The sequence below is a fragment of the Glycomyces mayteni genome (assembly GCF_042428885.1).
Classification (GTDB): Bacteria; Actinomycetota; Actinomycetes; order Mycobacteriales; family Micromonosporaceae; genus Glycomyces; species Glycomyces mayteni.
Genome location: NZ_JBHMBP010000002.1, coordinates 57,672 through 168,263, shown reverse-complemented (window position 1 = coordinate 168,263; position 110,592 = coordinate 57,672). Strand labels below are relative to the sequence as shown.

111 protein-coding genes and 2 pseudogenes (2 of these 113 running past the window's edge) are annotated in these 110,592 nt (G+C 71.9%); 46 read left to right on the top strand and 67 right to left on the bottom strand.

The window, feature by feature from the left end; genetic code table 11:
* On the top strand, positions 1-163 hold the end of the coding sequence (locus tag ACFFXY_RS07415; protein ID WP_382347828.1) for an ABC transporter ATP-binding protein. The gene continues 902 nt to the left of window position 1, outside the view; 163 of the gene's 1,065 nt are visible here — the last part of the coding sequence; the start codon falls outside the window, past its left edge; it ends in the stop codon at positions 161-163.
* Positions 160-1,182, top strand: a complete 1,023-nt coding sequence (locus ACFFXY_RS07410; RefSeq protein ID WP_382347825.1) for an ABC transporter permease subunit — start codon at positions 160-162, stop codon at positions 1,180-1,182. Before ACFFXY_RS07415 ends, ACFFXY_RS07410 begins: the two co-directional genes overlap by 4 nt.
* A gap of 49 nt (positions 1,183-1,231) precedes the next feature.
* On the opposite strand, the gene ACFFXY_RS07405 is transcribed toward ACFFXY_RS07410, so the two are convergent.
* Together ACFFXY_RS07405 and ACFFXY_RS07400 are read right to left on the bottom strand one after the other, a co-directional pair.
* The gene (locus ACFFXY_RS07405; protein WP_382347822.1) at positions 1,232-2,401 is read right to left on the bottom strand and encodes an ROK family transcriptional regulator; all 1,170 of its coding nucleotides are present in this window, start codon (positions 2,399-2,401) and stop codon (positions 1,232-1,234) included.
* A gap of 70 nt (positions 2,402-2,471) precedes the next feature.
* Positions 2,472-7,337, bottom strand: a complete 4,866-nt coding sequence (locus tag ACFFXY_RS07400; protein ID WP_382347819.1) for an NAD-glutamate dehydrogenase — start codon at positions 7,335-7,337, stop codon at positions 2,472-2,474.
* A gap of 177 nt (positions 7,338-7,514) precedes the next feature.
* On the opposite strand from ACFFXY_RS07400, the gene ACFFXY_RS07395 reads away from it, so the two are divergent.
* From ACFFXY_RS07395 to ACFFXY_RS07370, 6 genes are all read left to right on the top strand, one after another.
* Positions 7,515-8,120 carry a DUF4178 domain-containing protein gene (locus ACFFXY_RS07395; protein ID WP_382347816.1) on the top strand — a complete coding sequence of 202 codons (606 nt, stop codon included), beginning with the start codon at positions 7,515-7,517 and terminating at the stop codon, positions 8,118-8,120.
* Between the two features lie 70 nt (positions 8,121-8,190).
* Positions 8,191-8,685 carry a DUF2617 family protein gene (locus ACFFXY_RS07390; RefSeq protein WP_382347814.1) on the top strand — a complete coding sequence of 165 codons (495 nt, stop codon included), beginning with the start codon at positions 8,191-8,193 and terminating at the stop codon, positions 8,683-8,685.
* A gap of 32 nt (positions 8,686-8,717) precedes the next feature.
* Positions 8,718-9,176: a DUF4247 domain-containing protein gene (locus tag ACFFXY_RS07385; protein ID WP_382347811.1), complete on the top strand. Its 459-nt coding sequence runs from the start codon at positions 8,718-8,720 to the stop codon at positions 9,174-9,176.
* Positions 9,177-9,215: 39 nt separating this feature from the next.
* Complete coding sequence (locus tag ACFFXY_RS07380) at positions 9,216-9,653, top strand: DUF350 domain-containing protein (RefSeq protein ID WP_382347808.1); 438 nt, start codon at positions 9,216-9,218, stop codon at positions 9,651-9,653.
* The gene (locus ACFFXY_RS07375; RefSeq protein WP_382347805.1) at positions 9,650-11,275 is read left to right on the top strand and encodes a polyamine aminopropyltransferase; all 1,626 of its coding nucleotides are present in this window, start codon (positions 9,650-9,652) and stop codon (positions 11,273-11,275) included. The genes ACFFXY_RS07380 and ACFFXY_RS07375 overlap by 4 nt, the downstream gene beginning before the upstream one ends.
* 30 nt (positions 11,276-11,305) lie before the next feature.
* The gene (locus ACFFXY_RS07370; RefSeq protein WP_382347802.1) at positions 11,306-12,160 is read left to right on the top strand and encodes a helix-turn-helix domain-containing protein; all 855 of its coding nucleotides are present in this window, start codon (positions 11,306-11,308) and stop codon (positions 12,158-12,160) included.
* Positions 12,161-12,178: 18 nt separating this feature from the next.
* Here ACFFXY_RS07370 and ACFFXY_RS07365 read toward each other — a convergent pair whose 3' ends face one another.
* On the bottom strand, positions 12,179-13,066 hold the full coding sequence (locus ACFFXY_RS07365) for an aldo/keto reductase (RefSeq protein WP_382347799.1): 888 nt from the start codon (positions 13,064-13,066) through the stop codon (positions 12,179-12,181).
* A gap of 123 nt (positions 13,067-13,189) precedes the next feature.
* On the opposite strand from ACFFXY_RS07365, the gene ACFFXY_RS07360 reads away from it, so the two are divergent.
* The 4 genes from ACFFXY_RS07360 to ACFFXY_RS07345 all read left to right on the top strand — a co-directional run bounded on the left by ACFFXY_RS07360 (position 13,190) and on the right by ACFFXY_RS07345 (position 14,834).
* The gene (locus ACFFXY_RS07360) at positions 13,190-13,669 is read left to right on the top strand and encodes a hypothetical protein (protein ID WP_382347796.1); all 480 of its coding nucleotides are present in this window, start codon (positions 13,190-13,192) and stop codon (positions 13,667-13,669) included.
* A gap of 59 nt (positions 13,670-13,728) precedes the next feature.
* The gene (locus ACFFXY_RS07355) at positions 13,729-14,166 is read left to right on the top strand and encodes a hypothetical protein (protein ID WP_382347793.1); all 438 of its coding nucleotides are present in this window, start codon (positions 13,729-13,731) and stop codon (positions 14,164-14,166) included.
* 11 nt (positions 14,167-14,177) lie between these two features.
* Positions 14,178-14,300 (top strand): hypothetical protein, encoded by a 123-nt coding sequence (locus tag ACFFXY_RS07350; protein WP_382347790.1) that lies wholly within the window; start codon positions 14,178-14,180, stop codon positions 14,298-14,300.
* Between the two features lie 111 nt (positions 14,301-14,411).
* Positions 14,412-14,834, top strand: a complete 423-nt coding sequence (locus tag ACFFXY_RS07345) for a hypothetical protein (protein ID WP_382347787.1) — start codon at positions 14,412-14,414, stop codon at positions 14,832-14,834.
* 6 nt (positions 14,835-14,840) lie between these two features.
* On the opposite strand, the gene ACFFXY_RS07340 is transcribed toward ACFFXY_RS07345, so the two are convergent.
* Positions 14,841-15,839 (bottom strand): alpha/beta fold hydrolase, encoded by a 999-nt coding sequence (locus tag ACFFXY_RS07340; RefSeq protein WP_382347784.1) that lies wholly within the window; start codon positions 15,837-15,839, stop codon positions 14,841-14,843.
* A 61-nt stretch (positions 15,840-15,900) separates the two neighbouring features.
* On the opposite strand from ACFFXY_RS07340, the gene ACFFXY_RS07335 reads away from it, so the two are divergent.
* Positions 15,901-16,497 carry a TetR/AcrR family transcriptional regulator gene (locus ACFFXY_RS07335; RefSeq protein WP_382347781.1) on the top strand — a complete coding sequence of 199 codons (597 nt, stop codon included), beginning with the start codon at positions 15,901-15,903 and terminating at the stop codon, positions 16,495-16,497.
* 107 nt (positions 16,498-16,604) lie between these two features.
* Here the strand turns inward: ACFFXY_RS07335 and ACFFXY_RS07330 are convergent, their stop codons facing one another.
* Positions 16,605-18,149, bottom strand: a complete 1,545-nt coding sequence (locus ACFFXY_RS07330) for an MDR family MFS transporter (RefSeq protein ID WP_382350549.1) — start codon at positions 18,147-18,149, stop codon at positions 16,605-16,607.
* A gap of 201 nt (positions 18,150-18,350) precedes the next feature.
* Here ACFFXY_RS07330 and ACFFXY_RS07325 point away from each other — a divergent pair, with 201 nt between their 5' ends.
* From ACFFXY_RS07325 to ACFFXY_RS07310, 4 genes are all read left to right on the top strand, one after another.
* Positions 18,351-18,968 (top strand): TetR/AcrR family transcriptional regulator, encoded by a 618-nt coding sequence (locus ACFFXY_RS07325; RefSeq protein ID WP_382347778.1) that lies wholly within the window; start codon positions 18,351-18,353, stop codon positions 18,966-18,968.
* Between the two features lie 109 nt (positions 18,969-19,077).
* Positions 19,078-19,863 carry a hypothetical protein gene (locus tag ACFFXY_RS07320; RefSeq protein ID WP_382347775.1) on the top strand — a complete coding sequence of 262 codons (786 nt, stop codon included), beginning with the start codon at positions 19,078-19,080 and terminating at the stop codon, positions 19,861-19,863.
* Positions 19,864-19,873: 10 nt separating this feature from the next.
* Entirely contained in the window at positions 19,874-20,017 is a 144-nt protein-coding gene (locus tag ACFFXY_RS07315; protein ID WP_382347772.1) for a hypothetical protein, read from the top strand.
* A gap of 192 nt (positions 20,018-20,209) precedes the next feature.
* Positions 20,210-20,485: a hypothetical protein gene (locus ACFFXY_RS07310; protein WP_382347770.1), complete on the top strand. Its 276-nt coding sequence runs from the start codon at positions 20,210-20,212 to the stop codon at positions 20,483-20,485.
* A 124-nt stretch (positions 20,486-20,609) separates the two neighbouring features.
* Here the strand turns inward: ACFFXY_RS07310 and ACFFXY_RS07305 are convergent, their stop codons facing one another.
* The 7 genes and pseudogenes from ACFFXY_RS07305 to ACFFXY_RS07275 form a co-directional block, all read right to left on the bottom strand.
* Positions 20,610-21,797 (bottom strand): RtcB family protein, encoded by a 1,188-nt coding sequence (locus ACFFXY_RS07305; RefSeq protein WP_382347767.1) that lies wholly within the window; start codon positions 21,795-21,797, stop codon positions 20,610-20,612.
* A 108-nt stretch (positions 21,798-21,905) separates the two neighbouring features.
* Complete coding sequence (locus ACFFXY_RS07300; protein WP_382347765.1) at positions 21,906-24,140, bottom strand: ABC transporter substrate-binding protein; 2,235 nt, start codon at positions 24,138-24,140, stop codon at positions 21,906-21,908.
* A gap of 96 nt (positions 24,141-24,236) precedes the next feature.
* A pseudogene (locus tag ACFFXY_RS07295) lies at positions 24,237-25,136 on the bottom strand (arginase family protein); the annotation flags it as partial.
* Positions 25,137-25,286: 150 nt separating this feature from the next.
* Positions 25,287-26,156 carry a co-chaperone YbbN gene (locus ACFFXY_RS07290; RefSeq protein ID WP_382347759.1) on the bottom strand — a complete coding sequence of 290 codons (870 nt, stop codon included), beginning with the start codon at positions 26,154-26,156 and terminating at the stop codon, positions 25,287-25,289.
* A gap of 80 nt (positions 26,157-26,236) precedes the next feature.
* On the bottom strand, positions 26,237-26,701 hold the full coding sequence (gene rnhA / locus ACFFXY_RS07285) for a ribonuclease HI (protein WP_382347756.1): 465 nt from the start codon (positions 26,699-26,701) through the stop codon (positions 26,237-26,239).
* A 10-nt stretch (positions 26,702-26,711) separates the two neighbouring features.
* Positions 26,712-27,299 (bottom strand): TMEM165/GDT1 family protein, encoded by a 588-nt coding sequence (locus ACFFXY_RS07280; protein WP_382347753.1) that lies wholly within the window; start codon positions 27,297-27,299, stop codon positions 26,712-26,714.
* A 177-nt stretch (positions 27,300-27,476) separates the two neighbouring features.
* Complete coding sequence (locus ACFFXY_RS07275; RefSeq protein ID WP_382347750.1) at positions 27,477-28,703, bottom strand: MFS transporter; 1,227 nt, start codon at positions 28,701-28,703, stop codon at positions 27,477-27,479.
* 121 nt (positions 28,704-28,824) lie between these two features.
* Here ACFFXY_RS07275 and ACFFXY_RS07270 point away from each other — a divergent pair, with 121 nt between their 5' ends.
* Positions 28,825-29,991: an ROK family transcriptional regulator gene (locus ACFFXY_RS07270; protein WP_382347747.1), complete on the top strand. Its 1,167-nt coding sequence runs from the start codon at positions 28,825-28,827 to the stop codon at positions 29,989-29,991.
* Between the two features lie 4 nt (positions 29,992-29,995).
* Here ACFFXY_RS07270 and ACFFXY_RS07265 read toward each other — a convergent pair whose 3' ends face one another.
* Positions 29,996-30,451 carry a VOC family protein gene (locus ACFFXY_RS07265; protein WP_382347745.1) on the bottom strand — a complete coding sequence of 152 codons (456 nt, stop codon included), beginning with the start codon at positions 30,449-30,451 and terminating at the stop codon, positions 29,996-29,998.
* A 75-nt stretch (positions 30,452-30,526) separates the two neighbouring features.
* On the opposite strand from ACFFXY_RS07265, the gene ACFFXY_RS07260 reads away from it, so the two are divergent.
* Complete coding sequence (locus tag ACFFXY_RS07260) at positions 30,527-30,868, top strand: hypothetical protein (RefSeq protein WP_382347742.1); 342 nt, start codon at positions 30,527-30,529, stop codon at positions 30,866-30,868.
* Positions 30,869-30,913: 45 nt separating this feature from the next.
* Here the strand turns inward: ACFFXY_RS07260 and araA are convergent, their stop codons facing one another.
* The 6 genes from araA to ACFFXY_RS07230 all read right to left on the bottom strand — a co-directional run bounded on the left by araA (position 30,914) and on the right by ACFFXY_RS07230 (position 36,448).
* Positions 30,914-32,410, bottom strand: a complete 1,497-nt coding sequence (gene araA, locus ACFFXY_RS07255) for an L-arabinose isomerase (protein ID WP_382347739.1) — start codon at positions 32,408-32,410, stop codon at positions 30,914-30,916.
* 6 nt (positions 32,411-32,416) lie between these two features.
* Positions 32,417-33,100 (bottom strand): L-ribulose-5-phosphate 4-epimerase, encoded by a 684-nt coding sequence (locus tag ACFFXY_RS07250; RefSeq protein ID WP_382347736.1) that lies wholly within the window; start codon positions 33,098-33,100, stop codon positions 32,417-32,419.
* Positions 33,097-34,761, bottom strand: a complete 1,665-nt coding sequence (gene araB / locus ACFFXY_RS07245) for a ribulokinase (RefSeq protein ID WP_382347733.1) — start codon at positions 34,759-34,761, stop codon at positions 33,097-33,099. The genes ACFFXY_RS07250 and araB overlap by 4 nt, the downstream gene beginning before the upstream one ends.
* A 288-nt stretch (positions 34,762-35,049) precedes the next feature.
* On the bottom strand, positions 35,050-35,703 hold the full coding sequence (locus tag ACFFXY_RS07240; RefSeq protein ID WP_382347730.1) for a hypothetical protein: 654 nt from the start codon (positions 35,701-35,703) through the stop codon (positions 35,050-35,052).
* Positions 35,700-36,110 (bottom strand): phage holin family protein, encoded by a 411-nt coding sequence (locus tag ACFFXY_RS07235; protein ID WP_382347727.1) that lies wholly within the window; start codon positions 36,108-36,110, stop codon positions 35,700-35,702. Before ACFFXY_RS07235 ends, ACFFXY_RS07240 begins: the two co-directional genes overlap by 4 nt.
* Positions 36,111-36,115: 5 nt before the next feature.
* A complete protein-coding gene (locus ACFFXY_RS07230) occupies positions 36,116-36,448 on the bottom strand; it encodes a plasmid stabilization protein (RefSeq protein WP_382347724.1) in 333 nt (110 codons plus the stop codon).
* Between the two features lie 218 nt (positions 36,449-36,666).
* Between ACFFXY_RS07230 and ACFFXY_RS07225 the strand changes: the two genes are divergently transcribed.
* Both ACFFXY_RS07225 and ACFFXY_RS07220 read left to right on the top strand, forming a co-directional pair.
* Entirely contained in the window at positions 36,667-37,083 is a 417-nt protein-coding gene (locus tag ACFFXY_RS07225; protein WP_382347722.1) for a CBS domain-containing protein, read from the top strand.
* A 157-nt stretch (positions 37,084-37,240) separates the two neighbouring features.
* Entirely contained in the window at positions 37,241-37,807 is a 567-nt protein-coding gene (locus ACFFXY_RS07220; RefSeq protein WP_382347720.1) for a hemerythrin domain-containing protein, read from the top strand.
* A 51-nt stretch (positions 37,808-37,858) separates the two neighbouring features.
* On the opposite strand, the gene ACFFXY_RS07215 is transcribed toward ACFFXY_RS07220, so the two are convergent.
* From ACFFXY_RS07215 to ACFFXY_RS07115, 21 genes and pseudogenes are all read right to left on the bottom strand, one after another.
* Entirely contained in the window at positions 37,859-38,662 is an 804-nt protein-coding gene (locus tag ACFFXY_RS07215) for a SigB/SigF/SigG family RNA polymerase sigma factor (RefSeq protein ID WP_382347718.1), read from the bottom strand.
* Positions 38,663-38,791: 129 nt separating this feature from the next.
* Positions 38,792-40,519: a coenzyme B12-dependent isobutyryl-CoA mutase large subunit gene (icmA, locus tag ACFFXY_RS07210; protein WP_382347716.1), complete on the bottom strand. Its 1,728-nt coding sequence runs from the start codon at positions 40,517-40,519 to the stop codon at positions 38,792-38,794.
* A 215-nt stretch (positions 40,520-40,734) separates the two neighbouring features.
* Positions 40,735-41,136: a Rid family hydrolase gene (locus ACFFXY_RS07205; protein ID WP_106362250.1), complete on the bottom strand. Its 402-nt coding sequence runs from the start codon at positions 41,134-41,136 to the stop codon at positions 40,735-40,737.
* A 17-nt stretch (positions 41,137-41,153) separates the two neighbouring features.
* Entirely contained in the window at positions 41,154-41,882 is a 729-nt protein-coding gene (priA, locus tag ACFFXY_RS07200; RefSeq protein ID WP_382347713.1) for a bifunctional 1-(5-phosphoribosyl)-5-((5-phosphoribosylamino)methylideneamino)imidazole-4-carboxamide isomerase/phosphoribosylanthranilate isomerase PriA, read from the bottom strand.
* On the bottom strand, positions 41,879-42,496 hold the full coding sequence (gene hisH, locus ACFFXY_RS07195; protein WP_382347710.1) for an imidazole glycerol phosphate synthase subunit HisH: 618 nt from the start codon (positions 42,494-42,496) through the stop codon (positions 41,879-41,881). The genes priA and hisH overlap by 4 nt, the downstream gene beginning before the upstream one ends.
* A 10-nt stretch (positions 42,497-42,506) precedes the next feature.
* Positions 42,507-42,665: a CG2302 family histidine operon protein gene (locus ACFFXY_RS07190; RefSeq protein WP_382347707.1), complete on the bottom strand. Its 159-nt coding sequence runs from the start codon at positions 42,663-42,665 to the stop codon at positions 42,507-42,509.
* Entirely contained in the window at positions 42,662-43,270 is a 609-nt protein-coding gene (hisB, locus tag ACFFXY_RS07185) for an imidazoleglycerol-phosphate dehydratase HisB (RefSeq protein WP_382347704.1), read from the bottom strand. Before hisB ends, ACFFXY_RS07190 begins: the two co-directional genes overlap by 4 nt.
* Positions 43,267-44,457 (bottom strand): histidinol-phosphate transaminase, encoded by a 1,191-nt coding sequence (locus ACFFXY_RS07180; protein ID WP_382347701.1) that lies wholly within the window; start codon positions 44,455-44,457, stop codon positions 43,267-43,269. Before ACFFXY_RS07180 ends, hisB begins: the two co-directional genes overlap by 4 nt.
* Positions 44,454-45,764 carry a histidinol dehydrogenase gene (gene hisD / locus ACFFXY_RS07175; protein WP_382347698.1) on the bottom strand — a complete coding sequence of 437 codons (1,311 nt, stop codon included), beginning with the start codon at positions 45,762-45,764 and terminating at the stop codon, positions 44,454-44,456. The genes ACFFXY_RS07180 and hisD overlap by 4 nt, the downstream gene beginning before the upstream one ends.
* Before the next feature lie 45 nt (positions 45,765-45,809).
* Positions 45,810-46,466, bottom strand: coding sequence for a DUF2567 domain-containing protein (locus ACFFXY_RS07170; RefSeq protein WP_382347696.1), 657 nt, complete (start codon positions 46,464-46,466; stop codon positions 45,810-45,812).
* A gap of 59 nt (positions 46,467-46,525) precedes the next feature.
* Positions 46,526-47,629, bottom strand: coding sequence for a MinD/ParA family ATP-binding protein (locus ACFFXY_RS07165; RefSeq protein WP_382347693.1), 1,104 nt, complete (start codon positions 47,627-47,629; stop codon positions 46,526-46,528).
* A gap of 221 nt (positions 47,630-47,850) precedes the next feature.
* Positions 47,851-48,801 (bottom strand): RluA family pseudouridine synthase, encoded by a 951-nt coding sequence (locus ACFFXY_RS07160; RefSeq protein WP_382347690.1) that lies wholly within the window; start codon positions 48,799-48,801, stop codon positions 47,851-47,853.
* Positions 48,798-49,253, bottom strand: a complete 456-nt coding sequence (gene lspA / locus ACFFXY_RS07155; RefSeq protein ID WP_382350546.1) for a signal peptidase II — start codon at positions 49,251-49,253, stop codon at positions 48,798-48,800. Before lspA ends, ACFFXY_RS07160 begins: the two co-directional genes overlap by 4 nt.
* 164 nt (positions 49,254-49,417) lie before the next feature.
* The gene (locus ACFFXY_RS07150; RefSeq protein WP_382347688.1) at positions 49,418-50,044 is read right to left on the bottom strand and encodes a TraR/DksA family transcriptional regulator; all 627 of its coding nucleotides are present in this window, start codon (positions 50,042-50,044) and stop codon (positions 49,418-49,420) included.
* A gap of 260 nt (positions 50,045-50,304) precedes the next feature.
* On the bottom strand, positions 50,305-50,919 hold the full coding sequence (locus ACFFXY_RS07145; protein WP_382347685.1) for a hypothetical protein: 615 nt from the start codon (positions 50,917-50,919) through the stop codon (positions 50,305-50,307).
* A gap of 257 nt (positions 50,920-51,176) precedes the next feature.
* Positions 51,177-52,127 (bottom strand): DivIVA domain-containing protein, encoded by a 951-nt coding sequence (locus tag ACFFXY_RS07140; protein WP_382347682.1) that lies wholly within the window; start codon positions 52,125-52,127, stop codon positions 51,177-51,179.
* Positions 52,128-52,210: 83 nt separating this feature from the next.
* The gene (locus ACFFXY_RS07135; protein WP_091043670.1) at positions 52,211-52,504 is read right to left on the bottom strand and encodes a YggT family protein; all 294 of its coding nucleotides are present in this window, start codon (positions 52,502-52,504) and stop codon (positions 52,211-52,213) included.
* A 22-nt stretch (positions 52,505-52,526) separates the two neighbouring features.
* A complete protein-coding gene (locus tag ACFFXY_RS07130; protein WP_382347679.1) occupies positions 52,527-53,150 on the bottom strand; it encodes a cell division protein SepF in 624 nt (207 codons plus the stop codon).
* 138 nt (positions 53,151-53,288) lie between these two features.
* Positions 53,289-53,996, bottom strand: a complete 708-nt coding sequence (locus tag ACFFXY_RS07125) for a YggS family pyridoxal phosphate-dependent enzyme (protein ID WP_382347676.1) — start codon at positions 53,994-53,996, stop codon at positions 53,289-53,291.
* A 245-nt stretch (positions 53,997-54,241) separates the two neighbouring features.
* Positions 54,242-55,184, bottom strand: a pseudogene (gene ftsZ, locus ACFFXY_RS07120) (cell division protein FtsZ); the annotation flags it as partial.
* Positions 55,185-55,280: 96 nt separating this feature from the next.
* Positions 55,281-56,015, bottom strand: a complete 735-nt coding sequence (locus tag ACFFXY_RS07115) for a cell division protein FtsQ/DivIB (protein WP_382347673.1) — start codon at positions 56,013-56,015, stop codon at positions 55,281-55,283.
* Between the two features lie 96 nt (positions 56,016-56,111).
* Here ACFFXY_RS07115 and ACFFXY_RS07110 point away from each other — a divergent pair, with 96 nt between their 5' ends.
* Positions 56,112-57,035 carry a siderophore-interacting protein gene (locus tag ACFFXY_RS07110; RefSeq protein WP_382347670.1) on the top strand — a complete coding sequence of 308 codons (924 nt, stop codon included), beginning with the start codon at positions 56,112-56,114 and terminating at the stop codon, positions 57,033-57,035.
* A 53-nt stretch (positions 57,036-57,088) separates the two neighbouring features.
* On the opposite strand, the gene ACFFXY_RS07105 is transcribed toward ACFFXY_RS07110, so the two are convergent.
* The 10 genes from ACFFXY_RS07105 to ACFFXY_RS07060 form a co-directional block, all read right to left on the bottom strand.
* Positions 57,089-59,179 carry a hypothetical protein gene (locus tag ACFFXY_RS07105; protein ID WP_382347667.1) on the bottom strand — a complete coding sequence of 697 codons (2,091 nt, stop codon included), beginning with the start codon at positions 59,177-59,179 and terminating at the stop codon, positions 57,089-57,091.
* On the bottom strand, positions 59,176-60,186 hold the full coding sequence (locus ACFFXY_RS07100) for a hypothetical protein (protein WP_382350543.1): 1,011 nt from the start codon (positions 60,184-60,186) through the stop codon (positions 59,176-59,178). Before ACFFXY_RS07100 ends, ACFFXY_RS07105 begins: the two co-directional genes overlap by 4 nt.
* A gap of 139 nt (positions 60,187-60,325) precedes the next feature.
* Positions 60,326-61,735, bottom strand: coding sequence for a UDP-N-acetylmuramate--L-alanine ligase (murC, locus tag ACFFXY_RS07095; protein ID WP_382347665.1), 1,410 nt, complete (start codon positions 61,733-61,735; stop codon positions 60,326-60,328).
* A complete protein-coding gene (locus ACFFXY_RS07090) occupies positions 61,732-62,844 on the bottom strand; it encodes a UDP-N-acetylglucosamine--N-acetylmuramyl-(pentapeptide) pyrophosphoryl-undecaprenol N-acetylglucosamine transferase (protein WP_382347663.1) in 1,113 nt (370 codons plus the stop codon). Before ACFFXY_RS07090 ends, murC begins: the two co-directional genes overlap by 4 nt.
* Before the next feature lie 2 nt (positions 62,845-62,846).
* On the bottom strand, positions 62,847-64,103 hold the full coding sequence (gene ftsW, locus ACFFXY_RS07085) for a putative lipid II flippase FtsW (protein WP_417398521.1): 1,257 nt from the start codon (positions 64,101-64,103) through the stop codon (positions 62,847-62,849).
* Between the two features lie 17 nt (positions 64,104-64,120).
* Positions 64,121-65,458, bottom strand: a complete 1,338-nt coding sequence (gene murD, locus ACFFXY_RS07080) for a UDP-N-acetylmuramoyl-L-alanine--D-glutamate ligase (RefSeq protein ID WP_382347658.1) — start codon at positions 65,456-65,458, stop codon at positions 64,121-64,123.
* 45 nt (positions 65,459-65,503) lie between these two features.
* Entirely contained in the window at positions 65,504-66,631 is a 1,128-nt protein-coding gene (gene mraY, locus ACFFXY_RS07075) for a phospho-N-acetylmuramoyl-pentapeptide-transferase (RefSeq protein WP_382347654.1), read from the bottom strand.
* Complete coding sequence (locus ACFFXY_RS07070; protein WP_382347651.1) at positions 66,628-67,998, bottom strand: UDP-N-acetylmuramoyl-tripeptide--D-alanyl-D-alanine ligase; 1,371 nt, start codon at positions 67,996-67,998, stop codon at positions 66,628-66,630. The genes mraY and ACFFXY_RS07070 overlap by 4 nt, the downstream gene beginning before the upstream one ends.
* A 42-nt stretch (positions 67,999-68,040) precedes the next feature.
* A complete protein-coding gene (locus ACFFXY_RS07065) occupies positions 68,041-69,540 on the bottom strand; it encodes a UDP-N-acetylmuramoyl-L-alanyl-D-glutamate--2,6-diaminopimelate ligase (RefSeq protein ID WP_446685445.1) in 1,500 nt (499 codons plus the stop codon).
* A gap of 68 nt (positions 69,541-69,608) precedes the next feature.
* Entirely contained in the window at positions 69,609-70,109 is a 501-nt protein-coding gene (locus ACFFXY_RS07060) for a MarR family winged helix-turn-helix transcriptional regulator (protein ID WP_382347645.1), read from the bottom strand.
* A 252-nt stretch (positions 70,110-70,361) separates the two neighbouring features.
* Between ACFFXY_RS07060 and ACFFXY_RS07055 the strand changes: the two genes are divergently transcribed.
* On the top strand, positions 70,362-71,363 hold the full coding sequence (locus ACFFXY_RS07055; protein ID WP_382347642.1) for a VldE C-terminal domain-containing protein: 1,002 nt from the start codon (positions 70,362-70,364) through the stop codon (positions 71,361-71,363).
* A 62-nt stretch (positions 71,364-71,425) separates the two neighbouring features.
* On the top strand, positions 71,426-72,634 hold the full coding sequence (locus ACFFXY_RS07050; protein ID WP_382347639.1) for a L,D-transpeptidase: 1,209 nt from the start codon (positions 71,426-71,428) through the stop codon (positions 72,632-72,634).
* 48 nt (positions 72,635-72,682) lie between these two features.
* Here ACFFXY_RS07050 and ACFFXY_RS07045 read toward each other — a convergent pair whose 3' ends face one another.
* Together ACFFXY_RS07045 and ACFFXY_RS07040 are read right to left on the bottom strand one after the other, a co-directional pair.
* Complete coding sequence (locus tag ACFFXY_RS07045; RefSeq protein WP_359953617.1) at positions 72,683-73,027, bottom strand: DUF3817 domain-containing protein; 345 nt, start codon at positions 73,025-73,027, stop codon at positions 72,683-72,685.
* Positions 73,024-73,389 carry a hypothetical protein gene (locus ACFFXY_RS07040; protein WP_382347635.1) on the bottom strand — a complete coding sequence of 122 codons (366 nt, stop codon included), beginning with the start codon at positions 73,387-73,389 and terminating at the stop codon, positions 73,024-73,026. The genes ACFFXY_RS07045 and ACFFXY_RS07040 overlap by 4 nt, the downstream gene beginning before the upstream one ends.
* Positions 73,390-73,469: 80 nt before the next feature.
* On the opposite strand from ACFFXY_RS07040, the gene ACFFXY_RS07035 reads away from it, so the two are divergent.
* Positions 73,470-74,378, top strand: coding sequence for an acyltransferase domain-containing protein (locus tag ACFFXY_RS07035; protein ID WP_382347632.1), 909 nt, complete (start codon positions 73,470-73,472; stop codon positions 74,376-74,378).
* Positions 74,379-74,433: 55 nt separating this feature from the next.
* Here ACFFXY_RS07035 and ACFFXY_RS07030 read toward each other — a convergent pair whose 3' ends face one another.
* The gene (locus tag ACFFXY_RS07030; protein WP_382347630.1) at positions 74,434-74,916 is read right to left on the bottom strand and encodes a cupin domain-containing protein; all 483 of its coding nucleotides are present in this window, start codon (positions 74,914-74,916) and stop codon (positions 74,434-74,436) included.
* Positions 74,917-75,032: 116 nt separating this feature from the next.
* Here ACFFXY_RS07030 and ACFFXY_RS07025 point away from each other — a divergent pair, with 116 nt between their 5' ends.
* From ACFFXY_RS07025 to ACFFXY_RS07015, 3 genes are all read left to right on the top strand, one after another.
* Positions 75,033-75,536, top strand: a complete 504-nt coding sequence (locus ACFFXY_RS07025) for an RrF2 family transcriptional regulator (RefSeq protein WP_382347627.1) — start codon at positions 75,033-75,035, stop codon at positions 75,534-75,536.
* A gap of 10 nt (positions 75,537-75,546) precedes the next feature.
* Positions 75,547-76,422, top strand: a complete 876-nt coding sequence (locus tag ACFFXY_RS07020; RefSeq protein WP_382347625.1) for a TIGR01777 family oxidoreductase — start codon at positions 75,547-75,549, stop codon at positions 76,420-76,422.
* 336 nt (positions 76,423-76,758) lie between these two features.
* Positions 76,759-77,322, top strand: a complete 564-nt coding sequence (locus ACFFXY_RS07015) for a hypothetical protein (RefSeq protein WP_382347623.1) — start codon at positions 76,759-76,761, stop codon at positions 77,320-77,322.
* Here ACFFXY_RS07015 and ACFFXY_RS07010 read toward each other — a convergent pair.
* Both ACFFXY_RS07010 and ACFFXY_RS07005 read right to left on the bottom strand, forming a co-directional pair.
* A complete protein-coding gene (locus ACFFXY_RS07010; RefSeq protein ID WP_382347620.1) occupies positions 77,279-78,301 on the bottom strand; it encodes an LLM class flavin-dependent oxidoreductase in 1,023 nt (340 codons plus the stop codon). The two genes, ACFFXY_RS07015 and ACFFXY_RS07010, sit on opposite strands and share 44 nt — an antisense overlap.
* A 31-nt stretch (positions 78,302-78,332) precedes the next feature.
* On the bottom strand, positions 78,333-79,715 hold the full coding sequence (locus ACFFXY_RS07005) for a class II 3-deoxy-7-phosphoheptulonate synthase (protein ID WP_382347618.1): 1,383 nt from the start codon (positions 79,713-79,715) through the stop codon (positions 78,333-78,335).
* Between the two features lie 144 nt (positions 79,716-79,859).
* Between ACFFXY_RS07005 and ACFFXY_RS07000 the strand changes: the two genes are divergently transcribed.
* From ACFFXY_RS07000 to ACFFXY_RS06990, 3 genes are all read left to right on the top strand, one after another.
* Positions 79,860-80,483: a cyclodeaminase/cyclohydrolase family protein gene (locus tag ACFFXY_RS07000; protein WP_382347615.1), complete on the top strand. Its 624-nt coding sequence runs from the start codon at positions 79,860-79,862 to the stop codon at positions 80,481-80,483.
* Positions 80,480-81,328 carry a bifunctional 5,10-methylenetetrahydrofolate dehydrogenase/5,10-methenyltetrahydrofolate cyclohydrolase gene (locus tag ACFFXY_RS06995; protein WP_382347612.1) on the top strand — a complete coding sequence of 283 codons (849 nt, stop codon included), beginning with the start codon at positions 80,480-80,482 and terminating at the stop codon, positions 81,326-81,328. Before ACFFXY_RS07000 ends, ACFFXY_RS06995 begins: the two co-directional genes overlap by 4 nt.
* Positions 81,329-81,474: 146 nt before the next feature.
* Entirely contained in the window at positions 81,475-81,864 is a 390-nt protein-coding gene (locus tag ACFFXY_RS06990; protein ID WP_382347609.1) for a hypothetical protein, read from the top strand.
* An 18-nt stretch (positions 81,865-81,882) separates the two neighbouring features.
* Here ACFFXY_RS06990 and ACFFXY_RS06985 read toward each other — a convergent pair whose 3' ends face one another.
* From ACFFXY_RS06985 to ACFFXY_RS06975, 3 genes are all read right to left on the bottom strand, one after another.
* Entirely contained in the window at positions 81,883-82,287 is a 405-nt protein-coding gene (locus tag ACFFXY_RS06985) for a hypothetical protein (RefSeq protein ID WP_382347606.1), read from the bottom strand.
* A 245-nt stretch (positions 82,288-82,532) separates the two neighbouring features.
* The gene (locus tag ACFFXY_RS06980; RefSeq protein WP_382347603.1) at positions 82,533-83,558 is read right to left on the bottom strand and encodes a 6-phosphofructokinase; all 1,026 of its coding nucleotides are present in this window, start codon (positions 83,556-83,558) and stop codon (positions 82,533-82,535) included.
* Between the two features lie 110 nt (positions 83,559-83,668).
* Positions 83,669-84,217, bottom strand: a complete 549-nt coding sequence (locus ACFFXY_RS06975) for a polyadenylate-specific 3'-exoribonuclease AS (protein WP_382347600.1) — start codon at positions 84,215-84,217, stop codon at positions 83,669-83,671.
* A gap of 328 nt (positions 84,218-84,545) precedes the next feature.
* On the opposite strand from ACFFXY_RS06975, the gene ACFFXY_RS06970 reads away from it, so the two are divergent.
* On the top strand, positions 84,546-85,235 hold the full coding sequence (locus ACFFXY_RS06970) for a Crp/Fnr family transcriptional regulator (protein ID WP_198667126.1): 690 nt from the start codon (positions 84,546-84,548) through the stop codon (positions 85,233-85,235).
* Positions 85,236-85,308: 73 nt separating this feature from the next.
* Here the strand turns inward: ACFFXY_RS06970 and ACFFXY_RS06965 are convergent, their stop codons facing one another.
* Entirely contained in the window at positions 85,309-85,986 is a 678-nt protein-coding gene (locus ACFFXY_RS06965; RefSeq protein ID WP_382350540.1) for a lysophospholipid acyltransferase family protein, read from the bottom strand.
* Positions 85,987-86,197: 211 nt separating this feature from the next.
* Between ACFFXY_RS06965 and ACFFXY_RS06960 the strand changes: the two genes are divergently transcribed.
* On the top strand, positions 86,198-86,968 hold the full coding sequence (locus tag ACFFXY_RS06960; protein ID WP_382347596.1) for an alpha/beta hydrolase: 771 nt from the start codon (positions 86,198-86,200) through the stop codon (positions 86,966-86,968).
* Positions 86,961-87,452: a DUF308 domain-containing protein gene (locus ACFFXY_RS06955; RefSeq protein ID WP_382347593.1), complete on the top strand. Its 492-nt coding sequence runs from the start codon at positions 86,961-86,963 to the stop codon at positions 87,450-87,452. The genes ACFFXY_RS06960 and ACFFXY_RS06955 overlap by 8 nt, the downstream gene beginning before the upstream one ends.
* Before the next feature lie 206 nt (positions 87,453-87,658).
* On the opposite strand, the gene ACFFXY_RS06950 is transcribed toward ACFFXY_RS06955, so the two are convergent.
* Both ACFFXY_RS06950 and ACFFXY_RS06945 read right to left on the bottom strand, forming a co-directional pair.
* Positions 87,659-88,288: a hypothetical protein gene (locus ACFFXY_RS06950; RefSeq protein WP_382347590.1), complete on the bottom strand. Its 630-nt coding sequence runs from the start codon at positions 88,286-88,288 to the stop codon at positions 87,659-87,661.
* Positions 88,285-89,634, bottom strand: a complete 1,350-nt coding sequence (locus ACFFXY_RS06945) for a flavin-containing monooxygenase (protein ID WP_382347587.1) — start codon at positions 89,632-89,634, stop codon at positions 88,285-88,287. The genes ACFFXY_RS06950 and ACFFXY_RS06945 overlap by 4 nt, the downstream gene beginning before the upstream one ends.
* Before the next feature lie 160 nt (positions 89,635-89,794).
* Between ACFFXY_RS06945 and ACFFXY_RS06940 the strand changes: the two genes are divergently transcribed.
* Both ACFFXY_RS06940 and ACFFXY_RS06935 read left to right on the top strand, forming a co-directional pair.
* Positions 89,795-90,934: a cytochrome P450 gene (locus ACFFXY_RS06940; RefSeq protein ID WP_382347584.1), complete on the top strand. Its 1,140-nt coding sequence runs from the start codon at positions 89,795-89,797 to the stop codon at positions 90,932-90,934.
* Positions 90,935-90,999: 65 nt separating this feature from the next.
* Positions 91,000-91,494 carry an NUDIX domain-containing protein gene (locus ACFFXY_RS06935; protein ID WP_382347581.1) on the top strand — a complete coding sequence of 165 codons (495 nt, stop codon included), beginning with the start codon at positions 91,000-91,002 and terminating at the stop codon, positions 91,492-91,494.
* 118 nt (positions 91,495-91,612) lie between these two features.
* Here ACFFXY_RS06935 and bioD read toward each other — a convergent pair whose 3' ends face one another.
* From bioD to bioA, 3 genes are read right to left on the bottom strand one after another with little or no spacing between them, the layout of a single operon-like run.
* Positions 91,613-92,266 carry a dethiobiotin synthase gene (gene bioD, locus ACFFXY_RS06930; protein WP_382347579.1) on the bottom strand — a complete coding sequence of 218 codons (654 nt, stop codon included), beginning with the start codon at positions 92,264-92,266 and terminating at the stop codon, positions 91,613-91,615.
* On the bottom strand, positions 92,263-93,399 hold the full coding sequence (locus ACFFXY_RS06925; protein WP_382347576.1) for an aminotransferase class I/II-fold pyridoxal phosphate-dependent enzyme: 1,137 nt from the start codon (positions 93,397-93,399) through the stop codon (positions 92,263-92,265). Before ACFFXY_RS06925 ends, bioD begins: the two co-directional genes overlap by 4 nt.
* Entirely contained in the window at positions 93,396-94,718 is a 1,323-nt protein-coding gene (bioA, locus tag ACFFXY_RS06920) for an adenosylmethionine--8-amino-7-oxononanoate transaminase (protein ID WP_382347573.1), read from the bottom strand. Before bioA ends, ACFFXY_RS06925 begins: the two co-directional genes overlap by 4 nt.
* A 408-nt stretch (positions 94,719-95,126) precedes the next feature.
* Between bioA and ACFFXY_RS06915 the strand changes: the two genes are divergently transcribed.
* The 3 genes from ACFFXY_RS06915 (at position 95,127) to ACFFXY_RS06905 (ending at position 99,291) form a co-directional block, all read left to right on the top strand.
* Entirely contained in the window at positions 95,127-96,425 is a 1,299-nt protein-coding gene (locus ACFFXY_RS06915; RefSeq protein ID WP_382347570.1) for an MFS transporter, read from the top strand.
* A 177-nt stretch (positions 96,426-96,602) separates the two neighbouring features.
* The gene (locus ACFFXY_RS06910; RefSeq protein WP_382347567.1) at positions 96,603-97,847 is read left to right on the top strand and encodes an ornithine cyclodeaminase, nickel-pincer nucleotide-dependent; all 1,245 of its coding nucleotides are present in this window, start codon (positions 96,603-96,605) and stop codon (positions 97,845-97,847) included.
* A gap of 322 nt (positions 97,848-98,169) precedes the next feature.
* Positions 98,170-99,291 carry a hypothetical protein gene (locus ACFFXY_RS06905; protein WP_382347564.1) on the top strand — a complete coding sequence of 374 codons (1,122 nt, stop codon included), beginning with the start codon at positions 98,170-98,172 and terminating at the stop codon, positions 99,289-99,291.
* Between the two features lie 91 nt (positions 99,292-99,382).
* Here the strand turns inward: ACFFXY_RS06905 and ACFFXY_RS06900 are convergent, their stop codons facing one another.
* Positions 99,383-100,342: an ROK family glucokinase gene (locus ACFFXY_RS06900; RefSeq protein ID WP_382347561.1), complete on the bottom strand. Its 960-nt coding sequence runs from the start codon at positions 100,340-100,342 to the stop codon at positions 99,383-99,385.
* A gap of 282 nt (positions 100,343-100,624) precedes the next feature.
* Here ACFFXY_RS06900 and ACFFXY_RS06895 point away from each other — a divergent pair, with 282 nt between their 5' ends.
* Genes ACFFXY_RS06895 through ACFFXY_RS06885 form a run of 3 tightly spaced genes read left to right on the top strand, consistent with a single transcriptional unit; the run spans position 100,625 to position 104,890 of the window.
* On the top strand, positions 100,625-102,436 hold the full coding sequence (locus ACFFXY_RS06895; RefSeq protein ID WP_382347558.1) for an AMP-dependent synthetase/ligase: 1,812 nt from the start codon (positions 100,625-100,627) through the stop codon (positions 102,434-102,436).
* Between the two features lie 12 nt (positions 102,437-102,448).
* A complete protein-coding gene (locus ACFFXY_RS06890) occupies positions 102,449-104,206 on the top strand; it encodes a sensor histidine kinase (RefSeq protein WP_382347555.1) in 1,758 nt (585 codons plus the stop codon).
* Between the two features lie 12 nt (positions 104,207-104,218).
* The gene (locus ACFFXY_RS06885) at positions 104,219-104,890 is read left to right on the top strand and encodes a response regulator transcription factor (protein ID WP_106362196.1); all 672 of its coding nucleotides are present in this window, start codon (positions 104,219-104,221) and stop codon (positions 104,888-104,890) included.
* 5 nt (positions 104,891-104,895) lie between these two features.
* On the opposite strand, the gene ACFFXY_RS06880 is transcribed toward ACFFXY_RS06885, so the two are convergent.
* The gene (locus tag ACFFXY_RS06880; RefSeq protein ID WP_382347553.1) at positions 104,896-106,032 is read right to left on the bottom strand and encodes a glycosyltransferase family 4 protein; all 1,137 of its coding nucleotides are present in this window, start codon (positions 106,030-106,032) and stop codon (positions 104,896-104,898) included.
* A gap of 131 nt (positions 106,033-106,163) precedes the next feature.
* On the opposite strand from ACFFXY_RS06880, the gene ACFFXY_RS06875 reads away from it, so the two are divergent.
* Positions 106,164-107,579, top strand: a complete 1,416-nt coding sequence (locus ACFFXY_RS06875) for an NYN domain-containing protein (protein ID WP_382347550.1) — start codon at positions 106,164-106,166, stop codon at positions 107,577-107,579.
* Here ACFFXY_RS06875 and ACFFXY_RS06870 read toward each other — a convergent pair.
* Positions 107,576-108,007 carry an RDD family protein gene (locus ACFFXY_RS06870; RefSeq protein ID WP_382347547.1) on the bottom strand — a complete coding sequence of 144 codons (432 nt, stop codon included), beginning with the start codon at positions 108,005-108,007 and terminating at the stop codon, positions 107,576-107,578. The genes ACFFXY_RS06875 and ACFFXY_RS06870 overlap by 4 nt on opposite strands.
* A gap of 275 nt (positions 108,008-108,282) precedes the next feature.
* On the opposite strand from ACFFXY_RS06870, the gene glnA reads away from it, so the two are divergent.
* The 3 genes from glnA to ACFFXY_RS06855 all read left to right on the top strand — a co-directional run.
* Positions 108,283-109,707: a type I glutamate--ammonia ligase gene (glnA, locus tag ACFFXY_RS06865; RefSeq protein ID WP_382347544.1), complete on the top strand. Its 1,425-nt coding sequence runs from the start codon at positions 108,283-108,285 to the stop codon at positions 109,705-109,707.
* 109 nt (positions 109,708-109,816) lie between these two features.
* Positions 109,817-110,530, top strand: coding sequence for an AzlC family ABC transporter permease (locus ACFFXY_RS06860; RefSeq protein ID WP_382347542.1), 714 nt, complete (start codon positions 109,817-109,819; stop codon positions 110,528-110,530).
* Positions 110,530-110,592, top strand: partial view of an AzlD domain-containing protein gene (locus tag ACFFXY_RS06855; protein ID WP_382350537.1) — the start only. Its footprint extends 246 nt past the window's final position; 63 of the gene's 309 nt are visible here — the first part of the coding sequence; it begins with the start codon at positions 110,530-110,532; the stop codon falls past the right edge of the window. The genes ACFFXY_RS06860 and ACFFXY_RS06855 overlap by 1 nt, the downstream gene beginning before the upstream one ends.

Here is a 110,592-nt window from a genome sequence, read left to right as displayed (position 1 = left end):
GTTCCTGGAGCTGACGGGGACCGCCCCGCAGCCGGGACAGACCGTCCAGGTCGGACAGTCAGTGGCGGTGCCCGCCACTGCGGCGCCGATCGAGGTGCCGGTCGCGGTGTCGCCCGATGCCGGGCCCCGAGCCGGATCCGAAGCCGAGGAGGCGCAGCGGTGAACCTGTTCAAAGCGGAGCTGCGGCGCATCGCGCGCCGGCGTCTGACCCTGGTGTTCGGGATCATCCTGCTCGCCGGCGTGGTGGGCCTGGCGGTGATCCTGGCGTCGATCTCGTCCGAGGGCCCCAGCGAGGCGACCCTCGCGGAGGCGCAGGCGCAGGCCGACGAGATGAACGAGCAGAACCCGGACTACCTGGACTGCGTCGAGGACGAGGCCTACTTCGAGGACAACGAGATGTACGGCTGGGTCGAGACCGACCCGGAGTACCAGGGCATGAGCCACAAGGAGGCCTGCGAGCACTTCGTGGGCGGATGGTGGGCCGAGGACTTCCTCTGGACGTACACGTTCAACTTCGAGAACGAGGGGCCGTTCGTCATCGTCGGCGTCATGATCGTGGCCGGTCTGGTCATGATGCTGCTCGGGTCGTCGGCGATCGGCGCCGAGTGGTCGAGCGGCGGCATGTCGAACCTGATGGTGTGGCACCCGAACCGGATGCGGCTGTGGGGCGTCAAGCTCGGCGCGGCGCTGACGGCGTGCGCGGCGGGGGTGGTCGTCCTGGCGGCGCTCGCGTTCGGCCTGCTGGTGCTGGTGGCCTCGCTGCGCGGCGAGGTCGGCGTGCTCGACGGCGTGTGGTGGGAGGACACCCTGGAGCTGGTGCTGCGGACGGGCGTGCTCGCCCTGGGCATGACCCTCCTGGGCGCGTCGCTGGCGATGCTGGGGCGGCACACGGCCATCGCGGGCGGCGTCATCGCGGGCTACCTGATCGTCGGGGAGCTGATCGTGAACATGGTGTCGATGAACCTGTCGATGGACTTCCCCGAGCGCCTGTCGCTGTACACGTGGGTGGGGGCGTGGATCACCGGTCGGGTCGAGCTGGTCGGCGGGTACGCCGGCTTCAACGACATGACCCCTGAGGTCATGGTCATCACCTGGGGCGACGCCGGTGTCCTCCTGGGCGGCATCGTCCTCTTGTTCGCCGCCCTGGCGACCTGGTCCTTCCAGCGCCGCGACGCGGCCTAGACGCAGGACCGCCCCGCCGCTTCAGCGGCGGGGCGGTTTCGTCTGCGGCTCAGTCGAAGAGGCTTTCGCGCACCGCGTCGAGGCCGTGGAGGATCGCGCCGCGCATGATCGGCTCGTCGATGACCGTGCCCGCGACGACGCTCGGGGTGACCGGGGCGAGCTGCGAGGTCTGGGCCGCGACGCGGCCCGCGAGTTCGAGGCCCCCGGCGTAGCCGACCGGTCCGCCGAGCACCACCACGGTGGGGTCGAGCAGGACGCAGACCGCGACGATGCCGAGCGCGATGCCGCGCGCGATCTCGTCGAGGCACGACGCGCCCTCGGCCCCGGCCGCGAGCGCCGCGGTCAAGACGTCCTCCGGCTCGGCGGCCTCGAAGCCGTGCTTCGCGCCGATGTCGAGCACGGCGTCGCCGCCGATGACCCGCTGGTACGAGCCCTTCGACAGCCGCGTCACGACTCCGCCGGTGGGCAGGTCGCCGCCGGGCACCGGCAGGAAGCCGATCTCCCCCGCCGCGCCCGAGGCGCCGCGGTACAGGCCGCCGTTCAGGATGACGCCGAGGCCGAGGCCGCCGCCGAACCACGCGTACACGAAGTCCGAGGCGCCGCCCGCGCCGCCGGAGCGCTGCTCGGCGATCGTCGCCAGGTTCACGTCGTTCTCGATCGCGACCGCCGGGGCGAACTCCTCGTTCAGCGCGGTCCGCAGGCCGCGGTGCCAGGCCGGGAGGTTCCACGAGAAGCCGATGTCGCCGCTGGCGGGGTCGATGACGCCGGGCGTGCCGAGGGTGATGCGCCCGACCTTCGCCATCTCGATCCCGGCGTCGGCCACCGAGTCGGTGACGACGCGGCGCACGACCGCGACGGGGTCGGTCGAGCCCTCCACGTCGATCTCGGCGCGGCCGACGATCCGGCCGGTGAAGTCCGCGCAGGCGCCCTTCGTGGTCACGGGCCCGACCTCAACGCCCACAACGTAAGTGAACGTGGGCACGGCCGCGTACAGCGAGGCGTTGGGCCCGCGCCCGCCGGACTTGGAGCCGACGACCTCCACGAGGCCGCGGGTCTGGAGGCGCTCCATCATCTGCGAGGCGGTGACCTTCGACATCGACGTGCGCTCGGCGAGCTGCGCGCGGGTCTGCGGACCGTCCTCCAGCAGCAGCTTCAGCGCGGCCTGGTCGTTGAGGACGCGCAGCAGTTTGGGCACCCCGGGGGTGTGGCTCTTCGGCATCAGTACTTCTTTCTCCTCCGAGCCCACATTATCCACGGGGTCCCCACACGCCACCGGCGCGTGTGACCGGTCAATCGCCGTCGGTCTCCACGAGGCCGCGGATCTGCCTGAGCGACACCGACAGGACCGCGAGCTTCTCGTCGGAGCGCTCGGCCTCCTCGGTGGCCTCGTGGACGGAGGCGATCGCGGCCGCGTTGCGCTCGGCCCACGAGTCGACGGCCTCGGCCGGGTCGGTCCCGGGCTTGGCTTGGAGGACGCTCGCGGTCAGGCCCGCCATGGCGCCGTACAGGTCGTACCGCAGGGCCGACCGGGCGAGGGTCTGCCACCGGTTCGTGCGCGGCAGCGCCGAGATCTGGTTGAGGATCTCGTCCAGGTGCACGCGCGCGGCGATCCCGTAGTAGACCTTCGCGGTCGTCTCCAGGTCCGTCTCCAGGAGCCGCGCGCACTCCACGACGTCGACGAGCCCGAATCCGAAGATCGGCGCGGAGGCGTCGCGCGCGATCTCGGCGGGCATCCCCTGGTCTTCGAGCTGGTCCACGAACTCCTCGAACCCGACGGCCTCGGAGTCGGTGAGCAGTACCGGCAGCAGCGGCTGGAGCACCGCGAGCCCCGGGCGCAGCCGCTCGGTCTCGGCGGCCACGTCGAGGTGCCCGCGGCGGTGCTGCACGAGCCAGCGCACGCCGCGGTCGAGGAGCCGCCTGATGACGAGCATGGCCGCGACCTGAGCCTCCTGCGGGACCTGGTTGTCGAGCGCTTCGATGCGCCGCCACAGGTCGGGCAGGCCGAAGGCGTCGCGGATGATGACGTACGCGCGGATGACGTCCACGACGTCGGCGCCCGTCTCGTCGGCGATGCGGAAGAAGAACGTGGTGCCGCCGCGGTTGACGGCCTCGCCGACGACCGCGGTGGTGACGATCTCGCGGTGGAGCGGGTGCTCGGCCATGAGGTCGGCGTACCGCTCGCGCAGGGGCGCGGGGAAGTACTCGCGCAGGACCGGCGCGGTCCACTCCTCGGCGGGCAGGTCGGAGTCGAGGACGGCGCGCTTGGCCCAGATCTTCACGTACGACAGCAGGACGGAGAGTTCGGGCTCGGTGAGCCCGGACCCGGCGGCGGCGCGCTCCTTGAGCTGCTTGTCGCTGGGGAGGCCCTCGATCTCGCGGTCGAGGCCGACGGTCTTCTCCAGGTGCTTCATGAGCCTGGAGTGGACGGGCAGCAGCCGCCGGTTGAGGCGGATCGCGTTGGCCAGGGCCATGTTCTGGCCGTAGTTGTCGGCCAGGACGGCGTCGGCGACCGCGTCGGACATGTCCATGAACAGCTTGTCGCGGCTCGCGGGGTCGATCCGGCCCGTCAGCGTCGCCGAGCGCAGCAGGATCTTGATGTTGACCTCGTGGTCGGAGGTGTCCACGCCCGCGGAGTTGTCGATGAAGTCGGTGTTCATGCGCCCGCCGAGGCCCTCGGGGCCCCCGGACTGCGAGAACTCGATGCGCCCGAGCTGCGTGAACCCGAGGTTCCCGCCTTCGCCCACGACGCGGCAGCGCAGGTCTTCGCCGTTGACGCGCACCGGGTCGTTGGACTTGTCGCCCGCGTCAGCGTCGCTCTGGGCCGAGGACTTCACATAGGTGCCGATGCCGCCGTTCCACAGCAGGTCGACGGGGGCGGTGAGGATCGCGCGGATGAGCTCGGGCGGCGTCATGTCCTTGACGTCGTCGCCGATGCCGAGCGCGGCCCGCACCTCGTCGGAGACGGGGATGGACTTCGCGGTCCGCTCCCACACGCCGCCGCCCGCCGACAGCAGCGACCGGTCGTAATCGGCCCATGTGGAGCGCGGCAGGTCGAACAGGCGGCGCCGCTCGGCGAACGAGGAGGACGCGTCGGGGTCCGGGTCGATGAAGATGTGCATGTGGTTGAAGGCCGCGACGAGGCGGATGTGCTCGGACAGGAGCATCCCGTTGCCGAACACGTCGCCGGCCATGTCGCCGATGCCGACCGCGGTGAAGTCCTGCGCCTGCGTGTCGAGGCCCTCGGCGCGGAAGTGGCGCTTCACCGATTCCCATGCGCCCCTTGCGGTGATGCCCATCTTCTTGTGGTCGTAGCCGACGGACCCGCCGGAGGCGAACGCGTCGCCGAGCCAGAACCCGTACTCGGCGGCGACGGCGTTCGCGATGTCGGAGAACGTCGCCGTGCCCTTGTCGGCGGCGACCACCAGGTACGGGTCGTCGGGGTCGTGGCGCACGACGTTCGGCGGCGGGACCACCGTGTTGTCGGCGTCCCGGTTGTCGGTGATGTCCAGCAGCGCGGAGATGAACTCGCGGTACCGGGCGACGCCCTCGGCCTGGAACTCGGCGCGGTCGGCGAACGACTCCTTCTTGAGGACGAACCCGCCCTTCGCGCCCACGGGCGTGATGACGGTGTTCTTGACCTCCTGGGCCTTCACCAGCCCGAGGATCTCGGTGCGGAAGTCCTCGCGCCGGTCCGACCAGCGCAGGCCGCCGCGCGCCACCTTGCCGTACCGCATGTGGACGCCCTCGAAGTTCGGGGAGTACACGAACACCTCGACCATCGGCCGCGGCTTGGGCAGGAAGTCGATCGCGCGGGCGTCGAACTTGAACGCCACGTGCTCCTTCGGGCGGCCCGCGTTGCCGCGCTGGAAGTACGAGGTGCGCAGCGTCGAGCGGATGAGCGTGAGGAACGCGCGCAGGATGCGGTCGGCGTCGAGCGAGGGGACCCCGGCGAGGCCCTCGGCGAGCGCGTCGTCGATGCGGGCGACGGCGGCGTCGCGGTCGGCGCCCACGCGCGGGTCGAAGCGGGCCTCGAAGAGGCGCACGAGGTTCGCGGCGATCTCCGGGTGCGCGCCGAGGGTCGCGGCGATGAACTCCTGGGAGAACACGAACCCGCACTGGCGCAGGTACTTCGCGAGCGCGCGCAGGACCACGACCTGCCGCCAGGTGAGCCCGGCGTGGATGACGAGCTCGTTGAGCCGGTCGGACTCGGCCTCCCCGGCCCAGGCGGCGCGGAACGCGTTCTCGAAGCGGATGCGCAGCTGCGGCACCGATTCGGCGGCCTCGCCGGGCAGGACCAGCCCGAAGTCGTGGAGGTGGATCGTGCCGTCGGCGCGCTTGATGTGGTACGGGCGCTCCTCGGCGACGCGGACCCCGAGGTCGCGCAGGACCGGGAGGGCCTCGGAGAGGCCCACGGGCTGGTCGAAGGCGTACAGCTTGAAGTGGACGTCGGCGTCGTCGCCGCCGCGGCGGAACAGCTGGAGCTCCATGTCCCCGGCCTCGCGGAGCAGTTCGAGCTTCGCGATGTCCTTGGCGGCGTCGATCGGGGAGTGCTCGGCCTTGTACGCGGGCGGGTACGCGTTCGCGTACTGCTTGTAGAGGGTGCGGGCCTGGCCCTCGCCGACGTGGTGGTCGAGCTGGAGGGCGAGGTCGGCGTCCCAGGAGCGGGTCGCGTCGGCGAGCTCGGCCTGGATCGACTCGACGTCGACCGGGGGGTGCTCGGCGAACGGGTCGATGCGGACGACGAAGTGAAGGCGGGCGAGCACCGACTCGGTGACGCGGGCGTCGTAGTCGACGGCCTTGCCGTGGAGGCGGCGGCGCAGGATCGCCTCGATCTTCTGCCGGTTCTCGGTGTTGTACCGGTCGCGGGGCAGGTAGACCAGGCAGGAGTAGAAGCGGCCGTAGACGTCCCGGCGCGCGAACAGGCGCAGGCGGCGGCGCCCGGCCAGGCGCAGCACGCCCATCGACGTGGAGTACAGGTCGTCGGTGCGGGCCTGGAACAGCTCGTCCCGCGGGTAGGTCTCCAGGGCGGTGACGAGGTCCTTCCCGGAGTGGGAGGAGAGCGTCACGCCCGAGCGCTCCAGCACGTCCTGGACCTTGCGCTTGACGACGGGCAGGTCGGTGACGCTGGAGAGGTACGCGGCGGAGGTGAACAGGCCGAGGAAGCGCAGCTCGCCGTCGGGCACGCCGTCGGCGTCGAAGGTCTTCACGCCGATGTAGTCCATGAAGGACGTGCGGTGGACGGTGGAGCGGGCGTTCGACTTGGTGATGACCAGGAGCCGCTTCGTGCCGATCTGGGCGCGCGCGTCGGCGTTGAACGACGACAGGGGCCGGGGCGAGCCGGGGGCCTTGCGCAGCAGGCCCAGGCCGGTGTCGGCGATCGGGGAGAGCGCCTGCTCGTCGCCGTCGCCGGTGAGCTTGTACTGCCGGAACCCCAGGAACGTGAACTTGTCGTCCGCGAGCCACCGCAGCAGCTCCACGGTGTCGTCGATGTCCTTGGGCGGCACGGGGAGCGGCGTCGTGCCGGGCTCGCCCGCGGCGGCGGCGTCGAGGTCGGCGGCGATCTCGGCGGCCTTGGCGCGCATGGCCTGCCAGTCGGCGACGCACGCGGCGACGTCGGCGAGGACCACCTCGATCTCGGCTTCGAGCCGCTCGATGTCCTCCGCGTCGGAGAGCCGCTGCACCTCGATGTGCATCCACGACTCGGCGTGCCCGTCCGCGGCGGGGGCCTCCTGGAGGTTCCCGTCGGCGTCGCGGCGGACTGGGACGATCGGGTGGACGAACACGGCGATGTCGACGCCGTGCCGGTTGAACAGGCCCGTCAGCGAGTCCACCAGGAACGGGGAGTCGTCGCAGACGAGGTCGACGCGGGTGGAGGACGCCGCGTCGGGGCCCTCGGCGTCGTCGGGGCAGTCGATCTCCAGGCACACCTGGCCCGGGGCGCGCACCTCGGCCATGCGGCGGTGGTGGGCGGTGGTCTCCAGGAGCTGCTGGGCGGAGCGGCCGACGAGGTCGTCGTCGGCCACCAGGCTCCAGTACAGCTCGACGAGCCTCGCGAGTGATTCGTCCGATCCGGCGAGCCGGGCCGCCTCGGTCAGCAGTTCCTCCCGGTCGGGGAGGGTTTCGCGGAATTCTTCGTCTCCGATGAACGCCAGCACGTCTCGACACTCCAGTCCGAATCACGTTCGACCCACATCGTTGTGAGCCGCTTCCAGGCTAGATCGTAGGCACCCGAGATGGCGCACGGGTGACACCGATGTTGCCGACGCGACGGTACAGTGATCGAAGGAACCATCCCGTCACCGAAGCACCCCCCGAAACGCGAAGGCAACACCATGATCTGGGTCGTCCTCATCCTCCTCGCCCTGGCCGCCCTCGGGTGGTGGTTGTGGCGCAAGAACACCCGCAAGGACGAGCAGGCGCCGTCCCGGGGTCCGGTCGACCCGTTCGCCGACGCCGACACCGACGTCCTCCGCGGCGACCCCCGCCGCCTCAAGGCCGCCGACCTCGTCGAGCTGTACGGCAAGACCCTCGCCGTCCGCGGCAGCCTGCGCCTCTCCGAAGGCGACTACCGCTGGTCGGAGCACTTCCTCGACACCGGGACCGGCGTCAAGCGCTGGCTGTCGGTCGAGGCCGACCCCGACCTGGAGGTCGTCCTCTGGGAGGAGGTCACGGACACGGACCTGAAGCCGGGCCCGCGTGAGCTCAGCCACGAGGGCGTCTCCTACAAGTCCGACGAGAAGGGCACCGCGCGGTACGCGTCCGAGGCCACCACCGGCCTCGCCCCGACCGGCACCGTCAAGTACCACGACTACGCCGGGCCCGACGGGCAGAAGCTCTCGTTCGAGTCCTTCGGCGACGGCGCCAAGTGGGAGCTGGCCAAGGGCCTCGCCCTGGACCGCAACCAGATCACGATCTACCACCAGAGCGACGAGGCGTAAGGCCGGTCCCGGCCCCGTCCGCTTCCCGATCCCCATCCACCCGGAGCAAGCACTGATAGCGCATATCGAGGTGCCGTTCGCCGACGTCTCGGCCGCCTCGCTCACCTTCCGACCCGACGCCCCGCCCATGCCGGTCCTCGACCGGATGGACCGGGACGCCGGGCCCCTGCGGCTGTCCCTGCGCCTGCTGGGCGCCAGCCACCAGGCGGTCGTCGCCACCCCCGACGGCCTCCTCGCCGAGACCCTCGCGTACCGCACCAACCTCGGCCCCGACCTGCCCGAGGCGTTCAGCCAGCGCGTCGGCGCCTGGCGCCACCGCTACGAGTGCACCGTCGAGACCCTCACGGTCCCCGAGCTGCGCACCCGCGTCCGCGCCCTGCGCGACCGGGCCGTGCAGCGCACCGCCGAACCGGACCTCCTCGTGGGTCTGTTCGGCGGCGACCCCGACGCCCTGACGGCGCTGGAGGTCGTCGGGACCGAGCCCTTGACGTGGCGCACCGTCCACACGTACCCGCAGTACGGCGAGGTCGTGACCACCGTCAGCTCCGTAGCCCCCGTAAGCTGACCCGAACCCCGAGAGACCACCGAGGACCGCCGATGACCGAACAGCAGCCGCACTCCCCCGCTTCACGCGGCTTGAACTGGAAGCACTGGACCGCGATCGTCGTCGTGCTGGCGCTGTGCTGCGGCGGGGTGTTCCTGATGAACTCGAACTTCAACAACCCGACCGGCACGATCCAGTCGCACTACGACCGGGCCTCGAACCTCGACGAGGGCGGCGGCAAGGCGTACACGTCGAGCCTGTCCCCCGCCACGGTGGCGGACCAGATCGACGACGACGCGGAGGCGCGCGAGGAGCGCTCCTCGGGCGGCGTGTACTACCTCCAGTACTCCAAGCACATCGTGGCGGTCTCCCCGTACCGGGGCGGGTCGAAGATCCTGGTGCACGACTACCGGTCCGGGTACAACCACTACTCGTCGGTGTTCATCCTGTGGGGCTGGTCGTCCTCGCCCCCGTCGCCGTTCCGCGGCGGCGGTCCCGGCTCCGGCAAGTAACGCACTCGTACCGAAGAACTCCTGAAAGGCACGCCTGCAATGATCGAAGAGCTCGCCAGCGACGTCCTCGGCCCCCTCGTCGGCGCCGTCGCCTACAGCGTCGTGGGCATCGCGCTCATGGTGCTCGGCTACCTCGTCACCGACTGGCTCACTCCCGGGAAGCTCGGGGAGCAGATCTGGACCGAGCGCAACAAGAACGCCGCGATCCTGCTGGCCTCCAACGTCCTCGGCGTGGGGCTGATCGTGGTCGGCGCGATCTGGGCTTCGGAGGGCGGCGTGCTGCGCGGCGTCATCTCGACGTTCGTGTACGGCGTGATCGGTCTGGGCGCCATGGCGATCGCGTTCGTGATCCTCGACTGGCTCACGCCGGGCAAGCTCGGCGAGACCCTCACCGAGGACGAGCTGCACCCGGCGGTGTTCGTGAACGCCTCGATGCACCTGGCCCTCGGCGGGGTCATCGCGATGGCGCTGTCTTGACCGCTTCGTCTGACGCCCCTCAGACGACCGACACGACCGGGCCGGCCGATACGGCGGGGCCGGCTGAGACGACGCTGAGCGCGCGCCGGGTCCGCCTGGCGCGCTTCGGCCTGCTCGCGACCGCGTTCGCGGTCTCGGCGTGCGGGCTCGTGTACGAGCTGGCGCTCATCACGCTGGGCGCCTACCTGGTGGGGAACACCGCGAAGCAGGCGTCGATCGTCCTGGCCATCATGGTGTTCGCGATGGGCATCGGGGCGCTGGCGGCGAAGCCGCTGCGGCGGTGGCCCGCGCTGGCGTTCGCCGCGGTGGAGCTGGTGCTGGCGCTGCTGGGCGGCTTCTCGGTGATGCTGCTGTACGCGGCGTTCGCGTGGACCGACCTGTACTCGCTGCCGCTGGTGGCGGTCGCGGCGGCGATCGGGCTGCTCATCGGCGCGGAGATCCCGCTGCTCATGGAGCTGCTGCAACGCATCCGCGAGCAGGCCGCGGGCGCGGCCGTGGCGGACCTGAACGCGGCGGACTATCTGGGCGGGCTCATCGGCGGGCTCGCGTTCCCGTTCGTGCTGCTGCCGTTCTTCGGGCAGATCCAGGGCGCATTGATCGTGGGCGCGGTGAACGCCGTCGCCGGGGTGCTCCTGATCTTCGTCCTGTTCCGGCGCGACCTGTCGAAGCTCGCGAAGCAGGTCCTCGGCCTGGTCGCGGGGCTCACGGCCCTGCTCCTGGTGGCCGCGTTCGTGTACACCGACAAGTTCGAGACCGATGCGCGCCAGGCGCTGTACGCGGCGCCGATCGTGTACTCGGAGGACTCGCAGTACCAGCAGATCGTCATGACCGAGTCCGCCTCGCCCTTCGGCGAGCAGGACCTGCGCCTGTACCTGAACGGCGACCTGCAATTCTCCTCAGTGGACGAATACCGGTACCACGAGGCCCTGGTCCACCCGGCCATGAACGGCCCGCACGCGAACGTCCTGGTCCTCGGCGGCGGCGACGGCCTCGCGGTGCGCGAGATCCTGAAGTACGACGACGTCGAGACCGTCACCCTCGTGGACCTCGACGGCGCCGTCACCGACCTCGCGCGCGGCTTCGGCGACCTGGTCGCCCTCAACGGCGACTCCCTGGACGACCCGAAGGTCACCGTGGTCAACGAGGACGCGTTCACGTGGCTGCGGCAGCAGACCGGCGCCTGGGACGCGATCGTCGTGGACATGCCCGACCCCGACGCCACCGAGACCGCGAAGCTCTACTCCACCGAGTTCTACGCCCTCGCGGGCGACCACCTCGCCGCCGACGGCCGCATGGTCGTCCAGGGCGGCTCCCCCTACTTCGCCCCCAAGACCTACTGGACCATCGCCGCGACCCTCGCCGACGCCGGGTACGACCCGACCCCCTACTGGGTCTCGGTCCCCTCCTTCGGCGACTGGGGCTTCCACCTCGTCCGGGCCGACGGCACCGCCCCGAGCCTGGGCCTCGACCCCGCCGCGGGCCCGTTCCAGTCCCTCACCCCCGAGCTCCTCCAAGCCGCCCAGGTCTTCCAGCCCGACCGCGACTACATGGAGATGCCCCCCTCCACCCTCATGCACCCCCTCATCCTCGACCTCGTCGAATCCGAATGGCAGAACTACTGAGCCGCGCCCGGCGCGACCTAGAATCGACCCATGCCATCTGAGATCCAGACGCTCGGGAGCCTGCTGCGCACCTGGCGCGAGCGGATGGACCCCAAGGACGCCGGGATGGCCGCGGGCGGCAGGCGCCGCGCCAAGGGCCTGCGCCGCGAAGAGCTCGCCGCGCTCGCCGGGGTCAGCGCCGACTACGTCGTGCGGCTCGAACAGGGCCGGTTCCGGACCCCGTCCGCGCAGGTCGTCACCGCCCTCGCGCGGGCGCTGCGGCTGTCGGGCAGCGAGACCGGCCTGCTGCTGCGCGCCGCGAACCACCTGCCTCCGGGCCCGGGCACCGTGTCCGTCGAGGTGCCGCCCGCCGCGCAGCGGATCGTCTCGCGCATGACCGGCCAGCCGCTCGCGGTCTTCACCGCCGACTGGACGCTCCTGTACGCGAACCGGATGCTGTGCGCCCTGTTCGACCTGCCCGCGCCCGCCGAGGCCGTCGGCGCGAACCTCATCGAGCGGACCTTCATCGAGGGCGCCTCGTCCCTGATCGCGACCCCGCTCGGCGGCGGCGAGGTCTTCGAGCGGGCGCTCGTCGCCGACCTGCGGCTCTCGGCGACCGAACTCGGCGAGGACCCGGCGTTCCAGGCGCTCGTGACCCGCGTCCGGGCCCGCAGCCCCCGGTTCGCCGCGCTGTGGGACGAGGGCAGCGCCGCGCCCCACAGCGCCATGGTGAAGACCGTCCACCACCCGGTGGTCGGCGACCTCACGATCGACTGCGACACCCTCAGGGTCGACGGCTCGAACGTCAGGATCATCTGCTGCTCCACCCCGCCGGGAGGCCCCGACGCGGCGAAGCTCGACGAGCTGCGCGCGCTCGTCGCCGAGACGGCGGTCCCGGCGCCCTAGGACGGCCCGGCACCGCGGCTAGGGCTGGACCTTGTCCAGGCGAGCCAGGTCCTCGGCGTCGAGCGCGATCGCGCCGACCGCGAGGTTCTCGTCCAGATGCGCCACCGACCCGGTCCCCGGGATCAGCAGCATCCGCTCGTACCGGGCCAGCAGCCACGCCAGCGCGACCTGCGAAGGCGCGACGCCGTGCTTGCGCGCGACCGCCCCCACGTGCTCGTCGGCGGCGATCCGGGCCGGGCCGCCCCCGGCGAGGAACGCCGACCCGAGCGGGAAGAACGGCACGAACGCGAGCCCCCGCTCCCGGCACAGGTCCAGGATGTCGTCGTCGGTGCGGTCGAGGATGCTGTAGGCGTTCTGCACGCACACGACCCCCGCGAGGTCGATCGCCTCGCGCACGGTCGCCAAGTGCGCGTTGGAGATCCCGATCATGTCGATCTTGCCCTCGTCGCGCAGCTCGGTGAGGGCCCCGAGCTGGTCGGCCAGCTCCGGCTGGTGCGCGTCCGGGAAGTCGCGCTCGAACCGGCGCAGGTTCACCAGGTCGAGCCGCTCGACGCCGAGCGAGCGGAGGTTCTCCTCCACCTGCGCTTTCAGCGAGTCCGGTTCGCCGTCGGGGAGCCACCCGCCCTGCGCGTCGCGGGCCCCGCCGACCTTCGTCGCCAGGACCAGGCCCTCGGGGTACGGGTGGAGCGCTTCGCGGATGAGGTCGTTGACGACGTCGGGTCCGTAGATCTGCGCGGTGTCGATGTGGTTCACGCCGGAGGCCACGGCGTGGCGCAGCACGGCCTTGGCGTTCTCGGGGTCGGCGGGCGGCCCGAACACGCCCGGCCCGGCGAGCTGCATGGCGCCGTAGCCGATGCGGTTGACGGTGGTACGGCCGAGTGCGGCCGTGGTGTTGTCACTGGTCATGCCTCGACGCTACGGCCGGATCGCGGTCCCTTCCAGAGAACGCTTTTCGTGGGAAGGAAGTTCCCACCCGAAGGCCGCTCGCACTCTGCGCGACGTGTCGGCGGCGCCTGGCAGACTCGGCGCATGGACTTCTATCCCTATCCGCCTGCGGCGAGCGCCCGGATCGATCCGTTCGACGCGGGTCGGGCCGCGGTGCAGTACGTCGTGTTCGGCGGGGAGCGGTCCACGTACGCGTTCACGGAGCGGCTGGAGCCCGCGAACTTCTTCCTCGCCGAGTGGATTCCCTTGGGGTACAAGGTCCTCCAGTACGCGCAGAAGGCGGCCGTCTACAAGGACGGCACCCTCGTGCGGGAGTGGCCGCAGGTCGAGGCGGGGCCGCGCCGGGAGCGGCCGGAGCAGGTGCCCGGGGTGAAGCGCAAGACGCGGCCGCTGGCGTCGTCGTGGCAGATCAGCGCGTGCGGCTACCTGGTCGCCGTGCCGTCCGGGGAGCGGACGCGGATCGGGTACGACCGGGAGGAGGCGATGGAGGCCGGGGCGCTGGCCTCGCTCGGATCGGGCGCCGCCGCGGTGTGGTTCGTGTACGCCGTGGAGAACTGGCACTGACGCAGTGCCCGCGCTCGCTATCCTGAAAGCGCCCCCGCCCCCTTCCCCCAGGAGACGCGATGCCGTCCGCCGAAGGCTCCAGGTTCATCCGAGTCCGCTACTCCCGCAAGGCGTCGATGCTGACCATCGTGCTGGGGTTCGTCCTCGCGGCCTCCGCGGCCGTCACGATCTTCACGCCGTTCATCCCCGTGCTCGCGCCGGTCGGCCTGACGGGCCTGGCGCTCATCGGCGGCGGCCTGCGCTCGCTCTTCAGGCCCCGCTACCTGTTCCAGCCCGACACCGGGGTCCTGACGGTCTTCGCCGCGATCGGCCCCGGCAGCAAGGGAACCCCTGGCGCCGAAGGCGAACGCGTCTACTTCGACGGCAAGCGCGTCTTCCGCGAACTCCCCGACGGCGAACGCCACCGCGTCAGCCCCACCGGCACCGACCGAGGCGACTTCGCCCGCCTCATCCAAGCCCTCCCACCAGAACACGGCCCCGCCATCACCGACCGCTGACCAGGAGCAACGTGCCCGCCATCGCGCCCCAGCCCGTCACCGTCCGCCACAGCAGAACGACCTCGATCGCCACCACCGCCGCCGGCGCGGCGCTCCTCGCCGCGTGGGCGGTCGTCCTCTTCAACGACCGGTAAGCCGCCTCGGCGCCGACCGCGCCGACCACGCCCGCCTCATCGAAGCGCTCTCGCAACCAGCGGCCGACGACCACTGGAAGCAGCGCGGACGCGACTGAATACAATTCCGCGATGCAGCCCGATACGCCACCCGACCACCGAGTGACGGTCCGGTACAAGCCGGTCGCGCCCTCGGTGGTCGTGTTCGGTGGACTGCTGGTCTTCGGCGGCGGCATCACCCTGGTGTTCGGGCTGGGGAATCCGGGGGCGCTCGGGTTCCTGTTCGCCGGGGCGGTCTTCATCGTCATGGGGGCGCTCCAGTTCGCGAAACCGTACTGCGTCTTCGATCCCGCGATCGGGGAGCTGCGCATGAACGACCTCTTCGGGTTCAAGGACCGCGTCTACGGCGCGCCCGCCGGGGAGCGCCTGTACGCCTACGGCCGCGACATCATCCGGGTCCTGCCCGACGGCGCCCATGTGACCGTCCGGACCGGGCCCGGCCGCAAGGCCGACTTCGCCCGTGTGATCGCGCTGCTCCCCCAGTTCCGGCTCTGAACCGGGTCAGGACCCGAGCAGTTCGGCGATGTTCGCGGCGATCTCGTCGGGATGCTCGCCGTTGACCGCGTGGGTGGCGTCCTCGTAGAACACGACGGTCCCTTCCGGCAGGGCCCGTTCGGCGGTCTGGCGCGCCGTCTCCGGGTCGTGCATGACCGACCGGCCCGCGATGATCGCCAGGACCGGCATCTCCAGCGCCGACACCTGCTCCTCGGTGATCTGCGTCGGTGCGGGGAGGCGCAGTTGGTAGTGCTGCATGCCGGCCTCGATCATGTCGGCGACCGGCTCGTCCTCGACCTCCGCGCCGCCCGCCGTGTAGGAGTTGAAGCCGTCGCGCCAGGACTTCGGGAACCAGGGCACCGAGGCCGGGATGGAGCGGATCATGGTGCCGACCGGCATGCCGTCGAAGACGAAGACGGCGTCGACCAGGGTCAGTGAGGCGACGCGTTCGGGTTGGCGCACAGCGAGGTTCGCGGCGGTCCAGCCGCCGATGGAGACGCCGACGAGGTTGAAGCGGTCCTCGGGGAGTCCGGCGAGGGCCTGGTCGAGCCATTCGGCCTGCTGCGCGTCGTCTTCGATCGGGCGGTCCTGGACGCTCATGCCGGGCTCGCCGAGGAGGTCGACCGTGTAGACGTCGCCGAGCGCGAGGAGCGAGGGCAGGTTCCCGGCCCACACCGGCGAGGCCGAGGCGCGGCCCGGGAGCAGGACGAGGGGCTCGGCGGCGTCTCCGGTGCCGGTGAAGCGGTAGAAGCGCACGATGCCGTAGTCGGTGCGGACGTCAAGCGCCGCATCGGGTTCGGGCATGTCGGCGAAGGCCGCTTCGTAGGTCTCCACGAAAGCGTCGTACCCCTCGGCGCTGCGCCAGTGGCCCACCGGTGACGGGGTCCGCAGCGCGAACGCCCCCGCGAGCACGATCACCACGACCACTCCCCCTGCGATGAGCCACTGGCGGCGCCTGCGCTTGCGCCCGGTCGCGGGCCCGATCTCGGGCGTCTCGTCGTCCATGGCTCCCCCAACTCTGCTAACCGATCGGTAAGTAATTTGACCATACGGTAGAATCGAAGTCATGCCAACCCGCCCCCGCCGCTCCGACGACCGCGAGCTCACCCTCACCGAGCGCGCCCGGCGCAGCCAGCTCATGGAGGTCACGGTCGAACTGGTCGCCGACCGCGGCTATGCCGGGGCCTCGCTCGCGGCCATCGCCGAACGCGCCGGGATCACGAAAGCCGCGGTGCTGTACCACTTCCCGTCGAAGGCGGCGGTGGTCCGGGCGGCGCACGAGCACGTGCTCGGCGCACTGGTCGAGGAGGTCGGCGCGGCCGTCGCCGAAGCGGGCCCCGACCAGGCCCCGGCCGCCTACGTCCGCTCGATGATCGGCCACCTGCGCGAGCACCCCCGCCACACGCGCATGATCATCGAGGCCATGGTCCACGGCGACGCCGACCACGACCCCGCCGACCGCTGGCGCCCCCTCGCCGACCTCCTCCGCGCCGCCGAGAACGCCATCGGCCCCCGCACCGACGCCGACCTCCGCACCCTCGCGATCATCACCGGCGGCGCCGTCGACGCCGTCGTGGCCGAACGCCTCGCCGACCCCGACTACGACACCGCGGCCGCCGCCGACCACATCGTCGCCCTCGTCTACACCCCCCGCCCCGCCTGACCGGCCCCGTCCCGTCCCATCTCCCAAACTGTTCCCGGACACGCGAACCGGGCCCGAGCGGGTGCAGCTCGGGCCCGGTGGCCTTCTCAGGGTCTCCTAGTCGGGGATCACTTGGCGCCGAGGACGGTCTCCTCGCCCACCACGATCTCCTCGACCAGGTCGACGGTCTCGCGCAGGCGGACCGGCGTCAGGAACAGCGCGGCGATGAAACCGGCCGCCGCGATGCAGGCCGAGATGAGGAACAGGTGGCCGGTCGCGTCGCCGTAGGAGGCGCGCACGAGGTCGGCGATCGGCTCGGGCATCGCGTCCATGTCGAGGCTGGAGCTCGCGCCGCCCGCGGCCGCGGCGTCGATCCCGAGCGCCGCCAGTCCCTCGCGGATCTTGTCGGCGACCTGGTTCGCGAGGACCGCGCCCAGGACCGAGACGCCGATCGTGCCGCCCAGGGAGCGGAAGAACGTGATCGCGCCCGAGGCCGCGCCGAGCTCGCGCAGCGGCACCGAGTTCTGCACGACCAGGACCAGGTTCTGCATCGACATGCCCACGCCGATGCCGACCGCGAACATCCCGAAGCCCATGAAGACCAGGGACGTCTCGTGGTCGATGGTCGCGAGCATCGCGAATCCCGCCGTCAGGACCAGCGTCCCGGTGATGATGTACGGCTTCACACTGCCGGACTTCGAGACCATCCGGCCCGCGACCGCCGAGGCGACGAGCACGCCGAACATCATCGGGATCGTCAGCAGCCCCGCCTGCGTCGGCGAGAAGCCGCGCGAGATCTGGAAGTACTGGCCGAGGAACACCGAGCCGCCGAACATCGCCATGCCGACCGCCAGGCTCGCCACGGTGGCGAGCGCCGGGTCGCGGCGCTTGAGGACGTGCAGCGGGACCACCGGCTGGCTCACGCGCGTCTCCACGAGCGCTGCCGCGAAGAGGATCGCGACGGCGCCGCCCGCCATCGCGAGGGTCTGCCACGAGATCCACTCGAAGTCGTCGCCCACGAACGTGACCCACAGGAGCAGCAGCGAGACGCCGGCGGCAATGAGGACCGCGCCGAGGTAGTCGACCTTCGTGTCGGTCTTCTTCACCTCGTCCAGGTGCAGCGTGCGCGAGAGCATCGCGAAGGCGATCACCGTGATCGGCACGGCGAGGAAGAAGCACCACTGCCAGCCGAGCCAGCTGGCGTCGGTGATGGCGCCGCCGAGGAGCGGGCCGCCCACAGTCGAGACGGCCATGACGCCGCCGAGGTAGCCGTTGTAGCGGCCGCGTTCCTTCGGGCTCACCATCGCGCCGATGATGACCTGCACGAGGACCTGGAGGGCGCCCATGCCGAGGCCCTGGACGGCGCGCAGCGCGATGAGCTGCTCGGTGTTCTGCACGAGCCCGCACGCGAGCGAGGCGGCGGCGAAGATCACGATGGCGATCTGGAGCAGGCGCTTCTTGTCGAACAGGTCGGCGAGCTTGCCCCACACGGGGGTCGAGGCGGTGGACGCGAGCAGCGTGGCGGTGACGACCCAGGTGTACTGGGACTGGGAGCCGCCCAGGTCGCCCACGATCTGCGGGAGCGCCACGGAGACGACGGTCGAGGAGACCATCGCGGCGAACAGCACCATGAGCAGGCCGGAGAGGGCCCGGAGGACCTCGCGGTGCGTCATCGGCGCCTTCGCCGGAGCGTCGGATACGGCGGTCAAAGGACTGCCTCCTATGGTGTTTCGGGAGGAAGGCGGCCGGGCGTCAGCAAGGGCCCGGCGGCCTGGTACGTGGTGGTTTCCGGGGACGCAAGGTTAGTGAACGGAGCGTTCCTTATTTTAAGCTAGCATTTAGTGAACGCAACGTTCACTATCGAAAGGATCGTGGTGACCGAGTCCACACCAGGCCGCCGACGCGGCGACGACCTGGAGCACGCCATCTTCGACGCCGCGCTCGCCGAGCTCGCCGAAGTCGGCTACGCCAACGTCCGCATGGAGGCCGTCGCCGCCCGCGCCAAAGCGGGCAAGGCGTCCCTGTACAAGCGCTGGCCCGACCGCGCCCGCCTCATCCAGGCAGCCGCCAGGTACAAGGCCACCGAGGTCGAACCCACCTTCGAGCCCAGCGGCGACCTGCGCGGCGACATGCGCAAGGTCATGCGCCACATCGCAGCCCAGCAGGCCACGCCGTTCGGCGAGGCCATCCGCGGCTGGATCGGGGAGCTCCAGAGCACCCCTGACGAGGTCACCGAGGACCTCCGCACCCGCATCGAGACGCCGCGCATAAGGATCTTCGCGAAGATCTACGAAGATGGCGTTGCCCGCGGCACCGTCAAGCCCGAGGCGCTGCACCCGCGCGTCGTCAACCTCGCGCCCGGGCTCCTGACCCACTACTTCCTGACACGCGCCGAGTCGGCCACCGACGAGGTCATCGAGGAGTTCCTGGACCACATCCTCATGCCGCTCATCGCCGCCGACGGGGGCACCGAGCGCATGGAGGAACCCTAGAAAAATACGGGGCCGAATCGGACACCGCGTCGCGATCCGTTGTGGGGAAGCGACAATGAGTGTCCGATTCGACGGCCGGACGCTGGCGCGGGGCCCGGACACTGGCCCCATGCACACCGACACGCACTCCTCGCGCGGCGCCCTCGGGCACCGCATCGCATGGGCCACAGGCCCGCTCGCCGCCGCACTCGTCGCGGCCGCGGTCTACAACGGCCAGATCGCGCCGATGGACCCGGGACTCGGCCTCATCCTCGACTTCGCCGCGCTCTGGGCGGCCCTCGCCACCTCGCTCCTCACCCGCAGCCGCGCCCTCAGGCTGACGGCCCAGATCGCCGCACCGGTCCTGTGGATCGTCTCGTTCTACGACTGGTTCGCCTGGGCCTGGATGGGCTCGACACTCGGCTGGACCGACTCGTTCGCCTCCCCGATCTTCTTCGCGCTCATGGCGATGCCGCCGTTCTGGCTGCTGCTGGCCGTCTGGCGGCGGACCAGCACGGGCGCGGGCTCGTTCCTCGCCGAGGCGGGCGCTCTTACGGTCATGGCGATGGCGCTGTTCGTCCTCACGATCTACCTCAGCTCGGCCGTCGATCCCGCGTCACCGGCCGGATGGCTCGCCCTGGTCTTCGGCGCCGCCGCGGCCCTGGTGGCGCTCGCGGCGTGGCGGCGGGCAGGCCGCCGGGTCGCGTACGGGTTCGTGGCGCTGCTGTTCGCGGCCGTCGCGGCGGGGAGCCCGTGGCTGTTCCACAGCGAGGACCCCGACTTCTCCCCGCCCGGGATCATCGGGGTCGAGGTGTTCGCGCCCGGGGTGATCGCCGTGGCGGCGATCGCCACAGCACTGCAATTCGCCTGGACCGCATGGCGAAAGCCCCGCACCGGTGAACCCGCCGGGGCGTAACTCCGCGGCGATGGAGGCCGCCCCGGCGCGCAGGGCGGCGATCTCCTCCGGTGTGGACTCGCGGGCGATGACCGCGATGTCGCAGATGAACTCCCGCTGGTCGGCGGGGAACGCGGCGGCGACGACCGACGGCTCCTCCACCAGCGCCTTGTAGATCTCGATCCCGTTCGCGTAGAACAGGTCCACGAGCACTGGGCCTCCGCGGGCCCGCCGCATCACGTTCCCGGGGTTCCGGTCCAGGCCGCCCCAGAACGGGATCACCCGGGCCGCCGCGGCGTCGAGCCGCTCGGCCTCGGTCCGCACCGCGGTCACCGGATCGTCCGGCCCGGCCGCGTCCCAACGGGCCGTGACCGAGTCGCGCTCCTCGGCGCTCGCGGGCGCGAGGGCCTCCATGACCGTGATCCGTCCCCCGCCCGACAGCTCCGCGTCGAAGTCGATCCGCGGCAGCATCGGATGCCCGGGGAGCAGTCCGCACAGCTCGGTGAACACCCCGTACCCGGGCTCGAACGCGCACACGCGGGCCACGAGCCGCCCGTCCGGCGAGCGCCACACGTACGCCCAGTCCCCCACCCCGCACACGTTCCAGCCCTCGGCCAGCAGCACCCCGGCGGCGGCCCGATGATCCAGCCCCGCGAACCTCTCGAATCCCACGCCGGGAGCATAATCACCGCCCCGCCCCCGGCGACACCCGTTTTCGACGGGCAAGGGCCGGACGCGCGAGGCGTGTCCGGCCCTTTCAGTGGGGGTCAGCCCTTGACGCAGACGACTTGGCGGAGGCGGGCGGTTACTTCGACGAGGTCGGATTGGGCGGCGATGACGTCGTCGATGTTCTTGTAGGCGGCGGGGATCTCGTCGATGACGCCGGGGTCCTTGCGGCATTCGACGCCTTCGGTCTGGGCGATGAGGTCTTCGGCGGTGAAGCGCTTGCGGGCGGCGTTGCGGCTCATCCTGCGGCCCGCGCCGTGGGACGCGGACTCGTAGGCCTCGCCCTTGCCGAGGCCGCGGACGATGAAGCTCGAAGCGCCCATCGAACCGGGGATGATCCCCATGTCCCCGAACCCGGCCCGGATGGCGCCCTTGCGGGTGACCAGGAGGTTCTCGCCGTAGTGAACCTCCTCGGCGACGTAGTTGTGGTGGACGGAGATCTCGGGGTCGAAGCGGGCCTTCGGGAACTTCTTCTTGACGACCTGGCGCAGCAGGGCCATCATGACGGCCCGGTTGCGGCGGGCGTAGTCCTGCGCCCAGAACAGGTCGCGCCGGTACTCCTCCATCTGGGGCGTGTCGGCGATGAACACCGCGAGGTCCGGGTCGGGCAGGTCCGTGTTGTGCGGCAGGCCCTTCGCCTTCTCGATGTGGTGCTGGGCGAGGGCGTTGCCGATGTAGCGGGAGCCGGAGTGGAGCATCAGCCAGACCTGTCCATCGTCAGATAGGCATACCTCGATGAAATGGTTCCCGCCGCCGAGCGTGCCGAGCTGCTTGGCGGCCTTGGCCTCGGCCCGGCGGGCCGGGGACTTGGCGAGGTCGTCGAAGCCGGACCAGAACTCGTGCCAGCCGTGCAGGCCGGTCTTGAGGTGGCCGACGTCCACGGAGCTCTTGTGCATGGCCTGGCCGACCGGGATCGCGGCCTCGATCTTCGACCGCAGGTGCCCGAGGTCGTCGGGCAGGTCGTCGGCGGTGAGCGAGGTCCGCTGGGCGGTCATGCCGCAGCCGATGTCGACGCCGACGGCGGCCGGGGAGACCGCGCCGCGCATGGCGATGACGGAGCCGACGGTGGCGCCGATGCCGTAGTGGACGTCGGGCATGACCGCGACGCCGTGGACCCACGGGAGCTTCGCGATGTTGTACAGCTGCGACTTCGCCTGGGGCTCGACGGAGTCGACGTCGCCCCACAGGCGGATCGGAGCCGCTTTGGACTGGAGTTCGGTGAAGGACATGGGGAAGGGCTCCTCTCGGAGGGACACTGTGGACAACATTGCGCGCGTTGCGTGGTCAATGGTCCTATGCGCGAGTGCGAATGATCAACGCATTTAATCGGCGCGGCGTCAGGCGAAGACGAGCCAGTAGGTCAGGGCCGCGCCCAGGACGACCGCGGGGTAGGCGATTCGGGAGCCGACGGTGAGCCATTTGAGGCGGCGTTTGCGGCCGTGCGCGGCCCAGGAGGAGCCGACGAGGTCGATGACGAGGAGACCGACGCAGATGAGGATGAAGAGGTAGTAGAGCCACTCGATGGCGACGGTGTAGGAGATCGCGGGGAGGACGCCGGTCACGGAGTTGAGCATGACGGCGCTGGAGAGGATGCCGGTGATCGCCATGGAGACTCGCGAGGTCACGGCGTCGTAGCCGAGGAACAGCGACACGTACGTGGCCATCACGAGCAGCCCGAGCGGGAGCAGGTTCTTGACCAGGAAGCCGCCGACGTCGCGCCGCACCTGGAGGTCGGTCACGAACTGGCTGTAGTAGAGCCCGCCCGCGGCGTCGGCGCTCGGGTCGCCCATGTTCGCGGTGGTGCCGACGGTCTCGGCGGTGAACAGCGCCTGGTCGACGCGCCAGTTCGGGATGCTGTCGATCGTCGAGGTGGCGTCGCCCGCGCTCGCGAGGCGCTCGGCCTGGGTCTGGGCGCGCACGGCCGCGTCGAGGGCGTAGACGACGCTGCAGTCGGGCAGGGTGCGGTTCTGGAGCACGATCGGCAGGTGCTGCACGTCGAAGGGGAAGCGGCGGAACTCCAGGTCGGCCTTGAAGGTCCCCTCGACGTGGAAGAGGCGGTACTTCGTGTCGCCGACCTGCTTGGCCTCCAAGGGGTCCCCGAGCGAGAGGCTCTTGTCCGCGGAGTTGGGGAACCACACGTCGAGCACGTCGTCGCCGCCGGTGTAGTTGAACCAGATGAACATGTCCGCGGAGAACGTCCCGGCCTGCGTGTCCAGGTCGCGGATCTCGTTGATGTTGACGCCGGTGCTGACGATCTGGGAGGGGACGAGGACCTCCTGCTCGAACTCGACGGCGGTCCCGTCGGCGAGCTCGGCGCCCGCGTCCTGCCCGGAGGCCGGCGTGTACGGGACGAGCTGCACCGGGGCCGAGACGGGCCGGGTGCCGCTGAACATCCCCATGCGCACCGGGCGCACCAGCGTCCGGTCGTCGAAGTACAGGGGCCCCGTCAGGCCCTCCGCGGCGGTCTCGGGCGAGTCGGTGGCGGCCCACGCGTCGCGCAGCAGCTCCCGGTCGGCCGCGCGGTCGGCCGGGTCGAGGCTCGCGCCTTCGAGGCCGTCGGCGATGAGCGCGAGCGCGTCGCCGCCGGTGAGCGCGGGCCAGTCCGGGACGTAGCCGTGCTCGCGCACGAACGCGAGCAGGAACCGCAGGGACTCGCCGGTCAGCGAGTCGGTGAGGACCGGCGCGGTCGCGTAGATCGGGGCGGCGAGCGCGGCCTCGCCGACGCCGTCCGCGACGAGCGCTTCGTGGATCTCGGCGGTGAACACCTCCGAGGAGAGCTTGTCGCCGCCGATGACCGGCTCGGTGACGCCCGCGGCGCGCAGCGCGGGGATGAGGCGCCCGGCGAGGTCCGAGCGCAGGCCCAGGACGATCGCGCCGCGGTCCGGGTCGGCCGCGATCGCGGCGGCGGCGGCGTCGTCGACCGCGGCGGCGGCGTCCCCGGCGAGGTCGATCGCGAACTCCTGCTCGGTGCCGCCGAACGCGGAGGTGAAGCCCTCGTGGATGTCGGTGCCGTACCGGTCGTCGCCGTGGACGACGGTGGCGCGGTCGAGCCCGAGGACGGCGTCCACGTACGCGGCCAGGAACGCGCCCTGCTGCGTGTTGTCGAAGATGCCCTGGAAGTACCAGGGCCGGTTCGCCGTGAGGTCGTCGCCGGTGGCGGACGGGCTGATCGCGGGGAGGCCCGCCGCGGCGTAGACCGGGGACGCGGCGATGGACGGGTCGGTCGTGGTGTGGCCGATGACGGCGACGGCGCGGCCGTCCGCGACGATGGCCTCGGCGTTGTCCTTGGCCTTGAGCGGGTCGCCGCCGTCGTCGTAGGCGAGGATCTCGACGGTGCGGCCGCCGATCCCGCCCGCCGCGTTGAGGCGGTCGGCGGCGAGCTGCACGCCCGGGAGGAGGTCGGTCTCGATCTCGGCGACGTCGGCGCCGCCGAGGTCCCCGGCGACGGCGACGTACACAGGCTCGGGCGCGGAGGCGCGGGCGACGAGGACGACCGCGAGGACCGCCAGCGCGGCCAGGGCGGCGGCAGCGGCCGCGACGAGGGTCCAGCGTCTGCGCGGCGTCCGTGCCATGTGCGCTCCTCCTCCGGGTGCTCCCAACCAGCTCTACCGGAATCGGGGCCGCGGTTCAGCGGTTCGGCGAGATCGGCCGCGCTACTGGAGGCACTCCACGAGGAGGTCGGCCAGGGACTTCGCGTACTCGCCGTCGGGGTCGTAGTCGGGGTCGAAGACGGTGAGGTCGAGCCCTGAGCACCGGTCGTCGGCGGCGCAGGTGGTGAGGATCTGGCCGAGCTCGCCGAGGGAGATGCCGCCGGGGGCGGGGCCGTCGACGGCGGGCAGGATCGAGGGGTCGATGACGTCGACGTCGACGTGGAGCCAGAACGTGGCGACGTCCCCGACCGCGTCCAGGGCCCACTCGGCGCTGCGGCCGACGCCGCCCGCGCGCAGGGCCGGGACGGTGCGCAGCGAGATCCCGGTGGCTTCGAGCTCGACGCGGTGGGGGTCGTCGGAGCGCAGGCCGAGCATGACGAGGTGGTCGGTGTCGACGTAGGGGCGCAGGCCGCCGATGTCGGTGAGGTCGGGCTGGCCGCGGCCGGTGGCGAGCGCGAGCTCCTCGGCGGCGGCGGCGCCGACGTACTGGGAGTTCCCGGGGTGGCGGAAGTCGGAGTGGGCGTCGATGAAGACGAGGCCGCGGGGCTTGCGGTCGCGCTCGGTGCGGCGGCGGGCCGCGAGGGCCGGGCCGAGGAGGATCGAGCAGTCGCCGCCGAGGACGAGGGGGAAGCGGCGCTCCTGCCAGAGGCGCTCGACCCGGTCGGCGAGGCGGCGGGTGTACTCGGCGATGGCCTTGGCCTGGCCGACGCCGTCGCCGGGTCGCCACGCGGAGGCGTCGAAGCGCGGCGGGGTGAGGCATCCGGCGTCGACCGCGTTGAGGCGGGCGAGGAGCCGGTGGTCGCGCAGGGCCCCGGGGGCTTTGGCGCAGCCGGGGACGGTGTGCTGGGTGGGCGGGCGGAGGCCGAGGTTCGAGGGCGCGTCGAGGACGGCCACGCGTCTCGTCCGAGTCGCCGGCACTGTCACCTCCCACCTTTACGCTGTTCCGCTAGCTTGGCACAGGGAACGGCTCGGCACCAGGTGATCTACCTCCTCCGAACGGCCGGACCTCCGCGGCGTGCGGGTGCCGCGGAGGTCCGGGAATGCTTGGGGCCGTTCGGGTTCGGTCGTCTAGAAGAGGACGGCGCTGAGTTTGCGGCGGGCCTTGGCGACCGCCGGGTCGTCGGAGCCCGCGACGGTGAACAGCTCCACGAGGCGCTTGCGCACGCGCTCGCGGTCGTCGCCGAAGTTCTTGGCCACCAACGCGATCAGCCGCTCGTAGGCGGCCGCGGCCTGCCCGGAGAGGAGCTGGAGGTCGGCGGCGGCCAGCGCGAGGTCGATGTTGTCGGGGTCGGCGTCGGCGAGGGCGACGGCGTCGTCGGGGAGGGCCCCGACGCGGCGGATCATCCGCACCTGCGCGATCCCGGCCTCGGCCTCGTCGGACGCGGGGTGGTTCTTGAGGTACTTGTCGTAGACGGCCTCGGCGCCGTCGAGGTCGCCTTCGGTGAGGAGGGCCTCGGCGCGGGCGAGCTCGGGGTCCACGGGCCGGGGGACGTCGAGTCCGGCGGCCTGGGTGACGCGCCCGATCCACTGGCGCAGGCCCTGCTCGGTCTGGGGGCCCTGGAGGAGGTCGAGGGGGCGGCCCTGCGCGAGGGCGACGACCGCGGGGAGGGCCTGGAGCTGGAGGGCGGCGGCGAGCTGCTGGTTCTCCAGGACGTCGGCGCGGGCGTAGACCCAGGCGCCGGCGGCCTCGCCCGCGAGGACCTGGAGGGCGTCGCGGACCTGGAGGCTCTCGGGGACCTGGTCGGCCCAGAACGCGACGACGACGAGCGCGTCGAGGGAGCGTTCGAGGACGTCGGTCTGGACCGTGGCGTCGGTGACGTCGAGGACGGCGCCCGCGGGCGCGCCGTAGGAGGCGCTCTGCTGCTGCGCCTGCGCGGCGGCGGCGAGGGTGCTGAGGTCGACGCCTCCGGAGAATCGTGACGGTACCTGGTCGCTCATGACGGTGATTGTTCCATTCTCATCGGGGACCGGCGGTCAGGGCCGGGGAAGGTGTGGGCCGGGCGGCGCGGGGCGGGGCCTCAGCGGCGCCCGGCGGCCTCGTCGCGGCCCTGGACGGCGAGCTTGTCGGCGCGCTCGTTGCCGGGGTCGCCGGAGTGGCCCTTGACCCAGCGCCAGTCGACCTCGTGGCGTGAGGCGGCCTCGTCGAGGCGCCGCCACAGGTCGGCGTTCTTCACCGGTTCCTTCTTGGCGTTGACCCAGCCGTTGCGCTTCCAGCCGTTCATCCAGGTCAGGATGCCGTTGCGGACGTAGGACGAGTCGGTGTAGAGCACGACGGGCATGGGCCGCTTGAGGCTTTCCAGGGCCTGGATGGCGGCCATGAGCTCCATGCGGTTGTTGGTGGTGGCCTTGTCGGAGCCGTACAGCTCCTTCTCGTGGTCGCCCCATTTGAAGTACACGCCCCAGCCGCCGGGGCCGGGGTTGCCCGCGCAGGCGCCGTCGGTGTAGATGACGGCGGTGTCCTCGTTCTCGTCCGTTTTCGGCATGACCGCCAGCTTAGCCCGCAAGCGCGGTGGCGGCCTCGACGCCCAGCAGCACGCCGATGACGAGGAACAGTCCGGAGGAGACGTAGCGGACGACCTTCTCGGGGATGCGCTTGGCGACCCAGGCGCCCGCGAACACGGCGAGGAGGTCGGCGGCGAGCATGCCGAGGGTGCCGCCGACCCACACGCCCCAGCCGTTGTAACTGGAGCCCAGGCCCATGGCGATGATCATGGTCTTGTCGCCGAACTCGGCGAGGAACATGGCGGTGATGACGGTGAGGAGGCCGGAGCGGCGCTCCTTGACGGGGCCGTCCTCGTCGTCCTCGTCCTGGCCTCTGCGCAGGCCCCAGAGGCCGAAGCCGATGAACATGACGGCGGCGGCGAGGCGGATCCAGTCGGTGGGCAGGAGGTTGCCGACGGCGGCGCCGACGCCGACGGAGAGGCCGATGAGGGCGCCGATGGCGATGACGAGTCCGAGGACGACGGTGCGGAGCCGGTATTTCGTGGCGAACGTGAGGGCCATGAGCTGGCTCTTGTCGCCGAGCTCGCCGACGAAGATGGCGCCGAACGCGACGCCTGCGGCGATGAGCAGAGCTTCCATTGAGGGTGATCCTCCCAGTGTTCACGCCGGGAGGAGGGTAGACAGGACCTCGACCCGGCCGTACGGCCTTGGTCGAAGGTCTCGCTCGCCTCAGAAGTGAGGCCGTGCGGCCGGGAGCCCGGGGGCGCCAGTGTGTCGACCGCAGCGTTGGGAGCTACTCCCCTTCTGCGCTGGCAATCATACGTGAGCGCCGGTTCCGGCCGCGACGGGCGCGGGGTGTGGTGTTCGCCGCGCGAGGCGGCGCATGGTGGCCGGCCCGCCGACGGCGATGAACGCGGCGAGGGCGGCGGGGACGAGGAGCCCGGTGGTGAGGCTGGTGCCTTCGGAGAGGAAGCCGATGGCGGCGGGGCCGACGAGGAGGCCCGCGGAGCCGGACATGGAGATGAGGGCGACGTTGGAGGGCGTGCCTCCGGCCTGGCCGATGGCGCTGAAGAGGACGGGGACCATGACGGCGATGCCGGTCCCGGCGAGGACCCAGCCGGTCCAGGCGAGCGCGAGGCCGCCCGCGGCGCCGGAGGCGAGGACCATCGCGTATCCGGCGGCGGCGAGGGCGCCGGCCCACAGGAGGGTGCGGCCGGGGCCGAGGCGGGCGCGCACGGGGTCGCCGAGGAGGCGGAAGACGGTCATGGCGACGGCGAAGACGGTGTAGGAGAGGGGCGCGAGGGCGTCGTCGGCGCGGAGGACGTTGGCGGCGTGGAGGTTCGCCCAGTCGATGGCGCCGGATTCGACGAGGTGGCCGCCGAGGCCGAGGAGGAAGAGGGCGGCGAGGAGGACGGCGCCGATCTTCGCGGCGGGCGCGGGGGCGCCGCTGCTGCCGCCGGGCGCGGGGTTGTCTTGACCCGGTGGCGGCAGCAGCGGACGGGTGGTGGCCGCCATGAGGGCGGCGGCGCTGACGGCGACGGCGACGAGGATGGCCTGGTTGCCGAAGCCGAGGACGAGGCCGAGGGAGGTGAGGGCGCCGGCGGCGGCGCTGCCGAGGCTCCAGAGGCCGTGGAACGCGGAGATGATCGGGCGTCCGAAGCGCTGTTCGAGTTCGACGGAGTGGGCGTTGATGCCCACTTCGATGAAGCCGACGCCGACGCCGTAGAGGGCCGCGGCGGCGAGGAGGGTCGCGTAGTCGGGGGCGAGCGCGGGGGCGATGAGGACGAGCTGCGTGGCGGGGGCGGTCCACAGCAGGAGGCGGCGGGAGGTGATCCGGTCGGCGATGCGCCCGGCGAGGGCCATGGACGCGAGGCCGGTGAGCTGGATGAGCAGGAGCGCGGTGCCGAGGCGGGCTTCGCCGAGGCCGAGGCGGGCGTCGATGCCGGGGAGGGACGCGGCCCAGGCGCCCATGACGAGGCCGGAGACGGCGAAGGCGCCGTGGAGGCCGAGGCGGGCGCGGCGGAGCGCGAGCGGGTCAGACATGGGGGTCCTGGTTCCGGGTCGAGTTTTTGTTCTCGATGAGAACATAACAGGTCGCGGGGCGGGCCGTCAACGGTTTTGTTCTCGCCGGGCACAAAAATGCGGCGGCTGGCATAATCCCCGTATGCCGCAGACGATGACGAGCGCCGACCTCCGGACCCGCAACCAGGTCCGCCTCCTGCGCGCCGTCCACGACGCGGCCGCGCCGTTCACGCGGGCCGAGGCCGCGCGGCTGCTGGGCATCGGCCGCAACACCGCCGCCGCGCTCGTCGGCGAGCTGGAGGCCGCGCGGCTCCTCCACGAGGTCCCCGCCGCGGCGGGCGGGCGCGGGCGGCCCACGACCCTGCTCGTCCCCCATCCGCAAGGGCCCCTGGCGTTCGCGGTGGACTTCCGGGAGGACACCTGGACGCTCGCGTCCGTGGAGCTCGGCGGCGCGATCACCGAACTCGAAGGGGGCGAGCACGACCGGACCCCGCGGGCGTTCGCCGACATCCGGGCGGCCGTGGCGCGCCACGAGAGCGACCGGCTCGCGGTGCTCGGCTTCGCCACCTCCGGGCCCATCCGGGACGGGCGCCGGCTCCACATCTCGCACCTGGGCTGGGACGAGGTGGACCTCGGCGCGCTCGTCGGCGACGACTGGCCGGTCACGGTGATCGACAACGACGCGCGGCTGGCCGGGCTCGCGGAGGCGCGGCGGGGGGCGCTGCGCGGCAAGGGGACCGCGATGCACTTCCACATCGACTTCGACATCGGCGGGACGCTGCTGCTCGGCGGCGACGCCCAGCGCGGCGCCCACAACGTCGCGGGCGAGTTCGGGCACATGCCGCTGACCGGGTCGCCCCTCGAATGCATGTGCGGCGTGCGCGGGTGCTGGAGCCTCGACGTGGGCGCCAACGCGCTCGTGCGCCGCTTCGGCGGCGAACCGGGCCACGGCGCGGGCCGGGAGCTGGCCCGCGAGATCCTGCGGCGGGCCGAGGACGGCGACGCCGAGGCGGCGGAGGCGGTCGAGGCGAACGCGGCGGCGCTCGGGCGGGGCCTCGGGGCGCTCGCGAACGCGCTCGACCCGGAGGCGATCAGCCTCTCGGGGCTCGGCGTGGACCTGATCCGGCTGCGCCGCGACGTCATCGAGGAGCACTGCACCGAGGGCCTCATGGCGTTCCGCAGGGACGAGCCGCCGCGCCTCCTCGCCGGGACCGTGGGGGCGGCGGGCCCGCTCACGGGCGCGGCCGAGATCGCGTGGGACGCGATCCTCGACCCCGACCGGGTCCGCGAGCGGCTCCAGCGGGCCTGAAACGTCAGACCACGTCGAACTCGTTGCCCTCCGGGTCGAGCAGGGCCACGGCGTAATGCCCCGAGTCGGGGTCGTCGTTGACGCGCAGCACCGTCGCACCGGCGGCGACCACCTGCTCCACGACGGCATCGACGCGCTCGATGCGCTCGTCCCGGGGGACGCCGCGCCCGCCGCCGGGCTTGAGGTCGAGGTGGAACCGGTTCTTGATCGTCTTCGCCTCCGGGACCGCCTGGAACCATATGCGCGGCCCGCGCCCCGTGGGGTCGACGATCGACTCGGGGAGGTCGCCCGCGCCCGGCGGCAGCTCCTCGGGGGGCACCCCGAGCGACTGCCAGTAGGCGCGCCAGGTCGCGTGGCCCTCCGGCGGCGGCTCGGGCACGTAGTCGAGGGCCGGGGCCCAGAACGCCACCATCCGCTGCGGGTCGGCGCAGTCGACGGTCAGTTGAAATCTCGTGTCCATGCCCCCGAGGGTGCCAGAGGGGTGCGACAGGACGCCCGGTGCGCGAGTGTCGGACCCGTCGGTCATGCTCGACGCATGGCGAAGCAGCGCAAGCCCCCGCCCCGGTTCATCGTGGTCGCCCGGACCGGGTCCGGCCGCTGGCCGCACCCCGTCGAGGTGGGCGTGCACCCGGCCGGGAAGGACTCGCTCGTGTCCTTCTCGATCGGCCCGCACGCAGTGAACGCGGGCGGCGTGGTCCCGATCGGCAACGTGCTCCTCGGGGACGAGCTGAACCCGATGTTCTCCGAGGAGTTCGAGGCGGCCGAGCTGCACTGGCTGGTGCCGCTGCTCGTGCGCCTGCGCGGCGGCGAGGACGTGGCCGAGGAGATCAGGTCGGCCTACACCGCGCTGCACGGCAGGCGCCCCGAGACGATGTGAGGGCGGGCCCGCGGGCCCGCCCTCGACGCAAGTCCCTCAAAGGGTCTAGATGCCGCCCTCAAGGTGGTGGTACACCTGGTTCCAGCGCAGCTCCTGCTTGAACTCGCGGGCGTTGGTGTCGCCGTCGATGGTCACGAGCTCGACGCCCGAGATCTCGGCGAAGTCCTCCATGACCTCGCGGCCGAACGCCTGCGTGAACGACGTGTGGTGCGGGCCGCCCGCCGTCAGCCAGGCCTCCGCGGAGGTCTGGAGGTCGGGGCGGGGCACCCACACGGCGCGCGCGACCGGCAGGTTCGGGAGGTCCTCGTCGGGCTCGACCGCGTCGACCTCGTTGGCGACCAGGCGCAGCCTAGTGCCGAGGTCGAGCAGGCCGACCATGAGGGCCGGGCCGGGCGGGGCGGTGAAGACCAGGCGGACCGGGTCCTCCTTGCCGCCGATGCCGAGCGGGTGGATCTCCGCGGTCGGCTTCTCAGAGGCGATCGTGGGGCACACTTCGAGCATGTGCGCGCCGAGGATCTGCGGGGACTCCGCGCCCAGGTTGTACGTGTAGTCCTCCATGAAGGAGGTGCCGCCGGGCAGGCCCGTCGCCATGACCTTCATGAGCCGCACCAGGACCGCGGTCTTCCAGTCGCCCTCGCCGCCGAAGCCGTAGCCGTCGGCCATGAGGCGCTGCACCGCGATGCCCGGGAGCTGCTTGAGCGTCCCCAGGTCCTCGAAGGTGTCCGTGAACGCCTTCGCGCCGTGCTCTTCGAGGACCGAGCGCAGGCCCAGCTCGATGCGGGCCGCGTCGCGCAGCGACTCGTGGCGCGCGCCGCCCGCGCGCAGCTCCGGGACCACGTCGTAGTCGGCCTCGTAGACCGCGGCCAGCTCGTCGACGGCCTTGTCCTCGATGGTCGCGACGCGCTCGGCGAGCTCGTTCACGCCGTACGTGTTCACCTCGACGCCCAGGCGGATCTGCGCCTCGGTCTTGTCGCCCTCGGTGACGCCCACGTACCGCATGTTGTCGCCGAAGCGCACCAGCTTGAGGTTCTGGACCTCGTTCCAGCCCAGGGCCGCGCGGGCCCAGTTGCCGACGCGCTCCTGGACCTGCGGGTCGCCCCAGTGGCCCACGACGGTCTTGCGGCGGTGGCGCAGGCGCGTGAGCATGTACCCGAACTCGCGGTCGCCGTGGGCGGCCTGGTTCAGGTTCATGAAGTCCATGTCGATGTCGGCCCACGGCAGGTCGCGGTTGTGCTGCGTGTGCAGGTGCAGCAGCGGCTTCTGGAGCGCGCCGAGCCCCGCGATCCACATCTTCGAGGGCGAGAACGTGTGCATCCAGGCGATCACGCCGATGCACTCGTCCGACGAGTTCGCCTCCAGCAGGACCCGCCGGATCTCCTCGGGCGTGGTCAGGACCGGCTTCGCGACCACCTTCACGGGGATCGCGTCGGCCCCGTCCAGGCCCGCCACGATGTCGGCGGAGTTCTGCGCGACCTGCTCGATCGCCTCCGGCCCGTACAGGTGCTGGCTGCCGGTGACGAACCACAGTTCTTTTGTTCCCATTGCTTCCTACTGCTCCTTCGGGGCCTGGCCGTAGACGTTCTGGTAGCGGTCGTACAGCGAGTCGACGTCCGCCTGCGGGATCGGCACCGGCTCGCCGAGCTGGCGCGAGATGTGGACCGTGCGGGCGACGTCCTCGGTCATCACGGCGGCCTTCACGGCCGACTTCGGGTCCTTGCCGATGGTGAACACGCCGTGGTTCTGCATGATCACCGCCGGGGAGCGGTGCCCGCGCAGCGTCTCCACGATGCCCTTGCCGATCGCGTCGGAGCCGATGAGCGCGAACGGGCCCAGCGGGATCTCCCCGCCGAACTCGTCGGCCATCGCCGTGAGCACGCACGGGATCGGCTCGGCGCGCGCGGCCCACGCCGTCGCGTACGGGCTGTGCGTGTGGACCACGCCGCCGGTCTCGGGCATCCGCCGGTAGACCTCGTTGTGGCTCTCCGCGTCCGAGGACGGCGACAGGTCCCCTTCGAGGACCTTCCCGTCGAGGTCGGTCACGACCATCAGCTCCGGGGTCAGGTCGTCGTAGGAGACCCCGCTCGGCTTGATGACGATGACGTCGGTGCCCGGGACGCGGCCCGAGACGTTCCCGCTCGTCCACGTCACCAGGCCCCAGCGCAGCAGCTCCGCGTGGAGCGCGCACACGCGCTCCTTCATCTCCCGCACTTCAGGGGTCGAACGGTACGTCATTTGCCTGCCTCCACGGCGATCTCGTTCAGCGTGTGCAGCGCGCGCGAGCCGCCGCGCCCGAAGTGGTCGTGCAGCTCCTCGTAGACCGCGTACAGGCGGTCGTACGCGTCCGCGCGGGCCTGGTCGGGGACGTACGCGTTCCGCTCGACCTTGCCCATCGCCGCCGACGCGGCGTGGATGTCCGGGTAGGCGCCCGCGGCCACGGCCGCGTGGATCGCCGAACCGAGCGCCGGGCCCTGCTCCGAGGTGAGGACCGTGATCGGCATGCGCAGCACGTCAGCGTAGGTCTGCATGAGCCACTTGTTCTTCAGCAGCCCGCCCGCGGCCACGAACTCGTCGATCGGCACGCCCGCCTTGACGAGCGTCTCCACGATCATGCGCGTCCCGAACGCCGTGGCCTCCACCAGCGCCCGGTAGATCTCCTCTGGCCTGGTCTGGAGCCCCAGGCCCAGGACCGCGCCGTGCAGGGCGTGGTCGACCAGGACCGAGCGGTTCCCCGAGTGCCAGTCCAGCGCCACCAGGCCGTGCGCGCCCACCGGCTGGTCGGCGGCCAGCTCCGTCAGGTACTCGTGGATCGAGATGCCGCGCTCGGCGGCGGCCTCGGTGTAGGAGGCCGGGACGCCGTTCTTGGTGAACCACGCGAAGATGTCGCCGACACCGGACTGGCCGGCCTCGTAGCCCCACAGGCCCTTGGTGATGCCGTCGCGCACGACGCCGCACATCCCCTGGGCCTCCTTCAGCTCCTCGCCGTTGACGACGTGGCAGGTGCTCGTGCCCATGATCGCGACCATCTGGCCCGGACCCACGGCCTTCGCCGAAGCGGCCGTGACGTGCGCGTCGACGTTGCCGACGGCGATCACGGTGCCCGCGTTCAGGCCCGTCCACTCGGCGGCCTGCGCCGTCAGCTCCCCGGCCTTGTCGCCCAGCGCCGACAGCGGGTGCTCCATCTTCGCGTTGAAGTCCGCGAACCCCGGGTTCAGGGCCGCGAGGTACTCGCGGGAGGGGCGCTCCCCGTCCTGCACGATGCCCTTGTACCCGGCCGTGCACGAGTTGCGGGTCTCCTCGCCGCACAGCTGCCAGATGATCCAGTCGGCGGCCTCGATCCAGCGGTCGGCGCGCGCGTACAGCTCCGGGTCCTCCTCAAGGAGCTGGAGGCCCTTCGCGTAGGCCCACTCCGAGGAGATCTTCCCGCCGTACCGCGGCAGCCACGACTCGCCGCGCTCGGCCGCCACCGCGTTGATGCGGTCGGCCTGGCCCTGCGCCGCGTGGTGCTTCCACAGCTTCGGCCACGCGTGCGGGCGGTCCCGGTACTCGTCGAGCTCGCACAGCGGCGTCCCGTCGGCGGTCGTCGGCAGGATCGTGCACGCCGTGAAGTCCGTCGCGACACCGATCACCTGGTCGGCGCTCACGCCCGCGGCGGCCAGCGCGGCCGGGACGGCGTTCTTGAGGACGTCGACCCAGTCCTGGGGCGACTGGAGGGCCCAGCTGCGCGGCAGGCGGACGCCGGAGCCGGGCAGGGCCTCCTCGATCGCGCCGTGCTCGTAGACGTGCTCGGCGCTGGCGAGTTCGCGCCCGTCGGCTACCGACGCGACGACGGCGCGGCCCGAGAGCGTGCCGAAGTCGATCCCGATAGCAACGGCACCGTTGTCGCTGCCAGTCATTTGCAGCCTCCTTGGGCTCGTTCAGAAGTGACCGTTCACATGCACGGAGTCCCCCGCGCGCGTGCGAACCGCCCCGGCGCGCGCGTGAGGACGCTTTCACCCGGGTGGATCTCCCACAACCTAACGCATTCGCACGTTCGGTACCAGTGGCGGTCAGGCGTTCCGGCCCCGAAAGCGGACATGCCGCCCCGTCACGGCGGGCCCGCGCGGGCCCGCTGTGACGCAGCTCCCTGACCCGGACACGCCGCACCGGCGGACCCGTCGGTCCGCCGGCGCGGTCTCGGGGGCTCAGCGGCCGACCATGCGGCGCAGCTTCGAGCGGCGCGGGCGGATGCGCCCCGCCGCGGAGCCGACCGCGGACACGGCGCGGTCGAACTGCTTGCGGCCGGACTTCCGGCCGCGCCTGGTCGCCTTCACCGCGTCCCCGGCGGCGAGCTTGACGGCGGCGCCGCCGTGCTTCGCGGCCAGCCCGGCGCTCGCGGCGGCCAGGCGGGCGCTGTCGCGCGCCGACCGCGACTCCGAGCGGCGGTGCCCGCGGGTCACGGCGACGGTGACGACCGTGGCCGTGACGGCGCCCGCGGCGGCGACGGCCACCGTGAACGGGTGGCGGCGGACCGGCGCGAACGGGCCGTGCGCGTGCTCGGCGTCGGGCGCCAGGCCCAGGCGGTCGCGCAGCTCGGCGACGGCGTCGTTGATGCGGTCGCGGGCGTGGTCGGCCTCGCGCATGAGCTCCTCGACCGTGGACTGCGGCTCGCTCCGCGGCTCCCGGGGCTCGGCGTTGCCCTCGTCGGGCTCGGCCCAGTCGTGCCGGTGCTCGTGCTCGGCGGCCTCGTCGCGGCGCACGACCTCGACGTCCGGCTGGTACGGCATGCCGGTCGAGGAGGGCGGCGCGAGCCCCGTGCCGGGAGGCATGTCGGCGGGGTGGGTGTTCGTGCGGGTCATCGGTGCATCCTTCCCTGCAAGGCCCGGGCGTCCACCCGGGCGCGTTCGATGGTGTCCTGGGGGATCGGCGGGATCGCGCGCTTCAGGGCCGAGCGGCCCATGAGCGCGGCGACGCCCGCGGCCGCGAGCAGCACGAGCCCGACGGCGAGCGCGGCCAGCCACGCGGGCCACACCAGCGCCAGCGCGATGCCCGCGGCGAGCAGCAGCGCGGCCCCGGCGTACAGCGCGAGCACGCCCGCCGCGGCGAACATGCCGCCGCCGCGCGCCCCGCTCTTGGCCTTCTCGGCGACCTCGCGGGCCGCGAGCTGCGCTTCGAGGTGCGCCAGGTGCGTCACGTCGGAGGCCAGGTCGCCCACGAGCTGCCCGACGGACCGGTCGTGCGCGTCCCAGTGGTCGCGGACGTCCATGGCCGTCACCCCTTGCGGTCCACGGCCCGTTTGAGCTGGGCCTTGTTCATCTTCGAGCGGCCCTTGACGTTCTTGCGGCGGGCCTCCTCGTACAGCTGCTCCTTCGTGCGGCCCTTCGGCCCCGAATGCGAGCGCTGGCCGCCGCGCTTGGACGAGGACATGTCCTCGACCGAGGTCCGGCTCGCCGTCTTGGTCTTGCCCTCGCGGGCGCGGCCCTTGTTGACCGTGCGGGCGGCGATCTCCTCGGCCCGGTCCTCGCTCTCGCCCCGCTCCTCCGCCGAGTCGCGGATGTGCCGGTACTTGCGCTCTTCCTTGTCGGTCCACTGCTGCTGCGGCATGGCCTTCCACCTCCAGAAGGATCGCGGCCGTTCCGTCCCCCTCGGGGTTCCCGGCGCCGCGGCGGTGAAACACGCGGTTTCGCGGGCGGGACGCCGGGTAGCCGGGGATCGGGACCGGCGTCGGCGGATTCGGCGCTTCTCGCCCGGGGCGGCGGGGTTCCGGAGAAAATCGAGGAACATTCACTACTCGGGCGGTCCCGATGAAGGAGATGGGCCACATGGCAACCGCACGCGAACTCATGCACACCGGATGCACCTGCGTCAAGAGCGACCAGACCGCGGCCGACGCGGCGCGCCTGATGATGGAGCTGAACGTCGGCGCGCTGCCGATCTGCGGCGCCGACGACGAGAAGATCAAGGGCATGGTCACCGACCGCGACCTGGTCATGAACGTCATGGCCGCCGGTGAGGACGCCGAGACGTACACCGTCGACCGGCTCCCGCAGGGCCACCTCATCCTCGCCGACGCGAACGAGGACATCGACATCACCATCGCGAAGATGAAGGAGCACCAGATCCACCGCATCCCCGTCATCGACCAGGGGCGGCTCGTGGGGATCATCGCGCTCGCGGACCTCTCCCACGGCATGCCGGAATCCGTCACCGGCGGCCTCGTGGAGTCGATCCGCTCCTGACCGCGGTCGTCAGGAGCGGACGGCCCGGGGAGGGCCGCCGCCGGAGCTCCCGGCGGCCCTCCCGCCCCCACGACGGAATCGCAGTACCCCCGGAAGACCAAGTGCCCCCGACCCAGTGCCCCCGACCCAGTACCCCCGACACCCTGAGGAGGCAGCGATGCCCCGGACAGAACAGGACACCGATCTCATCCGCGTGGTCGAGGACGACCACCGCGCGTTCGAGGCGGCCTTCGCCGAACTGGAGGCCACCGCTTCGGAACCGGTGGGCCGCAAGGCCCTCGTCGACCACCTCATCGCGAACCTGGTCCGCCACGCCGTGGTCCAGGAGCAGTTCGCGCACCCGGTCATCAGGAAGCGCCTCGACGACGGCAAGGACGTCGTCGAGCACGAGCTGGCCGTCTACGGCGAGGCCGAGATGGTCATGAAGGCCCTGGACGAGCGCGGGCCCGCGGACTTCGACTTCGAGCCGCTCCTGGAGCGCCTCGTCGCCGGGGTCAGGGCGCACATCATCGAGGAGGAGGCCGACCTCCTCCCCCGGCTCGCCGCGGCCTGCGACGACGAGGAGCGCCAGGACCTCGGGTTCAAGATGCTCGCGGCCAAGGAGTTCGCGCCCACCCGGCCGCACCCGCACGCCCCGGACTCGACGCCCGCGAACCTCGTCGTCGGGCCCGGCGTGGGCCTGGTGGACCACATCCGGGACGTCTTGGAGCACCGGGACGTGTGAGCGGGGACGGGGCGGCGGGTCCCCCCGCCGCCCCGGTCCGCCGCTTCCGCCCTACTCCGGTCCGGGCGCCTGCTCAAGGCCCTCGCGGAGCTCCCCGAGGGTGCGGTGCAGGAGCCGCGAGACGTGCATCTGCGAGATCCCCACCTCCTCGGCGATCTGGGTCTGCGTCATGTCGCCGAAGTACCGCAGCGCCAGGATCCTCTGCTCGCGCTGGGGCAGCTCCTGGATGAGCGGCACCAGCGGCTCGTGGTCCTCGACCAGGCCGAGCGCGGCGTCCTCGCCGCCCACGGTGTCGCCCAGGCGCGGCGCGTCCTCGTCGGCGAACGGCGCCTCGTCGAGTGAGACCGCCCGGTACGCCTGCCGGGCCTCGTAGCCCTGCTGGACCTGCGCCTCGGTGATGCCGAGGTGCTCGGCCGCCTCGGCGTCGGTCGGCGGCCGGCCGAGCCGCTGCGACAGCTCCGCGCCCGCCCGGTTCACCGCGATCCGCAGCTCCTGGAGCCGCCGCGGGACCCGCATGGGCCAGCTCGTGTCGCGGAAGTGCCTCCTGACCTCGCCCATCACGGTCGGCACCGCGTACGACAGGAAGTCCGTCCCCATCTCGGGGTCGAAGCGGTCGACCGCGTGGATCAGGCCCACGGACGCGGTCTGCACCAGGTCGTCCTTCGCGATCCCCTTGCCGGAGAACCGCTGCGCTATGTGCTCGGCGAGCGGGAGGTGCCCGGTCACGAGCCGCTCCCTGACCTCGGCCCGCCGCGGATCGTCCGCGTCGAGCCCCGCCAGCTCCCGGAAGAGCGGCGCCAGATGGCCGTACTCGTCCGTGCTCCGGCGCCTGCCGCCGGTGTCCTTGTCTCCCATGCGATCGCCCTCCTGCCCTAATGGACATCGGTTTGAAGCATGTTGCCCCATATAGGTACTTGACACCCCATTGTTACACCACCGCGGGCGCGAGATCAACGCCGCGAGGTGAACTTTGCGCAGATCAGCTCAGATGGCGGCGTTCTCGCGGTACTCGCCCCACTCCTCGCGCAGCGCCCCGCAGATCTCCCCGAGCGTGGCCTCCACGCGGGCGGCGTTCAGGATCGGCTCGATGAGGTTCGCGGTTCCCCTTGCGGCCGTGACGATCTCGGCGAGGGCCCGCTCGACCGCGGCATTGTCGCGGCCCGCGCGGCGCTCGGCCAGGAGCGCGTTCTGGCCGTGCTCGACCTCGCCGGAGACGCGGAGGATCTCCAGGTCGGAGGTGACGGTGTTGGTCAGCTCGGTGACGCCGACGATGTGCTTCGTGCCGTCTTCGAGCTGGCGCTGGTACGTGAAGGCCGACTCGGCGATCTGGGCGTTGAACCAGCCCTCCTCGATGCCGCGGAGGATGCCGGTGGTGACCGGGCCGATCTCGTGGCGCCCCTCGGCGTCGCGGGCGATGTCGGCGGCGTTCTCGCCGGTCTCGCCGCCGAGGGCGAGGATCTGGAGGAACAGGTCCTCGGCCTCGGCCTCGATCTTGTCGGTGAGCGCCTCGACGTACCAGGAGCCGCCGAGCGGGTCGGCCACGTTCGTCACGCCCGTCTCGTCGCGCAGCACCGCCTGGGTGCGCAGCGCGATCTCCGCGGCCTGGTCGGTGGGGAGCGCGAGCGTCTCGTCGAGTGCGTTGGTGTGCAGGGAGTTCGTGCCGCCCATGACGGCCGCGAGCGCCTCGACGGCGGTGCGCACCACGTTGTTGTACGGCTGCTGCGCGGTCAGCGAGACCCCGGCGGTCTGGGTGTGGAACCGGAGCCACTGCGCGCGTTCGGTCCGGGCGCCGTAGACGTCGCGCAGCCACTTGGCCCAGAGGCGGCGGGCGGCGCGGAACTTGGCGACCTCCTCGAAGAAGTCGATGTGCGCGTCGAAGAAGAACGAGAGGCCCGGCGCGAACACGTCCACGTCGAGGCCGCGCGACAAGCCGAGTTCCACATAGGAGAAACCGTCGGCGAGGGTGAACGCGAGCTCCTGCGCCGCGGTCGATCCGGCCTCGCGGATGTGGTACCCGGAGACGGACAGCGGCTTGTAGCGCGGGATGTGCTCGGCGCAGTAGGCCATGAGGTCGCCGATGAGGCGCAGGTGCGGCTCGGGCGGGAACAGCCACTCCTTCTGCGCGATGTACTCCTTGTGGATGTCGGTCTGGAGCGTGCCGTCGAGGGTCGAGAGGTCCACCCCCTGGCGCTCGGCCGCGGCGAGGTACATGCAGAAGATCGGCACGGCCGGGCCGGAGATCGTCATGGAGGTGGTGACGCCGCCGAGGCCGATGCCGTCGAAGAGGCGGTCCATGTCGGCGGTGGAGTCGATGGCGACGCCGCAGTGGCCGACCTCGCCGAGGGAGGCGGGCTCGTCGGAGTCGCGGCCCATGAGCGTGGGCATGTCGAACGCGACGGACAGGCCGCCGCCGCCCGCACCCAGGAGCATCTTGTAGCGCTCGTTCGTCTGCTCGGCGTTGCCGAACCCGGAGAACTGCCGGATGGTCCACTGGCGGCCGCGGTAGCCGGTCGGGTAGAGGCCGCGGGTGTACGGGAACTCCCCGGGCCAGCCGATGCGGCCCATGCGCGGGTCCGCGACCCCTTCGGGCGGGCCGTAGACGGGCTCGACCTCCAGACCCGAGAGGGTGGTGAAGTCGGCATCGCGCTTGGCGGCGTGGGCGTAGCGCTTGGCCCAGCGCTCGCGGCCTTCGGCGATCTCTTCAGCGTCCACGGTGACACCTCACTTTTGGCGAGACTACGGCGGGCCTTCGGTCGGGCCCACGGCCAATACTACTGAACGGTCGTTAAGCCGCCAGGCGGCATAACTCCCCAAATCATTCCGTATCAACCGGGAGTGTCTCCGCAAATCGGGCGTCCGGGGGTCCCCTTGTTTTCAAGCCTACGCGCGGGGTCCGACACGCTCCGTGACGCGAGTTGCCCTCGCGCCTAGTCGATGTCGCGCCAGGCCCGGAACGCCTCCAGCTCCACGGCCACGAGCTGGCCCGGATGGAAGAGGCCCGTCACGATGACGACCGTGGCCGTGGGGAGGACGACGCCGAAGAACTCGCCGTGGACCCGGCCCACCGGGTCGGCGTGGGCCGGGTCGGTCACGTAGAGGCGGGAGCGCACGACGTCGGAGACCCCGGCGCCCGCGTGGACCATCGCGTCGAGCGCGGTCCGGAACGCCTCGCGGGCCTGCCCGGCGGGATCGCCCTCCAGGTGCGGCCGCGCCTCGACGTCGGCGGTGCACGCGCTCGTGACCACGAGCGGGCCCACCGCCACGGCGCGCGAGTACCCGTAGAGCTGCGCCCACGGCCCGGTCTCCGGAACCCGTTCGACCAGTGCCATGCGCGCCTCCCCTTGAGCTACATACCCTTCAGCAGGTTCAACGCTTCAGCGACCGTGAAGTTACGCTCGTACAGCGCGGTTCCCACGATCGCGCCCTCCACGCCCGCGTCCACGAGCCCGGCCAGCGCCCGCAGGTCGTCCAGGGACGACACCCCGCCCGAGGCGATCACCGGCTTGTCGGTGGCCTCGCAGACGCTGCGCAGCAGGTCGAGGTTCGGCCCCGAGAGCATCCCGTCCGAGTTCACGTCGGTCACCACGTACCGCGCGCACCCGGCGCGCTCCAGGCGCTCCAGCGTCTCGAACAGCTCGCCGCCCTCGCGGGTCCAGCCGCGCGCGGCGAGGCGCCCGCCCTTGACGTCGAGGCCGATGGCGACGCGGTCGCCGTACTCGCCGCAGATCCGGTCGCACCACTCCGGGTCTTCGAGCGCGGCGGTGCCGATGTTGACGCGGCGGACCCCGGAGGCCAAGGCGCGCTTGAGGGTCTCGTCGTCGCGGATGCCGCCCGACAGCTCGACCTGCATGTCGACCTGGCCCGCGACCTCGGCGAGCAGCTCGTGGTTGGAGCCGCGCCCGAAGGCCGCGTCGAGGTCCACGAGGTGGAGCCACTCGGCGCCCTGGCGCTGCCATTCGAGGGCCGCCTCGATCGGGTCGCCGTACTGCTTGCCCGAGCCCGCGACGCCCTGGACGAGCTGGACGGCCTTGCCGCCGGTCACGTCGACGGCGGGCAGGAGTTGGAGCTCGGTCATGACAGTCCTCGAATCCAGTTGGTCAGCAGTGCGTACCCGGCGTCGCCGGACTTCTCGGGGTGGAACTGGGTGGCGGCGAGGGCGCCGCGCTCGACGGCCGCGATGAACGGCTCGCCGTGCTCGCACACCGCCACGAGCGCGCCCGCGGGCCTCGCCTTGGCGGCGTAGGAGTGCACGAAGTAGAAGCGCTCGTCGGGCCCGATCCCGGCGAACAGGCGCATCCCGGCGTCGGCGCGCACGGTGTTCCACCCCATGTGCGGGATGCGCGGGGCGTCGATGAGTTCGACGCGGCCGTCGAGGACGCCGACCCCGGCGGTCTCCACGCCGTGCTCGATGCCCTCGGTGAACAGGACCTGCTCGCCGACGCAGATGCCGAGCACGGGCGCGTCGGCGGCGACGCGCTCGCGGATCACGGCGTCGACGCCGCTCTTGAGGACGCCTTCCATGCAGGCCGCGTAGGCCCCGACGCCGGGGACGACGAGGCCGTCGGCGCGGCGGGCCGCGTCGAGGTCGCTGGTGAGCGTGACGTCCGCTCCGGCGCGCTCCAGGGCGCGGAACGCGGAGCGGAGGTTGCCCGAGCCGTAGTCGAACAGGGCCACCGTCGGCTTGGTCACCTTGTCCCCCTTACCCGTAGACGAGGTAGACGCCGCCGCCGAACACGGCGACGGCGAGCAGCGCGGTGACGACCGCGGCGGGCAGCTTCCCGTTGCGGCGCAGGCTCACGGCCCCGCCGAGGAGGATTCCCGCCAGGGCCATGAGGAGGATCGGCCCGGCCCAGCTCACAGGACCCCCTTGGTGGAGGGGATCTCGGTGCCGTCGATGCGGGTCGCGTACTTCAGGGCCCGCGCGAGGGCCTTGAACTGGGCCTCGATGACGTGGTGCGCGTCGGGCTTCTGGCCGGGGTTGGCGGCGCGGAGCACGGTGACGTGCAGGCAGATCCGGGCGTGGTACGCGAAGGACTCCAGGATGTGGCGGGTCATGGAGGTCGGGTAGTCGGTACTGATCATCGGCGCGATGTCCATGGGCTCCTCGTGGACCATGTACGGGCGTCCCGAGAGGTCCACGACGGCGCGCGCGAGCACCTCGTCGAGGGGCACGGAGGCGTCGGCGAAGCGGACCACGCCGGCCTTGTCGCCCAGGGCCGCGGCGAACGCCTGGCCGAGGGCGATCGCGGTGTCCTCCATGGTGTGGTGGGCGTCGATGTGCAGGTCGCCCTTGACGGCGATCTTCAGGTCGAAGCCGCCGTGCTTGCCGAGCTGGTGGAGCATGTGGTCGTAGAAGCCGACGCCGGTGGCGATGTCGACGACCTTGTCGGTGCCGTCGAGGTCGACGTAGACGTCGACGCTGGTCTCACCGGTGGTGCGGACGATGTGCGCAGTGCGGCTCACGGTTGCTTGCTCTCCTCGCTGGGCTCTTCGATTTGCTCCGCAAGCGTCGCAAAGTACTCGGGGCGGTGGGTCATGGCGGCGTCGAACGCGTCGAGGAGCGCGGTGGTCTCCTCGTCGGTGCCCGCGGTGATGCGCAGGCGCCCGGGGAGGCCCACGTCGCGGATGAGGACGCCTTCGTCGAGGATCGCGCGCCACACGGCGGCGGCGTCCTTGAGGCCGCCGACGAGCACGAAGTTCGCGTCCGAGTCGGCGACGGGGAGTCCCTTGGCGCGCAGGCTCTTCACGATCCGGTCGCGCTGGTGCTTCAGCTCGTCCACTTCGGCCTGGAGCTGCGCGGCGCACGCGAGCGCTCCGCGGGCGGCAGCCTGCGTGATGCTCGACAGGTGGTACGGCAGGCGCACCAGCAGGAGCTTCTCCACGAGTTCGGGGTCGGCGGCGAGGTAGCCGACGCGGGCCCCGGCGAACGCGAACGCCTTCGAGAGCGTCCGGGTGACGACCAGGCGCTTGCGCCCCTCCAGGCGGCCGAGCGCGGTGGAGGCGGGGTCGCGGGCGAACTCGGCGTACGCCTCGTCGATCACGACGATGCCACGCGCCGCCGCGTAGGCGGCCTCGACCACCTCGGCGTCGAGCGCGGTCCCGGTCGGGTTGTTCGGGGAGACGAGGAAGACCAGGTCGGGGTCGTGCTCCTCGATAGCGGCGCGCACGTACGCGGGGCTGAGCGTGTACCCGTCCTCGCGGCCCGCGTCCACGAAGGCCGTGCCGGTGCCGCGGGCGAGCAGCGGGTGCATCGAGTACGAGGGCATGAAGCCGAGCACGGTGCGGCCCGGTCCGCCGAACGCCTGGAGCAGCTGCTGGAGGATCTCGTTGGAGCCGTTGGCGGCCCACACGTGGTCGGCGGTGAGCCCGTGGCCGAGGTAGGCCGCGAGGTCGGCGCGCAGGGCGAGGGCGTCGCGGTCGGGGTAGCGGTTGAGGCCGCGCAGCTCGCGCCCGATGAACTCGGCGACGACGGCCGCCACGTCCTCGGGGATCGCGAAGGCGTTCTCGTTGGTGTTCAACTGGACCGGGACGTCCAGCTGCGGGGCGCCGTAGGGCGACTGCCCGCGCAGGTCCGCGCGGAGCAGGTCCTCGATCTCACTCGCCCGCCCGTCGCCCGCCACCACCCGAACCGGAGTGAACTCTGTACTCATCTTGCCTCGAATCTGGCGGTCACGGCCTCGCCGTGCGAGGGCAGGTCCTCGGAGTTCGCAAAAGTGACCACGTCCACCGCCACGGCTTCGAGGGCCTCGCGGGAGTAGTCGATGAGGTGGACGGCGCGCAGGAACGTGTGGACGCTCAGCCCGGCCGAGTGGCGGGCGCACCCGCCGGTGGGCAGCACGTGGTTCGACCCGGCGCAATAGTCGCCGAGGGACACCGGCGAGTACGCGCCGACGAAGATCGCCCCGGCGTTGCGGACGCGCAGGGCCACCTCGCGGGCGTTCGCGGTCTGGATCTCCAGGTGCTCGGCGGCGTACGCGTCGGCGACGGCCACGGCCTCGTCGAGGTCGGCGACGAGGATCGTCCCCGACTGCTCCCCCGCGAGCGCGGTGAGGATGCGCTCGGCGTGGCGGGCGGCGGGCGCGCGGCGCTCCAGTTCGGCGTCCACGGCGTCGGCGAGGGCCGCGGAGTCGGTGATGAGGACCGAGGCGGCGGCCGGGTCGTGCTCGGCCTGGCTGATCAGGTCGGCGGCGACGTGGACCGGGTCGGCCCCGGCGTCGGCGATGACCGCGATCTCGGTGGTCCCGGCCTCGGCGTCGATGCCGACGAGGCCGCGCACGGCGCGCTTCGCGGCGGTGACGTAGATGTTCCCGGGCCCGGTGATCATGTCCACCGGCTCGCACTCGTCGGTGCCGTAGGCGAACATGCCGACCGCGGCGGGGCCGCCGACGGCGTACACCTCGTCGATGCCGAGGAGCCCGGCGACGGCGAGGATGCCCTGGTCGGGCAGGCCGCCGTTGGTCTTCTGGGCGGGGCTCGCGAGCGCGATCGAGCCGACGCCCGCGATCTGCGCGGGGACGGCGTTCATGATCACCGAGGACGCGAGGACGGCGAGGCCGCCGGGCGCGTACAGGCCGACGCGCCCGACCGGCAGGTACCGCTCGGTGACGGTGCCGCCGGGGGCGACCTCGGTGGTGGTGTCGGGGAGTCGCTGGGCCTCGTGCGCGGTGCGGACCCGCGCGATGGAGGTCTCGTAAGCGCGGCGCAGGTCCGGGTCGAGCTCCTCGACGGCGGCCTTGATCGCGGCTTCGGGGACGCGCAGGTGCTCCAGATGCACGCCGTCGAACCGCTCGACGATCTCGACCACGGCGGGGGTCCCGCGGTGGGCGATGTCGTCGATGAGCGGCTGGACCGACCGCAGCGCCTCGTTCACGTCGAACGCGGCGCGCGGCATCAGCTCGCGCAGTGCGCGGGCCGGGTAGTCGGATACGGCTCCGATGAGGTCGATGCGTCTGAGCACGCTCCAAGCGTAGTCACCCGCATTTCCAGGTCAAAGGGCATACCGCTATTCGGGAGCGTCCGTTCGCAGGCTCGGGCGACGTGACCAACCGGCGCAGACGGTGTAAGTGAAGGTCGCGGCGAGGGCCATGACGGCCAGTGCGCCGAGCTGGAGCGAGTCGAGGGCCGTTGTGAGATGCCCGACCCTGAGCGCGTCCCAGGCGGCGCCGGGGTCGAGCTCGACGAACAGGACCGACGGGGGCCGGAACATGTGCACGCCGGCGGGCGCGCGCTCGACGGCGTCCCAGAACTGCTGCCACTCGTTCGCGCCGATCTTCCACGCCACGACCTGGGAGGCGATCGAGCCGATGACCAGGCCGAGGAGGAGGATCGGGCCGCGGCGCTCGCGCATCGCCGACCACGCGAAGACCGCGGCGGCGATGCCCAGGACCAGGCCGATCCCGGCGAACATCAGGTCGCCTTCGACGTAGCCGTCCGGGTAGGTCTCGACGGCGAGCCAGCCGCCGTCCACGACGACGAACTCGACGCGCGGGGTGACGATCTGCCAGAGCATTGCGGCCGGGAAGCCGAGCGCGGTGAGGACCACGGCGAGGACGCCCGCGGCGAGCAGGTCGCGGCCGACGGTGCGCGGGGAGCGCGCGGGCGGGCCGCCGTAGACGTGCGGGTCGGTCGCGGGGGACACCGGGGTCGCTTCGTCGGTCACGCCTGGAATCCTGCCACAGCGGCCTCAGGGCCCGGTGGCGTGTTCGGTGGACCGGTCCGCTACAGACCGTCCACGATCGTCGCCGCGGCCTCGAACCAGGCCGCGCGGGTCTCCGGGCGCAGCGCCGAGAACTCGATCTTCGCGCCCGGCTCCAGCGACGGGTCGTACGGGACGACCGCGCAGGCGCGGGTGCGCTGCGAGAAGTGCCGCTGGAGGTCGTGCAGGAGCGGGCCCGGGTTCGGGGTGGGCATCGACAGGAGCGTCACCGCGTTCTTGACGAGGTTGCCGTAGCCGCCCTCTTCGAGGTGGTCGAGCATCCAGTCCGCGGAGAACGCGGCGTCCTCGCGGGGCACCGTGGTGACCACGAGCCGGTCCACCGAGGAGACGACGGTCCGCCAGTTCGGGGACTCGACGTTGTTGCCGGTGTCGATGCACACGAGGTTGTGCGTGCGGGTGAGGATGTCGAGCACGCGCAGGACCGTGGTCGGGTCGAGGCGGCGCTGGAGCTTCGGGTCCTCGTCCCCGGCGAGCACGTCGAACGACCCGTCGGAGGAGTGGCGCAGGAACTCGTCGAGGTGCTCGGGCAGGTGGACGCCCGCGGCCTCGACCTGGTCGAGGTGCTCCACGAGGTGGCGGATGGTGCGCCCGTGCCGGGCGGACCCGGCGCGCAGACCGAGCGTGCCGCGTAGCTCGTTGTCGTCCCAGGCGATGACGCCGCCGTTGCGGGCGGTGCCCATGGCCGCGGCGGAGAGCACGGTCGCGGTGGTCTTGTGGACGCCGCCCTTGGGGTTGATGAACGCGATGACGCGGCTGCGGCCGAGGTCGCGGCGGAGGCGCTGGAGCGCGACCGGACTGGGCTCGGCCGAGGGCTGCGGCTGGCGCGGCTGCGGCGGGAGGCCCTGCTGCGGGCGGATCGGCTGGGTCATCTGCGCGGCGCTCGGCGGCGTCTGCGTCGCGACCGGCGGGCGGCGGCCCGCGGTCGGCACCGAGTAGTGCGCCTGGCCCGGCGGCGGGCCGACGGGCGGTGAGGGCGGGTAGGTCTCGCGGGGCGGGGGCGTGGGGGTCTGCTGCGCGCCTCCGGCGCGTCCGCGGCCGCGACCGAGCAGCTTCTGCCAGCGCGAAGCGGCGTTCGGGTCGTTGCTCCAAGCCTCGGGCGTGTTCACGTGCGACCTCCTCTCGACCGTTGCGGTGGATCGGTCCGCGAGCGCGGCGGCTCGCGGTCCCGCGCCGTCCCGACCGGGCGCCATTACCACCCGCGACTATTAGAACACAACGATTCCTCAAGGCCCGTTGCGAATCGCGGGCCGTGGGGGCCCGGGGGTGAGGCGTGCGTTACGCCCGCCCCGACGGTGCGGCGGGCACCTGTGCCAAGTCTAGAGGTTGCCTATTGGTCGGCTCGCAACCGCGCCAGCGCCGTCTCCAGGTCCTGCGGGTAATCACTCGTGAAGGTGACCGTGCGGCCGGTGCCGGGGTGGACGAACTCCAGGCGGTAGGCGTGGAGCCACTGCCTGGTGAGGCCGAGCTTCTCGGCGAGGACGGGGTCGGCGCCGTAGGTGAGGTCGCCCGCGAGCGGGTGGCCGAGCGCGGAGAAGTGGACGCGGATCTGGTGGGTGCGGCCGGTCTCCAGGCCGAGGTCCATCAGGGACGCGCCGGGGAAGACCTCGATCGTGTCGTAGTGGGTGACGCTGGGCTTCCCGTCGGCGACGACGGCCCACTTGTAGTCGTGGCGCGGGTGGCGCCCGATGGGGGCGTCGATGGTGCCCGACAGCGGGTCGGGGTGGCCCTGGGCGACGGCCCGGTAGCGCTTGGAGACGCGGCGCTCCTTGAAGGCGCGCTTGAGTTCGGAGTAGGCGCGCTCGCTCTTGGCGACGACCATGAGGCCGGAGGTGCCGACGTCGAGGCGGTGGACGATGCCCTGGCGCTCGTCGGGGCCGTGGCTGGAGATCCGGTACCCGGCGGCGGCGAGGCCGCCGGTGACGGTGGGCCCGGTCCAGCCGGGGCTGGGGTGGGCGGCGACGCCGACGGGCTTGGCGACCACGACGATGTCGTCGTCGTCGAAGACCACGTCGAGCCCGGCCACGGGCTCCTCGACGCGGTTGCGGACGTCCTCGGGCGGCGGCGGGAGGAGGACCTCCAGCCAGGAGCCCGCGGAGACCCGCTCGGACTTGGTGGCGCACGGCGAGCCGTCGAGGGTGACGTCCCCGGCGGTGACGAGCTCGGCGGCGACGGTGCGGGACAGGCCCAGGAGCCGGGACACGACCTGGTCGATCCGCTGGCCCTCGAAGCCCTCGGGGACCGGCAGCGACCGGGTCTGGCGCCCTTCGGCGCCGCTCATGCGTCCGCCTTCGCGTCCTCGCGGGACGGCTTGCGGGCCTCCGGGGAGAAGCCGTGGCCGGTGAGTTCGAGGAGCACGATGAGGACGACGCCGCAGCACAGGGCCGAGTCGGCGAGGTTGAAGATGGGGAACGCCTCGGCGAAGGGCTTGAAGACGCTGATGAAGTCGACGACGTGGCCGTGGGCGAAGCCGGGTTCGCGGAAGTACCGGTCGATGAGGTTCCCGGCCGCGCCGCCGAGGACCAGGCCGATGGCCACGGCCCAGGCGGGGTACATGATCTTGCGGGACAGGAGGACCAGGAACACGACGACCGCGGAGGCGACGATCGTGAAGATCCACGTGTAGCCGGTGCCGAGGCTGAACGCGGCACCGGAGTTCCAGGTGAGGCTCAGGTAGACGAGGCCGCCGAGGATGCGCACGGGCTCCTGGGGGTCGAGGTTGGCCTCGGCCAGGTACTTCGTCCACTGGTCCAGGCCGATCGCGACCGCGGCTATGAGCAGCGCGGCCAGGGTCAGGCCGGGCCGCCGGCGCCGGGGCGCCGCCTCGGTCGCGGTGTCGGAGGGGGTGGTGTCGTCGGGGCCGGGGCCGTCGTCGGCCCCGGACTGGGTGTCCTCGCTCAGCGTCGCTCCTCAAGCTGTTTGCAACTGACGCAGAGGGTAGCCGACGGGAAGGCGGCCAGACGAGCCGCCGGGATGGGCTTGCCGCACTTCTCACAGAAGCCGTAGCCGCCCTCGTCGATGCGTTCGAGGGCGTGGCTGACCTGGCGGATGCGCTCGGAGATCGCGCCGGCCACGGCCACTTCGTGCTCGTGCTCGACGGTCTTGGAGCCGGAGTCGATCTGGTCGTCCCCGGCGGTGTCGCTCAGGCGCTCGCGCTGGGCGACGGCGATGGAGTCGGAGTAGCGGCGCTGCTCGGCGACGAGCTCGTCGAGCCGTTCCTTGAGGGCGGCGCGCAGTTCGGCCTGCTCGCTCTCGGTGCGGAGCTGGTGGTCGGGTTCGGGGGCCGCCGGAGGGGGCGGGGCGGCCTCGGGCTTCGCGGCGGCCTTCTTGACCGATTTCTTGACGGTCTTCTTCGCGGGCGTCCCGGCGGCCGCGGCGGCGGTCTTCGCCGCCGCCTTCTTCACGGGCGCCTTCTTGGCCGCGCTCTTCTTCGCGGCGGTCTTCTTGGCGGCTGCCTTCTTGACGGCGCTGGTGGCGGCCGTCTGCTCGGCGGCCTGCTGCTGGGTCTTCTTGACTGGACTCATGACGCGCCTCTGGAGGGGTATGTCGGCTCGGGTTCCGGTGTCGTCGGGACACGCCGGGGCCGCGGCAGTGCCCTGCGTCGGGCGTTCGGCATAGCGGCTCCCGAGTTCGCGTACTCCTGACGACCTCGCCGAAACGAGGACAATGCGCGCCAGGCCCCGCCGAGGCGGGAGCCTGCCGCGCAATTAAGCACACAGGATACGCAAGACCTGCAACTAGGTCAATTACTTCGAGAACTTGACCCCGGACTGTGCGTCAGCGTTCAGCGTCTCCCGGCAGGGGCCATGAGGAGGCGCGAGGCGGGCTCGCACATCGCGCACGGCGTGAACCCCAGTTCGAGGGCCTCGGAGACGGGGAGCGGCTCGTGCTCGCGGCCGGTGAGGTGCGCGCACGACGTGTGGTGGAAGCGGGGCCGCCCGTCGACGACGGCGACCTCGGTGTCCAGGCGCATGAGGCCCGCGGCCTCGACGCTGGACATGCGCTGCTCGGTGGGCTCGTCCGCGAGCGACTCGGGGGCCCGGTGGCTGGCGGCCTGCCGCTGCGGGTCCTCGAAGCGGAGCTCGGGGTCCCGGTCGACGGCGTAGTCGGTGGAGTCGAAGACCTTGCCTTCGATGAGCGGCAGCTCCGTGGTGGGGCTGTCGTCGGCGCCGATGCGGCGGAACTGCTGGGTGTCGTCGTCGGCGACGGTGCGGCCGGTCCGCTGGGAGGCGATGCGCGGGCGCTTGGCGCCCCTCCCGCGGATGCCGACGTAGAGCGCGATCCCCGCGGCGAGGCTCGCGGTGATCGAAGAGACCAGCAACTGGTCGTTCCCGGTGATCATGCCAGTGACCAGCAAGACCGCCGCTATGACGAGGATCAGCAGGCTGCTGACGATCACGTCGTGTCCTCCCCTGCGCGGGGCAGCGGGGCCCTCGCGCGGTCCTACCGCGGCCCCGAGGGGACCGCGGATCGCTAACGCATGATGGTGGCGGCGGTGAGGGCGGCCTTGGCGTCCCTCCCGGGACACCGGCGCCCTCACCCGCTCACCCATGGATAACGAGGCGATCCACGTTCAGGTTATGCCCGCAGGCGTGCCAATGTCGCATCGCGCGACCCTGCCTCGGCACGTGCGGCTCCCGGGGAGGCGGGAGTGGATCAGCCGCGGCCGCCCTGCATCACGAACGCCGACCTGGCGCCGGTCCGCTCGTTGCCGCCGGTCTCGCGCTGGGCCTCCTCGAAGACCTCTTCCTGGGTGCGGCCCTGCTGGCCGTTCAGGTCGCGGAGCTGGCTCTCAAGGTAGAGCTTGAGGCGGGTGCGGTACTCGCGCTCGAAGGTCTTGAGCTCCTCGATGTTGTGGAGCAGCGAGGTGCGGGACTCCTCCAGCTGGCCGATGACCTTCTGGCGCTCGTCCTCGGCTTCCATCTCCATGCGCTCGGCCTTGTCGCGGGCCTGGCCCACGAGGTCCTCGGCCTGCGTGCGGGCCTCGGTGACCATCGTGTCGGCGTCGCGCTGGGCCTCGGTGACCATGGTCTTGGACTCGCGCTGGGCCTGGGACACCATGGTCTGCGACTCGCGCTGCGCCTCGGAGACCATCGTCTGGGCCTCGCGCTGGGCCTCGCTCAGGAGCGTGTCGGCCTCCCGGCGGGAGTCCTCCAGGTGCTCGTCGGCGGTGCGCTGGGCGACCATGAGGAGGCGCAGGGCCTCCTGCTCGCCGCCGCCGGCAGGGGCGGACGCCTCCTGCTGGGGGCCGCGCTGGGCCAGTTCCTGCTGGAGCTGCTGGGCCTGCTGCTGCGCGGCGACCATCTGCTGGTGCATCTCGTGCAGCTCGGCGTCGAGCTCCTGGAGCTGCTGCTCCATGGCGTGCTTCTCGCGCTGCACCCGGTCGAGTGCGGCGGCCATCTCGGCGTGGTCGGCGGCTCCGGGGGGAGCACCGGCGCGGAGGCTTTCGACCTGGGCGCGAAGCTCGCCGTTCTCATCGCTGAGGCGAGCGAGTTCGCGCTCGACCTCGTCGAGGAAACCGTCGACCTCGTCCTCGTCGTATCCGCGCTTTCCGAGCATGGGTTTCTTGAACGTGACGTTGTGAACGTCGGCTGGGGTCAGCGGCATTCGAAACTCCTTCTCAGCTGTTCGCCTGGCGCGCAAGGCCACCCGACACGATAACCGTGCCGTGCACCCCCGCCCGGCGTTGCTCAGGAGATGAATCCCGCGATCACGAAGTCCATCAGGATCCACACGATCAGGAGCAGCGCCAGGAACGCCAGATCAATCGATACAGTACCAAGCCTGAGAGGGGGTATCACCTTCCTCAACCCCTTCAGGGGAGGGTCGGTCACGCTGTAGACCGTCTCCAGCAGGGCCGCGGCCCGGGGGCCGGGCTCCCAGCGCCGGGAGAACTGGACCACCACGCTGCACACCAGGCGAGCCAGTAGGAACAGGTAGAACGCGAAGAGCGCCAAGTAGACGAGCTGGAGTGCCAGGTTCACGGAATGGAGTCTATCCGCCCGGTCACGCCTGGTTGAAGAACCCGCCCTCGGCGATCTTCGCCTTGTCCTCCGCGGTCACCTGGACGTGTGGCGGAGAGAGGAGGAACACACGGTTCGTCACCCGCTCGAAAGAGCCCCGGGTGCCGAAGATCAACCCGGCGGCGAAGTCGACCAGGCGCTTGGCGTCGGCCTCCTCCATCTCCGAGAGGTTCATGATGACCGGCGTGCCGTCGCGGTAGCGCTCGCCGATGGTGCGCGCCTCGTTGTACGTCGTCGGGTGGAGCGTGGTGATCCGGTAGTTCACGGGCGACTCCTCCTCCGCCGGCACGGGCCGGATCGTGGAGGGCTCGGCGAGCGCGAGGTTGTCGCGCGTCAGCGGGGTGACCGAGCCGGAGCCGCGGTTGAGCTGGCGGACGGGGCTGCGGTCTTCGAGGCGGCGGTCCTCGGTGCGCCGGTCGTCGAGACGGCGCTCCTCTGCGGGGCGGCCGACCCGGCCGGTGGTCCGCTGCGAACCGCGCGCACGGGCGGGGACCGCCGGCGCCGGCTCCTCGGCGAACTCGTCGTTCTGCTCATAGCCGTTGTAGCCGCGCTCCTCCTCGTCCTCGATGAGGCCGAGCCAGATGCCTGCCTTCCGCATCGCGCCCATCGATCCTGCTCCCTCCTCGGGCCGCCCCTGTTGAGTCAGGTACGCGGTCTCATCCTAGCGCCGACTCCTTACACGGATGTGTTTTTCCGCGGTTCATGGTGCACGGCCGCGGCATAGATCCCTTTACTGCCGTATACCTTACGCCATCGGCTCACGTTCGCCGAGGACGTTTCTCCCCAGTCTGACCATTGTGGCCCCACCGGCGACGGCCTCGCGGTAGTCGCCGCTCATGCCCGCCGAGACCTCGGCGGCGGCCGGGTCCACTCGGCGCACGGCCGCGGAGGACTCCATAAGCAGCGCAAATGCTTTCGCGGGCTCCCAGCCGATCGGGGCGACGGCCATGACTCCCCTGAGGTCGATCGAGTCCAGGGACGCGAGGCGCTCGGCGAGCGGCTCGACGTCCGCGGCGGCGACGCCGCCGCGGGCGGTGTCGCCGTCGAGGCTCACCTGGACGAGTGCGTTGAGGCGCCTCCCGTGCGCCGCGGCGGCCCGGTCGAGGGCCTCGGCGAGCGAGTCGCGGTCGACCGAATGCACCCAGTCGGCGTACGCCGCGACCGAGCGGGCCTTGTTGCGCTGGAGCTGCCCGACGAAGTGCCACACCGGTTCCAGGCCGCGCGCGGCGAGGTCGGCGGCCTTCGGGGCGGCCTCCTGGTCGCGGTTCTCCCCCAGGTCGGTCTGGCCCAGGTCCACGAGGGTCGCGGCGTCCACGGCCGGGAAGGTCTTGGTGACGACGACCAGGCGGACCGCGTCGCGGGCGCGCCCCGCGCGGGCGCAGGCGTCGGCGATGGCCTCGCGTGTCCGGTTCAGGTTGTCCTGCAACTGGATTCGGCGGGCTTCAATGCTCAAGGCGGTCCTCGCGGGTGGTGCGTTCAGGGCGGCGGGCGGCGGTCCGCCGAGTCGCGTGGACCCGACGGAGCGCCGCCGCTAGAAGCCCTCTTTGAGGAAGGAGGGGACGTCGACGTCGTCGAACAGGACCTTGCCCGAGGCGGACTCGCGCTCGGGCTCGGGCTCGGGCTTGCGGACCGGCTCGGGCTTCTGCTCGGGCAGGGCCGAGATCCGGGTCGGCTGCGCCAGTTCGAACTCGGCGTCGTCGGTGTCGAAGCCCGCGGCGATCACGGTCACCCGCGCCTCTTCACCGAGGGCGTCGTCGATGACCGCGCCGAAGATGATGTTCGCGTCGGTGTGCGCGCAGTCCGAGACGAGCTCGGCCGCGTCGTTGATCTCGAACAGGCCCAGGTCCGAGCCGCCCGCGATCGACAGGAGCACGCCGCGCGCGCCCTCCATGCTCTGCTCCAGCAGCGGCGACTCGATCGCCGCGCGCGCCGCCTCGACGGCGCGGTTCTCACCGCGCGCCGAGCCGATGCCCATGAGCGCCGAACCGGCGCCGGACATGACGCTCTTGACGTCCGCGAAGTCGAGGTTGATGAGGCCGGGCGTGGTGATCAGGTCGGTGATGCCCTGGACACCGGAGAGCAGCACCTGGTCGGCGAGACGGAAGGCGTCCATCATGGAGATGGAGCGGTCGCCGAGGTGGAGCAGGCGGTCGTTCGGGATGACGATCAGCGTGTCGCACTCGTTCCGCAGATCCTCTATCCCCGAGACCGCCTGGGTCTGGCGGCGCTTGCCCTCGAAGGCGAACGGCCGGGTGACCACGCCGATCGTGAGCGCGCCGAGCTTGCGGGCGATGTTCGCGATGACCGGTGCGCCACCGGTACCGGTGCCGCCGCCCTCGCCGCAGGTCACGAAGACCATGTCAGCTCCCTTGAGGACTTCCTCGATCTCGTCGCGGTGGTCCTCGCAGGCCTTCGCGCCCACTTCGGGATTCGCGCCCGCGCCGAGGCCGCGGGTCAGCTCCCGGCCGACGTCCAGCTTGACGTCGGCGTCGCTCATCAGGAGCGCCTGTGCATCGGTGTTGATGGCGATGAACTCGACGCCCTTGAGGCCCGCCTCGATCATCCGGTTGACAGCATTGACGCCGCCGCCTCCGACTCCAACGACTTTGATGACGGCGAGGTAGTTGTGCGGTGGTGTCATCGCTGCTGCCTTCCTTCCCCTTCGCGCGGCCCTGGGTGCGACGAACGGGATGTGCTGAACGCGCCGAAGGCGCAGCAAACCCGCTCCCCCTTAACGCTAACTCACAGTGGGGGCATCTGGTGCGCTGACATCGACATGTTCGTACCCGACCGCGAGCAATCGATCCGCCACCTCGGCCTTCTGCTCCCCCTCGGAACCGTCGCCCCAGGTGAGCGTCCGTCCACCGTCGAGGAACAGCGTCACCCCCGCGGGGGACGGTGATTCGACGCGTTCGACCTCGTCGGCGAGGCTCTTCGGAAGGGATTCGAGGACTTTGAGGGTCTCGATCGTGGCGAGGTCGTCCGGTGACGGATCGTCGAGTTCGACTATCCAAACAGAACCGGAAGGCGAATCGGACTCGTCGAATGCCACACCTTCGGAATCGACCATGAGAAAAGTCTCGTCGCCGGAGGGGACCGCCATAAAGGGCTCGCGTTCCGTGACGTCCACCCGCAGGGCGTCCGGCCACGAGCGGGTGACGTCCACCGACTTCACCGGCGCGAGCCCCGCGACCGCCGCGGCGAGCGCGTCCAGGTCGGCGCCGAGCAGCGGGTCCCCAAGGGCCCCTTGGCCGAGCGCCTGCACCTGCGCCGGGTCGAGCACCGACGTGCCCTCGACCTCGATGCGCTGCACCTGGAACCACGGCACGGTCCACAGCACGATGAACGCCGCGACGAGCAGGACGAGCACGCCGAGGACCGTGTACCGCAACCTCTTGTCGGGCACTCCCCGGCGCATCACGTGGACCAGTCGCCAGGGACCGGGCCCGGCCGGGTCTTCGGAGCCGCGCATGCACCGATCATGGCACGGGCGGCCCACCGGACGGTGGCGGCACGCCGCGGCGTCGGCTAAGGTTAGGCAAACCTAAACCCGAAGGAGGGGCAGCGCGTGGCGACGCAGACACAGACCGAGGCGGCACCGGAGCAGCAGGTCCGGGCGTTCGACATCTTCCCCGGGGAGGTGCGGGCCCTGCGGCGGCTCAGCCCCTCGTTCCTGCGGGTCACCTTCGCCGGAGACACCCTCGCCCACTTCGCGGACAACGGCAACGACCAGCGGTTCAAACTCATCTTCCCCGCCCCCGCGTGCGGCTTCGACAAGATGCCCCGCTCCGAGCGCTGGTACTCCGAGCTGCGCGCCCTCCCCGAGCAGGAGCAGTGCGGGGTCCGCACCTACACCGTGCGGGCCGTCCGCCCCGAACTCGCTGAGGTCGACGTGGACATGGTCGTCCACGAGGCCGGCGCGAACGAGCACTGCGGCCCGGCCCTGCGCTGGCTCCAGACCGTCCAGGTCGGCGACGAACTCCTGCTGCTGGGCCCGGACGCCCGCTTCGACGGGCCCCACGGCGGCGTCGACTTCCACGCGCCTGAAGGGGCCGATCTCCTCATCGCGGGCGACGAGACCGCCGCTCCGGCGATCGCCGCGATCCTCGAAGACCTCCCGGTCACCGCCCGCGGCAAGGTGTTCATCGAGGTGCCCACCGCCGCCGACGTCCTGGATCTCGACGCCCCCGAGGACGTCGAGGTCCACTGGCTGCCGCGCGAAGGCGCGGTGTGGGGCGACCGGCTCGTCCCCGCCGTCACCGACGCGGCCCGGGGCATGGACTTCGGCGCGGGCGGCGAGTTCGAGGAGACCGGCGAGGAGATGATCTGGGACGCCCCGCAGGCGCCCGTCGCCGCCGGGGCGTACGTGTGGATCGCCGCCGAGACCGGCGTCGTCAAGACCCTCCGCTTCACCATCCGCAAGGAACTGGGCCTGCCGAAGGAGTCGGGGGCCTTCATGGGCTACTGGCGCAACGGGATGCCCTGGGACTGAACGTGTGCTGAGGAAGGCGGGCGCCGTCGGCGCCCGCCTTCCGTCGTGTCCGGTCACCTGCGGAGCGGGGACCGCCCGATCGTGAGGTCCCGCATGAGGGCGGCTTCTTCGCGGTTCTCGGTGCGCCACATGCGGTACGGGCTGGCGGCGATGAGCTGCCGGTCCTCGGGGAAGCGGGCGCGGAGGGCGTCGGGGGCGCTGCGGCGGGCGAGGGTCGCGATGATCTGCGGAGAGGTGATGCTCGCGAGGATGCCCGCGTTCCAGCCCTTCGCGACGAGGAACGAGGTGGCGGCCTTGAGGTCGAGGGCGCCGTCGCGGGCGGTGGTGAGGAACGCGGGCATGAGGCGGAGGTTCGCGGGGTTGCCGCCGGGCCGCATGAGGCGCGAGCCGTTGAGGAACGCGTAGTGCATGGCGAGCTGGGTCAGGGTCGGCATGTGGGCGGGTTCGAGGCGGTTCTCGGTGAGCATCGCGTATTCGAGCTTCGCGGCGCCCAGGAGCAAGCCCACCGAGCGCTCGGTCTCCTCGCGGTCGGCGGTCCGGGTCCCGGTGGCGCGGTGGACGTCCAGGCAGACGGCGTCCACGGTCGCCTGGAGGAGCAGGGCGCGCACGAACATGATCTGCGCGGCGATCTTCCACTTGGCCGTGGACGCGCGGTCGTGGCGCTTGGCGGCGGGCAGGCCGTGCTCGCGGGTGAGGTGCTCCAGCTTCCCGACGCCCTGCGCGGCCGCGTCGAGCGCCCTGCGGCCCTGGCGGACCAGGGGCGTCAGGCGCTCGGGCGAGAGCCGCGCGGCGCCCAGGAACGGGTAGGACAGGTGGTATTCGAGGAGGCGCAGTTCGGTGCCGCCCGCGGCGAGCCACACCTGCTGGTCGGCCTCGGCGAAGGCGACGGCGTCCGCCTCGGCCGCGGTCCACGCGCCGCTCCACCGGTCGAGGTAGCCGCGGCTCGCGTCGAGCCAGACCTTCGCGGCCCCGTAGCGGTGGCGTTTGGATTCGAGGAGGGCCTGGACGCGCAGGAGCGCGCCGGTGAACGGGCCGTTGTCGGCCAGCGCCAGAGCGCCGAGGGAGCCGGTGAAGTCCGCGGGGAACGGTATCCCGGCGTTCGTCATGTGGACGGCGAGGTAGTTGAGAGTGCCGAAGACGCCCTTGACGTCGCGCGGGTGGAGCGCGCCGCGGGCGGCGAGGCGGGCGAGGGTCCCGGCGAGGTCGGCCTTCTCGGCGCCGAACTCGCGGGAGCGGACGAGGGCGGCGACGGTGTCGTGCAGGGACTCGTGGTCGAGGAGCCACGCGGGGGCCTCGTCGGAGCCGGAGGCGCGGTAGACGGCGAGGCGGTCGCGGAACTCGTCGGCAGTGCGCCGGTCGCGCAGGGCGGGATTGAGGGGGGCGGGGTTCGGGAGCGCGGCGGCCGGGGCGGCGGTCGCGGACTGGTTGACCTTGCGGGCCTTGACGAGCACTTCCCGGTAGGGGGCGTAGCCGGGGGGCGGGGCGACGGCGTCGAGGAGGGATTCGGTGAGGATCTGGTCGACGAGGTGGTCGTGGACCTCGCCGAGGCCGCCGGACCGCAGGAGGTCGTCGCAGGAGCGTTCGAGGAGTGCGGCGAGGCGGTGCTTGTAGGCGGGGTCCGGCTGGTCGGTGACGGCCGCGTCGCGGCGGCGCTGCGCCTCGTCCTGGTGGAGGTCGACGCCGACGGGCTCGATCCACAGGGGGTGGTACCAGAGCCATTCGCGGGCGAGCGGGTACCCGGCGAGGCCCTCGCCGTCGGCGGGCGCGAGGCCGAGGACGCGCAGGCCGGTCTCGGCGCGGGCGCGGGGGCGCCAGCCGGGGAGGTCGCGGTCCAGGATGTCGGCGGTCCGCTGGTAGACGGCTTTCTTGAAGGCGCGGAAGACCATCGAGACGGGCCGCGGTTCGCGTTCCGCGAGTCCCGCGGTGAACGCGGTGACGCGGTCGCTGGAGTCGGCGTATCCGCGCAGGCCGATCCGGCGGGCGCGCAGGTGGGCCTCGAAGCCGCGGCAGAGCGCGGCGCGCCAGGCGTCATCGGCGACGAGGCGCGCGATGCGGGCCGCGAACGGGTGGGCGGCGGGCGTGCGGGCGAAGTCGTCGCCGGTGGGGACCTCGCACGGCCAGGGGGAGTCCGGTGCGGGGGTCACGGCCGCCGCCGGCGGCGCTGCTCGGCGGCGTCCCTCAGGCGCCGCATGGAGACGATCGCGGAGCGGATCTCCTGGAGGTACTGGCCGATGATCGTCGCGTCGGGGTGGAGGCTCGTCCCGGCGAGGTCGACGCCGACGGTGTCGATCTCGCACTGGTAGGGCAGGCCCATGGTGGCGACGGCGTCGCAGTGCTGGAAGGGCACGAAGATCGAGGAGGTGACGACCAGGACGCGGTCCCCCGGTTCGAGGACGGCGACTCGGTCGGCCCAGAAGCGGCACGTGTCGACGGTGTTCGCGCGGGTCGCGGCCGGGTCGGAGGCGTCGGCGGCGACCACGTGCGCCGCGCGGCCCTCGGTGCGCGGCGAGAGGCCCTCGACGGCGCTGTAGGTGCGGATCTTCCAGGAGTGGTTGGGGTCGGTGTAGGGGTCGCCCTTGGCCTGCTCGTAGGGGGTGCCGCGCAGGGTGAACGCGCGGACCATCGCGGCCTCCATGGCGTCCACTTCGAAGTCGAGGCCGTCGGCGGGCTGGACGGGGGCGGCGGCGCGCTCGCCGTCGTCGGTCGGGCGGAAGCTGCCGAGCCCGGAGACCTCGGGGGCCTCGACGAGGTTGCGGAGGAGTTCGGCGGCGAACTCGGCGCGGGCGGTGCAGGTGCGCATCTTGCCGCCGAGGATGAGGACGTGCCGGTACTCGTCGTGGGAGGGGTAGGTGGTGGCGCCGAGGCCGAGGGCGTAGGCCGCGGCCTGGACGAGGCGGGCGGTGCCGGGCTCGAAGTCGCGGTGCTCGGCCTGGCTGCGCTCGCGCCCGCCCCGGAAGTCCCAGTGCGCGGCGGAGAAGTCCTCCAGGTAGCGGAGGGCGTCGGCGTGGCCGCCGGAGGGGAGCGCGCCGCCGAACTCCGCGACGAGATCGCGGACGGGGAGGGAATGCGACCATTCGCCGATGTGGTCGAGAATGGACTGCGGGTCGCGGGAGTCCATGCGGGTGAGGCGATATGCGGGGTAGTCGAACATTTCCACCGGATTCTCCATTCCTCGGGCCGTGCGAGCGCCTGAGGAAATGATCATGGAATCGATATCGAGTTGGACCCCGTATGGGAAATGGTACGGGGCGGCGCCGTTCGGCGCCGCCCCGTTCAGTCTCGCGTGCTGCTCAGCGCAGGAGGTCGTCGGGCATGAGGGACACCGGCGGGGCGCCCATGGTGACGACGACGTCGCCTTCGGAGGCGAGGGCGCGCACCGCGGCGGGCACGTCGTCCCACTCGGGGACGAAGACCTTGTCGTCGGCGTGGAGGGCGATCGCGTCGAGGAGCGCCTGTCCCCCTTCGCCTTCGGGAATGTCCTCGCCGGGGCCGAAGATCTCCATGACCACGACGCGGTCGGCGAGGGAGAGCGCGGCGGCGATCTCCTCGCGCATGGCGATGGTGCGGTAGGCGCGGTACGGCTGGAAGACCACGATGAGGCGGCCGTCCCCGGCGACCTCCTTGAGGGTCTTCACGGCCTCGGTCATCGCGGTCGGGTGGTAGGCGTACTCGTCGAAGACCGCGTAGCCGTCCTTCTCCCCGCGCTTCTCGAAGCGGCGCTTGACGCCGCCGAACGCGGCGATCCCGGCGGCGATGTCCTCCGGTTCGAGGCCCAGGTACAGGCCGACGGCGACCGCGGCGGTCGAGTTGAGGGCGATGTGCCTGCCGGGCATCGGCAGGTGGAAGCGGCCGAGGACCTGCTGCTCGTGGAGCACCGTGTAGTCCACACCATCCACACTGGACTCGACGTCGCCGAGCTGCACGTCCGCGCCGTCGCTGAACCCGTAGGTGGCGACGGTGCGGCCCTCGGCGCGGAGCTTCTTCGCGAGGCCGAGCGTGCCGGGGTTGTCGGCGCACAGGACGAGCAGGCCGTCCTTGTCGGTGTTGCGGCAGAACCGCTCGAACGCCTCGGTCAGGGACTCCATGTCCCCGTAGGTGTTCAGGTGGTCCACGTCGATGTTGGTGACGATCCCGACCTCGGGCCGGTAGCGCAGGAACGAGCGGTCCGACTCGTCCGCCTCGGCCACGAACAGGTCGCCGGAGCCGTGGGCGCCGGTGAACGCGCCGATGTTCTCGCCGCCGTTGACGTACGACGGCGCGAGCCCGGCGTGCTCCAGCATCTGCGTGATGATCGCGGTGGTCGTGGTCTTGCCGTGGGTGCCGGTGACGACGATCGAGCGGCGCCCGGTCATGGCCGCGGCGAGGGCCTCGGAGCGGTGGTAGACGCGGATGCCGCGCCTGCGGGCCTCGGCGACTTCGAGGTGCTCGTCGTTGTGCGCCGTGGAGCGCACCACCGTGTCGACCCCGTCGAGGTTGGACGCGGTGTGCTCGCGGTGGATCGTGACGCCCAGGCGCTCCAGCTCGGGCAGCGAGGGCCAGTCCTTGAGCTCCGAGCCGGAGACGGGGAGTCCGCGGGTCGCGTACAGGCGGGTGAGGCCGTTCATGCCGACCCCGCCGACCCCGATGAAGAGCACCCGCCCGAGGTCCTCGGCGGTGACGCCCTCGTCGATCGGGCTGGTCAGGTCGTTGGGATCGCTCATGCCTGCGAGACCACCTTCAGCGTGTAGTTGCGGAGCGCCTCGTCGCCGGTGCGGGACCCGAAGGCCGCCGCGGCCTGCGACATCTGGAGGACGCGGTTCCGGTCGGTGATGACCGGGATGAGGTGCTCGGCGATCCACCCGGGGCTGAGGTTCTCGTCGTCGCAGAACATCGCGCCGCCCGCGGCCACGACCGGCCCGGCGTTGCGGTACTGCTCCTTGTTGCCCCACGGCATGGGGACGAACACCGTGGGGATGCCGAGCGCGGAGACCTCCGCGACGGTCATCGAGCCGCCGCGCGCGAGGACCATGTCCGCGGCGGCGTACCCGAGGTCCATGCGGTCGAGGTACGGGAGCGTCCGGTACGGCACGGGCAGGCCCTCGGGGACGTGGACGGGCTCGTCGCGGCGGGCGCCGGTGATGTGGAGGACCTGGACGCCGCGGTGCGAGAGCATCTGCGCCGCACCGGAGACCGCGTTGTTGATCGAGGCCGCGCCCTGCGAGCCGCCGTACACGAACAGCACGGGGCGCCGCGGGTCGAGCCCGAAGTACTGGCACGCCTGGGCGCGCAGCGCGTTGCGGTCCAGGTGGCTGATGGCCGGGCGCAGCGGGACGCCGGTGAACTCGCCGTCGGCGAGGATCGGCGAGGCCTGCGCGAGGTGCGGGAAGCCGAGCGCGAGGTTGTCGCTGAACTTCAGCGCCATCTTGTTGGCGACCCCGGGCGGGTCGTTGAACTCGAAGATCACCATCGGGGTCTTGCGGCGCCACGCGGCGAGGTACGCGGGGACCGCGACGTACCCGCCGAAGCCCACGACGACGTCGGCCTGGACCTCGTCGAGGATGTCGCGGGTGGCCTTCATGGCCTTGAGCATCCGGGGCGCGGTCAGGAGCAGGTCGAGGTTGACCTTGCGCGGCAGCTGGTGCGCCGGGACGTTGCGGAGGTCGTACCCGGCCTTGGGGATGAGGTCGTTCTCCAGGCCCTTCTCGGTGCCGAGGCAGGTGACGCGCACGTGGGGGTCGTGGCGGCGCAGGCAGTCGGCGTAGGCCAGGAGCGGGTAGATGTGGCCGCCGGTGCCGCCGCCGGCGAGGACGACCGATCGAAGCTGTGCCAACGTCATTTCTTTCTGGTCGTAGGACTCTTCTTGGTGGTCTCCGAGTCGGATTCGGAGCGGGGTGCGGGCGGCAGGGGGGCCCAGAGCAAGCGTACGAGACGGGAGGGGTTGCGCGCCCGCAGCGCCTGCGCCGCGTCGGGTTCGGCACGCGCGAACCCGGCGAGCATCCCGACCGCCGCGAGCACGACGACGAGCGCGGTGCCGCCGTCGGAGATGAACGGCAGCGGCACGCCGGTCATGGGGATGAGGCCGAGCACGCCGCCGATGTTGATGAACGCCTGGCCCGCGATCCAGATCGTCACGCCCGCGGCCACGAGGGACCGGAACGCGTCGTCGGAGCGGCGCGCGATCCGGAAGCCCGTGTACACGAGCACGCCGAACAGCGCCAGGATCACCAGGCAGCCGACCACGCCGAGCTCCTCGGCGATGAGCGCGAAGATGAAGTCGTTGTGGCCGTTGGGCAGCCACTCCCACTTCTGGCGGCTCTCGCCCAGGCCCAGGCCGAACCAGCCGCCGTCGGCGATCGCGTAGTAGCCCTGGATGGCCTGGTAGCCCCAGGTGTCGGCGAAGTCCTCGGGGCGCGAGAACGAGATGATCCGCTCCATGCGGTACCCCTCGAACGCGATGAGGAGGACCGAGCCGACCAGGGCCGTCCCGAACAGGACCCCGAGGATGCGCAGCGGCACGCCCGAGGCCCACAGGAGCCCGATGAACATCGCGACGATGATGAGCATCGTCCCCAGGTCGGCGTAGCCGATGATGATCATGAGCAGGCCCGCGATGGGGAACATGGGGATCGCGAGGTCCCGCCACGAGGCGATGCGCGGGCCCAGGCGCACCAGCGAGTCCGCGGCCCACAGCAGGAGCGCGAACTTCGCGACCTCCGCGGGCTGGAACTGCACGGGCCCGATGTGGATCCACAGGTTGTCGGTGGCGATCCCCGAGTCGTCGTTCTTCCCCTGCGTCATGGACATGACGACCAGGAACAGACCGAGGAGGATCGCGACGACCAGGAGCGGGCGCGAGAGGGCCCGGTAGGTGCGGGCCGGGAGGCGCTGGGCCACCCAGAAGCACACCAGGCCCACGACGGCCCAGATGACCTGCTGGAGGATGACGGCGAACGCGTTGCCGGTGGCCTCGTAGGACTCGACCATGGTGGCGGAGAAGACCATCACCAGGCCGATGGTGAGCAGCAGGCCCGCGGAGGAGAGCAGCAGGTAGTACGAGGCGAGCGGCCGGTCGAGGAGGCCGCGGAGCATCTCGGTGAACCCGCTTCTCACCCGGCGTCGCCCCCGATCAGCCCCCGGACGGCGGCGGCGAACGCGTCGCCGCGGTGGGCGTAGGAGCGGAACATGTCGTAGGAGGCCGCGGCCGGGGCCAGCAGCACGGTGTCCCCGGGCTGCGCGAAGCCCGCGGCGCGGGCGGCGACGTCGGTCATCACCGCATCGTCGCCGCCGTCGAGCACCGCGACGGGGACCCCGGGGGCGTGTCGCGCGAGCGCGTCGGCGATCAGCGCCCGGTCCTGTCCGATGAGGACCGCGGCGCGGAGCTTCGGCGCGTACTCGGCGACGAGCCCGTCCACGTCAACGCCCTTGAGCTGGCCCCCCGCGACCCACACGACCGAGTCGTACGCGGCGAGCGCGGCGGCGGCGGCGTGCGGGTTGGTGGCCTTGGAGTCGTCCACCCAGGTGATCCCGCCGTGCTCGGCGAACGCGACGTTCCGGTGCGGCTCGGGCGTGTACGTGCGGATCGCCTCGGCGATGTCGGCGTGCGAGACCCCGGCCCGCCGCGCGAGCGCGGCGGCGGCGAGGGCGTTGGCGACGTTGTGCCACCCGGCGGGGCGCACGTGGTCGACCGAGCAGATCTGGACCGGCTCGTCCCCGGTGTTGTCCACGAGGAAGCCGAGGGCGACGCCGAACTGGCCGGGCTCGGGCTGGTTGAGCGTGAACCCGGTGACGTGCGCGTCGGTGTGCTTGGAGAGGGCGACCACGGCCGGGTCGTCGAGGTTCGCGACGGCCTCGCCGCCGCGCCAGACCGCCGACTTGGCCTCGGCGTAGGCGTCGAAGCCGCCGTGCCAGTCGAGGTGGTCGGGCGCGAGGTTGAGCACGGCCCCGGCGGTCGGCGCGAGGCGCGTCGACCAGTGGAGCTGGTAGCTGGAGAGCTCCACGGCGATAACGTCGTAGGGGCCGTTGGCGGCGTGGACGAGCGGCACGCCGATGTTGCCGAGGGCCGCGGTGCGCAGCCCCCCGGCTTCGAGCATCGCGGCGAGCATCGTCGTGGTCGTGGTCTTGCCGTTGGTGCCGGTCACGGCGAGCCAGCGGGCGGCCCCGGGTTCGCGCAGGCGCCAGGCGAGCTCGGGCTCGGAGAACGCCTCGATCCCTGCGTCCCGGGCGGCGAGCGCGACCGGGTGGTGCGGCGGGAAGCCGGGCGACAGGACGACCTGCTCGACGCCTTCGAGCAGGGCCGGGTCGAACTCGCCGGTGGCGGTGCGCGCGCCGCGGGCGGCGAGCGCGCGGAGGCGCTCGGAGTCGTCCTTGTCGTAGACGGTGACGGCCGCGCCGCGGTCGAGGAGGACCTCGGCGCAGGCGGCGCCCGCGACGCGGGCGCCGGCCACGAGGCTGCGTTTCTGAACGACGCTGCTGGCTGTGTCCGCCACCGGCTACCCCGCTATCCGCAGGAAGTCGGCGAAGAAGAAGCCGAGGGCGATGGCGACGCCGATGCCCGCGATGATCCAGAAGCGGACCACGATGTTGACCTCGGACCAGCCGGCCAGCTCGAAGTGGTGCTGCAACGGGGCCATGCGGAAGACGCGGCGGCCGGTGAGCTTGAACGAGGTGTACTGGATGATCGAGGAGCAGGTGATGATGACGAACAGGGCGCCGATGATCGGCAGCAGCAGGATCGTCTTGGAGGTCAGGGCGAGTCCGGCGAGGAGGCCGCCCAGGCCCAGCGCGCCCGAGTCGCCCATGAAGATCTGCGCGGGCGAGGTGTTCCACCACAGGAAGCCGAACATGGCCCCGGCGGCGGCCCCGGCGACCAGCGCGATCTCCAGGGGGTCGCGGACGTCGTAGCAGAGGTTCGCGGCGGGCTGCGCGCCGCCGCACCAGTGGCGGTACTCCCAGAAGCCGATGATCATGTACGCCAGGAAGGCCATCATGGAGGCGCCGGTGGCGAGGCCGTCGAGGCCGTCGGTGAGGTTGACGCCGTTGGCGGTGGCGTTGACCAGGAAGATGATGACGATGACCATGCCGATCTTGGTCACGTTGAGCCACTCGACCTCCCGCGTGAAGGAGAGGTAGGGGGTCGCGACGGTCTCGGAGATCTCGTCGGTGTGGATCGAGCCGGTGTAGTAGACGGCGACGAGGCCGAAGACCGCGGCGGCGATGGAGAGGCCGAGGATCTTCATCCGGCCGGAGATGCCGCCGGAGTGCTTCTTGCGGATCTTGATCCAGTCGTCGATGAAGCCGACGAAGCCGCACGCGACGAACAGTCCGATGAGGACGATGCCGGTGGCGGTGAACCCGGTCGGGCGGTTGAAGGTGACGCCGTTGACCTGCTCGGGCAGGGCCATGAGGACGAGGTGGCCCGCGACGTAGGCGAGCACGGTCGTGAAGATGAAGACGACGCCGCCCATGGCGGGCGTGCCGGCCTTGGCGAGGTGGGTCTGGGGGCCGTCGGAGCGGATGGGCTGTCCGGCCTTGAGGCGGCGGAACAGCTTGGCGGCGAGGGGTGTCAGCGCCATGGTGAGCGCGAACGCCACGAACGCGGCGACGATGACTGCTCTCACTGGTCGGTTTCCTCCTTGGCGCGCAAGTGGTCGGCGACGTCCCAGGTCCGGTATCGGGAGCCTTTCACCAGGACGGCGTCGCCGGGGCGCAGCCGGTTATCGAGCAGCGCGATGGCCGCGGCTTGATCGGGGACATGGGTGGCGGTGACGCCGTCGGCACCGTCCAAGATGGGTTGTGTGCCCTCGCCTACGGCGATGACCTCGTCGATTCCCGCGTCGCGGGCCTGCTCGCCGAGGCGCCGGTGGCACTCCTCTTCGAGCGCTTCGAGGTCGGCCATGAGTCCGAGGACCGCGATGCGGCGGCCCTTGGTGGGCAGGAGTCCGAGGGCGCGGACGGCCGCGCCCATCGAGGCGGGGTTGGCGTTGTAGGAGTCGTCGATGACGACGGTGCCGTCGGGGCGGGTGAAGACGTCCATGCGGCGCTCGGAGAGCCGCCCGGACTCGGCGAGCCCCGCGGCGATCTCGTCCGGGCTCGCGCCGAGCCTCCACATGACCCCGGCGGCGGCCAGGGCGTTGTAGACGTGGTGGTCGCCCCACAGCTGCAACCGGACGCGGGCGGAGCCGGCGGGGGTGACGAGGGTGAACGAGTGGCGGCCGTCGCCGGGGTCGACGTCCTCGGCGCGGATCTCGGCGGGCTCGCGGATCCCGAAGCGCCATGAGGTGGCGGCCGAGAGGGCCTCCATGTCGGCGACGCGCGGGTCATCGGCGTTGACGAACAGCGTGCCGTCGGCGCCGAGCGCCTGCGGCAGTTCGGACTTGGCCTTCGCGGTGGTCTCGATGGACCCGAAGCCGTCGAGGTGGGAGATACCCACGTTGAGGACCACGCCGATCGAGGGCGGGGCGATCTCGCACAACTGCGTGATGTGCCCGAGGCCGCGGGCGGCGAGTTCGAGGACCAGGTACTCGGTCTCGGGGGTGGTGCGGCACACCGTGTACGGGTGGCCGAGCTCGTTGTTGAAGTTCGCCTCGGTCGCGACGGTGGGGCCGAGGCGGGCGCAGAGCTGGCCGATGAGGTCCTTCGTGGAGGTCTTGCCGTTGGAGCCGGTGACGCCGACGACCCGGGCCTTCGCGTTCGCCGCGACGTGCTTGGCGAGGCGGGTGAGCGCCTCGATCGCGTCGTCCACGTAGACCGCGGGGGTGTCGACCGGGCGGGTCGCGATGGTGGCGACGGCGCCTTGCGCGTGGGCCTTGACGGCGAAGTCGTGGCCGTCGGCCTTCGCGCCGGGGATGGCCAGGAACAGGCCGCCGGGCCCGGCCTTGCGCGAGTCGAACTCGACGTCGCCGGTGACCAGGGTCGCCGGGTCGGCCGTCTCGCTGAGCGTGCCGCCGGTGACGGCGGCGACCTGGGCCAGGCTCATGGGGATCACGCGGCGGACTCCTCCTGTTGTGCGTTCTGGTGTGGAGCTGGTTCAGCCTTCGTCCGCGGCGGGCGCGACCCATCCCGCGTCGCGGAGGGCGCGGGCCAGGAGGACGCGGTCGTCGCTGGCGACGGGCCCGTCGGCGGTCTCGGTGTACGTCTCGTGGCCCTTGCCGAGCAGGGCGATGGCGTCGCCGGGAGCGGCCAGTGCCGCGGCCTCCCGGACGGCGGGTTCCCGTCCCGGAATATTACGGCAGGGCACGCCCTGGACGGCGGCGGCCACCTCGTCCCTGATGCGCGCGGGGTCCTCGGTGCGCGGGTTGTCGTCGGTGACGATGACCAGGTCGGCGGCGGCCGCGGCGGCCGCGCCCATGAGGGGGCGCTTGGAGCGGTCGCGGTCGCCCCCGGCCCCGAGGATCGCGATGACCTTCCCTGGGGTGGACTCGCGGAGCGCTTCGAGGACCGCGGTGATCGCCTCGGGCTTGTGCGCGTAGTCCACGACGCCGCGCACGGGCGCGGTCCCGGAGACCAGCTCCATGCGGCCGGGCACGCCGGTGCAGGAGGCGACGCCCGCGAGCGCGGCGTCGGTGTCGAGGCCGACGGCTTCGAGGAGCGCGACGGCGAGCACGGCGTTGGCGACGTTGTGGCGGCCGGGCATGTTGACGCGGCCCTCGCCCTTGCCGAAGGGGCCGCTGAGGTGGAACGTCTGGGTGAAGCCGTCCCCGGCGAGGTCGTGCGCGTAGTAGTCGGCGGTGGGGTCGCGGAAGGAGAAGGTGCGGTTGAGGCCGTCGGCGAGGGTCGCGACGCGGGCGTCGTCGGCGTTGAGGACCTCGGTCTCGGCGCGGCCGTCGAAGAGGCGGGCCTTGGCGGCGAAGTAGTCGTCGAGGTCGGAGTGGAAGTCGAGGTGGTCGGTGCCGAACATGGTGAACCCGGCGGCCTTGAAGCGGCAGCCTTCGACGCGGCCGAGGACGAGGGCGTGGCTGGAGACCTCCATGACGACGTCGGTGACGCCGCGTTCGAGGGCGGTCGCCAGGAGCGCCTGGAGCTCGGGGGCCTCGGGGGTGGTGCGCTCGGACTCGACGCGGTCCCCGGCGATGCGGGTCTCGACGGTGCCGATGATGCCGGTGGTGCGCCCGGCGTGCGCGAGGGCGGCCTCCACGAGGTAGGCGGTGGAGGTCTTGCCGTTGGTGCCGGTGATGCCGATGAGGTTGAGGCGCTCGGAGGGGCGGCCCCAGACGCGGGCGGCGACCTCGCCGGTGAGGGTGCGCGGGTCGTCGGCGACGAGCACGGGGAGGAGGCCGCCGGCGAGTTCGGCGCCGCGGGCGTCGGTGAGGACGGCGAGGGCGCCGCGCTCGGCGGCCTGCGCGGTGAACTCGGCGCCGTGGCGGTTGGCGCCGGGGAGGGCCGCGAAGAGGTCGCCGGGCCGGACGGCGCCGGCGGCGAGGCTCACTCCGGTGAGGGCGAGGTCCAGGTCCCGGGCCTCGGGCAGGAGGTCGGCGAGTCCGTCCACTCGGTAGGGGACGGTCGAACGGGGACGTGGAAAGCTCGGCACGGCCTGACCCTACACCGGCACGGACGGTCGGCAGGCCGTACACCGGCCGGGGCACCGGAACGGGGCCGTCAGTGGTCGGGGCGGTGGACCGGGTTGCGGTCGTGCTCGTCGAGGTTGTCGGACCAGGTCCCCAGGAGCTTGTCGAGCTCGGCGGACTGGTCGCAGTTGAGGTCGTCGAGGAACAGCTCGCGGACGAGGGAGAGGATGCAGGGCGCGGCCTGCTCCAGGCGCTCCAGTCCGGCGGGGGTGAGCTTGACCCAGGTGCCGCGGTTGTCGCTGTCGCACTTGTGGCGCTCGACCAGGCCCATCTCGGAGAGCTTGTTCACCTGGTACGTGACGGCGCTCTTGGCGGTGACGATGGTGTCGGCGAGGTCGCTCATGCGCATGGCGTGCTCGTCGCCGTCGGCGAGGCGCACGAGGATCTCGTACTGGGTGTGGGTGATGCCGTGGTTGCCCTGGAGGCGCCGGTCGATCTGGTGCTCCAGGCGGTGCGTGACCTGGAGGAACCGGGTCCAGACGGCGTTCACGTCGGGTCGGAGCCAGCGGCTCTCGAAATCGCCCGCGCCCATCCCGTTCCTCCTTTCCCCTGCTCGCGGACCAGCCGCGAGGCTGGTTCAATTTCGAACAATCCTAGCAGTCCGCCTTCCCCCGCGCGGGTCGCGCGTTAGCGACGCCATAGCGCGCATCGAACCCGTGACGCGGCGGCCACCTGGGGCTATGTCCACTGGCCCGGTTTCCTCCGAGGAATCCTCCCGTTCTAGAGTTGGGCCCGACCAATCGACCCCAGAGGTCGGCTCCGAGCCACCGGAGGACCGCGAACCGTGAACGCCGGACGCCCTCTCAGACGCAGCGCGCTGCTCAAGCGCCTGCTCACCTTCCCCGTCGCCGCCGTGGCGGCGGTGGTGTTCCTGGTCTCCCCCGCCTCCCAGTCCAGCGCCCAGGAGGAGGGGGCCTCGGACGCGCTGAGCCAGGCCATCGAGGACTACCTGAACGCCCAGGACGAGCTCGCGGACCTGGAGCAGCAGCAGGTCGACCTCGAAGCGGAGCTGGCGTCCTCGACCGAGGAGCGGGCCGCGCTCCAGGTCGAGCTGGAGGAGTTCGCGTACGTCGCGTCCACGACCTCCGACTACCAGTCGACCGCCGCGCTCCTGGCCTCCGGCGACCCGCAGGACGCCATCGCCGCCATGGAGATCCTCCAGTTCCTCGGCGAGTCCCGGGCCCAGCGGCTCAACGAGCTGATCGCGCGCCTCCAGGAGATCGAGGCGCTCCAGCAGACCCTCGACGACAACATCGCCGAGCAGGCCGACGTCACCGAGGAGCTCGAAGCGGCCCGCGACGAGGCCGCCCGCGAGCTCGCCGGGTCCGGCGGCACCTCCACCGACGGCCCGACCGCCTCGGACGCGCCCGCGGCCGAGCCGTACGAGGGCGGCGGGGGCGGCTGCTCCGAGGACGACCCGACCCCCGCGGACGGGTGCCTCACCCCGCGGACCCTCCACGCCCTGGAGCAGGCCCAGATCGCCGGGTTCACCAGGTACGTCTCCTGCTACCGGCCCTCCGGCTCCGGCGAGCACCCCAAGGGCCGGGCCTGCGACTTCTCCTCCGAGCCGGGCGGCTTCGGCGGGGACGCCTCGGGCGGGGACTACGACTACGGGCAGAACCTCGCGGCCTGGTTCATCGAGAACTCCGACGCCCTCGGCGTGCAGTACGTGATCTGGTACCGCCAGATCTGGTTCCCCGGCAACGGGTGGAAGTCCTACTCCGGCGCGTACGGCGACCCGTCCTCCGACCACACCAACCACGTGCACCTGAGCATCCGCGCCTGACCCGGCGGAACTCACAGGTTCACTGGGGACTCGGGCTGGCCGCACGTGTGTACCGTTGGGCGATGAGCTTCGGACGATCCTCTCTGACCCGGCGCGGCGCCCTCGTCGCCGCCGGTTCGGCCGCCGCCCTGGGGCTGGCCGCGGCCTGTTCCAAGGAGAACGGCACCATATCGGAGGACGGCGGCTCCTCCGAGGAGCCGCAGAGCGCCGCCAAAGTCGCGATCACCCCCGCCGACGGGTCCGCCGACGCCACCGCCGCCACCGAGATCGCCTGGACCGTCGAGGGCGGCGAGTTCCAGGAGTTCGCGCTGACCGACGCGGCCGGCACGGCCGTCGAGGGCGCCATGCACCCCGACGGGACCACCTGGGTCCCCGCGAGCCCCCTCGAATGGGAGGGCGTCTACACCGCGACCGTGAAGGCCGCCGACGACGCCGGGCTCGTCGCCGAGGCGACCTCCACGTTCACCGTCATCGCCTCCCCCGGCGACCGCGTCGGCATCGAGAACTACCTGCCCGGGCAGGACTCCACGGTCGGGCAGGGCGCGATCCTCGCGTTCCGCTTCACCGACTACGAGGTGGCCGAGGACCTGCGGGCCTCGGTCGAGCGGCGCCTGTTCGTCACCTCCGAGCCCGAGCAGGAGGGCTCCTGGCACTGGATCACCGGGCGCGCCCTGGAGTACCGGCCCAAGGAGTACTGGCAGCCGAACACGCAGGTGAGCGTGCGGCTCGGCCTGGGCGGGCTGGCGCTGGGCGACGGGAAGTACGGCGAGTTCGACCAGGAGACGTCGTTCGCGACCGACGCCGAGGCGCGGCTCCTGGAGGCCGACAACGACACCAAGGAGATGCGGGCGTACCTGGACGGCTCGATCGTGCAGACCATCCCGATCTCGCTGGGCTCGGACACCCCGATCGACGGGAACGACGCGCGCTCGTTCTCCGGCACCATGACGATCATGAGCCGCGAGGAGTCCTCGACGTTCGTCTCCGACCTGTACGACTACGAGACCGACGTCAAGTGGGCGATGCGCCTGACGTTCTCGGGGCAGTTCATCCACGGCGCCCCCTGGGCGGCCGCCCGGCTCGGGGTCTCGAACGGCTCCCACGGCTGCCTCAACGTCTCCGACGAGATGGGCGAGTGGCTCTACAACTTCGTGCGCTGGGGCGACCCGGTCGTCGTCAAGAACACCGGGATCGAAGTGCCCCAGGGCGACGGCTTCACCGGGTGGTCGCTCGACTGGGAGACCTTCAAGGCCGGGTCGTACCTGGAATGAGGCATGGCGAAGGGCCCGGCGGGACACCGCCGGGCCCTTCGCTTCGTCTCAGACCCGCTCTTCCTGGCGGACCTTCGGGTCGGCCGCCTGCGGGTGCTCCTCCAGGATGCGCCGGTGCGCCCACCGCTCCACGAAGAACGAGGCGACCGGGACGGTCCCGCCCAGGAGCAGGCCCACGGTCTGCGGCCAGAACTTCCAGCCCGCCTGCTGCGCCAGGTGGAAGCCGAGCACCAGGTAGACCATGTAGCAGAGGCCGTGGATCGGGCTGATCACGGTCACGAGGACGTCGTTGTGGCCGATGTACTTGAGCGGCATGGCCACGAAGATCAGGCCGATGAGGAACGTGCCGACGATCCAGGCGACGATCCGGAAGCGTTTCAGAGCGGCGTTCATGCGTGGCTCCCCTGGGAGGAATCGGAAGAGGACTGCCGGGCGTTCAGGCGGTATTCATGATCATTCCGGCGAGCCTCCATGATGCCGTCCTCGAACGGCGAGGCCATCGGCGGCGGCTCGGGGCGGCGGCGCGGCGACTCGCCCTCGGGGCGGTCCTTGCGCAGCTCCAGGCGCATCTGCCTGATCCACACCACGAGCGTGAAGATCGCGAACACCGGCCATTCGAGCGCGTAGCCCCAGCTGATGGCGTTGCCGCCCTGGGCGCGGCCGAGCTGCCACCACCCGAGCAGCCCGAACGCGACCGTCAGGACCACGGCGAAGCAGTGGAGGACGATCCAGGGGGGCGTCAGCAGACGTCGCACCGCACCAGACTGCATGCCGACAGACTATGGTGACCGACCCGATGTTGCCGCCGGGGGGCCGCCCGTGGTGACATAGGCCCGTGACTCAGGAGCTCCCCCAGGCGGGCGCCGTGCGGGCCTACCCGGCCCCCGGCGCCGCCGCCGTCCGCGAACTGCTGCTCGACTGGTGCGGCGCCGACGCGGACGACGCCGACGACGCGGTGCGCGCCCTCGGCGCCCTCGACGGCCCGGCGCTGGAACTGGCCGACCGCCTGTACCAGGGCATCGCGGCCGACATGGGCGGCGTGAAATGGCTGTCGTGGCCGAAACCGCCTGCGGCGCATCCGCTCCTGGGCCTGTTCCCGCTCCTGGCGGCCGTCCCCGACATGCTCGCGTTCCACGCGGAGCGCGGCGTCGACGAGGACCTGTCGCGGCGCCTCCTCGGCGACGTCGGCGAGAAGCTGCGGCTGAACCGGCGCCTCTACGGGCGCGCCGGGCTCGACGTGGCCCACTGGTTCACCGGGCACGTGCGCGGCTCGCTGTACCAGCTCGGGCGGCTCCAGTTCTGCGTCGAGGGCGAGGGCCCCGCGCCGTACGTGGGCGTGCACATCCGCGGCGAGGGCGGCCCGCTCACGCTCGACGCGGTGCGCGACTCCGTCGAATGGGCCCTGGAGTTCCTGCCCGCGGTCTTCCCCGAGCGGTACGCCGGGCCCGGCGACCTGGCGCTCGGCTGCCACTCGTGGCTGCTCGACCCGCAGCTGCGCGACTGGCTGCCCGAGCGCTCGAACATCCCCGGCTTCGCGGAGCTGTTCGCCCTCGAAGGCGACGGCGACCCGGCCGGGAACCGCTCCGACCTGTGGCGCTTCGTGTTCGGGCGCAGCGAGGACACCCCGGTCGAGAAGCTCCCCCTCGACAACACGCTCCAGCGGTCCGTCATGGCCGGGATCGAGGCGGGCGTGCAGTGGCGCAACCGCTTCGGGCGCCTGGACCTGTCGAGGCTGGGCCTCTAAACGGACGGCGGCGGCCGCCCCGGGATTCCCCGGGGCGGCCGTTTTTCGTGCTGTCCTACGCGCGGGCCTCGGCCCACGCGTCGCTGGCGACGTAGTGGTTGTCGTACCGCTGCCCCGACGCGGGGATCTCGGCCGGGTCGGCCTCGCCCGCCACGACGCGTTCGAGCAGGCGGTAGTAGTCGAACCGGTCCGCGGCGGGGGTGAAGACCGCGAGGACGTCGGCGTCGGAGCCCTTCGCGGCGCCGAACGCGTGCGGCAGGCCCGGCGGGATCGAGACGAAGTCCCCCGCTTCGAGGACCACGACCTCGTCGCCGGTGAGGACCTGGAGTCGGCCCGAGACGACGAACAGCGACTCGCTCGCGGCGGTGTGGAAGTGCGAGGGCGCGCCGTCGCCGCCGTCGGGGAAGGTCGAGCGGGTGACCGACAGGGCGCCGCCGGTCGCGGAGGAGTCGGCGAGCAGGGTCATGACCGACCGCTGCGCGTGGGCGAGGCGCTCGGCGGAGTCGGCGCGGGCGATGACGGGCTTGAGGGTGCTCATGCGGGTGTCCTTCGGTTCGTCGTTGTTATCTAGATATTACATGTCTAGATAAAGGTTTGCAAGTGCAGTGCTCCGGAACATGTATGCCCCGAACCGGGACGGCTACCATCGGGATTATGCGAATCAGCGAAGGCGTCGAATGGGCCGCGCACTGCTGCCTCCTGCTCGACTGGATGGGCATGGGCGACCCCGCGGCGGCCGAGCCGGTCTCGACCGCCCGGCTCGCCGCCGGGTACGGCCTGCCCGCGGCCTACCTCAACAAGCAGCTCCAGCCGCTCGTCAAGGCCGGCATCCTCACCTCCACCGCGGGCAAGAAGGGCGGCTTCCGGCTCGCGAAGCCGTTGGCGGACATCACCCTCATGGACGTGCTCACCGCGATCGAGGGCCCCGGCGAGGCGTTCCAGTGCGCCGAGATCCGCCAGCGCGGCGTGTGGGCCGACGAGCCCGCGTCGGTGTTCCGCGCCCCCTGCGCCATCGACAACGCGATGCGCTCCGCCGAGCTCGAATGGCGCCGCGCCCTCGCCGCCCAGACCCTCGCCGCCGTCCAGGCCAACGCCGAGCTCCAGGCGCCGGGTCTGCGAACGCAAGTCCAGGACTGGTACGCCCGGCCGAGCACCTAGGCTTAGGCCCATGCGCATCGTCATCGCCGGATCGAGCGGCTACCTCGGCAGGCCCCTCATGCAGGCCCTCGAAGGCCACGACCTCGTCCGCCTCGTCAGGCGCCGCCCCGACGAGGAGAACGAGATCCGCTGGGACCCCTACCGCGAGGCCCTCGACCCGCAGATCCTCGACGGCGCCGACGCCGTCGTCAACCTCTGCGGCGCCTCCATCGGCGGCCAGCGCTGGAACGCGGCCTACAAGCAGCGCCTGCGCACCTCCCGCGTCGTCCCGACGACGGTGCTCGCGAAGGCCGTCGCCGAGGCGGGCGTCCCGGCCCTGGTCAACGGCTCCGCGATGGGCTGGTACGGCGACCGCGCCGACCTCGAAGTGGACGAGACCTTCCCGGCCGCCGCCGACTTCCTCGGCAGGCTCTGCCTCGCCTGGGAGCAGGCCGCGGCCCCCGCCGCCGAGGCGGGCGCCCGCGTCGCCTACCTGCGCACCGGCCACGTCCTCGGCCCCGGCAGCGTCCTCCTCGCGCGCCTCGCCCCCGCGTGGAAGTTCATGCTGGGCGGCCGGTTCGGCAGCGGCCGCCAGTACATGTCCTGGATCTCCCTGCGCGACTGGACCGCCGCCGCCGTCCGCGTCATCGAGGGCGACACCGCGGGCCCGGTCAACATGGTCTCCCCCAACGCCGTGCGCAACAAGGACTTCGCCAAAGCCCTCGGCACCGCCCTCCACCGCCCCGCCCCCTGGCCCATCCCCGGCTGGGCCGTCAAGATCGTCGCAGGCGAAGCCGCCGTGGAAATGCTCCGCGGCGCCAACATCAAACCCCGCGCCCTCGAAGCAACCGGCTTCGAGTTCCAGGACCCCACCATCCTCGAAGCCATGCGGTACGCCCTCCACTGACCCGCCCTCCGACGCGCGACACTTGCGCCATGACCCCTCCTTCGGGCCGTGCGGTCAAGCCGCGCTCGATCCGCATCGCGCAAGCCGGACTGTGGCTGCTGGTCGCCCACGTCGCGCTCTGCGGAAGCGGATCGGCCATGGCCGTCGGCATGAAGCCGATGTTCCCTGAACCGCAGCCGATGCCGATGGGACCCGACTGGGCCGACCACCCGCTCCGCTATGCGGCGCTTGCGGTCCTGGTGCTTCTCGTGCTGTCCTGCGGCGTGCTGGCGTCGGGACCGGCCCGGTCGCCGGGGCACCATAAACTTGGAGACCGCCCACTCGGAGGACCCGCCCATGTTGACCCCGCCTTCCACGCCGTTGCCGCCGGAGCTGCTGCGGCGCAAGCCAGGTACCGTCACCGCCGCGCAGGTGATGATGTGGCTTCAGTTCTCGTTCCTGATCTGCTGCGGGGCGGGGACGGGGATGATCGGGTTGTTCTGGACGTCGGTGGACTTCGACGACTTCGGGTTCGAGCAGGACCTCTCGCAGGGGTTCGAGGACCTGGCGGCGCTGATGGTCGTGGTGGTCGTGGTGACGATCTTGATCGTGGTGCTGTACGGGGTCCTGGCGGTGAAGATCGGCGCGGGGCGGCGGTGGGCGCAGGTCGTGACGATCCTGCTCATGCTCGGGTCGATCGTGACCGGGTTCTACGGCCTGTACGCCGGGTTCCGGGTCGGGGACGCGGAGGCCTCGGTGGTCGACGGGTCGCGGCTGGTGTGGACGCTGCTGGGGCTGTCGATGCCGATCGTGACGCTGCTGTGCCTGTTCACCGGCTCGGCGAACCAGTGGTTCCGGCAGCGGGGCCGGGACCCGCTCAGGGGCGTGCCGCCGCAGCCGCCGGTGTACCGCCCGTATTGAGGGCCGCCCCGAGCGCGGCGATGTTGTCGCGCACGGCCTCCGGGTCGCCGCGGCCCTCCACGAGGAGGAGCTGCCGGGAGACGCCGGTGGCCTCCGCTGACGCGGCGAGCCGTTCGGCGACGTGCGCGGCGGTGCCGACGGCGTGGCGTCCGATCATCCAGTCCACGTAGGCGCCGTGGTCGCGCTGGGTGCGGCCGGGTTTGAGGGACACGTACTGGCCGGTGCCGCGGGCGAGCAGCTCGGTGAGGGACTCGCGGAGGCGGCCGGTCTCGGCGGGCGTGTCGGCGACGTGGGCGAGGTGGGTCGAGACGTGCTCGGCCGCATCGGGGTCGTGCCCGGCGGCCTCGGCTTCGGATCGCCATGCTCCGATCAGCGAGCAGTGCTCTTCGTCCGGAGCGTGCATCCCGAGCAGGAGCGGCAGTCCGAGCCGTCCGGCGAGCCGCGCGGTCCCTTCGCCGGTGGCCGCGACCCACAGCGGGGCGCCGGTGCCGGGGGGCATCACGCGGACGGGCAGGACGTCGAAGAACTCGCCGGCGTGGGCGACCTCGGTGGCGCCGGAGAGCCAGGTGGCGAGGAGGCGCAGGCCCTCCTCGAAGCCGCGTTCGTACCGGTCGAGGCCGGAGGCGAACACGTCGAGGTCGATCCAGGGGCCGCCGCGGCCGACGCCGAGGCGGAACCGGCCGGGCGCGAGGGCGTCGAGGGTCGCGGCCTCCTCCCCCAGGGCCACGGGGTGGCGGGTGGAGAGGACGGCGACGGCCGTGCCGATCTGGATGCGCTCGGTCGCGGCGAGGAGGTGCGCGGCCATGAGGGTCGCGGAGGGGCTGGCGCCGTACTCGATGAAGTGGTGCTCGGCGGTCCAGGCGCCGTCGAGTCCGGATGCTTCGGCTTGGCGCGCATAGGAGACGACTTGGCGGAGCGCTTCCGCCGGTGCGGTACCGGGGAACACTCCGCCGAGCAGGAACACGTCGTGTGCACTCATGCACACCACTCTATTGGTCAGTGCGAGGCGATCAGTGGCGCAGCATCTCCGCGACGAGGAACGCCAGCTCCAGCGACTGCTGCGTGTTCAGGCGCGGGTCGCACGCGGTCTCGTACCGGTCGGAGAGCTGGTCGTCGCGGATCTCCTGGGCGCCGCCGACGCACTCGGTGACGTCCTCGCCGGTGAGCTCGATGTGGATGCCGCCCGGGTGGGACCCGATGCGGCGGTGGACCTCGAAGAACCCGAGGACCTCGTCCACGACCTGGTCGAACGCGCGGGTCTTGTACCCGGACGCGGACTCGAAGGTGTTGCCGTGCATGGGGTCGCACTGCCACACGACCTTGCACCCGGCGGCCTCGACCTTCTCGACGATCGGGGGGAGCAGCGTGCGGACGTGCTTGTGGCCCATGCGGGTGATGATGACGAGCTTGCCGGGGACGTTCTCCGGGTTGAGCTTCTGGCACATCTCCACGACCCACTCGGGCGTGGCGGTCGGGCCGATCTTGCAGCCCACCGGGTTGGCGACGCGCGAGAGGAAGTCGATGTGGGCGCCGCCGAGCTGGCGGGTGCGCTCGCCGTTCCAGACCATGTGGCCGGACAGGGCGTACGCCTTGCCGTCGTAGATGCGGGTGAGCGCCCGGTCGTACTCGATGGCGAGCATCTCGTGGGACGCGAAGACCTCCGCGGTGTGGAGGTTGTCGTCCTCGACGCCGCACGCGGCCATGAAGCGCACGGCCCGGTCGATCTCGCGGCCGATGGCCTCGTACCGCTCCCCGGCCGGGGAGGTGCGCACGAAGTCCTTGTTCCAGTCGTGGACGGCCATGAGGTCGGCGAGGCCGCCGCGGAGGTACGCGCGGAGCATGTTCATGGTCGCGGCGGAGTTGGCGTAGGCGCGGATCATCCGCTGCGGGTCGACGACCCGGGCCTCCTCGGTCGCTTCGAGCGAGTTGAACATGTCGCCGCGGTACACGGGCAGGCCGAGCGAGTCGGTCGCGGCCGAGCGCGGCTTGGAGTACTGGCCGGCGATGCGGCCGACCTTGACGACGGGGAGCGACGCGCCGTAGGTGAGCACGACCGCCATCTGGAGGAGCGTGCGCATGTTCGCGAGGACGTGGTGCTCGGTGTTGTCGATGAACGTCTCGGCGCAGTCGCCGCCCTGCATGAGGAACGCGCGGCCCTCGCACACCTCGGCGAGGCGCTCGCGCAGGTGGTCGACCTCATAGGGGGCGACGATCGGCGGGACGGCGGCGAGCACGCCGGTCACGTCCTCGACCTCGGCGTAGTCGGGCCACGGGGGGACCTGCTCTCGGGGCAGGTCCCGCCAGGCGTCGAGCTGATAGCGCTCGGCTTCGTCCTCGTCGGCGACGACGGGGACGAGGCCGGGGTTTCGCAGGTCATGCCATTGGCGGTTCACGCGCATATCGTACGCGGGCGGCCCGGGCGGCGGTGACAGCGAATCGGGAGTCCCATGGGTTGGGCCACTGGCGCGGCGGGCCGCCGCGACACACTCGGGCTCGCGGAGACATCCCACCTTTGACGGCGCGTCTAGGCTGGTCGGGTGCGTAAGACGACGATTGATGAGTGGCTGTCCGACCTCGCGTCGGACAAGCCGGCGCCCGGCGGGGGCGCCGCGGCGGGGGTGAACGCGGCCATGGGCGCCGCCCTGGTCTCCATGGTGTGCAACCTGACGATCGGGAAGCCCAAGTTCGCGGAGCACGAGGCGGTGATGCGGGAGGTCCTGGCCGAGGCCGAGCGGCTCCGGGGCGAGGCGCTCCAGTTGGCCGAGGAGGACGCCGAGGCGTTCTCCGGCGTGGTCGCCGCCTACAAGCTCCCGAAGTCCTCAGACGAGGAGAAGGCCGCGCGGACCGCGGCGATCCAGTCGGGCCTGGTCGAGGCCGCGGCGGTGCCGCTGGCGGTCGCGCGGGTCGCGGCGGAGGTCATCAAGCTGTCGGGGCGGGTCCTGGAGGGCTCCAACCCGAACGTGCTGTCCGATGTGGCCGTGGCGGCGTCGGCGGCGAAGTCGGCGCTGGAGTCGGCGGCCCTGAACGTGGACATCAACCTGGTGTCGATCAAGGACGCGGCCGAGCGCGAGCGGCTCGCGGGCGCCCTGAACGAGGCGCTCCAGGCGAAGGTGCAGGCCGAGGCGATCATGCACGCGGTCGCGAAGCGGATCCGCGCATGAGCGACATCGACGGGCGCGCGGTCGCCAAGGCGATCCGCGCAGACGTGGCCGCGGCGGCGGCGAAGCTGCGCGCGGAGGGGACGGCGCCGACGCTCGCGGTCGTCGTGCCCACCGACGACGAGGGCACCGCCTGGTACGTGCGGTCGATCAAGAAGGCCGCCGAGAAGGAGGGCGTCGACTGCCGCGTCGAGCAGCTCGACGCGCCCGGCAAGGGCGAGATCATCGCGAAGCTCCAGGAGCTGTCGGCCGATCCGGACGTGCACGGGATCATCTGCCAGACGCCGCTTCCCGACGGGGTGACGCTGCCCGAGGTGGGCTGGTACATCAGCCCGTTCAAGGACATCGACGGCGCGAACTCCGAGGGCCTGGGCCGCCTGGCGCAGGGCCGGCGCACGTGGGCCCCGGCGACGGCCGCGGCCGTGCTGGAGCTGCTCAAGCGCGAGGGCCTGGAGCTGTCGGGCGCGCGGGCCGTGGTGGTCGGCCGCTCGACCGTGGTCGGCAAGCCCGCCGCTTTGCTGCTGCTCAACGAGTCGGCGACGGTGACCGTGTGCCACTCGCGCACCAAGGATCTGGCGGCGGTGTGCCGCGAGGCGGACGTCCTGGTCGCGGCGGTCGGGCGCGCGGGCATGATCGGCGCGGACTTCGTGAAGCCCGGCGCGACGGTCATCGACGTGGGCACCAACCCGACCGACGACGGGGGCCTGGTCGGCGACGTCGACTACGCCGCGGTCGCCCCGGTCGCGGGCCGCCTCACGCCGGTCCCCGGCGGCGTCGGCCCGGTGACCACGGCGCTCCTGCTGCGCCACACGGTCGAGGCCGCGGAGCTGTCGAAGACGCACCCGTAGGCACTGCGACGCGAAACGGCCGGGACTCGATGGGGTCCCGGCCGTTTCGCGCGCTTTGAACCAGGTCGGGCAAGTGGCGGATACCCGACAGACATGGGCGACTACCGGACGTAGCGTTAAGACTCCGCACGCAGAGGAGGTCTCGAATGACACGTCGTCTTGCCTTCGTGGCGACCGTCGCCGCCATGATCCTGGCGGTGTCGAGCCCGGCGATGGCGTTCCAGCACGACCGGGTCCACAACCCGGTGCTGCACTGGGCGCTCGACATCGCGACCCTGGCCATCGTGGTCGCGCCGATCTGGACGGCGCTGCTGTGGGGGCGGGGCCAGAACAAGTGGATGCTCGTGGGGCTCATCGGCATCGTGCAGGTGCCGGTGGCGATCCTCGGGTTCTCGCCGGGCGCCTCGTCGCTGTTCGCGGGCACCGGCCTGTTCTTCGGGCTGGCGATCACGGCCGCGGCGATCGTCTACACGCGGCGGGCCACCCGCCTGGAGCGCGCCAAGGCGGCCGACGCGCAGGCCGCCGAAGCGGACTGACCCGGGCCCCGCAGGGGCCTACGGGACCGGGCGCGCGGTGACCGCGCCCGCCACAACTCCATCCTCCGGATCGACGAGGAACCGCCGGGCCGGGCTCCCCGAGCCCAGCTCGAACCCGCGGGCCCGGTCGCCGTCGAAGAGCACCCGCAGCAGCGGGCACCCCGCGAACGGCCCGTCGAACCCGCCCGAGCCGGGGTCCCGGTAGGCGTGCCACGAGCAGTGCGCCTCGCCGACCCAGCCCCAGGCCCGGTGGGTCTCGCTCCCGGCGAACCGGTAGACCCCGACGCTGAGCACCCGGTCCCCGACCGGCCGCCGGTGGAAGTCGGCGACGAGCCCTTTGACCGGGACGCCCTCGAAGTCGACGTCCTCAAGGGTCTTGTGAAACGTGAAATCGGCGAGATGCGGGATCTCGCCGATTTCCATGTGGAGACCGGACTCCCGCGGATCGGTCGCTCGCGGGACGAGGTCTCGTGGAACGGTCTGCTGCGGACGCGGATCGGTCTCGGTAAATGCGACGGGCACGCCCGGTCTAACGACCGGGCGCGCCCGCGGTTGCGCTCTCGCAGTGCTTTGTGGCCGGTCCGCCTTCAGCTCCCCTTCAGGAACCCGCAGGTAGCGTTGAAAACGGGGGGCCCACCCCAGCGGGCGGGACCGGCCTCCGGCGTGGGCTACACGCCGAAGAAGACCTCGGCGTCGGCGTAGCGCTCGACCGGTACGGTCTTGAGCACGTCGGTGCCCTCGTGGATCGGGATGCGCACCACGTTGGTGCCCTGGAGCGCCATCATCTTGCCGAAGTCGCCCTCGTTGACCGCGTCCGCGGCTTCGAGGCCCAGGCGGGTCGCGAGGACCCGGTCGAACGCCGACGGGGTGCCGCCGCGCTGGAGGTGGCCGAGGATGATCGCACGCGTCTCGATGTCCGCGCGCTCCTTGATCTGCGCCGCGACCCAGTCGCCCACGCCGCCGAGCTTGACGTGGCCGAACGCGTCGACCTCGCCGTCCTTGAGGACCATGCCCTCCTGGGCGTGCGCGCCCTCGGACACCGCGACGATGGTGGCCTTCCCGGCCTCCTTGCGGTCCTTGACGAACGCCGCGACCTTCTCGATGTCGAACGCGACCTCGGGGATGAGCGTCACGTTCGCGCCGCCCGCGATGCCCGCGTGCAGCGTCATCCAGCCCGCGTGGCGGCCCATGATCTCCACGACGATGCACCGGTCGTGCGAGTCCGCGGTCGTCCACAGCCGGTCGATGGCCTCGGTCGCGATGTTCACGGCCGTGTCGAAGCCGAACGTGTAGTCCGTGCCCGACAGGTCGTTGTCGATGGTCTTCGGCACGCCGACGCAGTTCACGCCGTCGGCGGTCAGCTTCGTGGCCACGCCCAGGGTGTCCTCGCCGCCGATGGCGATGAGCGCGTCCACGCCCAGGTCCGCCATGTTCTTCTTGATGGCCTCGACGCCGCCCTCGATCTTGTAGGGGTTCGTCCGCGAGGAGTGGAGGATGGTGCCGCCCTGGTCGAGGATGTTCTCGACCACGTCCCAGTTCAGCTCCTGGGTGATGCCCTCGATCGGGCCCCTCCAGCCGTAGCGGAAGCCCACGAACTCGTGGCCGTATTCCTTGGTGCCCTTACGGACAGCGGCTCGGATGACCGCGTTGAGACCGGGGCAGTCGCCGCCGCCGGTGAGCACGCCAATGCGCATGCGTCTAACTCCCTAGAAGTGAGGACTGTTAACTGGGCGGCCTCATTGCCGAAACTTCGCCCACCATATATCGGGGCCCGGGAACGGCGACCAGGGGTTGGGGACGCGGTTCAGCGGTGGGACTCGGCCACGCCCGAGCGCTCGCCGCGCACCGCTTCGAGGGCCTTCCACCGGGCCAGGTTCAGCTTCGCGTCCGTCAAGGCGTCGTGCATGTCCGCGTCCGGGGTCACCGGCAGCTCCGGGCGGCCCAGGTCCTCCCAGCGCTGGCGCAGGTCCTTCGTCATCCGCGGCAGCGCGCGCGGCAGCTCCGGCATCGTCCCCCACAGCTGCGCGAGCACCACGTGGTCGTACGCGCCGATCCACGCCCACAGCTCCACGCGCTCCCCCGGGTGGCTGCCGGTCTTGCGGCGAACCGGCCCCACCAGGAACTCGTACAGCTCGTCGCGGATCGTCGCCCGGTCCTTCCACAGGTGGCTCGACGGGGCCGGGAGCTTGTCGAGGACGTTGCGCCGCACCCACTCGATCGCCCGCGACGGGTCGAACTCGGTCGACACGGCGTAGTACTCGCGGCCGTGCTCGTCGACGACCGCGATCGAGACCAGGTCGATCGTGCGACCGTCCTCGATGAACTCGGTGTCGTAGAAGTAGCGGTACGCCACGCATCGGCCTTTCGTATGATCACGGGCGGTCTGTTCGGCCCAGAATCGGGCGCCGCCCGTATGTCGCCGGACTGGAGTCGACGCTACGCCATACGATCAGGCAGCCGGAATCTGACCTCGCAATCTGCATATGAGAAGCGCGATACCGGACAATAGACGCGAAAGCACGTAGACTCGATCGTACGCGCGGCCGAGCGACAAGTGCACCGTCTGGACACACGACCCAACGGAGCGTGAAGTTTCCGACACCGGGCTCTGTACAACGACGGAAAAGACAGCGATCATCGGAGGGAACCCGCGACCCGGGACCCACCGAAGGGGGAGAACTATGGGTGTCAGCCCATCTGAAGACCCGCTTGCAGGCGTCGCCATGTTCGCCGGCCTCGACCCGCAGGCGCGGCGGCAGATCGCGGGCGTGGCCGTGCAGCGCCACTACCGGCGCGGGCACCTCCTGTTCTTCGAGGGCGAGCCGGGCGAGTCGCTCATCATGATCCGCTCCGGCGCCGTCAGCGTCTTCCGCACCGCGGCCACCGGCGAGCGGGCCATGCTCCACGTCGCCCGCGCCCCCGAGGTCCTCGGCGAGGTCTCCCTCCTCGACGGCTCCCCCCGGTCGGCCAGCGCGGAGGCCCTGGAGGACACGTCGGCGCTGGCGCTGGCGCGCTCGTCGTTCCTGGAGCTGGTGCACGGCAACCCGAAGATGCTCGACGCGGTGCTGCGGTCGATGGGCATGATCGTGCGGCGGCTCACGGAGCAGTCCTCGGACCACGTGTTCCTGGACCTGCCGGGCCGGGTGGCGAAGACGCTGGTGCGGCTCGCGGAGCAGCACTCGTCGCCGATGACGACGATCGAGCTGAACCAGACGCAGCTGGCGGAGATGGCGGGCGGGTCGCGCCAGAGCGTCAACCAGGCGATAGGGATCTTCGCGAACCGGGGCTGGCTGCGGACGGAGGGCCGCAAGATCGTGGTGGTGGACCTGCCGGCGCTGCGGCGGCGGGCGGGCTTCGGGGGGCCCGAATAAGCGGTGCAGTGGGGGCCGAGCAGGCGGTGCGGCGAGGAGCCCGGCGGCGGGCCCGGTCAGTTCGCCTGACTGACTATTCCTTCTGCTGGCGCGCCTTGACGTCCGCGGCGTACTCGTCGACGTAGTCCTGGCCGGTGAGCTCGCGGAGGGCGTCCATGACCTCGTCGGTGACGGCGCGCTCGATGAACCGGTCGCCCACGAGCTCCCGGTACCGGTTGAAGTCCAGGGGCGGCCCGAACTTGATGCGGACGCGGCCGATCCTGGGGATGCGGCGGCCGATGGGCTGGAGCTCGCCGGTGTTGAGCATGGCGACGGGCACCACCGGGGAGCCGGTCTGGAGGGCGAGGCGGGCGACGCCGGTCTTGCCGCGGTACAGGCGCCCGTCGGGCGAGCGCGTGCCCTCGGGGTAGATGCCGAACAGGCGGCCCTCGGTGAGGATGCGCTTCCCGGTGTCGAGGGAGACGTTGGCGGCGTCGCCCCCGGCGCGGTCGACGGGGATGGCGCCGACGGCGTTCATGAAGGTCCGCACGAACCAGCCTTTGAAGCCGGTGCCGGTGAAGTACTCCTCCTTGGCGATGAACGTGACGCGGCGCGTGACGACCAAGGGCATGAAGAAGGAGTCGGTCACGGCGAGGTGGTTGGAGGCCAGGATCGCCGGGCCGTCGTCGGGGACGTGTTCGAGCCCGTCGACCTTCGGGCGGTAGACCACCCACAGCAGCGACCCCAGTGTCGCCTTCAGAAACCACCACATGATCACGGGTCCAAGCGTATCGGCATCGGTCAATCCGGCGGACCGGCGTCCGCCCGGGGCGGGCCGATCGGGCCGGCGAGCGGTGGCAGGGCGGGGCGGGCGCGTGCGAGAATGGGCACGCAGCGCGAAAAGGGACCTCCCCGGCCGCGGCCCCGGGCCGCTCCGGGCCGGGCGGGTCCGGCGCCCCACATTCGGCGATCCGGGAGGCGACGTGACGATCGATTCCGAGGAGTTCGCGTTCGACCTCGGTCCTGACGCCAAGGCCACGATGCTGCTGTGCCACGGGTTCACGTCGGACCCGGCGTCGATGCGCCCGTGGGGCGAGTACCTGCGGGACGCGGGCTTCAACGTCATCGCGCCGCTCCTGCCGGGGCACGGCGAGACGTGGCAGGTGCTGGCGAAGTCGACGTGGCAGCAGTGGTACGGCCGCTTGGAGGGGGCGCTCGACGAGGCGCTGGCCCTGGGCCTGCCGGTGTTCGCGGGGGGCCTGTCGATGGGCGGGTCGCTGTGCCTGCGGCTGGCGGAGCAGCGCGGGGGTGACCTCGCGGGGCTGGTGCTGGTGAACCCGGCGATCTTCGACTCGAAGCGCGAGGGGTTCCTGGCGCCGGTGCTGCGGTACGTGATGCCGAGCGTCGCGGCGATCGGGTCGGATCTGAACAAGCCCGACGTGCGGGAGAAGACGACGGACCGGACGCCGGTGGCGGCGTACGTGTCGCTGCGGCAGTTGTGGAAGGTGACGCGGCCGGAGCTGGCGCGGGTGACGGTGCCGTTGCGGCTGTTCACGAGTGCGCAGGACCATGTGGTGAATCCGCGCAACAGCGCGGTGGTGCGCGCGGGGGTGCGGTCGAAGGACGTGGAGTCGACGGTGCTGCCGCGGAGCTTCCATGTGGCGACGCTGGACTACGACGCGGAGACGATCTTCTCGGGGAGCGCGGAGTTCATGGAGCGGCAGTTGGCGAAGGCGCGGTCGGTCCATGACTGAGCGGGGCGAGGAGCCCGAGGCCGGCGGTCAGGAGGACGGCCGGGAGGGCGAGCTGCTGCCGGAGGACGTGGACCGGCGGTTCGAGGAGCTGGTACGGGGTCTTGAGGACCCGTCGCAGTCGCCGTCGCCCGAGCCCGAGGAGGTCGCGGCGGAGGCGGTGACGCCGCCGTCGCGGATGTCGTCGTCCGATGAGGAGCCGGGCCTGCTGGAGCTGTGGGACGCGGACCTGCCGGACGACGAGGAGGACGAGTACCGTCCCCCGGAGCCGCCGCCGGTGCCGTGGCCGAGCCTGCCCGCGGTGGGCGGGGTGCTCTTGATCGTGGCGGGCCTGGCGCTGCTGGTGAACCCGGGTATCGCGCCACTGGGGACGAACCCGGGCCGCCTGGTCGGCTTCGTGGGGTTCCTCATCGGCGTGTGGCTGCTCATCAGCCGCCTGCGCCCGGACAAGGACGCCGACGACACGGACGACGGCGCGGTCGTCTGACCCTTTCGGGGGACGCGCTTCAGGTCCCCTTCAGGTTTCCCCCGGTAGCTTGGAAACCGGGGGCCCTTTCCCGACGCCCCGTCGCGCCATCGGCGTGCGCCGCGGGGCGGCGCCGCGCTTCAGGTCCCCTTCAGGTTCGCGCCGGTAGCGTTGGAAACCGGGGGGCCTCCCCCAGGGCCCTGTCGGGCCCTTGGCGTGCGCCGGGGCTATTCCTTTCGGGCGAGCCAGGAGAGGATCGCGTCGAGGAGGCCTTCGGCTCCGGCGCCTTTGAAGACGTCGTCGGGGGAGCCCGCGAAGGTGAGGGGCGCGATGCCGTAGGCGTCGGCGACGGCCTGGGCGTCCTTCGACTGGGTCTCGGACTCGGCGACGACGAGGAGCACGGGCGGGCCGCCGACGGGGGCCGGGGGCTGCTTGGGGACCTGCTGCGGGGAGACGAGGACGAGCGCGGAGGCCGGGTAGCGGCCCGCGGCGATCGCGGCCCAGGCCGCGCCCTCCTTGTGGCCGATGAGGACGGTCTGGCGGGGCACGGTGACCGCGGCCTGCACGAGGTCGTGGGCGCGGGCCTCCAGGCCGCCGTCGGCGGCGGGGGTGCCGCCTTGGCCGCGGACGCTCACCGAGGCGGCGTACCGGCCGGTGCCCGCGATCCGCTTGAGCCACAGGGCCTGGAAGGCCGCGGCCCCGGCGGCGTCGCCGGTGCAGCAGAGGACGGGGCTGGCCTCGGGGTCGTCCTTGATCTCCATGTCGAAGAGGTCGGCGGGTTCGAGGTAGGCGTACTCGCGCGCGACCGGCGCGGGGGCGGGGGTGCGGGCGCGCCGGACCCAGGCGGCGAGGCTCATTTGGCGGGCTCCTGTTCGAGGGTGTCGATGATGCGGCCGAGGCTGGCGAGGTAGGTCCCGGCGTCGACGGCGAGCCGGTGGCGCGGCGAGGTCCCGCCGGGCGCGGTGTCCTGCTCGGCCTCGGTGCGGACCTGGATGCGGAAGTTCGCGGCGCGCTCGGGGTCGCTCTTGCGCACCAGGAGCCAGTGGGCGATCGCGTGGGTCTGCCAGTGGACGATGGGGAGGACGCCGACGCCGGGTTCGACGAGCCCCGCGACGGCGAGGGTCTCCATCTTCGGGGAGAACATGCGCGCGTACAGGTTCGGGTAGGGCGACTCGTCCTGGATACCGAGGAGCTTCGGGTCGACGGACGTGAACTTGGGCCGGTACCCGGTGGCGAGGACGACGAGGTCGGGGCGCATCTCGGTGCCGTCGGCGAACGCGACGTCGAAGCCGTCGAAGCGGGCGACCTCGCCGCGGCGGCGGATGGAGCCGTCGCCGACGTGCTCCATGTAGCGGCCGTTGCGCACCGGCTCCTCCTCGAAGGGCCGCCCTTCGGCGACGACGCCCATGCGGGCGGCGAGGCTCGCGGGGCCCTTGAGGAGGCGGTCGGTCAGGAAGCGGCGCAGGAACTTCGGACGGGCGCCCAGGCGCGCGAGCGCGAAGTCGCCGGGTTCGCCGCCGAGGTACTTCGGCAGGTGCCAGGAGCCGCGGCGCACGGAGTGGGTGCAGGAGGCGGCGTTGACGGCGGCCTCGCAGGCGATGTCGGTGCCGGAGTTCCCGCCGCCGATGACCAGGACGTGCTTGCCGCGCAGGCGGGACGGGTCCTTGAGCTGCGAGGAGTGGAGGACGGTGCCGCGGAACTGGTCGAGGCCCGGGTAGGACGGGAGGTTCGGGGACCAGTGGTGGCCGGTGGCGATGATGACGGCGGCGTAGCGCAGGCGCCGGGCGGCGTTGCCCGCGGCGGGCTTGACGACGACCTCGAAGCGGGAGCCTTCGACGGGTTCGACGTGGGAGATCTCGGAGCCGTACCAGATGTGCTCGGAGAGCCCGAAGTGCTTGGCGTACGCGGTCAGGTAGGCGAGCATCTGCGTCGCGGACGGGTAGTCGGGCCAGTCGTCGGGCATGGGGAAGTCGGGGATCTCGGTCTGGGACCGGGAGGTCACGAGGTGCGTGTTCGGGTACAGCGGGCTGTGCTGGTTCTGCGGGTTCCAGAGGCCGCCGAGGACCGTGTCCCGCTCGTAGCAGTCCACTTCGAAGCCGTTCTCGCGGAGGTTCTTGACGGCGATGAGGCCCGCGGCCCCGGCGCCGATCACGCAGACGGCCTCGCCGCGGTCGTACGCGGCCTGGGAGGAGTACTCCTGCAAGGGAACGGTCTCCTTCTGTGGGCATTGGGTGCTGCGCCGGACGGCGTTCCCGGTGCGCCGCGCTATCGGACGCGGCCGTCCGGGGTTCAAATGCGCCGAAAGACTGCAAGCAGATTACCGTGAGCGGACCTCGTACTTTCGGGGGAGGTAGGCTGCGCCCGTGCTGTTCGAGCTGTGGAAACATCCGCGCCCCGCAGCCCCGGCGTTCCGGCGCGACGGGCAGGTCGTGGTCGCCTCGCACCGCCTCGCCCGCGAGGTCCTCGCCGACCGGGAGCGGTTCTCGGCCGCGAACGCCCTGGACGCGGTGGTCCCCGTCCCGGCCGGGCCGCTCCGCAAGCTCGCCTCCCACCGGTTCCGCCTCCCCGCGACCCTCGCGAACAACGACACCGCGACGCACGGCCCGATCCGCGAGCGCTTCGGCGAGGTCTTCGCGCCCGCGCGGGTGGCCGCGCTGCGCCCGTGGCTCACCGGCCTCGCCCGCCGCACGGCCGCCGTTGCGGCGCACCGGCTCCGGGCCGGGGAGGACGTGGACCTCGACGCGGCCGTGTCCTCGGAGGTCCCGCTCGCCGCGCTCGCCCGGCTCATGGACCTGGACGTGGCCGCGACCCGTGAGGTCAAGCGGTTCAGCCGGGCCGCGCTCGAACTGTTCTGGGGCGACCCGGACCCCGAGCGGCAGCGGGAGCTCGCGGAGGCCGTGGGGCCGTTCCACGCGCTGCTACGCGCCCGCGCCGCCTCCGCGGGCGGCGCCACCGGGGACCTGCGCGAGGCGCACGGCGAGGACGCCGCGACCGCGGCCCTGTTCTTCCTCCTGGTCGCGGGCCAGGAGACGACCTCGCAGTTCCTGACGCTGCTGCTGCACCGGCTCGTCGAGGAGCCCGCGCTCCTGGACCACGAGCCCGCACTGATCGTGGAGGAGGGCCTGCGGCTGCTCCCGCCGATCACGTCGTGGCGGCGGGTGGCCCTGCGCGACACCGAGATCGGCGACGTGGCGGTGAAAGCCGGGGACTCGGTCCTGGTGTGGCTGGCGGCCGCGGGCGCCGACGAGGGCGTGGCCGAGTGCCCGGCGCGGATGGTCCCGGGCCAGCGCGGGTCGCGGCGGCACCTGGCGTTCGGGGCGGGCGCGCACCGGTGCCTGGGCAGCCAGTTGTCGCGCCTGGAGGCGGAGGTCGTGGTCGCAGAGCTGGCGCCGCTGCTCCCCCGGTGCGCGGTGGTCGCGGCGCCGGTGAGCGACCCGAATCTGTCGTTCCGGATGCCGAGCCCGCTCGTGGTGCGGCTGCGTGACCGTACGACGCACGACTGAAGGGCGCGGGACTGACGCGCGGTAATACGTTGCGGCACGGTGGATGCGCTTGCCAGACTGGCGGGATGCCTGAGCGATTTCTGGAGTTCCGTCAGCGCGGCACCGCCTATGTCCTGCGCGACCTGCCGGAGGGTCCCGGTCTCGAAGTGCTGGTGATGCTCCACGTGGACCGGCCGGAGGCCGGGGTGCAGGTCCCGGGCGGCGGGGCGCGGCCGGGCGAGACGCCCGGTGAGACGGCGATGCGCGAGGCCGCCGAGGAGACCGGGGTCAGGGACCTCGTGTTCGGTGAGGTGCTGGGCTCGAAGCTGATGGCGGTCCCGGAGTGGATCGCCTACGACTACCAGGTGAACACGTACTCGTGGATGACCACGACGGACCCGCGGGACGCGTGGGACCACACGGTGCCGCACACCGGGGACGGCGACGACGGGTTGCGGATGCGCGCGGAGTTCCGTCTTGTCGGCGCGTCGGGGATCGACTGGGGCCTGGACTGGCTTCTGGAGGCGGCGGTGCCGCGGTACCTGGCGCGGCGGGGGTCGCGGAATCCGTTGTCCACGTGAGGAACGGGATGCGGGCGCCGGGGGTAGGGGCGCCCGCATCGCGTTGATATGGCCCGATTGGGCCAGATCGCTGCCAAATGTAGCGGGGTGGTGCAACCGCCGAGTCGGAGCGGCCGGGTTACGGGGCTTCGGGGAGGGCGAGCCACTCGGTGGCGGCGAGGCGGAACGCCTCGGGGTCGAGGGCGGCGGCGCCCTCGGGGATCCAGCCGAGGCGGTCGCCGGGCAGGTCGGTGAGGTTCTCGTACTCGGCGATGCCGGGGTCGTGGGGCCAGGCGCCGACGAGGATCGCGGCGGGGACGCCGCGGTGCGCGAGCGCTTCGAGGGTGAGCGCGGTGTGGTTGAGGGTGCCGAGGCCGGCGCGGACGACGACGACGGCGGGGCAGCCGAGTTCCACGGCGAGGTCGCGGGCGGTCCAGCCGCCCGCGCCGAGCTGCACGAGCAGGCCCCCGGCGCCTTCGAGGAGGACGACTTCGGCGGGTGAGAAGAGCACGTGGTCGGCGACCTCGGCGAGGTCGAGCAGCGGCAGGCCGCTGCGGCGGGCGGCCGCGAAGGGCGCGAGCGGGTCCGGGTAGGCGGCGAGCGCGCGGGCGGGGGCGCCGGAGAGGCGGGTGACCTCGGCGGCGTCGTCGTCGTCCCCGGTCTGGGCGATCTTGACGACCTCGACGCTGCGGCCCTGCCGCATGAGGGCGGCGGCGATGGCGGCGGTGGCGACGGTCTTGCCGACGCCGGTGTCGGTGCCGGTCACCAGGACCGGGCCGTTGAAGGGGATCACGGTCGTGCCTCCAGGACGGTGTCGAGGGCGTGCGCGAAGTCGGCCGCGGGCACCCTGGTGTTGACGGTGATGCGCAGGCGGGAGCGGTGGTCGGGGGTGGACGGGGGCCGGAAGCAGCCGACGGCGACGCCTCGTGCGGCGCAGCGGGCGGCCCAGGCGGTGGCGGCGCGGGCGTCCCCGGCGGGCGGGGAGCAGACTCCGGCGGCGGGCGCGGGGGCGTCGAGCAGTTTCGCGGCGAGGGCGGAGCGGCGGGCGAGTTCGGTTCGGGCGCTGTCGGAGCCGCGGGCGATGCGGAGCGCGGCGGCGGCGCCGGCGATGACGGCGGGCGGCGGCGCGGTGTCGTAGATGAAGGTGCGGCCGGTGTCGTGGAGGTGGCGGCGCAGCGCCGCGGGCCCGGCGACGACGCCGCCCGCCGCGCCGAGTGCTTTGGAGAGCGTCGCGGTGACGACGATGCCCGGGTCGCCCGCGAGGCCCGCGGCGGCGACGCCGCCGGAGCCGTGCGGTCCGACCGTGCCGATCGCGTGGGCCTCGTCGACCAGGAGCAGCGCGCCGTGGGCGGCGGTGAGGGCGTGGAGGTCGCGCAGGGGAGCGGCGTCGCCGAGGACGGAGTAGACGGACTCGACGGCGACGAGCGCGGGCCGCAGGGTCTCCAGCTGCCGTTCGAGGTCGTGGAGGTCGTTGTGCGCGAACGTGGCCGCGCGCCGGCCCGCGAGGCGGACGGCGTCGTGGAGCGAGGCGTGCGCGTGGGCGTCGAGGAGGACCGGGCCCGCGGCGAGCGCGGCGACCGCGCCGAGGTTCGCGAGGTACCCGGAGGAGTAGAGGACGGCGGTCCCGGTCCCGGTGTGGCGCGCGAAGTCGGCCTCGAACGCTTCGTGCACTTCGGTGGTGCCGCGCACGAGGCGCGAGCCGCCCGCGCCGAGCCCGTGGTCGGCGAGGGCCTCGGCGGCGGCGCCGAGGACGCCGGGGTGGCGGGAGAGCCCGAGGTAGTCGTTGCCGGCGAGGTCCACGGCCCCGGACCTGACGGCCGCGGTCCGGGTGAGCCCGGCCTTGGCGCGCAGGTCCGCTTTGCGGGACAGGCGGTCCCACACGGCCGTCACCGGCGCCGGTGCGGCGTCGAGCGGGGCGGCGCTCATCCCAGGACCTCGTCGATCGCGCCGTCGAGGGCGTCGACGAGGAGGTCGGCTTCGTCGTCGCCGAGCGTCAGGGGCGGCATGACGACGACGGTGTCGCCGAGGGGCCGCAGCCACACGCCGCGGTCGCGGGCGGCGCGGCAGACGCGGAAGCCGGTGCGGTCGCCGTCGGGGGCGACCTCGACGCCGATCATGGTGCCGAGGCGGCGGACCTCGGTGACGGCGTCCTTGGCGGCGACCGGTTCGAGGAGCTTGCCGAGGCGGGCCCCGAGCCGGTCGGCGCGGGCGACGACGTCCTGCTCCCCCATGACGCGGAGGTTCGCGAGCGCGGCGGCGCAGCACAGCGGGTTCGCGGTGTAGGTGTGGCCGTGGAAGAACGTGCGCGGGCGCGTGTCGCCGGGGCGGGTCAGGAACGCCTCGTAGACGTGCTCGGCGGCGAGGACCGCCGACAGCGGCAGGTACCCGCCGGTGATGCCCTTCCCGCAGGTGAGGAGGTCGGGGACGACGCCCGCGTGGTCGGCGGCCCACATGCGGCCGGTGCGGCCGATCCCGGTGGCGACCTCGTCGAAGACCAGGAGCGCGCCGTGGGTGTGCGCGAGTCTCCTTGCGGCGCGGAGGAATTCGGCGTCGTGGTCGAGCATCCCGGCGGCGCCCTGCATCATCGGCTCGACGATGATCGCGCACACGTCGTCGCCCTGCTCGCGCATGACCCGTTCGAGCTCGGCGATCGCGACGGCGGTGCGGGCGTCCCCGAGGGCCCGGTCGCCGGGCGAGGCGATGCCGACGGTCTCCAACAGCAGCGGCCGGTACGCCTCGTGGAAGAGGTTGTGGCCGCCGACGGCGACCGCGCCGAGGGTGTCGCCGTGGTAGGCGTGGTCGAGGCGCACGAACTTGGGGCGGGCGCGGCCGGTCTGGGTCGAGTACTGGTAGGCGATCTTGAGGGCGGCCTCGACGGCGGAGGAGCCGTCCCCGGCGTAGAAGACCTTCGTCAGGTCCGGGTCGTCGCCCTTGGGGGCCAGGGCGATCAGGGTCTCGGAGAGCTCGATGCCGGGGGTGTGGGTGGCGCCGAGGAACGTCGCGTGGTCGAGCGTCGCGAGCTGCCCGGCGATCGCGGCGTTGACGTCGGGGTGGCCGTGTCCGAGGGTCGTGGTCCACAGCGAGGAGACGCCGTCGAGGTAGCGGCGGCCGTCCACGTCCCACAGCCAGGGCCCCTCCGCGCGGGCCACCACCGTCGGGTCGTCGCCGGTCCAGTCGGCGTGCTGCGTGAACGGGTGCCAGACGGCGGCGGCGTCTCGACTGACCCAGGAGGCACTGGCGGACATCACGGCTCCTTAGCGGTTTCCTACAACGACTGTTGGAGGATACAGTCAGGCGACCCGGGCGCCCGGGACCGACCACCGTTACGGGACCGTGGCCCGCCGCGACCCTTCTGAAGTGACATGCTTAGGCTGGGGCGCGGTTTCGCACGGTCGGACCGGACCCACCGGGTCCGTCCGCGTTTTTACACTTTGAACACACTGGGATGCTTGACAACCTCCTGCTCCAGCGGCAGACTAGTGACACTTGCGGCAATCGCGGAGGATTGTCGCTTACCGCCCCTTCAGGTATCGCACCCCCGGTGACGCCTGCGGAGCGCGGGTCCCGCCCGCCCCGCCCGCCGACCCGAGCACCGGCGCCGCCGCAGAAGCAGACGCAGACGCGCGGCAACGTGGAACAACAGGGAAGGCCCCGTGTCCGACCAGAACCCCAAGGCCGCCGGGCAGCCCGGCGGCCCGCCAGAGGCCGACCGGCGCTCGCGGTTCTCCGATGTCGTGCGGGACCGCGAGGCGGCCGCCTACCTCCTCGCGTTCTGCCTCTCCAACGCCGGGTCCATGCTCAACCGCGTCGCCGTCACCGCCCTCGTCTGGGCGAACACCGGGTCCTCGGCGCTCGCGGTCGCCTCCTTCGCCATCAGCTACGCCCCCTACCTCGGCCTCGCGCAGGTCCTCGGCGCGGTCGTCGACCGGTACGCCTACCGCAACGTCATGGTCGCCTGCGACGTCGCGCGCGCCGCCCTCGTCGCGCTCCTGCTCGTCCCCGGCATGCCCGTGCCCGCCATGATGGCCGTCGTCTTCGCCGTCGCCGCCGTCCAGCCCGCCTACAACGCCGCCCGCACCGCGACCCTCGCGCAGATCCTCACCGGCGACCGCCTCGCCACGGCCATGGCCCTGACGATGAGCACCGCCGGGATCGCGCAGATCCTCGGGTTCCTCGCGGGCGGCCTCCTCTCCTCCATCGACCCGTACATCGCGCTCGCGGTGAACGCGGCCCTGTTCGCCGTCAGCGCCGTCGCCGTCCTCGGCCTGGTCCGGTACCGGCCCTCGGTGAACAAGCGCGAGCAGCGGCGGCACGTGCTCGCCGAGACCGCCGACGGCCTGCGGATGCTCCGCGACAACCGGGTCCTGCGGACCGTCTCGCTCGGCATCTGGGGCCTGTACGCCCTGACCGCCGTGCCCGAGGGCGTCGCCGTCCTGTGGGCCGCGCACCTCGGCCGCGGCTCGGCGACCCAGGGCCTCATCATGGCGATCGACGCCGCCGGAGCGGTCATCGCGACGCTCCTGTTCGCGCGGTTCGTGCGGCCTTCCATGCGGTACAAGCTCATCCGGCCCCTCGCGTTCCTCGCCCCGCTGGCCCTGGCGGCCGCGCTCCTGGACCCGCCGCTGCCGGGCGTCCTCGTGCTCGCGTTCGGCGCGGGCGCGGCGACGATGATCATGGCGCCGATGAACGCGACGCTCGCGCAGTGCATCCCCGAGGGCTGGCGCGGCCGGGTCGTCGCCGCCGTCAACGCGGGCCTCCAGCTCAGCCAGGGCATCGCCATCGCCGGGGTCGGCCTCGTCGCCGAGCTCGGCGTGCCCGTGCCGTACGCGGTGGGCGCCTGGGGCGTCGTGGGGTTCGCGATCCACTTCCTCATCACCCGCGCCTGGCCCGCCGCCGACGAGGTCGAGGCCGCGAAGGCCGCCGCCGCTCCCCCGCAGCCCGCCGCCCCCTGAACCCCGCCCCCTGAACCCCGCCTCCTGAACCCCGCCTCCTGAACGCGGCCCTTCCGGGGCCACTCGCGACCCGCCCCGGCGCACCCGGCGGGCGGCGTCCCGCGCGGCACTCCGGTTAGGCTCGACCGGGCGCCGCCGTGCCGGGTCGGGGCGCCGGGACCGACAGGAGCACTGAACGTGGAACACGCAATGACCGTCGAGCTGCGCGGGCACCTCATCGACCAGGGCGTCTTCGCCCGCGTCATGGACGACGTGCTGGAGTACTCGGGGGCCTACTCGATCGACCGCTTCGACGTGGGGCGCCACCACACCGACGAGTCGTACGCGCAGCTCACCATCTCCGCGGAGACGCCGGAGCTGCTGGAGCGCATCGTCATGCGCCTCCAGACCCACGGCGCCAACCCCCTCGAACCCGGCATCGCCTCGCTCAAACCGGCCCCGCGCGACGGCGTCTTCCCCGAGGACTTCTACTCCACCACCAACTTCGACACCCAGATCCGCCTCAACGGCGGCTGGATGGACGTCGAGAACTCCGAGATGGACTGCGGCATCATCGTCACCGAGGACCACGGCCGCGCCTGGACCCTCCCGGTGTCCGACGTCAAGGAGGGCCAGCTCGTCGTCTGCGGCGGCGAGGGCGTCAAGGTCCTCCCCCTGCCCGAGCCCGAGCGCAAGAGCCCCGAGGCCTCGAACTTCGAGTTCATGAGCGGCGGCGTCTCCTCCGAGCGCCCGCAGGCCCTCCAGGTCCGCCAGATCGCCCAGCACATGCGCGAGGTCAAGGCCCGCGGCGAGAAGATCCTCTGGGTCGGCGGCCCCGCGATCGTCCACACCGGAGCCGGGAAGGCCCTGGAGGCGCTCATCAACGAGGGCTACGCCGACGTCGTCTTCGCCGGGAACGCCCTCGCCGCCCACGACATCGAGTCGAACCTGTTCGGCACCTCCCTCGGCGTGGACCTCGACAAGGGCCACGGCGTGCCGCACGGCCACGAGCACCACATCCGCGCCATCAACAAGATCCGCACCTGCGGGTCCATCGCCGACGCGGTCGAGCAGGGCGTCCTCAAGGGCGGCATCATGCACGCGCTGGTCAAGAACCGCAAGGAGTTCGTGCTCGTCGGCTCCGTCCGCGACGACGGCCCCCTGCCGGACGTGTACACCGACGTCATCGAGGGCCAGCGGGCCATGCGCGCGGCCCTGCCGGGCGTCGGGTTCGCGATCATGGTCGCGACGATGCTCCACTCGATCGCCACGGGGAACCTGCTGCCCGCGAAGGTGCCGCTGGTCAGCGTCGACATCAACCCGGCGACGGTCACGAAGCTGGCCGACCGCGGCTCGGCCCAGGCGATCGGCGTCATCACCGACATCGGCCTGTTCTGCGAGCAGCTCGCGGGCGAGCTGGTCGTGGGCTACAAGCGCGACTAGACCGACCGGGGGGCTAGAGGTGGACGCCCATCCCTAGCCCCCACCCTCCCAGAGGGGACCGTAGCGGCGAGTCTTGCCGAGGGGTGCGACAGAAACGCCCGGCAGCGGACGGGATGTCACCCGATCGGGTCCGCACGCGCCGCCGCAGCGGGCCGGGGCCCGGTCCCGGCCCGCTGCGGCGCGTCGTCCGGGATTACGGGTGGGTAGCGCTTTCCAATCGCGGGTCCGCCCGCTATGATCCCATTAAATCGATTCATTTCGATGTCTCGATCAGAGTTCGATTGAAACGTTCAAATCGATGGGAATCTCAAGGAGCACAACGATGTCCCTCACCGGCAATCCCAGACGACGGATCAGGCTCGCCCTCGCGGCGGCCGCGGTCGTGTTCACCGGCGCGCTCGGCGCCGTGGCCGTCCCCGAGGCCGCGATGGCGCAGGGGTGCGGCGCGGGCACGCCCCACGCCACCGTCACCGGGTCCTCCGGGGCCTACACCGCCAAGGACGGCGGCACGACCGTCTACTCCGGGTCCGACTACCGCGCCGCGGTCCAGGCCGGCGTCGACGCCATCGCCAGCGGCGAGCGCGTGGCCGTCATGGCCTCGGGCAACATCGGGGCCAGCACCATCACCATCCAGAGCGGCAAGACCTTCGAGGGCTGCGGCACGATCACCGTCGCCAACCGCTCCGGCCGCGGCGCGATCGAGGCCATCAACACCACGAACGTCAACATCGCGTACCTCAAGATGGCCGGGAACCCCTACTTCGGGCTGCGCTTCTCCGGCACCAACGGCCTCAAGCTCGGCGACATCGACCTCACCCTCAGCGGCGGCCTCGGCATCCGCTTCGACCGCGACGCCGCGTGGAACTACAACGTCACGATGAACGACGTCTACGTCTCCGGCGCCGGCTCGCACGCGGTCGAGACGTGGAACATCGACGGCCTCAACATCACCAAGGTGACCGCCAGGAACGTCGGCGAGTCCGGCCTCCTCCTCCAGGCCACCCGCAACGCCTGGGTCGGCACCGTGGACGGCAACAACGTCGCCACCGGCACCGGGTACGCCACCCTGCGGTTCGCGAACAACAACGGCCAGAACGCGAACGGCAACTACAACACCAACGTGTACGTCGACAACGTCATCTCCCGCGGCGGCGGGAGGGGCATTTTCTGCGTCTCGCAGTCCGGCGGCACGGTCATCAGGAACGTCGACCTCGCGTCCAACGGGAACAACTCGGTCCTCATCGAGAACTGCTACAACTTCTCGATCCGCGCGGGCACCGTCAACGGCGGCGGCGAGGTCCGCGTCTCGGCCCGCACCGAGTTCCCGAACACCCGCGACGTGTGGGTCATCATGACCGTGAACAACACGTCGGTGCGCGAGTCGCCGTGCGGCGACAACGTCAACTGGACGATCAGCGGGAACGCGTCGGTGAACGTGTGCTGACCCCGGTCCGGGAAATGCCCTATATATAAGGAAAGGACCGGAGCATTCGCTCCGGTCCTCTTCGCTGCGCTTCGCGCCTGCGGGACGCCGTCTACGGGACGATGTCGCGGTGGCGGGCCAGGTCGGCCGCGCCGATCACGCCGGCCTTCGAGCCGAGCTCGGCCGCGCGGACCTCCGCGAACGGCACCTGGTTGCGGTTCGCCAGGGCCTCTTCGTAGTGCTTGCGGATCGGGTCGAGGAGCAGGTCCCCCGCGTCCACGACGCCCCCGGCGATGAGGATGACGCCCGGGTCGATGAGGTTGACCATGTCCGCGGCCGAGTTGCCGAGGTAGTAGCCGATCGAGTCGAACGCGGCCAGCGCGACCTCGTCGCCTTCGCGGGCGGCGTCGGTGACCTGGCGGCCGGTGATCGCGTCGGCGTCGCCTCCGGCGAGCTTGAGGAGGACGGCGGCCTTGGCGGGGTCGGCCGCGGCGCCTTCGCGGGCGGCGCGGGTGAGGGCGCGGCCGGAGGCGTACTGCTCCAGGCAGCCGGTGCGGCCGCAGCCGCAGAGGCGGCCGTCGGGCATGACGGAGCGGATGTGGCCGATCTCGGCGGCGACGCCGTGGGTGCCGCGCAGGAGGTTGTCCTTGACGACGATGCCGCCGCCGACGCCGGTGCCGATCGTGTAGAGCACGGAGGAGCGGTGGGCCTTGGCGGCGCCGAAGCGGTGCTCGCCCCAGATGGCGACGTTGGCGTCGTTCTCGACGACGACGGGGAGGTCGATGACGGCGGTGACCTTGTCGCGGAGGGGCTCGTTCTTCCAGGAGACGTTGGGGGCGAGCATGACGGTGGAGCGGTCGGAGGAGATCCAGCCGGCCGCGCCGATGCCGACCGCTTCGATGTCGTGGTCGCCGCGCAGCTCGTCCACGACTTCCTTGACCGCCTGGATGACGCCGTCCTGGTCGTCCGCGGGGGTGGGGCGCCGGGCCGTGGCGAGGACTTCGCCGTTCTCGTCGACGAGTCCGCCGCCGACTTTCGTGCCCCCGATGTCGACTCCGATAGTCAGACTCACAGCTGTCCCTCCAGCGGTTCCCGGAATTGAGGCGTTGGCTGCCACGCGACGCTGCGGGCCACCGACAGACTTTACGGCACGATTAATTCCCGAGGAAATCGGCTGTTCCATCCCCCTTGGCGAAGGTATCACCGCAGTGACTTTCGATCTCGTTCTCGTTGCTCTAGCATCGGAATTCAACCTGACTTGCCAACGGAGTTAACTCACCGGTAAGTTGTGCCCATCACGTGTCGACCGCCTTCTTTACAACGCCGTAACCACGGCGCGTTGAACGGAGCCATAATGCGCGAGTTCGCCGTCCCCCCTGTGGTGACAGTCCCCGACGAAGACAACACCCTCACCGCGCTGTGGGACGCGGCCGAGAACCACCCCTCCTCGATTCTCTACATGCGCTCGTTCGACGAGGGCGCGACCTGGCAGGACGTCACGTCCGTGCAGTTCCGCGACCAGGTGGTCGCGGTGGCGCGGGGCCTGGCCGCGGCGGGCGTGCAGCCCGGCGACCGCGTCGCGCTCATGTCGGCGACCCGGTACGAGTGGACCCTGATGGACTACGCGATCTGGGCGGCCGGGGCGGTGACGGTGACGATCTACGAGACGTCATCGGCCGACCAGGCGAAATGGATCCTGGAGGACTCGGGCGCGACCGCGGTGGTGGCCGAGACCCCCGAGATGACCGCGATGGTCGAGGGCCTGAGCGCCGACGTGAAGCACGTGTGGACGCTCGACGACGGCGGCGTGGACGCCCTGACCGCGCTGGGCGCGGACGCCGACGTGGACATCGAGGAGCGCCGGGCCTCGCGCGGCGCGGGCGACCTCGCGACGATCGTGTACACCTCGGGCACGACCGGGCGCCCGAAGGGCTGCATGCTCACGCACGGGAACCTGCTCAACGACATCCGCAACATCGTCCCGGAGGTGCCGGGCGTGCTGTACGACGGCGCGCGGATGCTGCTGTTCCTGTCGCTGGCGCACGTGCTGGCGCGCATCCTCCAGATCGCGGGGATGGAGTCGCGCACGACGATCGCGCACGCCGACCGCACGAAGCTGACGGCGGTCATGCCGGTGGTGAAGCCGACGACGCTGCTGGCGATCCCCCGCGTGTTCGAGAAGGTGTACGCCGGGGCGTACCAGAAGGCCGTGGACGGGGGCAAGGGCCACCTGTTCGAGAAGGCCGCGGCGGCGGCGAAGGAGTACAGCCGGGCGCTCGACAAGCCGGGCGGGCCCGGCCTGGGCCTGAAGCTGCGCCACAAGCTGTGGGACGTGCTGGTGTACAAGAAGATCCGCGCGGCCGTGGGCGGCGAGTGCAACTCGGCGGTCTCGGGCGGGGCGGCGCTGGGCCCGGAGCTGGGTCACTTCTTCCGCGGCGTGGGCATCACGATCTTCGAGGGCTACGGGCTGACGGAGACGTCGCCGGTGCTGTCGCTGAACCTGGAGACGGCCATCAAGGTCGGCTCGATCGGGCGGCCGACGCCGGGCACGGCGCTGCGCGTCGCCGACGACGGCGAGCTGGAGGCGAAGGGCCCGCAGGTGTTCCCCGGGTACTGGAACAACGACGCCGCGACCGCGGAGGTCCTCGACGCGGACGGCTGGTTCAAGACCGGCGACATCGCGGAGATCGACGACGACGGGTACGTGACGATCACGGGCCGCAAGAAGGACATCATCGTCACCGCGGGCGGGAAGAACGTGGCCCCGGGACCGCTGGAGAAGATCCTCGACTCGCACCCGTTGATCGCGTACGCGCTGGTCGTGGGCGAGGCGCGGCCCTATATCGGGTGCCTGATCTCCATCGACGGCGACATCCTGCCCGACTGGCTGTCGCGCCGCGGGAAGGACCCGAAGACGCCGATCGCCGACCTGGTGGACGACGCGGAGCTGCTCGCGGAGCTCCAGGAGAAGGTCGACGAGGCGAACGCGACGGTGTCCCGCGCGGAGCAGATCAAGCGATTCCGGGTGATTCCGGTCGAGTTGAGCGAAGACGCCGGGGAAATCACTCCGTCAGTCAAGGTCAAACGTCACGTCGTCATGGAAAAATACTCAGGCGAGGTGAATGCGCTGTACGAGTCGGCGCAGCAGGAGACCAAGACCAAGTAAGCGAGGGGCCCCATGGGCGAAGAGGCGGCGCTGGAACGCCAGTGGCAACTGCCCGCCGTCGCCCTGCGGGGCGCCCTGTTCGCGCTCGTCGCGGTCTTCGGCTGGGCCTCGGTGGGCCTGGCCGAGGCCGCGACCTGGTGCGGCATTCTCGCGCTCGCGGCGCTGCCCGGGGTGGTCCTCCCCCGGCACCGGCTGCTCGCGCCCGCCGGGCGCCTCGCGGAGGTCGCGGTGGTCGTCCTCGGGACGCTCGCCACCGGCGGCCTGCCCGCGTGGATGCTCCCGTACCTGATCGCGCCGTTCGCGACGGCCGCGTTCGACGCGGCCGCGCCCGGCGAGGACGGGGACCGGTGGTCGCGGCTGCGCACGTGGGGGCCGCCCGCGCTCGTCGCGCTCGCCGCGGTGGGGCTGCTCGCGCAGGCCCCGCGGGTCGCGGACTTCAACCGGGGCACGTACGTCACGACCGCGGCCGTCGCGCTCGCGTTCGGGCTGGCGGCGGCGGTCGGCGCGTGGTGGCTGCGCCGCTCCCGCACCTCCGACATGCACCACTCGCAGCTCCCGTACGCCGAGGCCGCCGCGCTGCTCACGCAGCTGCGGGTCGTCGCCAGGCAGCTCCCGGGGTCCACGCTGGACCCGGGCGGGATCGCCACCGAGATCGTCGACACCGCCGCGCGCATCCCCGGCGTCGAGCGGGCCGCGGTCCTCTCGGCCGCCTCCGGGCGGCGCCTGGTCGTCCTCGCCGAGCACGCCGACGAGCGCGTCGACTGGGAGACCTCCCCGCAGCTCAACTCGCTCCTCGCCGACGCCTGGGCGGGCCAGAAGCCGCAGGCCGGGCAGGTCCCGCTCTCGCGGTCCACGCAGGGGCCCGTCGCGTCCCTGGTGATCCCGCTCGTCGCCGAGGGCCGCACGGTGGGCCTGGTGGCGATCGAGTCCGACGACCCGGCCGCGTTCGGCCCCGAGGCGATCACCGCCGCCGAGGACCGCACGAAGGGCGCGGCGCTGCGACTGGAGACCGCGCTGCTTTTCGAGGACGTCAGGTCCATGGCGACCACCGAGGAGCGCCAGCGCCTGGCCCGCGAGATCCACGACGGGATCGCGCAGGAGCTGGCGATGCTCGGGTACGGGATCGACAACGCGATGGCGATCCTGCCGCCGGAGGCCGGGGAGGCGAAGGGCGAGCTGGAGGACCTGCGCTCGGAGGTGACGCGGCTCGTCACGGAGCTGCGGTTCTCCCTGTTCGAGCTGCGGTCGAACGTCGACCGTCAGGGGGGCCTGGCCTCGGCGATCGCGGACTATGCTCGTACTGTGGGCGCCTCCGCCGGACTGCGGGTTCACCTGTCCCTGGACGAGGGCGGGGCGCGGCTGCCCGCGAGCACCGAGGCCGAGCTGCTGCGGATCGCCCAGGAGGCGATCACGAACGCGCGCAAGCACGCGAGGGCCGAGAACCTGTGGGTGACGTGTGAGGTGGACCCGCCTTACACCCGCATCGAGGTGACCGACGACGGACAGGGGCTCTCCGGTGAGGCGTCCGAGGGGCGCTACGGCCTGGCGATCATGAGCGAGCGGGCCGAGCGCATCCGCGGCTCCCTGGAGATCCGACCGCACCAGCCGCACGGGACGACCGTGGCGGTGGTGCTCAACGCGGGGGCGCGGCCCACCCCGAGGGCCGAGGCCCCCCGGCCCGGGTCCGCGGCTTGGGCGGCCGCCGACCGCGCCAGAACTGAACAGCCGGCCCGACGGCCAGACCACGGTGGTGGCCGTGGCAGCCAATGAGGAGAGACACGCATGAACGCTGACGCGCTGGAGACGACCGGTCAGACGACGGTGCTGATCGTCGACGACCACGATCTGATCCGCAAGGGCCTCCGGCATGCCTTCGACCGCGACCCCGAGTTCGAGGTGGTCGGCGAGGCCGACACCGCCGCCGACGCGCTCCGCCAGGCGGCGTCCCTCATGCCCTCCGTGGTGATCATGGACCTGCGCCTGCCCGACGGGTCGGGCCTGGACGCGACCCGCAAGCTCCGCAAGGCCCACCCCAACATGGGGATCGTGGTGCTGACGATGTACGCCGGCGACGACCAGCTGTTCGGCGCGCTCGACGCGGGCGCGTCGGCGTTCGTGCCGAAGTCCGCCCCGGCGAACGACGTGGTGTCGGCGGCGCGGCACGCCGCGTCGAACCCGACGGCGTTCAGCGCCGCGGACCTCGCCGAGGCGATGCAGCGGCGCCTGACCCCAACCGGCCCCCAGTTGTCCCCCCGCGAGTCGCAGGTCCTCAAGCTCCTCGCCGACGGCCTGTCGGTGGCGGGCATCGCGAAGCAGCTGTACGTGTCGGAGTCGACGGCGAAGACGCACATCTCGAAGCTGTACGAGAAGCTCGGCGCGGGGAACCGCGCGCAGGCGCTCATGACGGCGCTGAAGCTGGGGCTGCTGGAAGCCCCGGACCAGCCGAAGTTCTAAGGCGCTCATACGGTCTCGCCGTAGAGCATCCCTTCGAGGCGGCCGGCCTGGCGCTCCCAGGTCCACTCGGCGAGGGCCCAGTCGCGGCTGGCCTCGCCGAGTTTGCGCGCCAGGGGCGGGTCGGACAGGACCTGGCTGAGCCGGTAGGCGATCTCGCCGAGGTCGCGGCCGTCCACGACCCACCCTGACTGGTCGTGGAGGACGGTGTCGGGGGCGCCGCCGGAGTCCCCGGCGATGACCGGGAGGCCGGTGGCGGCCGCTTCGAGGAACACCGCGCCGAGCCCTTCGACGTCGAGGCCGCGGCGGCGGGTGCGGCAGGGCATCGCGAAGACGTCCCCGGCGGCGAAGTGCGCGGCGAGCTCGTGCTCGGGGACGCCGCCGGTGAACACGACCTGGCCCTCGACGCCGTGGCGGCGGGCCTCGGAGCGGAGCGTCGCCTCGTAGGGGCCCTGGCCGACGATGAGGAGCCTGACGTCCTCCCCGACCTGCTCGCGCACGTGCGGGAGGGCGGCGATGAGCTTGTCCTGGCCCTTGCGGGGCACGAGGCGGGAGACGCAGACGATGACGGGCAGGTCGCCGAGTCCGTGGCGCTCGCGGACGGGGGCGCCGTCGACGCCGGGGTGGAACGTCTCGGTGTCGATGCCGAAGGTGAGCTGTTCGAGGCGGGTGTAGGGGGCGGCGACGGGGGCGAGGCGCCGGTACGTGTAGTCGCCGAGGTAGGTCATGACGTCGAGCGAGGACGCGATCCTGCGCAGGAGCCCGCGGGTGCCGGGCATGGCGGCCCAGCCGACCTCGTGGCCGTGGGTGAGGGCGATGGCGCGCTCGATGCCGGTGTCGTGCTTGAGGCCCGCGGCGAGGAGCCCGAGGGGCGCGGCGGCGCCGAACCAGACGCGGTCGCAGTGGTGCTCGCGGGCGAGGTCGGTGACGGCGCGGGCCACGCGGGGGGTCGGCAGGAGCATCGTGGTGCGGTCGCGGACGACGGTGAACGGCTGGGCCGCGTCGAACTCGGCCCACCCCGGCGAGGTCGAGGTGTAGACGACGAGGCCGTCGGAGGGCAGCCGCAGCGCCATGCCGTGGACGAAGGTCTGGATGCCGCCCCGGCGGGGCGGGAAGTCGTTGGTCACCAGCAGTGTCCGGCTCACATCATGACCCCCTTCATGATCGGACCAGTCTGCCACGCCGCGCGATCGGGCGCGGCGATCCCGGATGAGCGGGGCGTGAACAGGCGCGGTCGGCGGCTGCGGGCTGTGACGGCGATGGCACACTGGTGCCTATGAGCAGCGGCGACGAGACCAGCGGCCCCGGGCCCGACGCCGGCCTGCCGGAGGCGCCCGCCGCCTCCGCGGCCGGCGACGACGCCTCGGGCGAGGGGGACCCGGCCGAACGGGCCGAGCCCGGCCCGATCGTGTTCCTGACCGAACCGGTGCGGCGCAGGGCCGTCGAGATCGCGGCGGTCGCGATGCCGGGGCTGGCGCAGGCCCGCGTCCCGGCCCGGCTGCGCCGTTTCATGAAGTTCAGTCCCCCCAAGCGCGCCAAGCTCGCCCGCGGGGAGCTCGCGGCGGCCCTGGACCGCGACGAGGAGTTCCGGGAGGGCCTCGCGGAGGTCCTCGCCTCGACCGACTCGCCGCTGGTCGCGGCCATCGGCGGGGGCGGCGCCGTGTCCCCGATGGCCGACCCCGTGGAGGTCGCGGCCCTGACGTACCTGCTGCGCCCGGACGGCTGGCGGGACCTCATCGCGACCGCGGTCGACGCGATCGCCGACGCGCCGGAGGCCCCGGCGGCGCCCGCGGCCCCGGACGAGGCCGGGCAGCGGCGGCTCGCGTCGCTGGAGAAGGAGAACGGGAAGCTCCGCGGGGCGCTTGCCGACCAGCGGGCGGCCGCCGGAGTGCTCCAGGAGGACCTGCGGCGGGCCCGCCGGGACCTGCGGGACGCCGAGGAGCGGGCCGCGAAGGCCGCCGGGGACCTCGCCGCCGAGAAGGGGCGGCTCAAGCACGCCGAGACCGAGCGGCGCTCCGAGCGCCGCCGCCTCGAAGCCGAAGTGGAGTCCCTGCGCGGGCAGCTCGACCGCGTCCGCAAGGCCGACAAGGAGACCGAGCGGCTCGCGTCCGCGCGCCTGTGGCTGCTCATGGAGACCCTGTCGGGGGCGGCCACGGGCCTGCGGCGCGAGCTCGGGCTCGAACCGGTCGATGACCGGCCCGCGGACTACATCGCCGAGGAGTACTGCGACGACCCCGAGGAGCGGCCGTTCGAGGGCTCGCGCGGCCTCGGCCAGGCCGACCCGCAGCGCCTCGACCACCTCCTGTCCCTGCCGAACCCGCACCTCATCGTCGACGGGTACAACGTGACGATCGCCGCGTGGGGCGAGACCCTCACCCTGGAGCAGCAGCGCAACCGGCTCGTGCAGGGCCTGGGGGCGGCCGCCGCGCAGACGAACGCGGAGGTCACCGTGGTCTTCGACGGCGCCGACGCGATCTTCGGCGCGAAGCCCTCGGCGCGCGGCGTGCGGGTCCTGTTCAGCGCCAAGGGGCAGATCGCCGACGACGTGGTCGTGGAGCTGGCGCGGGTCGAGCCCGAGGGCCGGCCCGTCATCGTCGTCTCCTCCGACCAGGAGGTCGCCGACCGGGCCCGCCGCGAGGGCGCCTACCCGGTGCCCTCGGCAGTGCTCGTCAAGTGGATGCAGCGGACCTAGCCCGCGGCCGGGACCTTGAGGACCACCGAACCGGCCGCCAGGTCGTGCAGGCCCCGGTTGTACGGGTGGAAGATCGCCGTCAGCGCCGGGAGCACCAGCGACAGCAGGACCGCGCGCAGGATCGACCGCCACAGCGGCAGGCGCCCGCCGGTCTCGGCGTCGATGCACGCGATGCGCATGAGCGCCATGCCGAGGGTCTGCGTCCCGACCGCCAGCGCGACCGCCGTGTAGAGCAGGAACAGGCCGGAGGGGAGCACGTCGGCCCCGGCGACCTGCGGCGCCTCGATCCCGATCCACTGGAGGAGGTAGGAGAGGAGGAGGCACGCGACCCAGTCGATGACCAGCGCGAGGAAGCGCAGGCTGATCGAGGCCAGGTCCTGCCCGGAGCCGGTGGTTTCGGGGGTCTTCGCACCGCGTTCGCTCGTCATGGCGCGAGTCTACGACTCGCCCCGATTGACGGTGATCGCACCGGTCTGAGCTGTGGTTTCGGCCGATTGTGAACAGGCCCGCATTTTGCAAGTAACACACGCGAAACAATTGATTTACGGTGAGGCAATTGACCGCGGCTAGCGTTTCGCCTAATAAGCTTAGGCGTCGACAGCGAGGTCGGCCCGACCGGACCGGGTGCTCGACGTTCCGGGACCCGCTGGGCGGGGCCGCGCCACGGTCCTCCCGGCACACACCTACCGAGAGGAATACCTTCGTGTTCTCCAGCCCTGAAGAGCTCCTCGGCTACGTCCGCGACAACGACGTGAAGTTCATCGACGTCCGCTTCTGCGACCTGCCCGGCGTCATGCAGCACTTCAACATCCCGGCCGAGTCCTTCGACGACGACCTCCTCGAAGAGGGCCTCGCGTTCGACGGCTCCTCGATCCGCGGGTTCCAAGAGATCCACGAGTCGGACATGCTGCTCCTGCCGGACGTGGCGACCGCGTTCGTCGACCCCTTCCGCGAGCAGAAGACCCTCGCGCTGAACTTCTTCGTGCACGACCCCTTCACCCGCGAGGCCTACAGCCGCGACCCCCGCAACGTCGCGAAGAAGGCCGAGCAGTACCTGGCCGGCTCCGGCATCGCCGACACCGCGTACTTCGGGGCCGAGGCCGAGTTCTACATCTTCGACTCGATCCGCTTCGACCAGACCGCGAACCAGGCCTTCTACGAGATCGACTCGATCGAGGGCGCCTGGAACACCGGCGCCGACGAGCCCGGCGGGAACCTCGGCTACAAGCCGCGCCACAAGGGCGGGTACTTCCCCGTCGGCCCCGTCGACCACTTCGCGGACCTGCGCGACCGCATGGTCACCAACCTCATCGAGGGCGGCCTCACCATCGAGCGCGCCCACCACGAGGTCGGCACCGCGGGCCAGTCGGAGATCAACTACCGCTTCGACACGCTCCTGCACTCCGGCGACGACGTGCAGAAGTTCAAGTACATCATCAAGAACACCGCCACCCAGGCCGGCAAGACCGTCACGTTCATGCCGAAGCCGCTGTTCGGCGACAACGGCTCGGGCATGCACACCCACCAGTCGCTGTGGGCGAACGGCGAGCCGCTGTTCTACGACGAGACCGGCTACGCGGGCCTGTCGGACACCGCCCGCCACTACATCGGCGGCCTGCTGCGCCACGCCCCGAGCCTGCTCGCGTTCACGAACCCGTCGGTGAACTCCTACCGCCGCCTCGTGCCGGGCTTCGAGGCCCCCGTGAACCTCGTGTACTCGCAGCGCAACCGCTCCGCGTGCACCCGCATCCCGGTGACCGGCTCCAACGCCAAGGCCAAGCGCGTCGAGTTCCGCGTCCCGGACCCGTCGAGCAACCCGTACCTGGCGTTCTCCGCCATGCTCATGGCGGGCCTGGACGGCATCAAGAACAAGATCGAGCCGCCGGCGCCGGTCGACAAGGACCTGTACGAGCTCGGCCCGGACGAGTACGGCGACATCGAGCAGGTCCCCGGCTCGCTCGAAGCGGTCCTCGACAACCTGGAGGCCGACCACGACTTCCTCACCGAGGGCGGCGTGTTCACCCCCGACCTCATCGAGACGTGGATCAGCTACAAGCGCGAGAACGAGATCGACCCGATCCGCCTCCGCCCGACCCCGCACGAGTTCGACCTGTACTACGAGGTCTAGTGCGGGTTGTAATCCGTTGTAGGACAACGTGCTGAAGGGCGCGTCCGGCATCGCCGGGCGCGCCCTTGAACGTTTGTTCACTGCCCTCGCCGAGGGGCATACTTCGGCGATGCCCATCAGATTCTTTCAAATGCAGGGCCTCAAGCGCCTGGACCGGGGGCTGCTGCGCGACATCGCGGCGCTCGCGGCAGGGATCTTCATCGTCGGGATCTCCTTCGGCGCCATCGCCTCCTCGCAAGGCGTGCCGTGGTGGCAGTCGACCGCGATGTCCCTGTTCGTCTTCGCCGGGGCCTCCCAGTTCGCCACCATGGGGATCATGTCCGCCGGAGGCGGCCTCCTCGCGGGCGTCGCCGCGGGCCTGGTCCTCAACCTGCGGCACGTCCCCTACGGGATGGCCGTCGGCGAGGTGTACTGGACCTCCCTGCGCGCCAAGCTCCTCGGCACCCACCTGCTCACCGACCAGTCGACCGCGTTCGCCCTCGCCGCCGGGGGCGACCGGCTGCGGGCCAAGCACGCCTACTGGACGGTGGCGGTCAGCCTGTTCGTCGTCTGGAACGTCGGCACCGTCCTGGGCGCGTTCGCCGGGCAGCTCGTCGCCGACCCCGCGGTGCTCGGCCTCGACGCGGCGCTCCCGGCGATCCTCCTCGCCCTCGTCATTCCCGGCCTGAAGGACCGGCGGACCCTCGCGGCGGGCCTCCTCGGCACCGCCGTGGCGCTGGTGACGAGCCTGTTCCTGCCCGCCGGGGTGCCGGTGCTGCTGGCGCTGGTCGGGCTCGTGGTGATGTGGAAGGGCACCGGGGAGCGGCGGGAGGCGGCGGCATGATGATGTTCATCGCGATCATGGCGCTGGCCGCCGGGACGTTCCTCATCCGGCTCTCCGGTCCG

What these genes read in the sequence shown, in the direction of transcription:
- ACFFXY_RS07405 (WP_382347822.1), bottom strand. Translation starts at nt 2,401, where the DNA reads ATGCCGAAGAGCCACACCCCCGGGGTGCCCAAACTGCTGCGCGTCCTC.
- ACFFXY_RS07395 (WP_382347816.1), top strand. Translation starts at nt 7,515, where the DNA reads ATGATCTGGGTCGTCCTCATCCTCCTCGCCCTGGCCGCCCTCGGGTGG.
- ACFFXY_RS07385 (WP_382347811.1), top strand. Translation starts at nt 8,718, where the DNA reads ATGACCGAACAGCAGCCGCACTCCCCCGCTTCACGCGGCTTGAACTGG.
- ACFFXY_RS07380 (WP_382347808.1), top strand. Translation starts at nt 9,216, where the DNA reads ATGATCGAAGAGCTCGCCAGCGACGTCCTCGGCCCCCTCGTCGGCGCC.
- ACFFXY_RS07370 (WP_382347802.1), top strand. Translation starts at nt 11,306, where the DNA reads ATGCCATCTGAGATCCAGACGCTCGGGAGCCTGCTGCGCACCTGGCGC.
- ACFFXY_RS07365 (WP_382347799.1), bottom strand. Translation starts at nt 13,066, where the DNA reads ATGACCAGTGACAACACCACGGCCGCACTCGGCCGTACCACCGTCAAC.
- ACFFXY_RS07360 (WP_382347796.1), top strand. Translation starts at nt 13,190, where the DNA reads ATGGACTTCTATCCCTATCCGCCTGCGGCGAGCGCCCGGATCGATCCG.
- ACFFXY_RS07355 (WP_382347793.1), top strand. Translation starts at nt 13,729, where the DNA reads ATGCCGTCCGCCGAAGGCTCCAGGTTCATCCGAGTCCGCTACTCCCGC.
- ACFFXY_RS07345 (WP_382347787.1), top strand. Translation starts at nt 14,412, where the DNA reads ATGCAGCCCGATACGCCACCCGACCACCGAGTGACGGTCCGGTACAAG.
- ACFFXY_RS07340 (WP_382347784.1), bottom strand. Translation starts at nt 15,839, where the DNA reads ATGGACGACGAGACGCCCGAGATCGGGCCCGCGACCGGGCGCAAGCGC.
- ACFFXY_RS07335 (WP_382347781.1), top strand. Translation starts at nt 15,901, where the DNA reads ATGCCAACCCGCCCCCGCCGCTCCGACGACCGCGAGCTCACCCTCACC.
- ACFFXY_RS07330 (WP_382350549.1), bottom strand. Translation starts at nt 18,149, where the DNA reads ATGACGCACCGCGAGGTCCTCCGGGCCCTCTCCGGCCTGCTCATGGTG.
- ACFFXY_RS07320 (WP_382347775.1), top strand. Translation starts at nt 19,078, where the DNA reads ATGCACACCGACACGCACTCCTCGCGCGGCGCCCTCGGGCACCGCATC.
- ACFFXY_RS07315 (WP_382347772.1), top strand. Translation starts at nt 19,874, where the DNA reads ATGGAGGCCGCCCCGGCGCGCAGGGCGGCGATCTCCTCCGGTGTGGAC.
- ACFFXY_RS07305 (WP_382347767.1), bottom strand. Translation starts at nt 21,797, where the DNA reads ATGTCCTTCACCGAACTCCAGTCCAAAGCGGCTCCGATCCGCCTGTGG.
- ACFFXY_RS07300 (WP_382347765.1), bottom strand. Translation starts at nt 24,140, where the DNA reads ATGGCACGGACGCCGCGCAGACGCTGGACCCTCGTCGCGGCCGCTGCC.
- ACFFXY_RS07290 (WP_382347759.1), bottom strand. Translation starts at nt 26,156, where the DNA reads ATGAGCGACCAGGTACCGTCACGATTCTCCGGAGGCGTCGACCTCAGC.
- rnhA (WP_382347756.1), bottom strand. Translation starts at nt 26,701, where the DNA reads ATGCCGAAAACGGACGAGAACGAGGACACCGCCGTCATCTACACCGAC.
- ACFFXY_RS07280 (WP_382347753.1), bottom strand. Translation starts at nt 27,299, where the DNA reads ATGGAAGCTCTGCTCATCGCCGCAGGCGTCGCGTTCGGCGCCATCTTC.
- ACFFXY_RS07275 (WP_382347750.1), bottom strand. Translation starts at nt 28,703, where the DNA reads ATGTCTGACCCGCTCGCGCTCCGCCGCGCCCGCCTCGGCCTCCACGGC.
- ACFFXY_RS07270 (WP_382347747.1), top strand. Translation starts at nt 28,825, where the DNA reads ATGCCGCAGACGATGACGAGCGCCGACCTCCGGACCCGCAACCAGGTC.
- ACFFXY_RS07265 (WP_382347745.1), bottom strand. Translation starts at nt 30,451, where the DNA reads ATGGACACGAGATTTCAACTGACCGTCGACTGCGCCGACCCGCAGCGG.
- ACFFXY_RS07260 (WP_382347742.1), top strand. Translation starts at nt 30,527, where the DNA reads ATGGCGAAGCAGCGCAAGCCCCCGCCCCGGTTCATCGTGGTCGCCCGG.
- araA (WP_382347739.1), bottom strand. Translation starts at nt 32,410, where the DNA reads ATGGGAACAAAAGAACTGTGGTTCGTCACCGGCAGCCAGCACCTGTAC.
- ACFFXY_RS07250 (WP_382347736.1), bottom strand. Translation starts at nt 33,100, where the DNA reads ATGACGTACCGTTCGACCCCTGAAGTGCGGGAGATGAAGGAGCGCGTG.
- araB (WP_382347733.1), bottom strand. Translation starts at nt 34,761, where the DNA reads ATGACTGGCAGCGACAACGGTGCCGTTGCTATCGGGATCGACTTCGGC.
- ACFFXY_RS07240 (WP_382347730.1), bottom strand. Translation starts at nt 35,703, where the DNA reads ATGACCCGCACGAACACCCACCCCGCCGACATGCCTCCCGGCACGGGG.
- ACFFXY_RS07235 (WP_382347727.1), bottom strand. Translation starts at nt 36,110, where the DNA reads ATGGACGTCCGCGACCACTGGGACGCGCACGACCGGTCCGTCGGGCAG.
- ACFFXY_RS07230 (WP_382347724.1), bottom strand. Translation starts at nt 36,448, where the DNA reads ATGCCGCAGCAGCAGTGGACCGACAAGGAAGAGCGCAAGTACCGGCAC.
- ACFFXY_RS07225 (WP_382347722.1), top strand. Translation starts at nt 36,667, where the DNA reads ATGGCAACCGCACGCGAACTCATGCACACCGGATGCACCTGCGTCAAG.
- ACFFXY_RS07220 (WP_382347720.1), top strand. Translation starts at nt 37,241, where the DNA reads ATGCCCCGGACAGAACAGGACACCGATCTCATCCGCGTGGTCGAGGAC.
- ACFFXY_RS07215 (WP_382347718.1), bottom strand. Translation starts at nt 38,662, where the DNA reads ATGGGAGACAAGGACACCGGCGGCAGGCGCCGGAGCACGGACGAGTAC.
- ACFFXY_RS07205 (WP_106362250.1), bottom strand. Translation starts at nt 41,136, where the DNA reads ATGGCACTGGTCGAACGGGTTCCGGAGACCGGGCCGTGGGCGCAGCTC.
- priA (WP_382347713.1), bottom strand. Translation starts at nt 41,882, where the DNA reads ATGACCGAGCTCCAACTCCTGCCCGCCGTCGACGTGACCGGCGGCAAG.
- ACFFXY_RS07180 (WP_382347701.1), bottom strand. Translation starts at nt 44,457, where the DNA reads ATGAGTACAGAGTTCACTCCGGTTCGGGTGGTGGCGGGCGACGGGCGG.
- ACFFXY_RS07160 (WP_382347690.1), bottom strand. Translation starts at nt 48,801, where the DNA reads ATGAGCGGCGCCGAAGGGCGCCAGACCCGGTCGCTGCCGGTCCCCGAG.
- ACFFXY_RS07150 (WP_382347688.1), bottom strand. Translation starts at nt 50,044, where the DNA reads ATGAGTCCAGTCAAGAAGACCCAGCAGCAGGCCGCCGAGCAGACGGCC.
- ACFFXY_RS07140 (WP_382347682.1), bottom strand. Translation starts at nt 52,127, where the DNA reads ATGCCGCTGACCCCAGCCGACGTTCACAACGTCACGTTCAAGAAACCC.
- ACFFXY_RS07130 (WP_382347679.1), bottom strand. Translation starts at nt 53,150, where the DNA reads ATGGGCGCGATGCGGAAGGCAGGCATCTGGCTCGGCCTCATCGAGGAC.
- ACFFXY_RS07115 (WP_382347673.1), bottom strand. Translation starts at nt 56,015, where the DNA reads ATGCGCGGCTCCGAAGACCCGGCCGGGCCCGGTCCCTGGCGACTGGTC.
- ACFFXY_RS07100 (WP_382350543.1), bottom strand. Translation starts at nt 60,186, where the DNA reads ATGTTCGACTACCCCGCATATCGCCTCACCCGCATGGACTCCCGCGAC.
- murC (WP_382347665.1), bottom strand. Translation starts at nt 61,735, where the DNA reads ATGAGCGATCCCAACGACCTGACCAGCCCGATCGACGAGGGCGTCACC.
- ftsW (WP_417398521.1), bottom strand. Translation starts at nt 64,103, where the DNA reads ATGCTCCGCGGCCTCCTCGACCGGCCGCTCGCCTCGTACTACCTGCTG.
- ACFFXY_RS07060 (WP_382347645.1), bottom strand. Translation starts at nt 70,109, where the DNA reads ATGGGCGCGGGCGATTTCGAGAGCCGCTGGCTCCGACCCGACGTGAAC.
- ACFFXY_RS07050 (WP_382347639.1), top strand. Translation starts at nt 71,426, where the DNA reads ATGAGCTTCGGACGATCCTCTCTGACCCGGCGCGGCGCCCTCGTCGCC.
- ACFFXY_RS07045 (WP_359953617.1), bottom strand. Translation starts at nt 73,027, where the DNA reads ATGAACGCCGCTCTGAAACGCTTCCGGATCGTCGCCTGGATCGTCGGC.
- ACFFXY_RS07030 (WP_382347630.1), bottom strand. Translation starts at nt 74,916, where the DNA reads ATGAGCACCCTCAAGCCCGTCATCGCCCGCGCCGACTCCGCCGAGCGC.
- ACFFXY_RS07025 (WP_382347627.1), top strand. Translation starts at nt 75,033, where the DNA reads ATGCGAATCAGCGAAGGCGTCGAATGGGCCGCGCACTGCTGCCTCCTG.
- ACFFXY_RS07020 (WP_382347625.1), top strand. Translation starts at nt 75,547, where the DNA reads ATGCGCATCGTCATCGCCGGATCGAGCGGCTACCTCGGCAGGCCCCTC.
- ACFFXY_RS07015 (WP_382347623.1), top strand. Translation starts at nt 76,759, where the DNA reads ATGTTGACCCCGCCTTCCACGCCGTTGCCGCCGGAGCTGCTGCGGCGC.
- ACFFXY_RS07010 (WP_382347620.1), bottom strand. Translation starts at nt 78,301, where the DNA reads ATGAGTGCACACGACGTGTTCCTGCTCGGCGGAGTGTTCCCCGGTACC.
- ACFFXY_RS06995 (WP_382347612.1), top strand. Translation starts at nt 80,480, where the DNA reads ATGAGCGACATCGACGGGCGCGCGGTCGCCAAGGCGATCCGCGCAGAC.
- ACFFXY_RS06990 (WP_382347609.1), top strand. Translation starts at nt 81,475, where the DNA reads ATGACACGTCGTCTTGCCTTCGTGGCGACCGTCGCCGCCATGATCCTG.
- ACFFXY_RS06985 (WP_382347606.1), bottom strand. Translation starts at nt 82,287, where the DNA reads ATGGAAATCGGCGAGATCCCGCATCTCGCCGATTTCACGTTTCACAAG.
- ACFFXY_RS06980 (WP_382347603.1), bottom strand. Translation starts at nt 83,558, where the DNA reads ATGCGCATTGGCGTGCTCACCGGCGGCGGCGACTGCCCCGGTCTCAAC.
- ACFFXY_RS06970 (WP_198667126.1), top strand. Translation starts at nt 84,546, where the DNA reads ATGGGTGTCAGCCCATCTGAAGACCCGCTTGCAGGCGTCGCCATGTTC.
- ACFFXY_RS06965 (WP_382350540.1), bottom strand. Translation starts at nt 85,986, where the DNA reads ATGTGGTGGTTTCTGAAGGCGACACTGGGGTCGCTGCTGTGGGTGGTC.
- ACFFXY_RS06955 (WP_382347593.1), top strand. Translation starts at nt 86,961, where the DNA reads ATGACTGAGCGGGGCGAGGAGCCCGAGGCCGGCGGTCAGGAGGACGGC.
- ACFFXY_RS06950 (WP_382347590.1), bottom strand. Translation starts at nt 88,288, where the DNA reads ATGAGCCTCGCCGCCTGGGTCCGGCGCGCCCGCACCCCCGCCCCCGCG.
- ACFFXY_RS06935 (WP_382347581.1), top strand. Translation starts at nt 91,000, where the DNA reads ATGCCTGAGCGATTTCTGGAGTTCCGTCAGCGCGGCACCGCCTATGTC.
- ACFFXY_RS06925 (WP_382347576.1), bottom strand. Translation starts at nt 93,399, where the DNA reads ATGAGCGCCGCCCCGCTCGACGCCGCACCGGCGCCGGTGACGGCCGTG.
- bioA (WP_382347573.1), bottom strand. Translation starts at nt 94,718, where the DNA reads ATGTCCGCCAGTGCCTCCTGGGTCAGTCGAGACGCCGCCGCCGTCTGG.
- ACFFXY_RS06905 (WP_382347564.1), top strand. Translation starts at nt 98,170, where the DNA reads ATGTCCCTCACCGGCAATCCCAGACGACGGATCAGGCTCGCCCTCGCG.
- ACFFXY_RS06895 (WP_382347558.1), top strand. Translation starts at nt 100,625, where the DNA reads ATGCGCGAGTTCGCCGTCCCCCCTGTGGTGACAGTCCCCGACGAAGAC.
- ACFFXY_RS06890 (WP_382347555.1), top strand. Translation starts at nt 102,449, where the DNA reads ATGGGCGAAGAGGCGGCGCTGGAACGCCAGTGGCAACTGCCCGCCGTC.
- ACFFXY_RS06885 (WP_106362196.1), top strand. Translation starts at nt 104,219, where the DNA reads ATGAACGCTGACGCGCTGGAGACGACCGGTCAGACGACGGTGCTGATC.
- ACFFXY_RS06875 (WP_382347550.1), top strand. Translation starts at nt 106,164, where the DNA reads ATGAGCAGCGGCGACGAGACCAGCGGCCCCGGGCCCGACGCCGGCCTG.
- ACFFXY_RS06870 (WP_382347547.1), bottom strand. Translation starts at nt 108,007, where the DNA reads ATGACGAGCGAACGCGGTGCGAAGACCCCCGAAACCACCGGCTCCGGG.
- ACFFXY_RS06860 (WP_382347542.1), top strand. Translation starts at nt 109,817, where the DNA reads ATGCCCATCAGATTCTTTCAAATGCAGGGCCTCAAGCGCCTGGACCGG.